This window comes from Hydrogenophaga taeniospiralis, assembly GCF_020510445.1.
Lineage (GTDB): Bacteria > Pseudomonadota > Gammaproteobacteria > Burkholderiales > Burkholderiaceae_C > Hydrogenophaga.
Map to the genome: position 1 here is coordinate 940821 of NZ_JAHBAG010000001.1, position 109249 is coordinate 1050069.

The 109249-nt window shown below is 68.6% G+C and carries 120 protein-coding genes (2 of these 120 only partly in view); 79 read left to right on the forward strand and 41 right to left on the reverse strand.

Annotation, left to right across the window (positions count from 1 at the left end; translation table 11 throughout):
- The 11 genes from glcE to KIH07_RS04625 form a co-directional block, all read left to right on the forward strand.
- Nucleotides 1-872 carry the 3' portion of a glycolate oxidase subunit GlcE gene (glcE, locus tag KIH07_RS04575; protein WP_226490843.1) on the forward strand. 262 nt of this gene lie to the left of the window's left edge, so only the last 872 of its 1134 coding nucleotides appear in the window; the start codon falls outside the window, past its left edge; its stop codon occupies nt 870-872.
- Between the two features lie 64 nt (nt 873-936).
- On the forward strand, nt 937-1191 hold the full coding sequence (locus KIH07_RS04580) for a type II toxin-antitoxin system Phd/YefM family antitoxin (protein WP_264181794.1): 255 nt from the start codon (nt 937-939) through the stop codon (nt 1189-1191).
- Between the two features lie 106 nt (nt 1192-1297).
- Nucleotides 1298-2929, forward strand: a complete 1632-nt coding sequence (locus KIH07_RS04585; RefSeq protein ID WP_226490844.1) for a pentapeptide repeat-containing protein — start codon at nt 1298-1300, stop codon at nt 2927-2929.
- 14 nt (nt 2930-2943) lie between these two features.
- Nucleotides 2944-4197 (forward strand): glycolate oxidase subunit GlcF, encoded by a 1254-nt coding sequence (gene glcF / locus KIH07_RS04590; protein ID WP_226490845.1) that lies wholly within the window; start codon nt 2944-2946, stop codon nt 4195-4197.
- A gap of 158 nt (nt 4198-4355) precedes the next feature.
- On the forward strand, nt 4356-4772 hold the full coding sequence (locus KIH07_RS04595; protein WP_226490846.1) for a DUF3597 domain-containing protein: 417 nt from the start codon (nt 4356-4358) through the stop codon (nt 4770-4772).
- A gap of 18 nt (nt 4773-4790) precedes the next feature.
- Nucleotides 4791-5183, forward strand: coding sequence for a CidA/LrgA family protein (locus tag KIH07_RS04600; RefSeq protein WP_226490847.1), 393 nt, complete (start codon nt 4791-4793; stop codon nt 5181-5183).
- Nucleotides 5180-5938, forward strand: a complete 759-nt coding sequence (locus KIH07_RS04605; protein ID WP_226490848.1) for an LrgB family protein — start codon at nt 5180-5182, stop codon at nt 5936-5938. Before KIH07_RS04600 ends, KIH07_RS04605 begins: the two co-directional genes overlap by 4 nt.
- A gap of 105 nt (nt 5939-6043) precedes the next feature.
- Nucleotides 6044-6421 carry a VOC family protein gene (locus KIH07_RS04610; RefSeq protein ID WP_226490849.1) on the forward strand — a complete coding sequence of 126 codons (378 nt, stop codon included), beginning with the start codon at nt 6044-6046 and terminating at the stop codon, nt 6419-6421.
- 159 nt (nt 6422-6580) lie between these two features.
- Nucleotides 6581-7063 (forward strand): EVE domain-containing protein, encoded by a 483-nt coding sequence (locus KIH07_RS04615; RefSeq protein WP_226490850.1) that lies wholly within the window; start codon nt 6581-6583, stop codon nt 7061-7063.
- A gap of 214 nt (nt 7064-7277) precedes the next feature.
- Nucleotides 7278-7883: a DUF6151 family protein gene (locus KIH07_RS04620; RefSeq protein ID WP_226490851.1), complete on the forward strand. Its 606-nt coding sequence runs from the start codon at nt 7278-7280 to the stop codon at nt 7881-7883.
- Nucleotides 7884-7888: 5 nt separating this feature from the next.
- Nucleotides 7889-8599 carry a helix-turn-helix transcriptional regulator gene (locus tag KIH07_RS04625; RefSeq protein WP_226490852.1) on the forward strand — a complete coding sequence of 237 codons (711 nt, stop codon included), beginning with the start codon at nt 7889-7891 and terminating at the stop codon, nt 8597-8599.
- A gap of 10 nt (nt 8600-8609) precedes the next feature.
- Here KIH07_RS04625 and KIH07_RS04630 read toward each other — a convergent pair whose 3' ends face one another.
- The 9 genes from KIH07_RS04630 to KIH07_RS04670 all read right to left on the reverse strand — a co-directional run bounded on the left by KIH07_RS04630 (nt 8610) and on the right by KIH07_RS04670 (nt 14810).
- Nucleotides 8610-8966, reverse strand: a complete 357-nt coding sequence (locus tag KIH07_RS04630; protein ID WP_226490853.1) for a roadblock/LC7 domain-containing protein — start codon at nt 8964-8966, stop codon at nt 8610-8612.
- A gap of 1 nt (nt 8967) precedes the next feature.
- Complete coding sequence (locus KIH07_RS04635) at nt 8968-9525, reverse strand: hypothetical protein (protein WP_226490854.1); 558 nt, start codon at nt 9523-9525, stop codon at nt 8968-8970.
- 39 nt (nt 9526-9564) lie between these two features.
- Nucleotides 9565-10674 carry a 2Fe-2S iron-sulfur cluster-binding protein gene (locus tag KIH07_RS04640; RefSeq protein ID WP_226490855.1) on the reverse strand — a complete coding sequence of 370 codons (1110 nt, stop codon included), beginning with the start codon at nt 10672-10674 and terminating at the stop codon, nt 9565-9567.
- Nucleotides 10675-10681: 7 nt separating this feature from the next.
- A complete protein-coding gene (locus tag KIH07_RS04645; RefSeq protein ID WP_226490856.1) occupies nt 10682-11077 on the reverse strand; it encodes a roadblock/LC7 domain-containing protein in 396 nt (131 codons plus the stop codon).
- A 17-nt stretch (nt 11078-11094) separates the two neighbouring features.
- A complete protein-coding gene (locus KIH07_RS04650; RefSeq protein WP_226490857.1) occupies nt 11095-11502 on the reverse strand; it encodes a hypothetical protein in 408 nt (135 codons plus the stop codon).
- Nucleotides 11489-12889 (reverse strand): ATP-binding cassette domain-containing protein, encoded by a 1401-nt coding sequence (locus tag KIH07_RS04655; protein ID WP_226490858.1) that lies wholly within the window; start codon nt 12887-12889, stop codon nt 11489-11491. Before KIH07_RS04655 ends, KIH07_RS04650 begins: the two co-directional genes overlap by 14 nt.
- Nucleotides 12882-13439, reverse strand: a complete 558-nt coding sequence (locus KIH07_RS04660) for a GTP-binding protein (protein WP_226490859.1) — start codon at nt 13437-13439, stop codon at nt 12882-12884. The genes KIH07_RS04655 and KIH07_RS04660 overlap by 8 nt, the downstream gene beginning before the upstream one ends.
- Before the next feature lie 2 nt (nt 13440-13441).
- On the reverse strand, nt 13442-13735 hold the full coding sequence (locus KIH07_RS04665; protein ID WP_226490860.1) for a hypothetical protein: 294 nt from the start codon (nt 13733-13735) through the stop codon (nt 13442-13444).
- Between the two features lie 592 nt (nt 13736-14327).
- Nucleotides 14328-14810 carry a glutathione peroxidase gene (locus KIH07_RS04670; RefSeq protein WP_226490861.1) on the reverse strand — a complete coding sequence of 161 codons (483 nt, stop codon included), beginning with the start codon at nt 14808-14810 and terminating at the stop codon, nt 14328-14330.
- Between the two features lie 174 nt (nt 14811-14984).
- Here KIH07_RS04670 and KIH07_RS04675 point away from each other — a divergent pair, with 174 nt between their 5' ends.
- Nucleotides 14985-15986: a hypothetical protein gene (locus KIH07_RS04675; RefSeq protein ID WP_226490862.1), complete on the forward strand. Its 1002-nt coding sequence runs from the start codon at nt 14985-14987 to the stop codon at nt 15984-15986.
- Nucleotides 15987-16014: 28 nt separating this feature from the next.
- On the opposite strand, the gene lplT is transcribed toward KIH07_RS04675, so the two are convergent.
- The gene (gene lplT, locus KIH07_RS04680) at nt 16015-17298 is read right to left on the reverse strand and encodes a lysophospholipid transporter LplT (protein ID WP_226490863.1); all 1284 of its coding nucleotides are present in this window, start codon (nt 17296-17298) and stop codon (nt 16015-16017) included.
- A 484-nt stretch (nt 17299-17782) separates the two neighbouring features.
- Between lplT and KIH07_RS04685 the strand changes: the two genes are divergently transcribed.
- The 9 genes from KIH07_RS04685 to KIH07_RS04725 all read left to right on the forward strand — a co-directional run bounded on the left by KIH07_RS04685 (nt 17783) and on the right by KIH07_RS04725 (nt 28617).
- Nucleotides 17783-18511, forward strand: a complete 729-nt coding sequence (locus tag KIH07_RS04685) for a hypothetical protein (protein ID WP_226490864.1) — start codon at nt 17783-17785, stop codon at nt 18509-18511.
- 8 nt (nt 18512-18519) lie between these two features.
- A complete protein-coding gene (locus tag KIH07_RS04690) occupies nt 18520-19542 on the forward strand; it encodes a DUF6976 family protein (protein ID WP_226490865.1) in 1023 nt (340 codons plus the stop codon).
- A 239-nt stretch (nt 19543-19781) separates the two neighbouring features.
- Entirely contained in the window at nt 19782-20909 is a 1128-nt protein-coding gene (gene alr / locus KIH07_RS04695) for an alanine racemase (RefSeq protein ID WP_226490866.1), read from the forward strand.
- Nucleotides 20910-21279: 370 nt separating this feature from the next.
- On the forward strand, nt 21280-22473 hold the full coding sequence (locus tag KIH07_RS04700) for an efflux RND transporter periplasmic adaptor subunit (protein WP_226490867.1): 1194 nt from the start codon (nt 21280-21282) through the stop codon (nt 22471-22473).
- 123 nt (nt 22474-22596) lie between these two features.
- Complete coding sequence (locus tag KIH07_RS04705; RefSeq protein WP_226490868.1) at nt 22597-25860, forward strand: efflux RND transporter permease subunit; 3264 nt, start codon at nt 22597-22599, stop codon at nt 25858-25860.
- A 140-nt stretch (nt 25861-26000) separates the two neighbouring features.
- Nucleotides 26001-26240, forward strand: a complete 240-nt coding sequence (locus KIH07_RS04710) for a DUF2892 domain-containing protein (protein WP_226490869.1) — start codon at nt 26001-26003, stop codon at nt 26238-26240.
- A 45-nt stretch (nt 26241-26285) separates the two neighbouring features.
- Complete coding sequence (locus KIH07_RS04715) at nt 26286-27335, forward strand: SLAC1 anion channel family protein (protein WP_226490870.1); 1050 nt, start codon at nt 26286-26288, stop codon at nt 27333-27335.
- A 20-nt stretch (nt 27336-27355) separates the two neighbouring features.
- On the forward strand, nt 27356-27664 hold the full coding sequence (locus tag KIH07_RS04720; RefSeq protein WP_226490871.1) for a metal-sensing transcriptional repressor: 309 nt from the start codon (nt 27356-27358) through the stop codon (nt 27662-27664).
- A gap of 191 nt (nt 27665-27855) precedes the next feature.
- A complete protein-coding gene (locus KIH07_RS04725) occupies nt 27856-28617 on the forward strand; it encodes a sulfite exporter TauE/SafE family protein (protein WP_226490872.1) in 762 nt (253 codons plus the stop codon).
- Between the two features lie 64 nt (nt 28618-28681).
- Here KIH07_RS04725 and KIH07_RS04730 read toward each other — a convergent pair whose 3' ends face one another.
- Nucleotides 28682-29071, reverse strand: coding sequence for a TerB family tellurite resistance protein (locus KIH07_RS04730; protein WP_226490873.1), 390 nt, complete (start codon nt 29069-29071; stop codon nt 28682-28684).
- Nucleotides 29072-29128: 57 nt separating this feature from the next.
- A complete protein-coding gene (locus KIH07_RS04735; protein ID WP_226490874.1) occupies nt 29129-29809 on the reverse strand; it encodes a Bax inhibitor-1/YccA family protein in 681 nt (226 codons plus the stop codon).
- Between the two features lie 100 nt (nt 29810-29909).
- On the opposite strand from KIH07_RS04735, the gene KIH07_RS04740 reads away from it, so the two are divergent.
- A complete protein-coding gene (locus KIH07_RS04740; protein ID WP_226490875.1) occupies nt 29910-30797 on the forward strand; it encodes a LysR substrate-binding domain-containing protein in 888 nt (295 codons plus the stop codon).
- 28 nt (nt 30798-30825) lie between these two features.
- Here the strand turns inward: KIH07_RS04740 and KIH07_RS04745 are convergent, their stop codons facing one another.
- Nucleotides 30826-31719, reverse strand: coding sequence for a LysR family transcriptional regulator (locus tag KIH07_RS04745; protein ID WP_226490876.1), 894 nt, complete (start codon nt 31717-31719; stop codon nt 30826-30828).
- Nucleotides 31720-31829: 110 nt separating this feature from the next.
- On the opposite strand from KIH07_RS04745, the gene KIH07_RS04750 reads away from it, so the two are divergent.
- Nucleotides 31830-32429, forward strand: a complete 600-nt coding sequence (locus KIH07_RS04750) for a short chain dehydrogenase (protein ID WP_226490877.1) — start codon at nt 31830-31832, stop codon at nt 32427-32429.
- 21 nt (nt 32430-32450) lie between these two features.
- Here KIH07_RS04750 and KIH07_RS04755 read toward each other — a convergent pair whose 3' ends face one another.
- The 3 genes from KIH07_RS04755 to KIH07_RS04765 all read right to left on the reverse strand — a co-directional run bounded on the left by KIH07_RS04755 (nt 32451) and on the right by KIH07_RS04765 (nt 34521).
- Nucleotides 32451-32903: a VOC family protein gene (locus KIH07_RS04755; protein ID WP_226490878.1), complete on the reverse strand. Its 453-nt coding sequence runs from the start codon at nt 32901-32903 to the stop codon at nt 32451-32453.
- Nucleotides 32904-32993: 90 nt separating this feature from the next.
- Nucleotides 32994-33929 carry a helix-turn-helix domain-containing protein gene (locus tag KIH07_RS04760; RefSeq protein WP_226490879.1) on the reverse strand — a complete coding sequence of 312 codons (936 nt, stop codon included), beginning with the start codon at nt 33927-33929 and terminating at the stop codon, nt 32994-32996.
- A gap of 262 nt (nt 33930-34191) precedes the next feature.
- Nucleotides 34192-34521, reverse strand: coding sequence for a YegP family protein (locus tag KIH07_RS04765; RefSeq protein ID WP_226490880.1), 330 nt, complete (start codon nt 34519-34521; stop codon nt 34192-34194).
- Nucleotides 34522-34656: 135 nt separating this feature from the next.
- Here KIH07_RS04765 and KIH07_RS04770 point away from each other — a divergent pair, with 135 nt between their 5' ends.
- Nucleotides 34657-35079, forward strand: coding sequence for a CopG family transcriptional regulator (locus KIH07_RS04770; protein WP_226490881.1), 423 nt, complete (start codon nt 34657-34659; stop codon nt 35077-35079).
- Between the two features lie 142 nt (nt 35080-35221).
- On the forward strand, nt 35222-36445 hold the full coding sequence (locus KIH07_RS04775) for an alpha/beta hydrolase family esterase (RefSeq protein WP_226490882.1): 1224 nt from the start codon (nt 35222-35224) through the stop codon (nt 36443-36445).
- A 9-nt stretch (nt 36446-36454) separates the two neighbouring features.
- Here KIH07_RS04775 and KIH07_RS04780 read toward each other — a convergent pair whose 3' ends face one another.
- Nucleotides 36455-37429, reverse strand: coding sequence for a helix-turn-helix transcriptional regulator (locus KIH07_RS04780; protein WP_226490883.1), 975 nt, complete (start codon nt 37427-37429; stop codon nt 36455-36457).
- A gap of 96 nt (nt 37430-37525) precedes the next feature.
- Between KIH07_RS04780 and KIH07_RS04785 the strand changes: the two genes are divergently transcribed.
- The 5 genes from KIH07_RS04785 (at nt 37526) to KIH07_RS04805 (ending at nt 40031) form a co-directional block, all read left to right on the forward strand.
- A complete protein-coding gene (locus KIH07_RS04785) occupies nt 37526-38164 on the forward strand; it encodes a LysE family translocator (protein WP_226490884.1) in 639 nt (212 codons plus the stop codon).
- A 140-nt stretch (nt 38165-38304) separates the two neighbouring features.
- Entirely contained in the window at nt 38305-38778 is a 474-nt protein-coding gene (locus KIH07_RS04790) for an acyl-CoA thioesterase (protein ID WP_226490885.1), read from the forward strand.
- A gap of 10 nt (nt 38779-38788) precedes the next feature.
- Nucleotides 38789-39364 (forward strand): helix-turn-helix domain-containing protein, encoded by a 576-nt coding sequence (locus KIH07_RS04795; protein ID WP_226490886.1) that lies wholly within the window; start codon nt 38789-38791, stop codon nt 39362-39364.
- Nucleotides 39364-39789, forward strand: coding sequence for a VOC family protein (locus KIH07_RS04800; protein ID WP_226490887.1), 426 nt, complete (start codon nt 39364-39366; stop codon nt 39787-39789). The genes KIH07_RS04795 and KIH07_RS04800 overlap by 1 nt, the downstream gene beginning before the upstream one ends.
- Nucleotides 39786-40031, forward strand: coding sequence for a hypothetical protein (locus tag KIH07_RS04805; protein ID WP_226490888.1), 246 nt, complete (start codon nt 39786-39788; stop codon nt 40029-40031). Before KIH07_RS04800 ends, KIH07_RS04805 begins: the two co-directional genes overlap by 4 nt.
- A 97-nt stretch (nt 40032-40128) precedes the next feature.
- On the opposite strand, the gene KIH07_RS04810 is transcribed toward KIH07_RS04805, so the two are convergent.
- The 3 genes from KIH07_RS04810 to KIH07_RS04820 form a co-directional block, all read right to left on the reverse strand.
- Nucleotides 40129-40617 carry a GNAT family N-acetyltransferase gene (locus KIH07_RS04810; RefSeq protein WP_226490889.1) on the reverse strand — a complete coding sequence of 163 codons (489 nt, stop codon included), beginning with the start codon at nt 40615-40617 and terminating at the stop codon, nt 40129-40131.
- A gap of 512 nt (nt 40618-41129) precedes the next feature.
- Nucleotides 41130-41510, reverse strand: a complete 381-nt coding sequence (locus KIH07_RS04815) for a hypothetical protein (RefSeq protein WP_226490890.1) — start codon at nt 41508-41510, stop codon at nt 41130-41132.
- A 322-nt stretch (nt 41511-41832) separates the two neighbouring features.
- Nucleotides 41833-43524: an AIPR family protein gene (locus KIH07_RS04820; protein ID WP_226490891.1), complete on the reverse strand. Its 1692-nt coding sequence runs from the start codon at nt 43522-43524 to the stop codon at nt 41833-41835.
- 410 nt (nt 43525-43934) lie between these two features.
- Here KIH07_RS04820 and KIH07_RS04825 point away from each other — a divergent pair, with 410 nt between their 5' ends.
- Nucleotides 43935-44321, forward strand: coding sequence for a VOC family protein (locus KIH07_RS04825; protein ID WP_226490892.1), 387 nt, complete (start codon nt 43935-43937; stop codon nt 44319-44321).
- 33 nt (nt 44322-44354) lie between these two features.
- On the opposite strand, the gene KIH07_RS04830 is transcribed toward KIH07_RS04825, so the two are convergent.
- The gene (locus KIH07_RS04830) at nt 44355-45296 is read right to left on the reverse strand and encodes a LysR family transcriptional regulator (protein ID WP_226490893.1); all 942 of its coding nucleotides are present in this window, start codon (nt 45294-45296) and stop codon (nt 44355-44357) included.
- A gap of 146 nt (nt 45297-45442) precedes the next feature.
- Here KIH07_RS04830 and KIH07_RS04835 point away from each other — a divergent pair, with 146 nt between their 5' ends.
- Both KIH07_RS04835 and KIH07_RS04840 read left to right on the forward strand, forming a co-directional pair.
- Nucleotides 45443-45727 carry a putative signal transducing protein gene (locus KIH07_RS04835; protein ID WP_226490894.1) on the forward strand — a complete coding sequence of 95 codons (285 nt, stop codon included), beginning with the start codon at nt 45443-45445 and terminating at the stop codon, nt 45725-45727.
- Nucleotides 45728-45734: 7 nt separating this feature from the next.
- Nucleotides 45735-47405, forward strand: a complete 1671-nt coding sequence (locus tag KIH07_RS04840) for a GMC family oxidoreductase (protein ID WP_226490895.1) — start codon at nt 45735-45737, stop codon at nt 47403-47405.
- Nucleotides 47406-47435: 30 nt separating this feature from the next.
- Here the strand turns inward: KIH07_RS04840 and KIH07_RS04845 are convergent, their stop codons facing one another.
- From KIH07_RS04845 to KIH07_RS04865, 5 genes are read right to left on the reverse strand one after another with little or no spacing between them, the layout of a single operon-like run.
- Nucleotides 47436-48179, reverse strand: a complete 744-nt coding sequence (locus KIH07_RS04845; protein WP_226490896.1) for an amino acid ABC transporter ATP-binding protein — start codon at nt 48177-48179, stop codon at nt 47436-47438.
- Nucleotides 48176-48964 (reverse strand): amino acid ABC transporter permease, encoded by a 789-nt coding sequence (locus KIH07_RS04850; RefSeq protein ID WP_226490897.1) that lies wholly within the window; start codon nt 48962-48964, stop codon nt 48176-48178. The genes KIH07_RS04845 and KIH07_RS04850 overlap by 4 nt, the downstream gene beginning before the upstream one ends.
- A gap of 37 nt (nt 48965-49001) precedes the next feature.
- Nucleotides 49002-49766, reverse strand: coding sequence for an ABC transporter substrate-binding protein (locus KIH07_RS04855; protein ID WP_226490898.1), 765 nt, complete (start codon nt 49764-49766; stop codon nt 49002-49004).
- 50 nt (nt 49767-49816) lie between these two features.
- Nucleotides 49817-50767, reverse strand: coding sequence for an arginase (gene rocF, locus KIH07_RS04860; protein ID WP_226490899.1), 951 nt, complete (start codon nt 50765-50767; stop codon nt 49817-49819).
- Nucleotides 50764-51888: an ornithine cyclodeaminase gene (locus KIH07_RS04865; RefSeq protein ID WP_226490900.1), complete on the reverse strand. Its 1125-nt coding sequence runs from the start codon at nt 51886-51888 to the stop codon at nt 50764-50766. Before KIH07_RS04865 ends, rocF begins: the two co-directional genes overlap by 4 nt.
- Before the next feature lie 123 nt (nt 51889-52011).
- On the opposite strand from KIH07_RS04865, the gene KIH07_RS04870 reads away from it, so the two are divergent.
- The 7 genes from KIH07_RS04870 to KIH07_RS04900 all read left to right on the forward strand — a co-directional run bounded on the left by KIH07_RS04870 (nt 52012) and on the right by KIH07_RS04900 (nt 57263).
- On the forward strand, nt 52012-52437 hold the full coding sequence (locus KIH07_RS04870; protein WP_226490901.1) for an Lrp/AsnC family transcriptional regulator: 426 nt from the start codon (nt 52012-52014) through the stop codon (nt 52435-52437).
- A 35-nt stretch (nt 52438-52472) separates the two neighbouring features.
- Entirely contained in the window at nt 52473-53291 is an 819-nt protein-coding gene (gene otnI / locus KIH07_RS04875) for a 2-oxo-tetronate isomerase (protein ID WP_226490902.1), read from the forward strand.
- Between the two features lie 35 nt (nt 53292-53326).
- Entirely contained in the window at nt 53327-54049 is a 723-nt protein-coding gene (locus KIH07_RS04880; protein ID WP_226490903.1) for a response regulator, read from the forward strand.
- Nucleotides 54046-55239, forward strand: coding sequence for an ATP-binding protein (locus tag KIH07_RS04885; protein WP_226490904.1), 1194 nt, complete (start codon nt 54046-54048; stop codon nt 55237-55239). Before KIH07_RS04880 ends, KIH07_RS04885 begins: the two co-directional genes overlap by 4 nt.
- Nucleotides 55240-55350: 111 nt before the next feature.
- Complete coding sequence (locus KIH07_RS04890; RefSeq protein ID WP_226490905.1) at nt 55351-55998, forward strand: hypothetical protein; 648 nt, start codon at nt 55351-55353, stop codon at nt 55996-55998.
- 57 nt (nt 55999-56055) lie between these two features.
- Nucleotides 56056-56907, forward strand: a complete 852-nt coding sequence (locus tag KIH07_RS04895) for an intradiol ring-cleavage dioxygenase (RefSeq protein ID WP_226490906.1) — start codon at nt 56056-56058, stop codon at nt 56905-56907.
- A 95-nt stretch (nt 56908-57002) separates the two neighbouring features.
- A complete protein-coding gene (locus KIH07_RS04900; protein WP_226490907.1) occupies nt 57003-57263 on the forward strand; it encodes a hypothetical protein in 261 nt (86 codons plus the stop codon).
- A gap of 10 nt (nt 57264-57273) precedes the next feature.
- Here KIH07_RS04900 and KIH07_RS04905 read toward each other — a convergent pair whose 3' ends face one another.
- Both KIH07_RS04905 and KIH07_RS04910 read right to left on the reverse strand, forming a co-directional pair.
- Nucleotides 57274-57708: a hypothetical protein gene (locus KIH07_RS04905; protein WP_226494826.1), complete on the reverse strand. Its 435-nt coding sequence runs from the start codon at nt 57706-57708 to the stop codon at nt 57274-57276.
- Between the two features lie 160 nt (nt 57709-57868).
- The gene (locus KIH07_RS04910; protein WP_264181797.1) at nt 57869-59218 is read right to left on the reverse strand and encodes an ammonium transporter; all 1350 of its coding nucleotides are present in this window, start codon (nt 59216-59218) and stop codon (nt 57869-57871) included.
- A 551-nt stretch (nt 59219-59769) separates the two neighbouring features.
- Between KIH07_RS04910 and KIH07_RS04915 the strand changes: the two genes are divergently transcribed.
- The 30 genes from KIH07_RS04915 to KIH07_RS05060 all read left to right on the forward strand — a co-directional run bounded on the left by KIH07_RS04915 (nt 59770) and on the right by KIH07_RS05060 (nt 87895).
- On the forward strand, nt 59770-60858 hold the full coding sequence (locus tag KIH07_RS04915) for a hydrogenase small subunit (RefSeq protein ID WP_068170743.1): 1089 nt from the start codon (nt 59770-59772) through the stop codon (nt 60856-60858).
- 24 nt (nt 60859-60882) lie between these two features.
- Nucleotides 60883-62742, forward strand: a complete 1860-nt coding sequence (locus tag KIH07_RS04920; protein ID WP_226490908.1) for a nickel-dependent hydrogenase large subunit — start codon at nt 60883-60885, stop codon at nt 62740-62742.
- A 22-nt stretch (nt 62743-62764) separates the two neighbouring features.
- Nucleotides 62765-63367: a HupE/UreJ family protein gene (locus KIH07_RS04925; RefSeq protein WP_226490909.1), complete on the forward strand. Its 603-nt coding sequence runs from the start codon at nt 62765-62767 to the stop codon at nt 63365-63367.
- Nucleotides 63368-63408: 41 nt separating this feature from the next.
- The gene (cybH, locus tag KIH07_RS04930; protein WP_226490910.1) at nt 63409-64140 is read left to right on the forward strand and encodes a Ni/Fe-hydrogenase, b-type cytochrome subunit; all 732 of its coding nucleotides are present in this window, start codon (nt 63409-63411) and stop codon (nt 64138-64140) included.
- A 5-nt stretch (nt 64141-64145) separates the two neighbouring features.
- Nucleotides 64146-64472, forward strand: coding sequence for a HigA family addiction module antitoxin (locus tag KIH07_RS04935; protein ID WP_226490911.1), 327 nt, complete (start codon nt 64146-64148; stop codon nt 64470-64472).
- A gap of 20 nt (nt 64473-64492) precedes the next feature.
- Nucleotides 64493-65164 (forward strand): HyaD/HybD family hydrogenase maturation endopeptidase, encoded by a 672-nt coding sequence (locus KIH07_RS04940; RefSeq protein ID WP_226490912.1) that lies wholly within the window; start codon nt 64493-64495, stop codon nt 65162-65164.
- 1 nt (nt 65165) lies between these two features.
- Entirely contained in the window at nt 65166-65471 is a 306-nt protein-coding gene (locus KIH07_RS04945; protein WP_226490913.1) for a HypC/HybG/HupF family hydrogenase formation chaperone, read from the forward strand.
- Between the two features lie 22 nt (nt 65472-65493).
- Nucleotides 65494-65994, forward strand: coding sequence for a hydrogenase (locus tag KIH07_RS04950; protein WP_413465700.1), 501 nt, complete (start codon nt 65494-65496; stop codon nt 65992-65994).
- A 25-nt stretch (nt 65995-66019) separates the two neighbouring features.
- Nucleotides 66020-66901, forward strand: coding sequence for a hydrogenase expression/formation protein (locus tag KIH07_RS04955; RefSeq protein ID WP_226490914.1), 882 nt, complete (start codon nt 66020-66022; stop codon nt 66899-66901).
- 2 nt (nt 66902-66903) lie between these two features.
- Nucleotides 66904-67134, forward strand: a complete 231-nt coding sequence (locus KIH07_RS04960; RefSeq protein ID WP_226490915.1) for a rubredoxin — start codon at nt 66904-66906, stop codon at nt 67132-67134.
- A 175-nt stretch (nt 67135-67309) separates the two neighbouring features.
- Entirely contained in the window at nt 67310-67852 is a 543-nt protein-coding gene (hybE, locus tag KIH07_RS04965; protein WP_226490916.1) for a [NiFe]-hydrogenase assembly chaperone HybE, read from the forward strand.
- Nucleotides 67849-69069 carry a hypothetical protein gene (locus tag KIH07_RS04970; RefSeq protein WP_226490917.1) on the forward strand — a complete coding sequence of 407 codons (1221 nt, stop codon included), beginning with the start codon at nt 67849-67851 and terminating at the stop codon, nt 69067-69069. The genes hybE and KIH07_RS04970 overlap by 4 nt, the downstream gene beginning before the upstream one ends.
- Nucleotides 69062-69409 carry a hydrogenase maturation nickel metallochaperone HypA gene (locus KIH07_RS04975; RefSeq protein WP_226490918.1) on the forward strand — a complete coding sequence of 116 codons (348 nt, stop codon included), beginning with the start codon at nt 69062-69064 and terminating at the stop codon, nt 69407-69409. Before KIH07_RS04970 ends, KIH07_RS04975 begins: the two co-directional genes overlap by 8 nt.
- Nucleotides 69410-69428: 19 nt before the next feature.
- Nucleotides 69429-70406, forward strand: coding sequence for a hydrogenase nickel incorporation protein HypB (gene hypB / locus KIH07_RS04980; protein WP_226490919.1), 978 nt, complete (start codon nt 69429-69431; stop codon nt 70404-70406).
- A gap of 13 nt (nt 70407-70419) precedes the next feature.
- A complete protein-coding gene (locus tag KIH07_RS04985; protein ID WP_226490920.1) occupies nt 70420-71568 on the forward strand; it encodes a carbamoyltransferase HypF in 1149 nt (382 codons plus the stop codon).
- Entirely contained in the window at nt 71559-71798 is a 240-nt protein-coding gene (locus KIH07_RS04990) for a HypC/HybG/HupF family hydrogenase formation chaperone (protein WP_226490921.1), read from the forward strand. The genes KIH07_RS04985 and KIH07_RS04990 overlap by 10 nt, the downstream gene beginning before the upstream one ends.
- Nucleotides 71795-72961: a hydrogenase formation protein HypD gene (gene hypD, locus KIH07_RS04995; RefSeq protein ID WP_226490922.1), complete on the forward strand. Its 1167-nt coding sequence runs from the start codon at nt 71795-71797 to the stop codon at nt 72959-72961. Before KIH07_RS04990 ends, hypD begins: the two co-directional genes overlap by 4 nt.
- Nucleotides 72958-74070: a hydrogenase expression/formation protein HypE gene (gene hypE / locus KIH07_RS05000; RefSeq protein WP_226490923.1), complete on the forward strand. Its 1113-nt coding sequence runs from the start codon at nt 72958-72960 to the stop codon at nt 74068-74070. Before hypD ends, hypE begins: the two co-directional genes overlap by 4 nt.
- 166 nt (nt 74071-74236) lie before the next feature.
- Nucleotides 74237-74785 (forward strand): hypothetical protein, encoded by a 549-nt coding sequence (locus KIH07_RS05005; protein WP_226490924.1) that lies wholly within the window; start codon nt 74237-74239, stop codon nt 74783-74785.
- Nucleotides 74786-74792: 7 nt separating this feature from the next.
- Complete coding sequence (locus KIH07_RS05010; RefSeq protein WP_226490925.1) at nt 74793-76547, forward strand: enoyl-CoA hydratase-related protein; 1755 nt, start codon at nt 74793-74795, stop codon at nt 76545-76547.
- Nucleotides 76544-78004: a sigma-54-dependent transcriptional regulator gene (locus KIH07_RS05015; protein ID WP_226490926.1), complete on the forward strand. Its 1461-nt coding sequence runs from the start codon at nt 76544-76546 to the stop codon at nt 78002-78004. Before KIH07_RS05010 ends, KIH07_RS05015 begins: the two co-directional genes overlap by 4 nt.
- Nucleotides 78005-78126: 122 nt before the next feature.
- A complete protein-coding gene (locus KIH07_RS05020) occupies nt 78127-79917 on the forward strand; it encodes an NAD(P)H-dependent oxidoreductase subunit E (RefSeq protein ID WP_226490927.1) in 1791 nt (596 codons plus the stop codon).
- Nucleotides 79914-80594 carry a 2Fe-2S iron-sulfur cluster-binding protein gene (locus tag KIH07_RS05025; RefSeq protein WP_226490928.1) on the forward strand — a complete coding sequence of 227 codons (681 nt, stop codon included), beginning with the start codon at nt 79914-79916 and terminating at the stop codon, nt 80592-80594. The genes KIH07_RS05020 and KIH07_RS05025 overlap by 4 nt, the downstream gene beginning before the upstream one ends.
- Before the next feature lie 61 nt (nt 80595-80655).
- Nucleotides 80656-81183, forward strand: a complete 528-nt coding sequence (locus KIH07_RS05030; protein ID WP_226490929.1) for an NADP oxidoreductase — start codon at nt 80656-80658, stop codon at nt 81181-81183.
- Nucleotides 81184-81187: 4 nt separating this feature from the next.
- On the forward strand, nt 81188-82708 hold the full coding sequence (locus KIH07_RS05035; RefSeq protein WP_226490930.1) for a Ni/Fe hydrogenase subunit alpha: 1521 nt from the start codon (nt 81188-81190) through the stop codon (nt 82706-82708).
- On the forward strand, nt 82705-83187 hold the full coding sequence (locus tag KIH07_RS05040; protein ID WP_226490931.1) for a hydrogenase maturation protease: 483 nt from the start codon (nt 82705-82707) through the stop codon (nt 83185-83187). Before KIH07_RS05035 ends, KIH07_RS05040 begins: the two co-directional genes overlap by 4 nt.
- Nucleotides 83184-84179 (forward strand): hydrogenase small subunit, encoded by a 996-nt coding sequence (locus KIH07_RS05045; protein WP_226490932.1) that lies wholly within the window; start codon nt 83184-83186, stop codon nt 84177-84179. The genes KIH07_RS05040 and KIH07_RS05045 overlap by 4 nt, the downstream gene beginning before the upstream one ends.
- Nucleotides 84180-84186: 7 nt before the next feature.
- Nucleotides 84187-85644: a nickel-dependent hydrogenase large subunit gene (locus KIH07_RS05050; RefSeq protein ID WP_226490933.1), complete on the forward strand. Its 1458-nt coding sequence runs from the start codon at nt 84187-84189 to the stop codon at nt 85642-85644.
- Between the two features lies 1 nt (nt 85645).
- Nucleotides 85646-86989, forward strand: coding sequence for a sensor histidine kinase (locus KIH07_RS05055; protein ID WP_226490934.1), 1344 nt, complete (start codon nt 85646-85648; stop codon nt 86987-86989).
- 147 nt (nt 86990-87136) lie between these two features.
- Entirely contained in the window at nt 87137-87895 is a 759-nt protein-coding gene (locus tag KIH07_RS05060; RefSeq protein WP_226490935.1) for a sulfite exporter TauE/SafE family protein, read from the forward strand.
- A gap of 21 nt (nt 87896-87916) precedes the next feature.
- On the opposite strand, the gene KIH07_RS05065 is transcribed toward KIH07_RS05060, so the two are convergent.
- Nucleotides 87917-88117 carry a hypothetical protein gene (locus KIH07_RS05065; RefSeq protein WP_226490936.1) on the reverse strand — a complete coding sequence of 67 codons (201 nt, stop codon included), beginning with the start codon at nt 88115-88117 and terminating at the stop codon, nt 87917-87919.
- A gap of 12 nt (nt 88118-88129) precedes the next feature.
- Complete coding sequence (locus KIH07_RS05070; RefSeq protein WP_226490937.1) at nt 88130-88324, reverse strand: hypothetical protein; 195 nt, start codon at nt 88322-88324, stop codon at nt 88130-88132.
- 224 nt (nt 88325-88548) lie between these two features.
- Between KIH07_RS05070 and KIH07_RS05075 the strand changes: the two genes are divergently transcribed.
- Together KIH07_RS05075 and KIH07_RS05080 are read left to right on the forward strand one after the other, a co-directional pair.
- A complete protein-coding gene (locus KIH07_RS05075) occupies nt 88549-89229 on the forward strand; it encodes a hypothetical protein (RefSeq protein ID WP_226490938.1) in 681 nt (226 codons plus the stop codon).
- Nucleotides 89230-89231: 2 nt separating this feature from the next.
- Nucleotides 89232-90713 carry a hypothetical protein gene (locus KIH07_RS05080; RefSeq protein WP_226490939.1) on the forward strand — a complete coding sequence of 494 codons (1482 nt, stop codon included), beginning with the start codon at nt 89232-89234 and terminating at the stop codon, nt 90711-90713.
- Nucleotides 90714-90780: 67 nt separating this feature from the next.
- On the opposite strand, the gene KIH07_RS05085 is transcribed toward KIH07_RS05080, so the two are convergent.
- The 7 genes from KIH07_RS05085 to KIH07_RS05115 all read right to left on the reverse strand — a co-directional run bounded on the left by KIH07_RS05085 (nt 90781) and on the right by KIH07_RS05115 (nt 98648).
- Nucleotides 90781-92406 carry a type IV secretion system protein gene (locus KIH07_RS05085; protein ID WP_226490940.1) on the reverse strand — a complete coding sequence of 542 codons (1626 nt, stop codon included), beginning with the start codon at nt 92404-92406 and terminating at the stop codon, nt 90781-90783.
- Between the two features lie 62 nt (nt 92407-92468).
- A complete protein-coding gene (locus KIH07_RS05090; RefSeq protein ID WP_226490941.1) occupies nt 92469-93083 on the reverse strand; it encodes a type IV secretion system protein in 615 nt (204 codons plus the stop codon).
- Nucleotides 93084-93094: 11 nt separating this feature from the next.
- A complete protein-coding gene (locus tag KIH07_RS05095; protein WP_226490942.1) occupies nt 93095-93478 on the reverse strand; it encodes a hypothetical protein in 384 nt (127 codons plus the stop codon).
- 462 nt (nt 93479-93940) lie between these two features.
- Nucleotides 93941-95917: a penicillin-binding protein 2 gene (gene mrdA, locus KIH07_RS05100; RefSeq protein WP_226490943.1), complete on the reverse strand. Its 1977-nt coding sequence runs from the start codon at nt 95915-95917 to the stop codon at nt 93941-93943.
- A 157-nt stretch (nt 95918-96074) separates the two neighbouring features.
- On the reverse strand, nt 96075-96605 hold the full coding sequence (gene mreD, locus KIH07_RS05105; RefSeq protein WP_226490944.1) for a rod shape-determining protein MreD: 531 nt from the start codon (nt 96603-96605) through the stop codon (nt 96075-96077).
- The gene (mreC, locus tag KIH07_RS05110; protein WP_226490945.1) at nt 96602-97552 is read right to left on the reverse strand and encodes a rod shape-determining protein MreC; all 951 of its coding nucleotides are present in this window, start codon (nt 97550-97552) and stop codon (nt 96602-96604) included. The genes mreD and mreC overlap by 4 nt, the downstream gene beginning before the upstream one ends.
- A gap of 52 nt (nt 97553-97604) precedes the next feature.
- Nucleotides 97605-98648, reverse strand: a complete 1044-nt coding sequence (locus KIH07_RS05115) for a rod shape-determining protein (RefSeq protein ID WP_068169816.1) — start codon at nt 98646-98648, stop codon at nt 97605-97607.
- 265 nt (nt 98649-98913) lie between these two features.
- On the opposite strand from KIH07_RS05115, the gene gatC reads away from it, so the two are divergent.
- Genes gatC through gatB form a run of 3 tightly spaced genes read left to right on the forward strand, consistent with a single transcriptional unit; the run spans nt 98914 to nt 102169 of the window.
- Complete coding sequence (gene gatC, locus KIH07_RS05120) at nt 98914-99213, forward strand: Asp-tRNA(Asn)/Glu-tRNA(Gln) amidotransferase subunit GatC (protein ID WP_226490946.1); 300 nt, start codon at nt 98914-98916, stop codon at nt 99211-99213.
- Nucleotides 99210-100706: an Asp-tRNA(Asn)/Glu-tRNA(Gln) amidotransferase subunit GatA gene (gene gatA / locus KIH07_RS05125; RefSeq protein ID WP_226490947.1), complete on the forward strand. Its 1497-nt coding sequence runs from the start codon at nt 99210-99212 to the stop codon at nt 100704-100706. The genes gatC and gatA overlap by 4 nt, the downstream gene beginning before the upstream one ends.
- Before the next feature lie 2 nt (nt 100707-100708).
- Nucleotides 100709-102169, forward strand: a complete 1461-nt coding sequence (gene gatB / locus KIH07_RS05130) for an Asp-tRNA(Asn)/Glu-tRNA(Gln) amidotransferase subunit GatB (RefSeq protein WP_226490948.1) — start codon at nt 100709-100711, stop codon at nt 102167-102169.
- 25 nt (nt 102170-102194) lie between these two features.
- Here gatB and KIH07_RS05135 read toward each other — a convergent pair whose 3' ends face one another.
- Both KIH07_RS05135 and pyrE read right to left on the reverse strand, forming a co-directional pair.
- A complete protein-coding gene (locus tag KIH07_RS05135; RefSeq protein ID WP_226490949.1) occupies nt 102195-102893 on the reverse strand; it encodes a DUF4124 domain-containing protein in 699 nt (232 codons plus the stop codon).
- Nucleotides 102894-102900: 7 nt separating this feature from the next.
- The gene (pyrE, locus tag KIH07_RS05140) at nt 102901-103617 is read right to left on the reverse strand and encodes an orotate phosphoribosyltransferase (protein WP_226490950.1); all 717 of its coding nucleotides are present in this window, start codon (nt 103615-103617) and stop codon (nt 102901-102903) included.
- Between the two features lie 10 nt (nt 103618-103627).
- Here pyrE and KIH07_RS05145 point away from each other — a divergent pair, with 10 nt between their 5' ends.
- A complete protein-coding gene (locus KIH07_RS05145; protein WP_226490951.1) occupies nt 103628-104419 on the forward strand; it encodes an exodeoxyribonuclease III in 792 nt (263 codons plus the stop codon).
- Nucleotides 104420-104579: 160 nt separating this feature from the next.
- Here KIH07_RS05145 and KIH07_RS05150 read toward each other — a convergent pair whose 3' ends face one another.
- Nucleotides 104580-105071 (reverse strand): hypothetical protein, encoded by a 492-nt coding sequence (locus KIH07_RS05150; RefSeq protein ID WP_226490952.1) that lies wholly within the window; start codon nt 105069-105071, stop codon nt 104580-104582.
- 88 nt (nt 105072-105159) lie between these two features.
- Entirely contained in the window at nt 105160-106830 is a 1671-nt protein-coding gene (pgm, locus tag KIH07_RS05155; protein WP_226490953.1) for a phosphoglucomutase (alpha-D-glucose-1,6-bisphosphate-dependent), read from the reverse strand.
- A gap of 332 nt (nt 106831-107162) precedes the next feature.
- Between pgm and KIH07_RS05160 the strand changes: the two genes are divergently transcribed.
- The 3 genes in view from KIH07_RS05160 to KIH07_RS05170 are tightly spaced (each overlapping or abutting the next) and all read left to right on the forward strand, a layout consistent with a single transcriptional unit that may run on beyond the window.
- A complete protein-coding gene (locus tag KIH07_RS05160) occupies nt 107163-107900 on the forward strand; it encodes an endonuclease/exonuclease/phosphatase family protein (protein WP_413465797.1) in 738 nt (245 codons plus the stop codon).
- Nucleotides 107897-109111: a cardiolipin synthase ClsB gene (gene clsB / locus KIH07_RS05165; RefSeq protein WP_226490955.1), complete on the forward strand. Its 1215-nt coding sequence runs from the start codon at nt 107897-107899 to the stop codon at nt 109109-109111. The genes KIH07_RS05160 and clsB overlap by 4 nt, the downstream gene beginning before the upstream one ends.
- Nucleotides 109108-109249, forward strand: partial view of a lysylphosphatidylglycerol synthase domain-containing protein gene (locus KIH07_RS05170; protein ID WP_226490956.1) — the beginning only. It continues 821 nt past the right edge of the window; only the first 142 of its 963 coding nucleotides appear in the window; the start codon lies at nt 109108-109110; the stop codon falls past the right edge of the window. Before clsB ends, KIH07_RS05170 begins: the two co-directional genes overlap by 4 nt.

The following is a 109249-nucleotide window of genomic DNA, read 5'->3' on the forward strand; positions in this document are numbered from 1 at the left end:
GCCTGCCCTTCGATCCACCACGCTTCGGCGCCGCGTCCACCATCGGCGGCGTGGTGGCGGCGGGCCTGGCCGGTCCGGCCCGCGCCACGGCCGGCGGTGTGCGCGACTTCCTGCTCGGCCTCCAGTTCATCAACGGCCGCGGCGAGTGGCTCACCTTTGGCGGCCAGGTCATGAAAAACGTGGCCGGCTACGACGTCAGTCGCGTGATGGCCGGCGCCATGGGCACGCTCGGCGTCATCACCGACATCAGCCTCAAGGTGCTGCCGGTGGCGCCGGCCGAGGCCACGCTCGTGTTTTCCATGGGCCAGCACGACGCGCTCGAACAGCTGCACCGCTGGGGCGGCCAGCCTCTCCCCTTGAATGCCAGCTGCTGGGTCCGTGACACAACAGCCAGCGATGCGCCCGAACTGCTGTTCCTGCGCCTGCGCGGCGCGGTGGCGGCGGTGGAAGCCGCCTGCGAGCGCCTGGCGCGCGAAGCCGGCGGGCAGCGCATGGACAACGCCCAGGCCGGACCCGACTGGGCCGCCTGCCGCGACCAGACCCTGCCGTTTTTCACGGCGCCATCGGCGGACCTCTGCCTGTGGCGACTCTCGGTGCCGCAGACCGCGCCGGTCCTTGCGCTGCCGTATGCGCCGCTGATCGAATGGCAGGGCGCGCAGCGCTGGCTGTGGGCGCCGGCCTCGGCCGCCGCCGAGATCCGCAGCGCCGCCACCGCGGTGAACGGCCACGCCACCCTGTTCCGAGCCGGGGCCGACGGCGCCCCCGGCGTGCCGCGCTTCGACCGCGAGAGCCCCACCCTGGCGGCGATCACGCAGCGCCTGCGCGCCGAGTTCGATCCCGCGGGCATCTTCAACCCGGGCCGAATGGGCTGATTTCGCAGGGCATCCACGCGAGCACATCGCCTATTGCTGCCCTCACATTTCAACGGAGTGTTTCATGGAAGTCGTAGAGGACATCGAAGCAAGCGCCAACTTGGCTCGCCTAATCGACAAAGTCAACGAAGACCACGAGCCTGTCCTCATCACCAGCCGGGGTGGTAAACCCGCCGTGCTCGTGAGCCTGGACGACTTCAACGCCTGGCAGGGAACGGCGCATCTGATGCGCTCACCCGCCAACCGGCGCGTGCTTCGTGAGGCCATGGATGAGCTGGACGCTGGTGGCGGCACCGAGCAGACTTTGCGGGAACCTTGAGCGCCCATGCAGCAAAGCATCTGTTCTTGTCATCACCGGGGCGCGCTGTCAACCGCCTGCGCGGAGACATCTCTGAAATCGCGGCACGGCAACATCACTGCGGCGAATGATGGACAACGAAATGGTTGAACCACGTACCTACAGCGGCAACGGACATGACGCGATCATTGCCGACCCGGGCAACATCACGCGGGAGGAGTGCTTGGCATTAGCTCAGTGTGGGGCGGATGCTTGGAATGCCTGGCGCAATGAATTTCCAACAAGGGGCGGATGGAGTGCTCCATATAAAAATTACGCAAACTTCTCCGAGCAAGATTTCACCGTGGAGTTTGTTGATTTCGGAAAATTCCAATTTGGTCACGGCGCCAGTTTCAGTGATGCCAAGTTTTTTCAAGCCCTTTTTGCCGAGGCTGAGTTCGGACGCGATACCCGCTTCATAGGAGCTCAATTCGAGGGGTGGGTGTCGTTTGAAGGGGCAAAGTTCGGAACTGACGCGGGTTTTGATCGATGCAGGTTCGGTGCCTCGACCACATTCGAAGAATGCCAATTTGATTCAAGAGCCACATTTGTCGGCGCAACGTTTGATGAAGCGCTCAACATGCGAGGTGTGGTGTTCGGTGACGAGACGAATTTTGATTGGGCGCGTTTCGGGCATCGAGCGTCCTTTGTTGGCGCCCTTTTTGTCGGGAATGCCACCTTTGTCGCTACCACCATTGGTTTCGAGGCTGACTTCTCCGGCCTCATGGTCGGTGGATCACTTTCGTTTGAGGCGACGATATTCGAAGGGCAGACCAGCTTTCAGGCGCTGTCATGGGGTGCCTTAAATCATGAGTCGAGGGCAAGCAGTCTTCTAGAGGAATTGGCCAAAGATCGGCAGGCGAGTCCTTGGGTGTTCAAGGCCATCAGCTTTCAAGGCGCGCGTTTTGAAGGGAGCGTTGACTTTTCAGACCGACACTTTGAAGGCGTCACGGAGTTCTCCAAGACCCGGTTCGAAACTGACGCACCCTTCTTGATGGAGGACTGCCTTCCGAGCCGGGTATGCAAGGAATTGATTCCTAGCGAAGGTGGACAGATGCGCCTTCCGAAAGGCAGGCATGTCGAGTTCGCGATGGTTCCGGAGTTCTTTCAGTGCAAGCTGCATCAGAACTCCAGTTTCGAGGGGGCCGTATTTCCCGCCGCCCAAGGAACAGAAGACGCTGCGCGTGCCTATCGGGTACTTAAGCAGGCGTTTTCGGCACAGCAAGCCACCCGTGAGGAGCAGCGCTTCTTTCGACTCGAAATGGCCGAAGAGGCGTTGATTGCTTGGCCGTTGTGGGCCTTGTTGTCCGCGTGGTGGGAGCTGCGAAAGCAGGGGCTGCAAGCGGAGATGCCGACACCGCGCTTTCTCTACAGGCTCTATGCCGGTATTTCCAATTTCGGCTTCAGCACCGCACGACCGGCTGGGCTGTTTCTTCTAGCGGTGCTGTTGGCGACTGCGGCGTATGGGTCACAGGCCGGGCTGGTTTTTTGCTGGCCATCAGAAGGGGATGGCTGCCGCATGGCAGGGCCCTTGATCCAGTTCGCCGCCGCCCATGCGCTTCCCGGTTTCGAAAAGCTGGCCGAACCCGCGAGCAACGCGCTGTTCGGCAAGAACCTTGGTGTCTGGACCGTGCTCACCGTGGTGCTGCACAAGGCCGTTTCCATCCTCGCGCTGTTCCTCATCGGCCTCGCCCTGCGCAACCTCTTCAAGATGAAATAACCGGACGCCGGGACATGCAAACCAACCTCTCCCCCGAATACCAGCAGCGCGCCGATGGCCGCGCGGCCGAGGCCATCCTGCGCAAGTGTGTGCACTGCGGTTTCTGCACCGCCACCTGCCCCACGTACCAGTTGCTCGGCGACGAGCTGGACGGGCCGCGTGGGCGCATCTACCTGATGAAGCAGGTGCTTGAAGGCGCAGAGCCCACGCGCAAGACGCAGCTGCACCTGGACCGCTGCCTCACCTGTCGCAACTGCGAAAGCACCTGCCCGAGTGGCGTGGACTACGGCCACCTGATCGACATCGGCCGCAAGATCGTGGACGAAAAGGTGCCGCGCCCGGCGGGCGAGACGGCGGTGCGCTGGCTGCTCAAGGAGGGGCTGACCTCGCCGGCCTTTGGCCCCGCGATGAAGCTCGGCCAGCTGGTGCGCGAACTGCTGCCGGCCTCGCTGAAGAACAAGGTGCCGGCGAAGCAGAACGCCGGGCGCTGGCCGACGCAGACGCATGCGCGCAAGGTGCTGATGCTCGCGGGCTGCGTGCAGCCGGCGATGATGCCCAACATCAACACGGCGACCGCGCGCGTGCTCGACGCCGCCGGCATCCAGACCGTGATCGCGCCCGAGGCGGGTTGCTGCGGCGCGGTGAAGTTCCATTTGAACGACCAGGACGGCGGACGGGCCCAGATGCGCGCCAACATCGACGCCTGGTGGCCGCACATCCAGGCCGGCGAAGGGGCGGGCGCCCCCGCCGGGGTCGAGGCCATCGTCATGAACGCCTCGGGCTGCGGTGTCACGGTCAAGGAGTACGGCCACATCCTGGCCGACGACCCGGCCTACGCGGACAAGGCCGCGCGCATCAGCGCGCTCACGAAAGACCTGAGCGAACTGCTGCCCGCGCTGGTGCCGGTGCTGCGGCCTAAGCTGGCGCGACAACCCGACGCGGACCAGCTGATCGCATTCCACCCGCCCTGCACACTGCAACACGGCCAGCGGTTGAAGGGCGGTGTCGAGCAGCACCTGGCCGCGTTGGGCTTCACGGTGCAGGTGGCGAAGAACGAGGCCCACCTGTGCTGCGGCTCGGCCGGCACGTATTCGGTGCTCAACCCCACGCTGTCCCACCAGCTGCGCGACCGCAAGCTCGGCCACCTCGGCGAGCTGCGGCCGGCGGTGATCGCCAGCGCCAACATCGGCTGCATCACCCACCTGCAGAGCGGCACGGCCACGCCGGTGCGGCACTGGGTCGAGCTGCTGGATGACGCGCTGGCCTGACACCGGGCGGCACTTTCGCACGCCGGGGCGCGGCCACCGCGCCGTGGGCGCTCACCGAATGTCACGGTGATGGAATGCGCAGGCTATAAGCTGGGGGCGCGGCGCCGTCGGCGTCCGGTGCCGCGCATTCTGTTCACGACGCCATCGGAGGATTGACCATGGGTTTCTTCAGCAACATCCTGGAAAAGCTGGGCATGAAAGAGGCGGCCGCAGCGCCCGTCATCACACCGCCTCCCGCCGCCGCCGCGCCGACGCCCGCCGCAGCCCCCGCCCCGGTGGCGGCCGCCCCGGCCGAGCCCGTGGTCAATCCCATCGCCATGGTGGACGTGGTCGCCCTGCTGACGGAGAAGGCCGCCCACCACCCGGAAAAGCTCAACTGGAAAACCTCCATCGTCGACCTGCTCAAGCTGCTGGGCCTGGACAGCAGCCTGGCCGCCCGCAAGGAGCTGGCCAAGGAGCTCTACTGCCCCGACGACAAGATGGCCGACTCGACCCAGATGAACATGTGGCTGCACAAGAACGTGCTGGGCCACATCGCGGCCAACGGCGGCAACATCCCCAAAGAGCTGCTCTGATGCGCGGATGAACCGCGGATGATCCCCGCGCTCGCCACCCTGCTCGTGTTCCAGTTGCTGGGCGAGGTGCTGGTGCGCGCGCTGGCGGCGCCCGTGCCGGGCCCGGTGGTGGGCATGGCGCTGCTGCTGCTTGCGCTGGTGGCGCGGCCTGCGTTGCTCACCGGCCTGAAGCCCACCGCGCAGACCCTGCTGCAACACCTCTCGCTGCTGTTCGTGCCCGCGGGCGTGGGCGTCATGCTGCACCTGCAGCGCCTGGGCGACGAGGCGCTGGCCATCGGTGTGGCGCTGGTGCTCAGCACGCTCGTGGGCCTGGCCAGCGCGGCGCTCACCATGGCCTGGCTGATGAAGCGCAGCGCGCCGCCACCGCCGCCGCGCCCGCCCGCAGGTCCCCACCCGGAGCAGGCGCCATGAACGAAGGCCTGCCGCTGGCCAGCGCCGCCGCGGGGCGGCTGGCCGATGTCTGGGTGTACCTCTCGGCCACACCGCTGCTGGGGCTCACGGTCACGCTGCTGGTGTACCAGGGCGCGTTCCTGCTGTACCGGCGCAGCGGTTTTCATCCGCTGGCCAACCCGGTGGCCACGTCGGTGATCGTGCTGGGCGCCCTGCTGTGGGCCACGTCCACGCCTTACGCCACCTACTTCGAGGGCGCGCAGTTCGTGCACTTCCTGCTCGGGCCGGCCACCGTGGCGCTGGCCGTGCCGCTGTTTGAACAGCTCGCGCGCGTGAAGCGCCTGTGGCTGCCCATGGCGGGGGCGCTGGTGGTGGGCACGCTCTGCGCCACCGTCACGGCCGTTGGCGTGGGCTGGGCCCTGGGCGCGTCCAGGGCCACCATCGCCTCGCTCGCGCCCAAGTCGGTCACGGCGCCGGTGGCCATGGGCATCTCGGAAAAGATCGGTGGCCTGCCCACGCTGACGGCCGTGCTGGTGGTGTGCACCGGCGTGCTCGGCGCGGCCAGCGCGCGCTACGTGCTGGACGCGCTGCGCATCCAGGACCCCTCGGTGCGGGGCTTCGCGCTGGGCGCCGCGGCGCACGGCATCGGCACCGCGCGGGCCTTTCTGGTGAGCGAAGAGACGGGCGCCTTCGCCGGCCTGGCCATGGGCCTCACGGCGCTGTTCAGCGCGGCGGCGCTGCCGCTGGTGGCAGGCTGGTTGCTGCGCTGGATCTGAGCCCGCCCAAGCCGTTTCGAGCGGCTGTGACAGCCTGCTGACACAGCGTTGTCAGCAGGGGGTCCACAGAATGCGGGGCTTGTTCAACAACCCCTGGAGATCGATATGGCACACGCCCTGAACTGGTTTGAAATTCCCGTCGCCGACATGGACCGCGCCCTGCGCTTTTACGCCTCGCTCACCGGCCGCGCGCTGCGCCGCGAGGCCTTCGGCGGGCCGGGCGAGGAGCTGGGTGTCTTTGAAGTGGCTGGCGAACAGGACGTCAAAGGCGCCCTGATGAAACACCCCGACTTCAAACCCGCCGCCAGCGGCACCCTGGTGTACCTGAACGCCGCACCCTCGCTCGACGCCTGGCTGGCGCGGGTGCCTGCCGCCGGCGGCAGCATCGCCCAGCCCAAGGTAACGCTGCCCGACGGCATGGGGGTCTTCGCCCACATCATCGACAGCGAAGGCAACCGCGTCGGCCTGCACGCCATGGCCTGAAGTGAAACACCCCCCGCGCCGCTTCGCGTCCCCCCTCCAGCGGGGCGGCACTGGCCGTCTGGCAAAGCCAGCCCGGCGGTGCCCTGGGCTGTACCCTTTCAGGCGTCTGGGCGGCGCTTCGGCGCCATGAAAGTGGAGACCTCTGTGCATAGAAACTTCATGAGTCCTCATGAGCACCAGCCCCGCCACTGGATCGCGGTCGCCAGCGCCGAACACGCGCTGCGCGGGCGCGACCACGCACCCGTGGGGTTCATGCAGGTCTGCCACGGAAAATGCGCGCCGCTCAAGCGGCTGCGCGCCGGCGATGTGGTGGCCTACTACGCACCCGCCCAGACCATGGACGGCAAAGACCGGCTGCAGAGTTTCGTGAGCATCGGTGTGGTGCAGGTGGGTGAGCCCTACGCGTTCGACATGGGCGGCGGCTTCGTGCCGCACCGCCGCGATGTGCGCTACGTGAGCGCGCAGCCCGCACCCATCGCGCCCTTGCTCGACGAATTCGAATTCGTCGAGGACCGGCAGCGCTGGGGCCACAAGTTCCGCTTCGGCCTGTTCGAGGTGTGTTCGGACGACATGCGGCGAATCGCTCGGGCCATGCGCGCGGATCTGGCGCCCCTGGGCCTGGCACAGGCTGAGAGGCTGTGAGTCTTTCGCTCATGCCCGCTCACCACCCCAAAACGCACCCGCTAGTCTCTGCAAACGCGCGCCATAGCCAGCTATGGCTGTGCTTTGCGCCTTGATCGGGCACGTTTTGGGGCGTTGCTCGGACACGCCCGAAAAACTCTCAGCCTCTGAGGCGACCGCACAATAAGCGCCACCCGCCACCCGCCACCCGCCACCCGCCACTCCCGGAGCCACCATGCCCCCTGCCGTCCATCCCCTGCGTTGCCGTTGCGGCGCGCTGCAAGGCCACGTCGAACTGAACGGTCGCAGCAACCGCATGGTCTGCTATTGCCAGGACTGCCAGGCCTTTGCGCGGTTTCTGGGGCCGGCCGACCAGGTGCTCGACGCGCAAGGCGGTTCGGACGTGGTGCAGCTCGCGCCGCACCGCATCAAGATCACCCAGGGCGCGGCGCAGCTGGCGGTGATGCGCCTGTCCGACCAGGGCATGTTGCGCTGGTACGCCGCCTGTTGCCGCACTCCCGTGGGCAACACTCTGACGAGCCGCAACATGCCCTTCACCGGCCTGCTGGCGCAGTGCCTGGACAGCGCGCCGCTGGAGCCCGCGTTCGGCCCGGTGCGGGCGAGCGCCAACACCGCGAGCGCGACCGGCGAGCCCAAGCCCCGGGCGTTCGGCATGGCCGGTGCGCTGTTGTGCATCCTGGGCCTGGTGTTGCACAGCCGCCTTTCGGGCCGCTACAAGGACACCCCGTTCTTCACCGCCTCCGGGGCGCCGGTGGCCGAGCCCAGGGTGCTCTCCGCCGAAGAGCGCGCGCGCCTGCGGCCCACGCCGGGCCAGGGCTGAGCACCATGCGGCGTGCCGACCGCCTCTTTGCCCTGGTGCAGCTGATCCGCGGCCGGCGTCTGTCCACCGCCGCCTGGCTGGCGCAGCGGCTGGAGGTGTCGCCGCGCACGGTGTACCGCGACGTGGCCGACCTGCAGGTGCAGGGCGTGCCCATCGAGGGCGAGGCCGGCGTGGGCTACCGCTTCGGGCGCGGCTTCGATCTGCCGCCGCTCATGTTCACGGCCGACGAGGCCCGCGCGCTGGCCGTGGCCACGCGCATCGCCCAGCAGTGGCTGGACCCGGCGCTGGCGCTGGCCGCGGGCGACGCCATGTCGCGCGTGTTGTCGGTGCTGCCCGGGGTGGTGCGCACCGAGGTGGAGAAGATGCCGCTGCTGGTGCCGCCGCTGGGGCTCAAGCCCGCTGTGGCCCGGGCGCTGCAGGTGCTGCGCGAGGCCGCGCAGACGCGCACGGTGCTCGAACTCGACTACCTCGACGTGAACGGGCAGCCCAGCACCCGCGCCGTGCGGCCGCTGGGCTGTTTCTTCTGGGGCAAGGTGTGGACGCTGGCGGCCTGGTGCGAAACCCGGCAGGCCTTTCGCAGCTTCCGGGCCGACCGCATCCAGGGCGTGCGCGCGCTGCCGCGCCGTTTTGTGGACGAGCCGGGCAAGACGCTGGCCGACCTGCTGCGGCAGGTGCAGGCCGAGAACGGGCGAGAGGGCAAGGGCTGCCCGCTGTAGCGCAGCGGCTTCACAGCTGAAGCAGGCTGGGTTCGAGCTGCTGCACCATGCGGCGCGCGGTCCAGCGCAGCGCACCCGCGTGGCCGTGGTCGTCGCACACCAGCAGCAGCACGTGGGTGCCGTGCAGCTGGGTCTGGTACCAGACCTGGGTGTCGGACCAGATCAGCTGCTCGGCCCAGGGGCGCTTGCCCAGCACCGACAAGGCTTCTTTCCCCGCCAGCACCAGGCTGGCGGCGGTGGCCGCGGCCACGTCGCCGTGCAGCGCGCCCGACGACGCCATGAGCAGGCCGTCGGCGGTGGCCAGCACCGCGCCGGCGTTGCCGGGGCACTCGGTGATCTGGTCGAGGATGTCCTGGATATCGGGCATGTCAGTCGGCCAGCAGCGTGTGCAGGCTTCGCACCAGGCCCACGAGGGCCTCGTGGGCGACCAGCGCCGAAGAGGTGATGTGCAACCGGCAGGGCCGGCGTCCGATATAGAGCGGCATGGCCCGGACCATGGCATGCCGAAAGTGCGCAAACCCGGCGGCCAAGCCCTGGGCGTGCTCGCGCGCCACGCCATGGCTCGCCAGGCACAGGCCATCGGGGTCGGCCAGCACGGCCGCGCCGGCTGTGTCGCCGCAGAGCCGTTGCAGCTGCTGGTGGATGTCCGCGGCCGGGTGGCCCGTTGCGTGGGGCACCGCTGGTGCGTCGACGGACACGTGGATGCTGCCGAGCCGATGCAGGCCGAACAACGAGCGCGCCACCTCGCTGCGCGACAGGCCGCTGCTCTGGCTCAGCCGCCCCACGTCCACCACCGTGGTGTCGTGAGACTGCCGCAACAGGGCCCGGAACAGGCGCTGATCCGGCCGCCGCGCATCGGGCGCCAGCGTCATCCACTCGGTGATGCCCTGGGGCCGGACGTGCAGGTGGCGGGCGGGCGGGTTCATCGGTGTCGCCGGGCGCTGAGGGGCACGGGTGAAAGCGGTTCAGCCGCGCTCGCAGCTCGGGCAGCCGACCTGCCCGAGCCGGACGTGGAAACGCACGGTGCTGCCCGCGGCGATCTCGGCGCCGCAGTGGTCGCAGACGGTGCCCTCGTCCAGGGTGACGCTGTCGTAGCGCTCGGTTTCGACGACTTGCCCGCCCATGCGCCGGGGCCAGGGCGCGTGCTTGACGATGTCGGCGCGGAAGTGTTCCTCGTAGCGGGCCCAGCCGGCCATCTGCTCCGGCGTCAGGCCCAGCTCGCGTTGCGCCTGGGCCATCAGGCGCTGGCGGTGCTCGAACAGCGTGTCTGGGATGACCATCCAGTGGTGGGCATTTTTCGGGCGTTCGCCGATGTAGACCTTGTCGCCTGTCATGCACTGCATGAGAAACGCATACTGCTTGCCAATGACCCGCTCCATCGAGACCCGCTCGAAGAAGGGCTGGAGCAGGGGGTCGGCGTAGACCTTCCGGTAGAAGGCCTCCAGCACCCGGCGCACCAGCCGGCCGTGGTCCAGCAGATGCCACAGCGCCAGATCGGGGGCGGGCAGCGGGGCTTCGCCTTCGGGTTCCACCGGGAACGGCCCGCGCAGCTGGAAATCGGCGCCGAACAGCGCGTCGTCGGAAAAAGCGGCCTGCGGCAGCACGTCGTGCGCCACCTCGGCCTGGATCAGGCCTTGCGCATCGTCCCGCCCGCTCAGGCGGACGTGGATTGGTGCCGGGAACGGGCCGTCGAACACCTGGGCCGATTGACCCGCGGTGAAGGCCAGTTCCGTGGCGGTCTCGAACCAGAGGATGGACGAACCGTCCGCCCCATGTTCACGCCGCACCAGCATGCACGGCGTCAGCATGTCCGCGGGCGACTTCGGCGCCAGGCTCAGGGGGCCGGCGGGCTTGCACTGGCAGGCCAGCACATAGCCCGCCGACTGGAGGTGTGGGGGCAGTGAACGGGCGGCCTCGGCCGGCGCCGCCCCGTCCACCACCTTGACCAGGCAGCGGCGGCAGACGCCGCTCTTGCACGAGAAGTCGATCGCGACGCCGGTGCGCACGAACGCGTCCAGCAGGCTCTCGTTGTCGCGGCAGCGAAGAGGCTGCCCCTGGTACTGGATCGGGTGCATGGCGGGCTCAGGTCTGCGTCCAGAGGGAGGCCAGATCGGTCGCCACCCGGCGCGTCTCCAGAATCAGGCGCCCGAGGTTGGCCCGGGGCGTGGCCGCCACGGCCAGCACCGCCGAGTCGCCCCCGTGGGTCAGCAGCAGCGGGCCTTGCTGGCCGTCCAGAATGATCTGGCGCAGATTGCCGCGGTCCACTTCCTTGCTGGCCCGGGCCGCCAGCGCCAGCAGCGACGCGCACATGGCGCCGAAGCGGTCCGGGTCGGTGCCCGTGGACAGCAACGAGGCGACGGTGAAGCCGTCGCGGGTCACCACCGCCGAAGCCTCCACCTCGGCGAGGTTCGTGTGGAGACCGCGCAGGACGCCCCGGGCCCGACTGGCCAGGATTTCATGGGTCAACGGGGTGTTCATGGGCCGTCCTTACCCGATCACAGAGCGGCTTCGACGGCCGGCATGGCCGAGCGCGCCTTGGTCAGCACCATGCCCAGGTTGGCGCCCTTGCGGCAGACGAAGCAGACCACCTGTTGCTGGCGCTTGCCGCGCAGGAACACGTGGATCAGGTTCTCGCTGTTGACGATGATTTCCTGGAAGTAGTGGTGGTCCACGCTCTCGGGCAGGCCGCGCGACTTCTTGAACACCTTCTCGATGGCCACGACGTTGGGGCCCTGGAAGAGATCGGCCGTGGCCGCGGCGAGCATGTCGAACACCTCGGAGGGGTGGGAGTCCACGGTCTTGATGCTCAGCACCATGCCGGAGGCGAGGTCCACCATACCGGCGGCCAGGCACTCGGGGATGCCGGTCATGGCGCGCTGCAGGGTGTCGTCAAGTTTGTTCATGAGGGAATTTCCTTTCAGGGGAATCGTTTTTGTGGAATCGACCATTGCCCAAGGTCGTGAGGGGGGGATGCGGTGGCCGACCGAGAAAGTCGGCGAAGCCAGACAGGAAGGCCGTCTGCGAGGGGGCCTGGATCATGGTGGCGTCCAGGCGGCGGACGCGGTCGATGCTCTCCAGCGCGGTGCGCTGGCCATTGCCCTGCCACAGCCAGTAGGCGGCCAGCAGGGTGCCTGTGCGGCCCAGGCCTGCCTTGCAGTGCAGGGCCACCACCTCGCCCGCCGCCAGCCAGCGGTCGATGTCGTCGCACAGGGCGGCCGCGCGGGTCAGGGTGGGGGCTTGCATGTCGGGGATGGGCAGGCTGGCGCACTGGATGCCGAAGCGCGTGGCCAGCGCTTCTGGAAACGCCTGTTCGGTCAGGCTCACCAGCCGGGTCACGCCGACATGGCGCAGCGCGTCCAGATCGTCGTCGGTCTCGCGGATCAGGCCCGGCCATGGCGTGCCCGCCAGTTGCCCGGGCAGCAGCCAGGCAAACCCGCGGGGGCCGCTGGCGGCGCTGATCAGTGTGGGAGGGCTGGGGGCCTGGGCCGGCACTGCGGGCTCATCCTGGGGGGCGTCCGAGCCCTGCGCAAGGGGAAATTCCGGGCAGGAGCCGGTGCGGATGAACTGGCGGGTGGCCTCGCTCTGCGGGCTGTCGAAAAAGCGCTCGGTGGGAGCGCTTTCCTGGGTTTCGCCGCTCGCGATGAGCACCACATGCCGGGCCAGTCGGCGGGTCAGCCGCAGGTGGTGCAGCACCAGCAGGATGGCCTGCTGGCGTGCAATGTGTTCGATGAAGGCCGCCAGCCCGTCGGCATCGTCTTCGCTCAGGCCGGTGGTGGGCTCGTCGAGCATCAGCAGGGCCGGCCGGCCCAGGAACTCGCGCAGGATGGCGATCACCCGCTGCTGCACCGGGCTCAGGTCGAGCACCGAGGCGTGCAGGCGGTCCATGACCCAGGCCTGCTGCACCTCCCCGGTGATCTGTCGCAGGCGGTCGAGCTGCTGCGCGCGCGTCAGCCGGGAGCGATCGGGCAGGCCGCTCAGCAGGTTGTCCAGCACGGTGGACACCAACAGCTGGGCCTTTTGAACCACCAGCGCGGGCCGGTGGTCGGGGGTCCGTTCACGGCCCAGGTACAGCGTGGCGCCCCAGACCCGCAGGCTGGGGTTGTGGTCGTTGTAGCCGGCCAGCGTGCGCAGCAGCGACGACTTGCCCGTGCCCGCCGGCCCCAGCAGCACCGTGCAGCCGTGGGCGGGCACGTCCAGGTCGATGCTGCGCAAGACCACGCGGTCGTTGTAGGCCAAGCCGAAGCCGCGAAGACGCAGGCAGGGTGCCGTGGCGGGCACATCCTCAACCATAGCGGTGCACCATCTCCAGCATGGCCGCGACGGTGAGCACCAGCGTCTGAAGGTCCTTTTTCTCGCGCCCATCGACCGGAAGCACCGGCACCACGCAGGCGGGGAAGCGGTCATCGCGCTCGCGCAAGCGCCTGCGGTAGATGTTCAGCGGCGCCTCGGGGTGCAGGTCGACGTGCGTGATGCCCACGGCCAGGGGCAGCTTGCGGCCCTCCAGGCGCTCGCCCAGGCGGTCCATGAAATGGTCGAGATCGTCCAGCCGGCTCGCGCGGCTGTGGTCCAGCAGCAGGATGACGGCCCGGGCCTGTTGCAGCAGGATGTCCCACATGAAGTCGAAGCGGTCCTGGCCAGGGGCCCCGATCAGCCGCACCTTGTCGCCGGACCCCAGCTCCAGCACCCCCGCGTCCATGCAGACGGTGGTGTTCTGCTTGTAGGCGGCGGTCTCGTCGGTGGCACGTTCGTCCGTGCCGAGCACGTCGATGTCCGACAGGGTCTGCACGGCCATGGTCTTGCCGGCGCCCACCGGGCCCATGAACAGAACGGAGCACTCCATGTCTAGTGCGCTCCGGTGGGGATCAGCTTTTTCCGGAAACGGTCCAGAAAACCCGTCACCGAGCTGGGGACCTCCTTGGGCGAGCGGGCCTCGGGCGTCGCCGCGGTGGCCGGGGCCTCTTCCTTCTTTTCCGGGCTGGCAACCGGGGCGCCATCGCCCAGGTTGCCATGGAGGTACAGCATGTCCACGATGTGCTGGGTGCGCTCGCGCGGGATGTCCACCAGGCGGTGGATCAGGGGGGCACCCGTGGGCCGGACCGCCAGCAGGGCGCAGATGCGGATCACGTCAGGGACCATGTGGTCCGAGACATGGCGCAGGTCCGGCCAGGAACGCAGGCGTAACACCGCAAACTGGGGGCCCAGCTGGGAGGTGGCGTTGGTGGATAAAGGGCGGCTGTGTCGCATGGAAAGCGGGCGCGGTTGTGTTGTCGATGGGGTTGCAGCTGAAATCGCGACACGGGTACCCATGGGTACCGGCGGTCTGGTGGGACCCCCTCAATGCCTTTGACCGGCTCCCCCGGGCTCTTCTGGGGGGACGGAACGGCGGTCAAGGAGGGCCCGAGAAAAACCCAGAACAAACGGTTGCGCGGGGGGAAAATATCATGGACATTCGCCGATTTGTAGGGAAATTTAATTATTGGTAATAATTTGTTGTTGTTCCGCCAGCAATCCCCAGTGTTTTAATAAACCTTTCATACATGGAGGGCCCGTGGTGTGCTTGGCGCGCAGGCAGGCGCGCTCCAATGCGGTTCGCGCAAGGGGTTTTGGAGATTGAAAAGGGGGGGCGGTGGCGCGAGCGCACACCCGCACCGGGCGGCCGCCCGGCGGCTTCTTCAGAGACCGGGAGTGGGGGAGCCGCCCGTCTGGCCGCGCGCAGCGCGGCGGGGGGTCAGAGCAGCGCCGCCTCGATGTCCTTGGTCAGCTTCTCTGGCGCGTCCTGCGGCGCGTAGCGCTTGAGCACGCGCCCGTCCTTGCCCACCAGGAACTTGGTGAAGTTCCACTTGATGGCCTTGCTGCCCAGCAGGCCGGGGGCTTCCGCGCTGAGCCACTGGTAGAGCGGATGGGCCTCGGGGCCGTTGACGTCGATTTTGCTCATCATGGGAAAGGTGACGCCGAAATTGCGCTGGCAGAAGGTGGCGATCTCCTCGTCGCTGCCCGGGTCCTGCTGGCCGAACTGGTTGCACGGAAACCCCAGCACCACCAGGCCGCGCGGGCCGTAGGCCTGGTGCAGCTGCTCCAGGCCGCCGAACTGCGGCGTGAAGCCGCAGGCGCTGGCGGTGTTGACGATCAGCATGGGCTGGCCCCTGAACTGTTGCAGCGAGACCGGCTGGCCGTCGATGGAGCGGGCTTCAAAGTCGTAGATGCTGGACATGTCGGCACTCCTGAATGAGAGGGCCTCACTATGGCAGATCGCACAGGCCCGCCGTGCAAAGGGGAAATCGATCACGCTGGCGCCGGATAGTGGTTGCCAGTACCCCAGGGGGTCCGCCAAAACCGGCATACTCCTTGGAAAATCTAATTCATAGGTATGCGTTTTGGGTGTTCTATGGCCAACAGTTACACAGTGGCTCTGGTGGGGTTCACGGACAGCGAGTCCACGACCTTCGATGCGTTTTTCCGGCTCGCGGCGCGGCGACCACCCGAGTACCGGGTGCAGGACGAGGTGGCGGACGCGCAGCTGCTGATCGTCAACGCCGACAACACCCAGGCCCTGCACCTGGTGCGTCAGGCCAAACTGCCGGGCCAGGTGCTGCTGGTGGGGCACAGCGACGGCGGCACCGGCTGGCCGCTGCAGCGCAAGCCGATCAAGCTGGTGTCGGTGCTGGGTCTGCTCGACGCCCTGGTCGGCGTGCGCATGGGCGATGCCGCGGCCCGGGCGCCGGTGGCCGCCCGCCGGTTCGACGCCACCGGGTTCCCTCCGACGCGGCTCATGGTGCGCCGGCCCGTGGCGCCGACCGCCGCGGAGTCGGCGCGTTTTGCCCGGCCCGGCGTGATGGGGCTGAGCGACTTTGGCGGCCTGGAAGAGCTGCCCCAGGCGCCTGCGGCGCCCCGTGTGCCCGGTTCGCGTGCGCCGGGCGCTTCGCGCCCGCCGAAATCCACCCACGGCAAGAGCCCGGCGGCGGCGGTGCCCGAGTTGCCGCGTGGCGACCTGCTGCTGGTGGCCGAGAGCCTGGTCGAGGGCCGCATCCTGCACAAGCGTTTCAAGAAATACGGGCTCACGATCGACTGGTCGCGCGAAGCGCCCCAGGCGCTGGCCATGATGCAGGCCAACGCCTACCGGGCGGTGGTGATCGACCGTCTCAACGGCCAGCCCGACGCCTACCAGATCTGCCGTGGCGCCAAGCAGCGCAAGCTGGCCAATGGGCAGAGCCCGGTGGTGATCATGTTCGCGCCCGCGGCGGGCAGCATGGACCGCATCAAGGCGGGCCTGGCCGGCAGCGACGCCTACCTGCCCCGTTCAGTGAACGAAGTCGAGCTCTACAAGGTGCTGGCCCGGCACCGGCTGGTGAGCCAGGACGACTTCCGGCCGACGAACATCGGGTTCTGAGCCGCTCCGCCCGGCCGGCTGGCGCCGGCTACCCGTGCAGGTCGTCGCGGCGGGCGATTTCCATCAGGCGCTCCAGCTCGTGGGGGTGGTGGCGCAGGTTGTGTTGGTGCCATTTCATGATCACCCACATGAAGCCGGCGACCACCAGGCCGAAGATGGTGATGGCGGCAAAGGCCGAGAGCCCGGCCGCGGTGGAGAAGCTGTAGAGCGCGCCCAGGATCAGGATGCAGGCCTGCTCGTTGAAGTTCTGCACCGCGATCGAGCGGCCCGCGCCCATCAGGTTGTGGCCCCGGTGCTGCAGCAGGGCGTTCATCGGCACCACCAGGAAACCGCCCAGGCCGCCCAGCAGCACCAGGAACGGCGCGGCCACCCAGACGTTGTCGATGAAGTTCATGAGGATCACCAGCGCGCCCATGGTGATGCCCAGTGGCATCACCCGCGTGGCCTGGTCCAGCCGCATGCGCAGCGAGGCCACCACCGCGCCCACGGCCGTGCCCAGCGCCACCACGCCCACCAGGCTGGACGCCTGCGTGGTGCTGTAGCCCAGCGCCGCGCCGGCCCAGGCCAGCACGATGTAGCGCAGGTTGCCCGAGACCCCCCAGAACAGCGTGGTGGTGGACAGCGAGATCTGGCCCAGGTGGTCGCGCCAGAGCCGGCTGTTGCAGCGCCAGAAGTCGGGCAGCAGGGCCAGCGGGTTGCGCGGCATGGCGCGCGGCGTCACGCCGGTCAGCGGAATCCGGGTGTTGAACCAGGCCGCCAGCGCGTAGACCACCATGAGCGCGCCGATGGCCGCCTCCGCCGGGTGGTGGATGCCGGTGTGCAGCATGGGCAGGTCGATCGCGAGCAGGCGCGAGGAAATCCAGGGCGCCACCAGCTGGCCGCCGAGCAGCACGCCCAGGATGATGGAGGCGATGGTCAGGCCCTCGATCCAGCCGTTGGCCTTGACCAGCTGCGACGGCGGCAGCAGCTCGGTGAGGATGCCGTACTTCGCCGGGGAATAGCCGGCGGCCCCCAGGCCCACCAGGGTGTAGGCCAGCAGTGGGTGCACACCCACCAGCATCAGCAGGCAGCCCACCACCTTGATGGCGTTGCTGATGAACATGACCTGGCCCTTGGGCCGCGCGTCGGCGAAGGCCCCCACGAACGGGGCCAGCACCACATAAAACAGCGCGAACAGCGGCACCAGCGCCGCGCTCTGCCACTCGGGTGCGTGCCGGTTGCGCAGCAGTTCGATGGCGGCCACGAACAGCGCGTTGTCAGCCAGAGAGCTGAAGAACTGCGCCGTCATGATGGTGTAGAAGCCGCGCTTCATGGATTTTTGGGGTCTTGTGCGGCGTGACGGCCCAGGCTGGGCGCCGTGGTGGTGGGTGAGCGAGCGACCTCTGGTCTCCAACGAGGCTTTGGTTATAGCACGCCAAATGTGACAGCTTGTAATACCAAGTGCGTACTGCGAAAGGCTGTGCGGGGCCTTGTTTGGGCCCCGCGGTGTACCCGCCGCGGCGCTCGGCGTGTGTCAGTTTGGCGCAGCTGTCCCCCTGCCAACGGGGGGCGGGCCCGACGCCCGGCGCCTGCTCCGGCCTGCCCCGGGCCCGGGCCGACCCGGTGGCGCCTGCGCTTTGTGGGGTGGGCGTGAACAGCGTCACGGTGGGGCGCCGTTTCTGGCCGTTCCGGGCCGTTTCCATCTGCCGTGGCGGCCTGCGGGCCGGCGTGGAACGGCAATTGCGATCCCGGCCCGTCCGGGGTGCTTGTGTCACACCCGGATGCCACCCACTCAAACAACCGAGGAGACAAACACCATGATCAGTATCGACAAGGCGCTGCTGCGGCAACTGCTGTTGATCGAGCGCCCCTGGGAGGTCCGCGAATACCGGTTCGATCCGCGCAAGCGGCGCTGCGACGTCTGGGTGGCGCCGGAGGTGGAGCGCGGCTGGTTCGGGCGCGAGCGCAAGCCGGCGGTGCCCACCCAGACCTGTTCCTGGCGCCACCTGTCCATCGGCCCGATCCAGTGCCATCTGCACGTCGCGCTGCCCCCGGGCCAGGACCAGCCCGGCCTGGACTGGACCGGCGAGCCCGGCATGCCCTTCACGCGGGGGCTGTCGCAGCGTGTGTTCGCCATGTTCAACCAGGGCGTGTCGCTGCAGTCGGTGTGCACACTGATGGACCTGAACCTGCAGGACGTCTGGCGCTACCGCTACGCCCTCGACAGCGGCAAGCCCAGCGGGGCGGTGCCAGCGCCGGTGGCCGCGCCGGCGGCGGCGGTGCCCCGCGCGCCCTGGGTCGACGAGCCCGGCCACCCGAACGTGCCCGACCTGACCGATCCGGTCTGGCTGCGCCTGCTCAACGCCGACCTGGGCCTGGACATCAGGGTGCTCAGCCTCAAGCTCATGCTCACCCGCGTGCGCTCCCAGCTCGAACTCATCAACGACGACGAAGTCCGCCTGCTCAAGCTGCGCGAACTGCACCGCTACTTCGTGAAGAACGAACGCGTGCTCACCCACGAACTCGCGCAACTGCGCCAAGGCTGAGGACCCCCATGACGATCCCCCCATCTTCCAGCGCCGTGCCGGTCGGCAGCGGCATCCTGATGAACCTGGAGCAGGCCACACAGGCGATCCGCAGCGGCGCTTTCCTGTGCCTGGCCGCCGACGAGGCCCTGCTGCGCCAGCTGCCGCGCGGCAACTGGATCGCCGGCAGCATTCCCTACTTCATGGGGCAGGACGGCGGCGAAACCACGCGCGAGAAGCTGTTCGTGAGCGAACTGCCCGCGCTGGACGCCACGCCCACGCTGCGCTGGTACGGCGAACACAATCTGGAGCGCGTCGCGCTGGAGGCGCCCGCGCACGGCCTGAGCGTGTTGATCGTTCCGGCGTTCTCCGGCGTGCATTCGCTGTACGCGCGCCAGGCGCCGAGCTACGAAGACATGTACCTCAAGCCCCTGGTGGGCTGGATCGCCGGTGTCCACCTCGACGACCTGGGCCGCACCGCGCCCGTGGTGGGCAATGGCCAGACGCTGGAGTTTCGCAGCGACCAGGCCCTGGCCCTGCACCTGCCGCTGCCCGAGAACGTGTACCCGCGCATCGACATCGTCAACCTGTTCCAGCCCGGGTCGGGCGACACGATCCGATTCCCCTCCACCGGCTTTTCGGCCCGCGAGGCCTACGTCAACGGTCAGCTGCGCGACTTTGCCCAGTACCTGGGCGAGCGCGCCGTCGACACCCGCCTGCCCCTGGTGGCCGACTACTCGGGCGCCCTGGTCAACGTGTCCTTCAAGGGCGTGGACGCGGCCCACGGGCAGGTGGACTTCTACGCGCCGGTGTTCGACGACGTGGAGTACCGGCTGGCCCAGCCCGTGCCCGACGCCGCCCGGGCCTTCGGCCAGGGTCTGCCGGCCGACGCGCGCGCCGCCGGCTGGAGCTGCAATTGCATCCTCAACTACCTGCACGCGAACCTGCAAGGGCAGCGCACCGGCCCGCTCACCGGGCCCATGACCTTCGGCGAGATCGCCTACCAGCTGCTCAACCAGACCCTGGTGTACGTGAGCCTGGAGGCGGTGTAAGGCTCCCCCCTGCGCCGCTGCGCGGCTTCCCCCCCGGGGGGACCCCACCCTTGGCCCGGCGGAGCCGGATCCTCGGTGTGTGCTGGACAAGGCACGCGCTTCGGACGCTGTTCTGCTGTGATGACCTGGGTGGGGTGTTTGTAGTAGCTGCGCTGCAGGCGCATGAATCGCGGTGCGGGTCGCTGGCGGGCGGGCCGGTTTGTGCGACAGTCGTCGCTGTCCTCATTTGTTCTCCCGCCATGCCCCGCCCCATCCTCGCCACCGTCCACCCCGAGGCCCTGCGCCACAACCTGAACCAGGCCCGCGAGCGCGCGCCCGACGCCCGCGTCTGGGCGGTGGTCAAGGCCAACGCCTACGGCCACGGCATCGAGCGCGTGTTCGAGGCCCTGCGCAGCGCCGACGGCTTTGCCCTGCTGGACCTGGCCGAGGCCGAGCGCCTGCGCGCGCTGGACTGGCGCGGCCCCATCCTGCTGCTCGAAGGCGTGTTCGAACCGCGCGACCTGGAGCTGTGCTCGCGCCTGCATCTGTGGCACGCGGTGCATTGCAACGAGCAGATCGACTGGCTGGCGGCGCACAAGACCCAGGTGCCGCACCGCGTCTTCCTCAAGCTCAACAGCGGCATGAACCGCCTGGGCTTCGCGCCCGGCGCCTTCCGCGCCGCCTGGGCCCGGCTCAACGCGCTGCCCCAGGTGGAAGAAATCTCGCTCATGACCCACTTCAGCGACGCCGACGGACCGCGCGGCATCGCCCACCAGGTGGCTGCGTTCGAGGCCGCTACCGCCGACCTGCCGGGTGAACGCACGCTGTGCAACAGCGCGGCGATCCTGCGCCACGCCCGCTCGCCCCTGCGTGGCGACGGCGCGACCACGCTCGCGGCCGACTGGGTGCGCGAAGGCATCGCGCTCTACGGCGGCGCGCCCGACCACCCCGAGCACACCGCGGCCGGCTGGAACCTGCAGCCGACCATGACCCTGTCCAGCCGGATCATCGGCACGCAGCAGCTGCAGCCGGGCGACACCGTGGGCTACGGCTCGGCCTTCGCCGTCGAAGCCCCCATGCGGGTGGGCGTGGTGGCCTGCGGCTACGCCGACGGCTACCCGCGCCACGCGCCCACCGGAACGCCGGTGCTGGTGGCGGGCGTGCGCACCCGGGTGCTGGGCCGCGTCAGCATGGACATGATCGCGGTCGACCTGTCACCGCTGGACGCGGCCGGCGTGCCCTGCGGGATCGGGGCCGAGGTGGTGCTGTGGGGCGTCTCGGCGACGGGCGCGGCGCTGCCGGTGGACGAGGTGGCCGCCGCCGCCGGCACGATCTCGTACGAGCTGCTGTGCGCCGTGGCGGCCCGGGTGCCTTTTGCACTGGTGTAAATAGACCCCCCGCAGCGCTTCGCGCTACCCCCCCAAGGGGGCGGCACTGGCCGTCCGGCAAAGCCGGCCCGGCGGTGCCCTGGGCTGGATCGCTTCATGCGTTGCGGGCCGCGCTCCGGTGCGGTGGACCCGCTGAAGGGCCCTGAAGTGATGCAGGGCCGCGCGCCTCCTCCTTCTTTTTCTTCTGAACCGCGTGTCTTCACCCCCTCTCCCCCTAGGAGAGGCTGGGGTGAGGGCGGACGCCTGCCAAAACCCAGAACCAGAAATAGCAACGCGAAACAGCGGCGCGGGGCGTACCCTGGTTCACATGGCCATCTGCTTGTACCCCTAGGGGTATATATGTATACTACGGACCGTATAGGAGAAAACCATGCCCGCCCGTTCCCCCCGCTCCCTGTTTCAGCCTCTCAACGCCACCGCGCCGGCACCGGCGCGCGGCTGGCCTGCGCCGCGCCGCGCCGTCTGGGGCGCGCTCTCGCTCGCCCTGGTCGCGGGCGCTGCCCTGCTGGGCGCGGCGGGTGTGCGTGCGGCGGGCGAGGCTGCGGCGCCCGCCGGCCCGCAGGTGCCGGTCATGGCGGTGGGCGCCCAGGCGGTGGGAGCGGGCTTTCTGATCGACGGCAACCTGCAGGCGGTGCGCCAGAGCGTGCTCTCGGCCCAGGCGTCGGGCCGCATCGCCACGTTGTCGGTGAAAGCCGGCGACCCGGTGAAGGCCGGCCAGGTGCTGGCCGTGATCGACGACCGCGCCACCCAGGCCGGCGTGGCCCAGGCCCAGGCGGGCTTCGCCCAGGCCGATGCGAACCTGGCCAACGCCAAGGCGGCCTACGAGCGCTCGCGCGATCTGCGCGCCCAGGGCTTTTTGGCCCAGGCCGCGCTGGACACGGCGCAGGCCCAGTACCGGGCCGCCCAGGCCGGCGCCGCCGCCGCCCGCGCCGGCCAGACCCAGGCCAGCGTGGCCCAGGGCTTCACGCGCCTGACCGCGCCGTACGACGGCTGGGTGTTGCAGACACACGCCGAGGCCGGTGCGCTGGCGCTGCCCGGCACCCCGGTGCTCACGGTCTACGCGCCGCAGCCGATCCGCGCCGTGGTGCACGTGCCCGCCTCGCAGCAGGCGCTGGCGCTGCAGGCACAGCGCATCGAGGTGCAATTGCCCGGTACCGGGCAGTGGGTGCTGCCCGCCGCCAAGACCAGCCTGCCGGCGGCCGACCCGGTGTCGCAGACCGTGGAATGGCGGCTTGACCTGAGCACGGCCGACGGCGCCAACCAGGTGCCCGGCCGCCAGGTGCGGGTGCGTTTCGTGGGCGGCCAGGGCCAGCCCGGCGACCAGCGCCTGCTGGTGCCCGAGTCGGCGCTGCTGCGCCGCGGCGAACTCACCGGTGTGTACGTGGTGGCCACCCGGGGCGAAGGCCAGCCGGCCGGTTTTGCGCTGCGCGCGGTGCGCACGGGGGCTTCGCACGGCGAGGCCGGTGTCGAGGTCCTGGCGGGCTTGAAATCCGGCGACCGCGTGGCGCTCGACCCGGTGCGCGCCGGTCTGTCGGGCGCACAGCCCGCCGCGAGGCCGGAATGACCCCCCTGCGCCGCTTCGCGTCTTCCCCCCTGAAGGGGGGACCACGCCAGCGCCCCGGCGAAGCCGGTTGCGCGGCGCGTGCCGGATGGCGCACGGGCCATCGTTGCGTTCTGGACCTTTGACATGAACTCCTCTCAAGAACTCTCTGTTGTCGAGAAGCTCGGCTTCTCCGGCTCCGTGGCGCGGGCCTTCCAGGCCAACGCCATCACGCCGCTGCTGGCGCTGGTCGCGCTGCTGTTGGGCCTGTTCGCCGTGCTGGTCACGCCGCGCGAGGAAGAGCCGCAGATCAACGTGACCATGGCCAACGTGATCATCCCCTTCCCCGGCGCATCGAGTGCCGACGTGGAGAAGATGGTCGCCGCGCCGGCCGAACACGTGCTCTCGCAGATCCAGGGCATCGAACACAGCTATTCGGTGGCGCGCCCAGGCGTGGCGGTGCTGACGGTGCAGTTCCAGGTCGGCGTGCCGCGCACCGAGGCGCTGGTGCGCCTGTACGACGTGCTCAACGCCAACCAGGACTGGCTGCCCCAGGGCCTGGGCGTGCTCAGCCCCATCGTCAAGCCCAAGGGCATCGACGACGTGCCGGTGCTCGCGGCCACGCTGTGGACGAAAGACGCACAGAGCGCGATGGACCTGGAGCGGGTGGCGCACGCGGTGGAAACCGAGCTCAAGCGCGTGCCGGGCACGCGCGAGGTGGTCACCATCGGCGGCCCCGGCCGTGCGGTGCACGTGTGGCTGGAGCCGGCCCGGCTGCGCGAGCGCGGCGTGAGCGTGCAGGCGCTGCAGGGCGCGATCGCCTCGGCCAATCAGGCCATGCCCTCGGGTTCGGTGGTCAACCCCAGCCCCGCCGCGGGCGAGCCCGGCATGCTGTCGGTGGAGACCGGCGAGTTCCTGCAGAACGCCCAGGACGTGGGTGACATCGTGGTCGGCGTGAACAACGGGCGACCCATCTATCTGCGCGAAGTGGCGCGGGTGGAAGCCGGCGCGCAGCTGCCGCAGCGCTACGTGTGGTTCACGCCCGGCGCCGCCGACGCGGCCCACGCCGGCCAACAAGGCCAGAACCACCCGGCCGTGACCATCACCGTGACCAAGAAGCCCGGCGAGAACGCGGTTGACGTGGCCGCCGGCGTGCGCGAGCGGCTGGACAACCTGAAAAACACGGTGATCCCGGACGAGGTGGAAGTCGCCATCACGCGCGACTACGGCGAAACCGCCGCGGCCAAGGCCAACAAGCTGATCCAGAAGCTCATCTTCGCCACCGGCAGCGTGATCGTCCTGGTGGGGCTGGCGCTGGGCCGGCGCGAGGCCATCATCGTCGGCGCGGCGGTGATCCTCACGCTCACCGCCACGCTGTTCGCCAGCTGGGCCTGGGGCTTCACGCTCAACCGCGTCTCGCTGTTCGCGCTCATCTTCTCCATCGGCATCCTGGTGGACGACGCCATCGTGGTGGTGGAAAACATCCACCGCCACCGCATGCTCACGCCGCACGATCCGCTCACGGTGATCATCCCGCGCGCGGTCGACGAAGTGGGCGGCCCCACCATCCTCGCCACCTTCACCGTCATCGCGGCGTTGCTGCCCATGGCCTTCGTGACCGGTCTGATGGGCCCGTACATGAGCCCGATCCCGATCAACGCGAGCATGGGCATGGCGATCTCGCTGGCCATCGCCTTCACCGTCACGCCCTGGCTCGCACTCAAATTGACCAAGACCGGTGAAGGCCACGCCGCCCACGGCCCCGGCAAGATCACGCGCACGCTGCAAAGCACTTTCACGCGCATCCTCACGCCGCTGCTGCAGAGTGCCAAGAAGCGCTGGCTGCTGGCCGCCGGCATCGCCGGGGCGCTGCTGCTCTCGGTGAGCCTGGCGCTGGTGCCCAGCTCCTTCGTGGGCGTGGTGCTCAAGATGCTGCCCTTCGACAACAAGAGCGAGTACCAGGTGGTGGTGGACATGCCCGCCGGCACGCCGCTCGAAGGCACCACCGCCGCGCTGCAGGACATGACGGCCTACCTCACCGCCCAGCCCGAGGTGGCCAATGTGCAGGGCTACGCCGGCACCGCCAGCCCCATCACCTTCAACGGTCTGGTGCGCCAGTACTACCTGCGCGCCGAAGCCGAAGGCGGCGACCTGCAGGTGAACCTGATCGACGCGCACGCCCGCAGCGAACAGAGCCACGCCATCGCGCAGCGCCACCGCCCCGCGCTGGAGCAGATCGCGGCCACCCACGGCGCGCGCGTGAAGGTGGTGGAAGTGCCGCCCGGCCCGCCGGTGATGTCGCCCATCGTCGCCGAGGTCTATGGCCCCGACCAGGCGGGCCGCGCCGAACTCGCGCAGCGCGTGGCCCAGGCCTACCAGGCCACGCCCGACATCGTCGGCGTGGACACCTCGCTCAAGGAACACGCGCCGCGCGCCTTCCTGCGCATCCAGCGCCAGCGCGCCGAGTCGCTGGGCATTCCGGTGCAGGTGATCGCGCAGACCGTGTACGCCGCGCTCTCGGGCTCGGACGCGGCCTACCTGCACGACGGCCACGCCAAGTTCGCGGTGCCGGTGCGGCTGCAGTTGCCGCTGGACCAGCAGGTCGGCCTCGATGCGTTGCTGGCCTTGCCCCTGAAGGCGGCCAACGGCGCCATGGTGCCGCTCTCCGAGCTGGTGACGGTGGAGCGCGGCGTGATCGACCAGCCGCGCTACACCAAAGACATGCTGCCCGTGACCTATGTGTTCGGCGACATGGCGGGCTCGCTGGACTCGCCGCTCTACGGTCTGTTCGGCATCCGCTCGTCCATGGACAAAGCCGCGCTGCCCAACACCGGCGAACTGGGCGAGTACTGGATCAGCCAGCCCCAGGACCCGTACCGCCAGTACGCGGTGAAGTGGGACGGCGAGTGGCAGATCACCTTCGAGACCTTCCGCGACATGGGCGCGGCCTACGGCGTCGGCCTGATCCTGATCTACCTGCTGGTGGTGGCGCAGTTCAAGAGCTACCTCACGCCGCTGATCATCATGGCGCCGATCCCGCTGACCATCATCGGCGTCATGCCGGGCCACGCCCTGCTGAACGCGCAGTACACGGCGACCAGCATGATCGGCATGATCGCGCTGGCCGGCATCATCGTGCGCAACTCCATCCTGCTGGTGGACTTCATCGAGCTGGAAACGAAGCGCGGCGTGCCCTTTGCCGAAGCCGTGGTGCAGTCCGCCGCGGTGCGCGCCCAGCCGATCGCGCTGACCGGCCTGGCCGCCATGATGGGCGCCTTCTTCATCCTCGACGACCCGATCTTCAACGGCCTGGCCGTGTCGCTGATCTTCGGTATCGCGGTGTCCACGCTGCTCACGCTGGTGGTGATCCCGGTGTTGTATTACGCGGTGTACCGCCGGAGGTTCGGATGACCCCCCTGCGCCGCTTCGCGTCTTCCCCCGGAGGGGACGCACCTTGTGGCCCGGCAAAGCCGGTTCCACGGGTGCCCTGGTGGGACGCACGTGCTCTGGCCAGGCTTTCTTTTCTGTTGGTGTTTTCTTAGGAGTTTGAAATGACTGTTGAACGTTACATCCGCGTCATGGCCGGTTTTTTTGTCATGTTGTCGCTGGCCCTGGGCATCGAGGGCAGCCCGATTTTTGTCAGCCCCTGGTTCCTGGCCTTCACCGGCTTCGTCGGCTTCAACCTGTTCCAGTCCGGCTTCACCGGCTTCTGCCCGCCCGGCATCCTGCTGCGCAAGCTCGGCGTGCCCGAAGGCAACGGCGGCTCGTGCGGCACGGGCAAGTGCAACTGAATACCATCCTCTGAACGCCGGCCCCCGCCCGGCCAAGGAACACCCATGAGCAGCCCCACCCCCCTGAAATTCCTCATGCCCGGCTGGTTCGCCCTGGTCATGGGCCTGTGCGGCCTGGCGCTGGCCTGGCACCGCGCGCACGGCGTGCTGGGCGACATGGCCAGCGGCGTCGCGCTGGTGGTCGGCGCGCTCGCGCTGCTGGTGTTCCTCGCGTTGCTGGTGGCTTCGCTGCTGCGCATCTCGCGTTACCCCGCCGCGCTGGCCGAGGACCTCAAGCACCCGGTGCGCCACGCCTTCGTGGCCGCGTTCCCGGTGTCGCTGCTGCTGCTGGCCACGGTGGGCGTGGCCCTGGGGGGCGCAGAGGGCGGCCTGGCCCCGCTCTGGCGCGTGCTCTGGTGGGCGGGCAGCCTCACCCAGCTCTGGGCCACGCTGTGGGTGCTGAGCCGCTGGATCTCGCCGGCCGCCGCGGCCCAGCCCGGCCAGGGCCTGGGCAACACGGGACTGTGGCCGTCGGTCACGCCGGTGCTGCTGATCCCGGTGGTGGGCAACGTGCTCGCGCCGCTGGCGGGTCTGCCGCTGGGCATCGACGGCTGGTCGGCCGCGCAGATGGGCATCGGTGCGTTCTTCTGGCCGGTGGTGCTGACGCTGGTGCTGGCGCGGCGCCTGGCCCACAGCCCGCTGCCCGAGCGCGTGTTGCCGGCCTGGTTCATCACCATCGCGCCGCCCGCCGTGATCGGCCTGGTGCTGATCCAGATGCAGGCGCCGGTGGCGGCGGTGCAGGCGCTCTGGGGCGTGGCGCTGTTCTTCGTGTTGTGGCTGCTGCCGGTCGTGCGCCGCATCGCCGGCCAGCCTTTCGGCGTGCCGTTCTGGGCGCTGTCCTTCCCGTTCGCCGCCTTCACCACGCTCACCCTGCGCCTGGCCGAACTGCAGCCCGACAGCGCCTGGCACGGCGTGCTGCAGACCGCCGGCGTGCTGCTGCTCGCGTCCACCACCATGACCGTGCTCTGGCTCAGCTTCGCCACCGTGCGCGGCCTGCGCGAAGGCTCGCTGCTGGCACCCGAGCCGGTGGCCAACATCATCCCCGCGTCGGCCTGAGCGGCCGAACGCGCGAGACCATGAGCGACGACGCCGCTGCCGCCCCCGGCCCCCAGCCGCTGCCCAGCGAGCGCAAGGCCGAGCTGATGCACCGCCTGCGCCGGGCCGAGGGCCAGGTGCGCGGGCTGCAGAAGCTGCTGGAAGAGGGCGCCGACTGCGCCAAGATCGCGCAGCAGCTGCTCGCCACGCGCCACGCGCTCGACAGCACTTTCGTGCGGCTCAACCTGTCGCTGGCCGAGCAGGAACTGGCCGCCGGCGCGGGCGGTTCGTCGCAGGCGGTGAGCGAGGTGCTGGACCGGCTGCAGCACAAGCTTGGTCGGGCGAGGTAGCCCCACCCCCGCCGCGCTGCGCGCGACCCCCTCAAGGGGGCAACGCCTGCGGCCTGGCGGAGCCAGTTCCGCGGCGTTCTGGGTTGGGGCTCCCGCGCCCCGGAGGCGTACGGCAGAGTGCGGGGTTGTTGTTGAACAGCTTTGCCTGCAGTGCAGGCAATCGGCGGCGGGTGGGCCGGAATAATCGGCGCATGGACTTTCTGACTGCCTCGCCTTTGCTTGCCGCCGCCGCGTTTGCCGCCGGCGTGCTCAACGCCATCGCCGGCGGGGGCAGTTTCCTCACCTTTCCCGCGCTGGTGTTCACGGGCGTGCCGCCCATCGTGGCCAACGCCACCAGCGCGCTCGCGGTCAGTCCCGGCTACCTGGGCAGCACGCTGGGTTTCCGGCCCGAGCTGCGCGCGCTGCCGGCGCGGCGCCTGCGGCGCGAGATGGCCATTTCGGCGCTGGGCGGCGTGGCCGGTGCGCTGTTGCTGCTGGTCACGCCCGCGAAGCTGTTTGCCGGCATCGTGCCCTGGCTGCTGCTGTTCGCCACCGCGCTGTTCGCGGCCGGCCCGGCGATCGCCCGGCGCGCTGCGCTGGCCCCGCACGACGGCCAGGGCCGGGCGGGCTGGCGCGAGCCCGCGCTGCTGGGCGTGGCCATCTATGGCGGCTACTTCAACGGCGGGCTGGGCATCCTGCTCATGGCGCTCTACACGGTGGCCGGCGAGTCGCGGCTGAACACCGTCAACGCGCTGAAGAACCTCAACTCGCTGGTGCTGTCCTGGCTGTCGGTGGCGGCCTTCGTCATCGCCGGCGCCATCGCCTGGAAAGAAGGCCTGCTCATGATGGTGGCCGCCACGGCGGGCGGCTACTTTGGCGCGCGCTGGTCCCGCCGGCTGCCCGCGCCGTGGGTGCGCCTGGGCGTGATCGCCGTGGGCCTGGTGATGAGCGCGCTGTTTTTCGCGCGCGCCTGACCGGCGCCCTGGCGCGCACACAGGGGCGGCTCCACAGATCAAGCCGCCGATGGCCAGGCGATTCTCACAGCCGCACCGGCCGGCGCCAGCGGGCGCTGAGCGCGTCGATCAGCGCGATCTCGCCACTGGCCAGATGGCCGTCGGCCAGCATCAGCGCCTCGCACTGCTGCACGATCAGGTCCTGCAGGGTCGGGTCGGTGACCTCGGCCATGAGCCGCGCCCGCGTCGCGTCGTCCACCATGCCGGTCCAGACGCCGCCGCTGGCCTGCAGCAGCTCCTGGCAGAAGCGGTCGATCACGGCCTGGAACGCCTCGGCGCTGAGCCCCAGGCGCTGCGCTGCGTCGAGCCGGGCCAGCGCCTGCAGCTCGCTCAGGGCGTACTGGCCGTCGGACACCAGGGCCATCGCCACCAGGCGGGCCGCGGCCTGCGGGCTGTTCGTGCGGTAGGTCTGCATGGAGGTCTCCATATCTCTATATATATGTGTGCCTTCCAGGGAAGAGTCCGCTCGGGCTCAGTCGTTCCCGCCGATGCCCGTGAGGCCGAGCAGGCTGGTGAACAGGTTGAAGGCCGAGACGAGCAGGCCCACCGTGGCCAGCACGTAATTGGTCTCGCCGCCGTTCACGATGCGGCTGGTTTCGAACAGGATCAGGCCCGCCGAGAGCAGCGCCACCAGGCCCGACACGGCCATCGCCAGCGCCGGCATCTGGAAGAAATACGCACCCACGGCCAGCACCAGCGCGATCACCATGCCGGCGAACAGGAAGCCGCCCATGAAGCTGAAGTCGCGCCGCGTGGTCAGCACGTAGGCCGACAGCGCCACGAAGCTGGCCCCCGTGGCGCCGAGCGCGGCCACGATGGTGCCCGCGCCGCCGGGCAGGGCCAGCGTGTGCGAGAGCAGCGGCCCGAGCGTGTAGCCCATGAAGCCGGTGAGCGCGAACACCGCGGGCAGCGCCCAGCCGCTGTTCTGCAGCTTGTGCACCGCGAACAGCAGGCCGAAATAGCCCACCAGCGTGATCACGAGGCCGGGCGCGGGCCAGCTGCCGGCCACGGCCAGCGCGGCCACGCCCGCGCTGAACAGCAGCGTGAGCGAGAGCAGGGCGTAGGTGTTGCGCAGCACCCGGGCCACCTGCGGGCGGTCCAGGGCGAGCGAAGGGCGGGCAGACAGGGAAGGGTGGCGTGTGATGCGTTCCATGAGGGTTCTCCAGAGGTGAACAGGGAGCCTGGAAGATAGGGCCGCACTCGATTCTGAAAAAGCAGACAATCCAGGAAATTCACTCTCTGAAAACAGAACCATGAGCCAGGACCTGAACTACAAGCACCTGTATTACTTCTGGGTCACGGCCAAAGAGGGCGGCATGTCCCACGCCGCCGACCGGCTGGGCATGGCGGTGCAGACCATCAGCGCCCAGGTGCGCCTGCTGGAGCAGTCGCTGGGCCATGCGCTGTTCAAGCCCGCCGGGCGCGGCCTGGCCCTCACCGAGGCCGGGCAGGCGGCCCTGCAGGTGGCCGAGCAGATCTTCCTGCTCGGGGAGCAGTTGCCCAGCGCCGTGCGCGACGCCACCAGCCAGGGCAGCGTGCGCCTCGTGGTCGGCATCTCCGACGGCCTGGCCAAGCTCGCCGTGCGCGAACTGCTCGCCCCCGCGCTCGAAGAGCCGCGCCTGCGCCTGGTGTGCCACGAAGACGACTTCGACGACCTGCTGGCCGACCTCGCCCTGCACCGGCTCGACGTGGTGCTGTCCGACCGGCCCGCGCCCGCCAACCCCAACCTCAAGCTCTACAGCCACGCCATGGGCTCATCGCCCCTGGGCTGGTACGCGCCCAAGGCCTGGCTGGCCCAGGCCCGCCAGAACTTCCCGCACAGCCTGGCCGAGGTGCCGGTGCTGCTGCCCAGCTCGCACGCCTCGGTGCGCCTGCGCATCGACCACTGGTTCGAGCAGCAGGGCGTGGTGCCCCGCGTGGTGGGCGAGTTCGAAGACAGCGCCCTGCTGGCCACCTTCGGCGCCTCGGGCATGGGCGTGTTCCCCGCGCCCGAACGCATGCGCGAGCAGCTCTCGCAGGGCCATGGCCTGAAGTGGTTCGCCCCCTGCGAAGGCGTGCAGGAACACTTCTACGCCATCGGCACCGCGCGCAAGGTGCAGCATCCGCTGGTGCAGAAGCTGCTCAAGGTGGTGGTGCCCTGAAGGCCACCGCCACCTGATCGCGCGGGCGTCAATGCGGCGGCAGCCCGATCGAGCGCAACACGTGGGTGACGAAGCGGCTCAGCTTGGGCAACTGGCGGCGGTCGGCCGCATAGACCAGGTGCACCGGCCGGGCCGGTGGCGAGCAGGCCTGCAACACCGCCACCAGCTGGCCGTTGGCCAGGTCGTCGGCCAGCAGCACCTCGGGCTGCATCACCAGGCCGAGCCCGGCCAGGGCGGCGCGGCGCAGGCCGTCGCCGTGGTTGCAGGTCAGGCGGGCCTGCTCGGGCCATTGGAACGACTGTGAGCCTTCATGCAGCGTCCACTCGGTGCGGCGCTGCCAGACCGAGTGGCTCAGGCAGACATGCCGCGCCAGATCGGCGGCGCTCTGGGGGCTGCCATGGCGCTGCAGGTAGGCCGGCGCGGCGGCGATCACCATGCGGTAGGGCCGCAGCGGCCGGGCCACCAGGCTCTCGTCGGCAATGCGGCCGATGCGCACGGCCGCGTCAATGCCCTCGCCGGCCAGATCGGCCACGCTGTCGGTGAGCTGCAGGTCCACCCGCACCTTCGGATACCGCAGCAGAAACTGCGCCACCAGCGGAGCGATCGTGTGGCTGCCCAGCGTGACCGGCGCGCTCACACGCAACAGCCCCTGGGGCGCCGCGCGGCTGCGCTCCACCGACGACTCGGCCCAGCGCACCTGCTCCAGCACGCGCTTGCTGTCTTCGTAGAACGCCGCACCCACCTCGGTGAGGCTGTGGCGGCGTGTGCTGCGCTGGAGCAAGCGCGCGCCCAGGTGGGCCTCCAACTGCTGGATGTGCTTGCCCACCATCACCGCCGAGATCTGCAGCCGGCTCGCCGCCGCCGCGAAACTGCCGGCGTCGACCACGGCCACCATCACCTCCATGCAACGCAGCTTGTCCATGCGTATTCCTAACCAATGGTTTGTAGTGTGAGAATAATTTGCTACTTTATGCCATGAAACATTAGGCAAACAATGGCGCCTTCTCAACTTCCACAGAACAGGAAACCGCCATGAAGATTCTTCTCATCGGTGCCAATGGCACCATCGGACAGGCCGCCGTGCAGGCGCTGGGCTCGCGCCACGAGATTGTCAGCGCCGGGCGCAACAGCGGCCAGCACCGCGCCGATCTGTCGCAACCGGACAGCGTGGTGGCCTTGCTGGAAGCGGTGGGCCGCGTCGACGCCATCATCAGCACCGCCGGCAACCTGCACTTCGGCCCGCTGACCGAGATGACGGCCGAGCAGTTCAACCTCGGCCTGCAGGACAAACTGCTCGGCCAGGTGCAGCTGGCGCTGGCCGGCCACCGCTACCTGAACGATGGCGGCTCCATCACGCTGACCAGCGGCGTGCTGGCCATCGAGCCGATCCGCAACGGCGCCAATGCCACGGCGGTGAACGCGGCGATCGAGGGTTTTGTGGCCGCCGCGGCGATCGAGCTGCCGCGCGGCATCCGCATCAACGCCGTCAGCCCGACGCTGCTGACCGAATCGCTGCCCACCTACGGCCCGTTCTTCCCCGGCTTCGAAACCGTGCCGGCGCAGCGCGTGGGCCTGGCCTACCAGCGCAGCGTCGAAGGTGCGCAGACCGGCCGGGTCTACCGCGTGATGTGAGTCGCTTGCGTCTCTGCGCCTTCAGGTGGCATCGCCAGCCATCAGCGCGGTGTAGCGACGCTGCATCTCCTCGGGTTCCAGCTTCTCTATCGAGTGCCCGATCAGCCAGGCGTGCCCAAACGGATCGCGCAAACGGCACGAGCGTTCACCGTAGAACTGGTCGGTGGGCGGCATCAGCATCGTCGCACCAGCGGCGACCGCGCGGGCGCCCATTTCGTCGGCGTTGTCCACATGCAGGTGGATGGTGCATCCGGTGAATAGATCGCCTTGCGGCCCCACCATGCCGCATTCGGGAAACTCGTCGCACACCATCAGCACCGCAGGGCCGATCTGCAGTTCGGCGTGCCCGATGCGGCCCGTCGGTTCGACGAGCCTGAAGCGTTCGACCGCACCAAAGGCCTGCTGGTAGAAGCTGATGGCGGCCACGCTGTCACGCACCATCAGGTAGGGGAAAACCTCGTGGATCTGGTTCATGGCACCTCTCCTTTGAGCGGCAACGTGCCGCGAGGATCGCAGTCTAGGGACGGAGGCTGATCACGTATTGGACATTTTTTCGGCCCCGCTTCAACGCACTTGCAGCGCCACGTGCGTCGGCCTATCGGCGTGCACCGGCACGTATTGGCCGGGCGGCATTCCAGCCATCTGGCGGAACTCGCGGATCAGGTGGGACTGGTCAAAGTACCCGGCGCCCACAGCAATGTCCGCCCAGTCACGCGGCCCGCATCGCACCAGCGCCGGTAACAAGACGCCGAAACGCAGCACGCGCGCGTAGCGCTTGGGCGTGAGCCCGACGGCCGCCTCGAAGCGGCGGATGAACTGCGCTGGCGCGCAGCCGGCTGCGTGTTGCGCCGGCAGCACCCGCGCTCGAGCCGGGTCCTGACCGAAAACCTCGATGGCGCAAGTGGCCAACGGATCGGGCGGCGGCGCCTGTCGAAGCCTGCGCAAGAGATGGTCTCGCAGGCACATCAGCGCGCGCTGTGGCGACCCTGCCGACTTGAGCTGCTCATGCAACGCCTGGGCGGCCGGGCCCCAGAGGTCTTCCAGCAGTTCGGTGCGGTTGCGCAGATGGGGCAGCGCACCCCCGAAGAACGCGGCCGCGCCGCCGGGCTTGAACTGCACGCCGATCACGGCCGACGGACCTTCGGTGCCACGCACGCCAAAGCGGTCAGAGGGGCCCTGCACGATGGGGCCGCGCAGCCGGCGTGCACCTTTGTCATTGGCGCCTTCGTAGCGAATCAGATGATCCTGCAGCAGCGGCACGACGATATGTGCACAGCCGGTCGGCAGGCTGCGTTCGCGCGTGTGCGGCAGCGCGCCACGCTCGCTGTACCAAAGGCTTTCGACAAAAGCGTTCAGAGGTGCGGATGGTTGCAGACTCAGGAACATGGGTTCTGTGCTGGTGCCGCAGCTGGCGGCAGACGACTGCGGGGCATCTTGCTGCCAAGGAAGGATCCAGCGCCGCAGATCCAGCCGCAGCGCGTGGGTGATTGTTCGGTTCAAGTCTGCGGCCACCGAGCAGCCATGGCAAGGGCTATCACCATTGGAAGCATCTTGAGACGCAGCCACCTCCACCGCACTTCGCGCCGCCGTCGCCGCCTCGGATGCCCTGCGCGAAGTGGTGTCCGAGCGTTTCGGGCATGCCGGCCTGCCTGCGCAACGTCGAAGGCGCGCAGACCGGCCGGGTCTACCGCGTGATGTGAACGGCCGCAAAAAAGCGACCCGCGGGTCGCTTTTTTGATGAAACGCTGAAACCTCCAGCCGCTCAGACCACCTTGACCGTCGCCGTCGTGCCGTTGGTCTTCACCGACTCGATGCCCGCGTCGCGGCCCGCCGCCGCTTTGTACATCTGGCTCGTGCCGATCACCTGGTGGTTGGCGGCCTTGAGGTTGAAGTAGCAGCGCCCGTCGGAGGCGTCCTTGCGCTCGTAGCGCGCGTCGGTGCCGCAGTTGGTCTGCACGGACTTGATGCCGTTCTCCGCCGATGTCTTGGTGTCGTACTGCTCGCTGCGCAGAATCACCTCGCCGTTGCCCGCTTTCAGGACAAAGGAAAACTGCCCTTTGCCGTTCGAACCCAGTTCGTAGCTGCCTGCCATGTTCGCTCCTGTTTGTTGAAAGAAGTGTGCCGAAGCAGGCGGATGATAGGTCGGTGGGTTCACGTTGAACAGCCCCCGTTGCGCCCAAACGTGTTTAAATGCCATCCATATGGATTCCATAAGGATGGTGACAAGATGGCCGAGAACAAACTGACCGACCCCAGAGCCCGGGTCGGCGAAACCGAGAAGATGACCATCAACCTCGGTGTGGTGGACCTGGGGCAGGTGGACTTGCTGGTGCAGGAAGGGTTCTATTCCAACCGCTCCGACCTGATCCGCACCGCTGTGCGCAACCTGCTCGCTTCCCATGCGGACACGCTGCGCCAGGCGGTGGCACGGCGCATGCTCATGTTGGGCCTGCAGCACCTGAGCCGCACCGATCTGGAACGCGCCGTGGCCGCCGGGCAGCAGCTGAACATCCAGGTGGTCGGGTTGGCGCGCATCGCCGACGACGTCTCGCCCGAGCTGGCCCTCGCGGCCATCGCGTCGGTATCGGTGCTGGGCGCTTTCCATGCCAGCGCTGCCGTGCGGCTGGCGCTGGCCGGCCGCATGCTCTGACGCCTCCTTTTCTTCAACCGATTCAACCCACCCGCAGACGCTCCCACGCGCCCGCGCACGCCGAAAGCAAACCCCCGATTTGAATTTGAAACCCCACAACCCGTCGCCCGCCCACCCCACCACCGTCCCGAGTGCCATTGCCATGAACATCCAAGACACCATCGAACGCGCGCTCAAGGCCGCCGGGTTGAACACCCGCAGCGGCCCCATGCGCGGCGTCACCGAGACGATCCGCCGGGCCCTGTCGTCGGCGGGCCTGGGTGGCGGGGTGGCGCCACCGCCCAACGCCGCGCCCGCGCCGCGCGCGACCGGCAAGGGCGACACCATCGACGTGGTGGCGCGCGAAGTGGCCACGCCGCCCGATGCCGAAGCCCCGGCGGCCAAGCGGCCCGCCACCGAGCCCGCCCCACCGGCCGAGGCAGAAGGCACGGCCGAAGCCGCCCATCCCGCCGAAGGCCAGTTCCTCGCCGGCAGCTTCAGCGCCGTCGTGGGCAGCCGCGCCTACAAGCTCTACCTGCCCCCGCAGGCCGCGAAGGCCAAGGCCAAAGCCATGCCGCTGGTGGTCATGCTGCACGGCTGCACCCAGTCGGCCGACGACTTCGCCGCCGGCACGCAGATGAACCGCCTGGCCGACCAACACGGTTTTCTGGTGCTCTACCCCGAGCAGGCCGTGGCCGCCAACGCCTCGCGCTGCTGGAACTGGTTTCGCGCCGAAAGCCAGGCGCGCGAGGGGGGCGAGGCCGAGCTGATCGCCGACATGGTGCAGGCCATGGTGGCCGAACACCCGGTGGACGCGAAACGCGTCTTCGTGGCCGGGCTCTCGGCCGGCGCGGCCATGGCCGTGATCCTGGGGGAAACCTACCCCGAGCTGTTCGCCGCCGTGGGCGCCCACTCGGGCCTGCCCTACGCCGCCGCGCACGACATCTCGTCGGCCCTGTCCGCCATGAAAGGCCACGCCGTGATGGGCATGCCGCATTTCCCCGGCACCGCGGACGACCCGCGCCGCCAGACCACGCAGGCCGTGCCCACCATCGTGTTTCACGGCGACCACGATCGCACCGTCAAGCTCAGCAACGCCGAACACATCGAGCAGCAGGCCCTGGGGGCCCACGCCGCCCAGCCCGCCGCGGCGGGCCCAGCCGGCTTGCGCAGCCGCACCGAGCAAGGCGTTGCGCCCGGCGGCCGCGGCTACACCCGCACCGTGCACAGCGACGCCAGCGGCCAGCCCCGCGTGGAAGTCTGGACGCTGCACGGCGCCGGCCACGCCTGGTCCGGCGGCGACGCGGCCGGCAGCTACACCGACAGCAACGGCCCCGACGCCTCGGCCGAGATGCTGCGCTTCTTCATGGCGCAGCCGGCCGGCTGAAGCGCCCGATCAACCCGCCGCTGGGTACAGCGCCCGCGTCGCCGCCAGCTCGTCCAGCAGCCGCTGGCGCAGCGCGGCGGGCTCCAGCACTTCCACCTCGGCCCCGTAAGACAGCAGCCGGCGCGCGCCGTGTTCGATGGACTCGACGGGCATGAGCACTGTGGTCCAGCCCGCGCGGGCCGGGTCGCCGCCCGGCGCCGCGTCGGGGGCAAAGGGAATGCGCTCGTTGTGCAACCAGCCCAGGGCGCGCGGCGAAACGGCCACCCGCGCCTGCAGCGTGCGCAATTCGGCCTCGAAGCGGGCGGCCGAGGCCTGCCAGTAGGCCGCGAGGTCAAACGCCTTGGGCCGGCGGAATTTCGTGGGCAGCGTGCGCAGGGTCTTCACGGCGCCGAGCCGGTAGGTGCGCACGGCGTCCTGCCCCGACGCCCGCGCCGCCATGTACCAGGTGCCCGCCTTCAGCACCAGGCCCAGCGGCTCCAGTTCGCGCTCGGCCTGGCCGCGCCAGCTCTCGTAGCGCAGCGCGATGCGCCGCGTGTGCCACACCGCCTCGGCCACCTCGCGCAGATGCGCCGGCGTCTCTTGCGCGCGGTACCAGTCCACCGGGTCGATGTGCAGGCGCGCGCCCACGCGGTCGGCCTGCTCGCGCCACTCGGCCGGCAGGCTCGCCACCATCTTCAGCCGCGCCGAAGCCGCCGCCGCGCCCAGGCCCAGGTCGGTCGCCGCGCCCGGCAGCCCGGCCAGCAGCAGCGCTTGCGACTCCGGCTCCGTCAGCCCCGTGAGCTGCGTGCTCCAGCCCTCGCGCAGCTGAAACCCGCCCTGGCGCCCCCGCTCGCCCCACAGCGGCACGCCCGCCGCCGAGAGCTGGTCCACGTCGCGCAGGATCGTGCGCACCGACACCTCCAGCGAACGCGCCAGCGCCGGCGCGGTGAGCCGGCCGTGCGCCTGCAGCAGCATCAGGATCGACAACAAGCGGCTGGCTTTCATTTCAGATTTTTCGTGCGGTGGGATTCAAACATGACATCAGATGGCATGTTACGGCAGGCACCATGCAAACCCCTCAACCACACGCCCCGCACCCCCATGGAATGGTTCAACCTGGCCCACACGGCCCACCTCTGGCTCTTCTTTCTGCTGGTCTTCGGCATCATCGCGCTGCCGGGCCTGGACATGGCCTTCGTGCTCGGCAGCACGCTGGTCGACGGCCTCAAGGGCGGCCTGGCCGCGCTCGCGGGCGTGGTGACCGGCGGCGTCGTGCACACCGTCATGGCCGGCCTCGGCGTCGGCCTCGCCCTGCAGGCGCTGCCTCAGCTGTTCAACGCCCTGCTCAGCGCCGGCGCGCTCTACCTCGCGTGGATCGGCTGGCAGCTCGTGCGCGGCGCGGCCGCGCTGGGCGAGGTGAGCGCCGCGCACTCGCGGCCCTGGCCCACCACCTTCCGCCGCGGCCTGCTCAACCCCAAGGCCTACCTCTTCATGGTCGCCGTGTTCCCGCAGTTCGTGCGGCCCGAATACGGCCCGCTGGCGGCGCAGGCCGTGGCCATGGGCGCCATCATCGCGGCCACGCAGTTCGCGGTGTACGGCGCCGTGGCGCTGGGCGGCGTGCGCGTCAAAACCTGGCTGCGCGGCAGCGGGCGCGCCCAGATGCGGGCCGGGCAGGGCCTGGGATGGCTGCTCGTGCTCGGCGGGGTGTGGACGCTCTGGCAGGGCTGGCAAGCCGCTTGAACATGGCGCCCCGGCGCCGGGCCCGCCACGGCCGGCCAAGCCCCGCCGGCTGGCGGGCCCTTGCGCCGCGTGGCACCATCGCGGCTGCTCGCCCGCGCAGGGCCGGGCGCCCGTTCAACCCACACCCCCGCGAAGACCCCATGGAACTGCCCGCCCACCAGCTCAGCATGACGGTGCTGATGACCCCCGACACCGCCAACTTCTCCGGCAACGTGCACGGCGGCACCATCCTCAAGCTGCTCGACCAGGTGGCCTACGCCTGCGCCAGCCGCTACGCCGCCAGCTACGTCGTCACCCTCAGCGTCGACCAGGTCATGTTCCGCCAACCCATCCACGTGGGCGAACTCGTCACCTTCCTCGCCTCGGTCAACCACACCGGCAGCTCGTCCATGGAAGTGGGCATCAAGGTGATCGCGGAAAACATCCGCACCCAGGCCAAGCGCCACGTCAACAGCTGCTTCTTCACCATGGTGGCGGTGGACGACGCCGGCAAACCCATCCCCGTGGCCCCGCTGCGCCCCTTCTCACCCGACGAACGCCGCCGCCACGCCGCGGCCGAGGTGCGCAAAGCCATGCGCCGCGAGATGGAGCAGCGGTTCGGGGCGGTGCGGTAGAGCGCTCCAGATGGACAGGCGCCGGCCAGAAGGGCCCCGATCGGGCCGCCCGCTGGGCGAGGCCCCCGACGCATTGCCCGCTGCGCCGCTGGACGCCGCCGGGTTGCAAGACCCGGCCCTGCTGCGGCGCCTGCTGCGCGCCAAAGACCGCATGGACGCCGCGTCGCATGAAGCCTGGCCCGTGAAGCGGTTGGCCGAGGTCAGCGGGGTGTCCGAAGCCCATTTCGCGCGCTCGTTCCGGCAGGCCTTCGGCATCCCGCCACACCGCTACCTGTTGACGCGGCGCATCGAGCAGGCCAGCACGCTGCTGCGCGACACCGAGCTGCCCATCACCGAGATCGCTTTCGCCACCGGCTGGGAAAGCCTGGGCACCTTCGGGCGAACCTTCCGCGACGTCACCGGCCAAAGCCCGAGCGCCCTGCGCCGCCACGCCAGGGCTACCACGGGGCCACTCGATCGCGTGCCTGCCTGCGTCTTGAAGGCCGCGCAGCGGCCAGACCTCACCACAGCAGTTTCGGAGAAGCGCCGCCGCGTGGCGAAGGGTACAAACCGGCCATCCCTCAAGGATTCAACCAAGGAGATGTGATGAGCCAAGGTATCGGTATCAATGTGGTGGGCGTGTACGTGAACGACCAGGACGAGGCGCTGGCGTTCTACGTCGACAAGCTCGGTTTCCGCGTGCACACGGACGTGCGCAATGGCGCCTATCGCTGGCTGACGGTGCAGCACCCAGAGCAGCCATCGTTTCAGCTCGGCCTGTTCGCGCCCGGGTCGCCCATGCACGACGAGGCGACCGCGCAGACCCTGCGCGCCATGGTGGCCAAAGGCGCCATGCCGCCGCTGGTCTTGACCGTGGCCGACTGCCGGGCCACCTACGCGCAATGGAGCGCCCGGGGCGTGGAGTTCACGCAGGAGCCGGTGGAACGCTTTGGCAACGTGGACGCCGGTTTCCGCGACCCGGCGGGCAACGGCTGGAAGATGATCCAGGCCGCCGCAGGGAGCGCGAAATGAGCGGCAGCGCCTGGTTTCGCCGGGCCCACCGCTGGGTGTCCATGGCCTTCACGGCGACGGTCATCGCCAACTTCGTCGTCCGCGCTCAAGGGCAGGGCGAACCCCCACCCTGGGTGACCTACGCGCCGCTGCTCCCCTTGGGTCTGTTGCTGTTGACGGGGCTGTATCTGTTCGCGTTGCCCTACCTGGGCCGTCGGGGGGAGCGGGGGGCTGCGGGCGCGCAAGAGGAACCGAGTGCTTGAAAAGGGACGGTGCTCTTCACGGTCTCGTCTCCCCCAACCAATCAGAGCTGAATCGCATGGTGACCCCTATCGTCCAGCGATGCTTCTTCACGGCCTGCTACGGCAGCGGACCGGTGGCCGGTCTGGTGACCGTTGCAGGGGTATCTTGTGGCGCTCGTTCCATGAGGACCCGTTCTTGAGCGACTTCAACAACTGAAAAACCCATGCGCTCATAGAACCGCCGGGCTGGGTTGACCGCCAGCACGCGAAGGCGTACAGGAAGCTTGAGGGAAGACGCTTCCTCGATGAGATCTTGGACGATCCGCGTGCCAATACCCTGGCTCTGATACTCAGGCAAGACGAAAAGCTGCTCCAGCTGGAAATGGGATGTTTGGCGTTCGATCACGAGCCACCCGGCCTTTGCGCCGTTGAGTTCAATGACCTGCGCTGTCCCGCCAGCGGCTTGGGCACGAAGAGCCTCTCGCACAACATCGCTCCGCCATTCGCCCCAAGTCGCGACAACATGGCCACGCATGGTTTTTTCGGTGACGTCGTAGGCAAAGCCTGCGTCATCTGCCACTGAAGCACGAAGGATGATGGGCGGCAAGGCGCTCAGAGGTGCCCCCATATCTGAGCGACGCCAACGAGGTGCACGACGCCGTAGCTGTCGCATCCCGGATGATCGTAGGGACGCTTGACAAACAAATCAGGACGCTCAGCGTACCAGTCCTTCATGACCTAATTTGGCTTCTTGGAGTCGGACCTTGTTTGGGTGGGGTGATCGCGATGATTTCTCCACCAGTCCCACAAATTCATGGTCAAGAGAGCCGCTGCAGTAATCGTGACGGGAATCCAAACTCTCCTGTCAACCGAGAAAATGAAGCCGAGAAGCAAGACGATCAGAGTTGCAACTGCAAATCTTGCGGCGATGTATTTGAGATGGCGGTTTGAGTGCCAGTTCTTCATCCTTTTCAATCTTGGTTGAAGACTCGGTTCAACGCTGCAGCGTGGCAAGGCGCCCCAGTATTCTGAGTATGTGTAGAACTGAGCTCGGGAGAACATTGACCAAGTGATTGGGTGTCACCGTTGAGATAGCGCCGGATGAAGTGGGGCTGCTTCTCATCGGTCAAGCAACGCGCTGACCTTGCGCATTTGAGGCGAGACGTTGAATTTGGATTCCGGGTCGACTTCACCGCGGCAAGACCAGTACTCGATGGTTGTGCGGTGCAGTGGCAAGTCTTTCACCAGCAGGGGCTCGAGATCGGCCCAAACCGCCCCAGCATGAGAAGATAACCCCAAGTCTTCAACACACTGAACGAGAATTTCCATCAACGAAAACCGTTCATCGTCAGTCAACTTCGCAGAACGATACGCGAGAAGAAATTCTTGGAATCGTTGGCTGTCTGCGACCTGCCATTCCCAGTCTTGCATGTCATCGGAATAGGGCAAGCCGAACCGAGAGGCCAATGACAGGCGAGCACTAGTCGCGGGGTATTGCATGGAAGAGCTTGTCATGATGACCAACGTTTGAGATGACAGGCGTTGCCGGCTAGCCGGGCCAATTTCTCCCGATTGAATGATTGGCGAAGTGGGTGATCCGTCTGTACCTCAATTGTTTCCGGTCTTTTAAAGAATGCATGCAAATCAATAAATTAATTTGAATGACTTGAGAGAGGCGTGGACTTGCTCATGTGTAACCTTGCGGATTAGATCGACTGCGAGAGCCAACGCCACGTATTTCTTCGATACGATTTGCGGCCCTGGCGGGCCGAATACTTCACTAGTCTGAACCTCGTGGCTTTATTGCTCAGCGGACCGCCGACTAGATTAATGCCAACATCTCTCCTAGGATCGCTTGTCTTTTGAGCCTATCACTACTTACCTCTCCAAGTCCCTGGCAAATGCTCACAATCTTACTGAAATGGTCAGTGGCCTCTTGACCATGTTTTCCCATGATAGCGATGATTCTCAGAGCTTCCGTCTCAGTTTTCTTTGAGTTCAATGGATAAGATCCACCAGCACCTACCAAAGCTCTTACAAGCGGAAGCATGTGCCATTTAAAACGCTTCATATTTTGTGGGACGGTGCTGTTTGAAACCAATAGATTAAAACGATACATGGTGACACAGGCAGCATAGAAAACAGCCTCCTTCACGCCATCGTCAAAAATGGTCTCTGTCAGCTCTTCGTACATTTGCTTTGGATAGCGCCCCGCCAGATCTGGCCGGTTGCAAAACATCGCTGCAACGCATTTTGCCGCGTTATGAAGAGAAAAAATCCGAGTGTTTGCTATGTCCTGACCTACGTATTGTCGGTCTCTTCGCTCAAGATATAGACGGCTTTCAGCGCCTTCAAATGTGTTGAAGTACTGCTCTACCTTTTTTATGATGGGGCGCAGGGATAAAAACTGCGTGTCCTCGACTTTTGTTTGACTGTTGGTTGCACGAACCAGTTCTGAAAACACGTCTTCAAGCTGTGTCTTGACTACTTTAATGTTGACCATTACATCGCCGAGCTTTTCTCGATTCTCAAATAGAACATTCGAGGTTTGGCAGCCGTTGACGATTTGGTAGTTCGTCAAGTGTAAGGTTGTTCCCTGAAGCTTCACGTCTGGACTCACAATGGTGATTCCGTTGTTCAAAACTGGGAAGCGGCTTGCGGTATCCGATTCGAGCGTCGCAGCAATGGACTGATTTACTGGATTTTCGTCGCCAAGATATGAGCGCACGTTCTCTTCGAATACTTGTGTACGAAGACTTCCTTCTTCGGTTAAAAGTAGGTTGTTTACGAAATCACTAGCACGTACAACTGCGAGGTAGGCCTCATCAATTCCAGTAATTTGAGGTAGTGGTGCCGTGCTAAACGCGGGTAGGCTGGCGCTGATACCGGAATACGTCCCAACCCACAAGCGCGTCAACTCATCGCGATCGACAAATCGCACATCTATTTCATGGAATAGGCCGAGTTCATTTAGCTGAGCGATGAAGTCGGCACGTGCCGTTTCTAGGGCGGCTGGCTTTTGGTACTGGCCTGTCGCTATAAAGCGTGCAGTGAGCGATGGTTTGCCGTTCCGTACCTTTGGTACTTGCTCGACAACGGTGTCAAACATCTTCCTTGCCTCAGCTAACACTTCATCAACTACTGCATATGGCGTCTGTGTCGCGAACCGTAGAATTCCCTCCTTGAATTTGAGAAAATCCCCTAGATCAAATCCTTCTGAACGCTTTGCCTGGACGAATAGAACATCTACATCGTGATTCCGACGGGCCCCCGAAAAGATGGCTTGCGCATCTTCAACAGAGGCTGTAACAGTCTCATCAATGATCACTGCGACGCCGTCTACTCCCTCGTCGCTAGGTCCTGTTGTCACATCATCTAAATCAAACGTCCCGCCGAACCGATTCGAAATAACGCAGTACGTCGAAAATTTCTCGAACTGAGCAGATTCCTCATCTGCTTCGAGGCTGAAACTTTTCACGAAACTTTCGAGGTGTGCCTTGACGATCCTGTGCATGCATTTCTCCATGGTTTGATGGCACAGTTTAATGGAGGGCGGAGTCAAAATTGAAGCGTCACAACCAAAACCCCCTCACCCCAAAACCGCCTCCAGCGCCTCTCAAACACTCGCAATCACCGGCTCCCCCGCCCGCTCCTCAAGACAAACGAAACACAGGGCGCATTCCAGCGCCACCAAGTCGGCAACCACGAGGGCTGCAGGCCTGGGCGTCGCGCAAGGCGATGGCGTCGCGCACCAAGCTCAAGCCCACACCGCGTTTCACCACGTCAATGGCGCGTAGCCCCTGTCTTGCGGCCCGCATCTGCACTGGCGCCACAGCGCCGAGAGGCATAAGCTTGAGCCCCGGCGGACGGCGTACCGGGTATCTGGTGGCTGGGACAGGACCGGGTTGAGCGAAAGGACTGCATATGTTGTCCGATGCCTCTGTCACAACGATGTTGCCGGTCAAGGACATGGACCGCGCCCGCGCCTTCTACGAGGGCTGCCTGGGTCTGAAGCCCAGTGGGTTCAGGCCCGACGGAAAGTTCATCTACACGGTGGGTGGCACCACGATTGCACTGTTTCCGAAGCCCGAAGGGACCAAGGCCGACCACACGGCGATCAGCTTCCAGGTGGCGGACATTGCCGCCAGCATTGAAGAGCTGAAGCAGGCGGGGGTGACCTTCGAGGACTACGATTTCCCGGGGCTGAAGACGGTGAACCACGTCTGCGTTCTGGGGGCCGAGAAGGCGGCATGGTTCAAGGACACGGAGGGGAACTACCTCTGTCTCCACGAAGACCTGCCGGAGTCGTAGCCTGCGTGCCCATGGCGCTCGGGCGAACACCCCTCACCCCCAAACCGCCTCCAGTGCCCCCCAAGCACCCGCAATCACCGGCTCCCCCGCCCGTTCGGCCAGGCAAACAAAACTCAGGTCGCATTCCAGCGCCACCTTGTCGGCCACCACCAGGCCGCGGGCCTGGGCTTCGCGCATGGCGATGGCGTCGCGCACCAGGCTCAGGCCGACGCCGCTTTTCACCAGGTCGAGCATCGACGCTTCCTGGTCCACCAGGGCCACGCGCCGGGGCTCCAACCCGGTGAGCGAGCCGGGGCCGAACACGCGGCGCTGCAGCCGGTGGTGGGCGCTGGCCGGCGGCGTGGCGAGCCAGGGCAGGGCGGCCAGGGCTTTCCAGTCTTTGCCGCGCACCTGCGGGCCCCAGCCAGCGGGCGCGAGCACGCGGTAGGTGAAGCGGGTCAGCGCGCGCAGCCGGTAGGGCGCGCCCACCGGGTCGTCGGGCAGGTTGAGGAAGAAGCCCACGTCGAGCTCGCCGCGCGCGATCTGCGCCAGCACGTCGCCGCTCATGCCCTGGCGCAGCTCGGTGCCCACCTGCGGGCTGGATTCGACCAGCTGTTTCAGAAAGGCGCCGAGGCGGGTGAACTCCGGGTCGAGGATGGTGCCGATGCGCAGCGTGCCGCGCACGGTGGTGTGCAGGGCGGCGGCGGCCTGGCCGAAGTCGGCCAGGGTGGCGAGCGCGCGCTCGGCCACGGGCAGCAGGGCGGCGCCGTCGTGCGTGAGCACCATGCCCTGGGGCGTGCGGGTGAACAGCGCCAGCCCGGTGGCTTCGGCCAGGGTCTTCAGCTGCAGGCTCACCGCCGGTTGGCTCAGGTGCAGGCGCAACGCGGCGCGCGACACATTGCCTTCGCGCGCCACGGCGACGAAGGCGCGCAGGGTCTGCGGGTCCACGGTGGGCAGGCGGCCGGGCGCGGCGGTGGGGGGTGTGGGTGGGGGCATGGGCGCTTTCATTATTTGCCAGACTTATACCAAGCCTCGGGCGATTTCATTGGACTTTTGCGCGGCCGGTCCACAAACTCGCGCCATTCCTGTGAGAAGACCATGAGCACTGCAAATACCCAGCGCCTTCACCGACGCCCCTGACCATGCACGGCGACAGCCCCTACGACCCGGCCGAAGGCGACTGGCAGACGCTGGCCACCTTCTTCAGCCCGACCGAGGCCTACCTGCTGCGCGGCTGCCTGCAGTCGGCCGGGGTGCCCGCAGTGGTGGCCGACGCGCACCTGGTGCAGGCCCACACCCTGCTGGCCGGCGCGATCCAGGTGCGTGTGCTGGTGCCCGCGCACCGCTTCGCCGAGGCCGAGGCGGTGGTCGCGGCCTACCAGCGCGGCGACTTCAGCCTGCCCGACGACTCCTTGCCCCCCGAGTGAACCCACCATGAGCCCAACCACCTTTGATTACATCGTCATCGGCGCCGGCACGGCCGGCTGCCTGCTGGCCAACCGCCTCAGCGCCGACGCGGGCAAGACCGTGCTGCTGATCGAAGCCGGCCGCAAGGACGACTACCACTGGATCCACATCCCCGTGGGTTACCTGTATTGCATCGGCAACCCGCGCACCGACTGGCTCTACCAGACCGAGGCCGACCCGGGCCTCAACGGCCGCCGGCTGCGCTACCCGCGCGGCAAGGGCCTGGGCGGCTGCTCCAGCATCAACGGCATGATCTACATGCGCGGCCAGGCGCGCGACTACGACCAGTGGGCGCGGCTCACGGGCGACCACAGCTGGGCCTGGAGCCAGTGCCTGCCCGATTTCAAGGCGCACGAAGACCACTACCGCCTCGACGCCGCCAACGAGAGCATGACCAACCCGGCGCTGGCCCTGCTGCACGGCAACCGCAGCCTGGGCAGCACGGGCGAGTGGCGCATCGAAAAGCAGCGCCTGCGCTGGGACGTGCTCGACGCGTTCGCCAAGGCGGCGCAGCAGGCCGGCGTCCCCGCCACCACCGACTTCAACACCGGCGACAACGAAGGCGTGGGCTACTTTGAAGTGAACCAGAAGGCGGGCTGGCGCTGGAACGCCTCGAAAGCCTTTCTGCGACCGGTGCGGCAGAGGCCCAACCTCACGGTGTGGACGCAGGCGCAGGTGCAGCGGCTCACGCTGCAGCGTGAGGCCAACGGCGCACTGCGCTGCACCGGCGCCGAGCTGCAGCGCGGCGGCCAGAAGGTGGCGGTGGTGGCGGCGAAGGAAGTGGTGCTCAGCGCGGGCAGCATCGGCTCGCCGCAGATCCTGCAGCTCTCGGGCCTGGGCCCGGCGGCGCTGCTGCAGCGGCACGGCATCGCGGTGCAGCACGACCTGCCCGGCGTGGGCGCCAACCTGCAAGACCATTTGCAGATCCGCTCGGTCTACAAGGTGACGGGCGCCAAGACGCTCAACACCCTGGCCAACTCGCTCTGGGGCAAGGCCGCCATCGGGCTGGAATACGCGTTCACGCGCAGCGGCCCCATGAGCATGGCGCCCAGCCAGCTCGGCGCCTTCACCCGGAGCGACCCGGCCCAGCCCTACGCCAACCTCGAATACCACGTGCAGCCGCTCAGCCTGGACGCGTTCGGCGAGCCGCTGCACAGCTTCCCGGCCTTCACCGCCAGCGTGTGCAACCTCAACCCCACCAGCCGCGGCCATGTGCGCATCACCTCGGCGCAGGCGTCGGACGCGCCGGCCATCGCGCCGTGTTACCTGAGCACGCCCGAAGACCGGCGTGTGGCGGCCGACAGCCTGCGCGTGACGCGGCGCATCGTCGCACAGCCGGCGCTGGCCAACTACCAGCCCGAAGAGTTCAAGCCCGGCGTGCAGTTCCAGAGCGACGAAGAGCTCGCGCGCCTGGCCGGCGACATCGCCAGCACCATCTTTCACCCGGTCGGCACGACCAAGATGGGCAGCGCCGACGACCCGCTGGCCGTGGTGGACAGCCACCTGCGCGTGCGCGGCGTGGCCGGCCTGCGCGTGGTGGACGCGGGCGTGATGCCCACCATCACCAGCGGCAACACCAACAGCCCCACGCTGATGATCGCGGAGAAGGCGGCGCGCTGGATGCTGCGCGGGGACTGAGGCCGAGCCCCGCTCGCAGCCCCGCGCCGCTCAGTGGCTGACCTGCCCCAGGAAGGCGCGCACGCGCGGGTTGTCCTGGGCGTGGAAGAACTCGGCGGGCGGCGCGTCCTGGGCCACTTGGCCCTGGTCCACGAACAGGATGCGGTCGGCCACCTCGCGGGCGAAACCCATCTCGTGCGTCACGATGATCATGGTCATGCCCGACTGGGCCAGCCGCTTCATCACATCCAGCACCTCCTTGACCATCTCCGGGTCCAGCGCCGAGGTGGGCTCGTCGAACAGGATGGCCTTGGGCTGCATGGCCAGGGCGCGGGCGATCGCCACCCGCTGCTGCTGCCCGCCCGAGAGCGCGAAGGGGTGCTTGTGCGCGTGGGCCTCCATGCCCACGCGCTGCAGCAGTTCCATGGCCTGCTCGTTGGCTTCGCCACGCGGGGTCTTGCGGATGCGCCGCGGCGCCAGCGTCACGTTGTCGAGCACGGTGAGGTGTGGGAACAGGTTGAACTGCTGGAACACCATGCCCAGCTCGCGGCGCAGGGCTTCGAGGTGCCGGAGGTCGTCGTTGACCTCAATGCCGTCGACCACGATGCGGCCCGAGTCGTGGCGCTCCAGGCGGTTGAGCGTGCGCAGCAGCGTGCTCTTGCCCGAGCCCGAGGCGCCCAGGATGGCGCTGACCTGGCCGGCGTGAAACGCCGTGCTGATGCCGCGCAGCACGTGGTGCGCGCCGAAGTGCTTGTTGACGTTGTCGATGGTGATGAGCGGGGGGCTGGTGTTCATGGCTGGCGGCCTTCCACGTCGTAGCGGCGCTCCACGGCGCCCGAAATCTGGGTCAACACGGTGGTGAGCGTGAGGTAGATCAGCGCCGTGGTGGCCAGGGTGGGCAGCGGCTGGAAGCTCGCGGCCTGGATGCGGTTGCCCACGTTGGTGAGTTCCACCACCCCGATGGCGTAGGCCAGCGACGAGTCCTTGAGCAGGGCCACGGTGTTGTTCACCAGCGGCGGCAGAGCGACCTTGAAGGCCTGCGGGAAGCTCACGTCCATGAAGGTGTGCCAGCTGGAGAGCCCGAGCGAGCGCGCGGCCTCGGCCTGGCCCTTGGGCACGGCCAGCAAGCCGCTGCGGATCGCCTCGGCGTTGTAGGCGCCGACGTTGAAGGCCAGCGCCACGCAGGCCGAGGCGAAGTCTTCCAGCTGCAAGCCCGGCACCAGCGCCGGCAGGGCGAGAAAGACGAACAGGATCTGCACCAGCAGCGGCGTGCCGCGCACGACCCAGATGTAGAGCGAGGCGGCCCAGCGCAGCGGCAGCACGCGCGAGGTGCGCCCCACGGCGGCGAGCACGCCGATGGCGATGCCCGCCAGACCGGCGGTGAGCGTGAGCTGCACGGTGATGAGGGTGCCCTCGGCGAACAGCACGGCGTTGCTGCCGATCGGTTCGGGGGCGAGCGACAGCGGCAGCGCCATCAGCCAGAGCAGCGCGATCAGCACCGCGCCGGCGCTGGCCATGGTCGCGGTGGCGCGCTGCTGGCGGCTCCAGTGGCCGGGCCAGGCAAGCAGTTGGGCGTTCATGGGGTGTGCCTTGTTCGGTGGAAGGGGTTCACACCGCTCAACGGCAGCGCACGTCGTCCTGGAAATACCGGCGCGAGAGCGCGCTGTAGCTGCCGTCGGCCAGCAGCGCGGCCAGGGCGGCGTTGTAGCCCTGGGCCAGGCTGTCGTTGCCCTTGGTCACGGCCGCGGCGATGCGGTCGACGAACAGGAACTCGCCGACCTTCAGGCCCGAGGCCGGGTTGGCGTTGAGCGCGGCGAGCACCACGAACTTGTCGGTGACCCAGGCGTCCACCCGGCGGCTCATGAGGGCGCTGCGCGCGTCGGTGTCCTGCGGGAAATTCTTCACCGCCTTCAGGCCCGGGAGCTTCTTGACGTTGTCCAGGTAGGTGCTGCCGGTCTGCACCGCCACCACCTTGCCCTGCAGGTCGGCCGGCTGGCGGATCGCCGGGTCCAGCGAGACGATGCTGCCGCCCGAGCAGTAGTGCGGGGCGGTGAAGGTCACGGCCTTGGCGCGTTCTTCGGTGATGCCGTGCGAGGCGATCACCAGGTCCCAGCGGTCCTGGCCGAGGCCGGCGAACAGCGCGTCAAAGCTCAGCGCTTTCCATTCCACGGCCAGGCCCATTTTTTTGGCGACCATCTCGGCCAGCTCGACCTCGAAGCCGCTGAGCTTGGCGCCCTGGAAGTAGTTGAACGGGGCGAACTGCCCCTCGGTGGCGATGACGATCTTGCCGTCCTTGCGGATGGCGTCCAGGCTGCGGGCCTGCGCGCCCAGGTTGGCGAGCACGAGCAGGGCGGTGAGGGCCCATTGGGAAATGCGTTTCATGGTTTGTCTCCTGTGGTTGTGATGAACGGGGGCGGGAAAAAAAAGGGGCGTCAGCCGTCGGCCGGGCGCATGAGGGTGGATTTGCCGAACAGGCTCTCGATCAGGTCGACCGCGAGTTCGGCGGTCTGGTTGCGCAGGTCCAGCGCGGGGTTGAGTTCGACCACGTCGAGCGAGCCCAGGCGCCCGGTGTCGGCGATCATTTCCATGCACAGCTGCGCTTCGCGGTAGGTCGGACCGCCGCGCACGGTGGTGCCCACGCCGGGGGCGATGTCGGGGTCGAGGAAGTCCACGTCCAGGCTCACGTGCAGGTGGGTGTTGGCGTCCACGCCGTCGAGCGCGCGCTCCATCACGTGGCGCATGCCCCACTCGTCGATGCAGCGCATGTCGAACACCTCGATGCCCATGTCGTGCACCAGCCGCTTCTCGCCCGCGTCCACGCTGCGGATGCCGATCTGGCGGATGTCCGCGGGGTCGATGGCGGGCACGCGGTCGGCCAGCCCGGTCAGCGCCTCGGGGCCCTGGCCGCACAGGCAGGCCACCGGCATGCCGTGGATGTTGCCGCTGGGTGTGAGGGTGGCGGTGTTGAAGTCGGCGTGGGCGTCGAACCACAGCACGCGCAGCCGCTGGCCGGTGGCGCGGCAGTGGCGCGCCACCGCGCTGATGGAGCCGATGCCCAGACAGTGGTCGCCGCCGAGCATGATGGGCAGCCGGCCGGCCTGCAGTTCGGCGTGCATGGCGTCGTGCAGCAGGCGGTTCCACAGCGCGACCTCGGGCAGGTGGCGAAAGCCGTTGACGGCCGCCAGCCAGGGGTTGGCCGGGCCCTGCAGGTTGCCGCGGTCGCGCACTTGCACGCCCAGCGCCTGCAGGGCCTCGGCAATGCCGGCCACGCGAAGCGCTTCCGGACCCATGCGGGAACCCAGCGTGCCCGCACCGATGTCGGTGGGCACGCCGATCAGGCCCACTCCGCCCGCTGCGAAGTGGCCTGTGCGCGGCGCCGTCATGCGCTCAGGGCGGGGGTTTTGGCGCGCGGGTGGCGCGGCGCCTGAGCGGCGGTCGGGGCCGTCGCGGCGCGCGGCTGCGGGGCGCTGGCGCGGATCAGCTGGTACAGATCCTTGGGGTTGGCCAGGCCGGGGATCAGCGGCAACAGCTGGCCCAGGTCGAGTTCACGCGCCGCGTCGCGCAGGAAACGCAGCGCCGAGAAGTCTTCCAGCGCGAAACCGACCGAGTCGAACACGGTGACCTGGGCATCGCCGTCGCGGCCGGCGGTTTCACCGGCCAGCACGCGCCAGAGTTCGGTCACGGCGAAGTCGATCGGCAGGTGCTGCAGGTCGCCTTCGATGCGGGTCTGCGGCTCGTATTCCACGAACACCGAGGCCATGCGCAGCACGTCGGGGTGCAGCTCGGTCTTGCCCGGGCAGTCGCCGCCCACGCCGTTGATGTGCATGCCCGGCTCGATCATGTCGGGCGTGAGGATGGTGGCGTTGGTCTTGTCGGCCGTCACGGTGGTGACGATGTCGGCGCCGCGCACCGCCTGGGCGATGCTGTCGCAGGGCCGCAGGCGCAGCGTGGTGTGGCTCAGGTTGTCCATCAGCTTGGCGGTGGCCGTGGGGTCGGTGTCGAACAGGCGGATCTCTTCGATGCCCATCAGGTGGTGGAAGGCCAGCGCCTGGAACTCGCTTTGCGCGCCGTTGCCGATCAGGGCCATGCGCCGGCTGCCCGGGCGGGCCAGCACCCGCGCGGCCACCACCGACATGGCCGCGGTGCGCAGCGCGGTGGTGAGCGTGAGCTCGCTCAGCAGCTCGGGCACGCCGGTGTCCACGTCGGCCAGCACGCCGAAAGCCATCACCGTGGGCAGGCCGCCCTGGGTGTTCTTGGGGTGGCCGTTGACGTATTTGAAGGCGTAGGTCTTGGCGTCGGCGATGGGCATCAGCTCGATCACGCCGTCGGCCGAGTGGCTGGCCACGCGGGCGCATTTGTCGAACGCGGGCCAGCGCAGGTAGTCGGCGTGGATGGTGTCGGCCATGCGCGCCAGGGCCGTGGGCAGGCCCAGGCGGTGGACCACGTTGGCCACGTCCTGGGCGCTCAGAAACTGGGTGGGTAGGGGGGAAAGATGCGTTGTCATGGGAAGCTCCGTTGGTATGACTGTTAATGTCTCAACCGCCCATGGCAATGTAAATCGGCAACTGTGCGAGCTTTATGTCAAATATTTGAACAAATGGCAGTGTTCGTTGCCATAATGACCAATATGGACGCCACCGACCAACAACTGCTGTCCCTGCTGCGCAAGGACGCCCGCACCAACGTGGCCACGCTGGCGAAGAAGCTCGGGGTCTCGCGCGGCACCGTGACCAACCGCATCACCAAGCTCGAAGACACGGGCGTGATCGTGGGCTACACGGTGCGCCTGCGGCCCGACGCCCAGCCCCACCAGATCAGCGCCTGGATGAGCGTGGCCGTCGAAGGCAACGAGACCCGCGCCGTGATCGCCAGCCTGCTGGGCGAGCCGGGCGTGGCCGCGCTGCACGACACCAACGGCCGCTGGGACCTGCTGGCCGAGCTGCGCGCGGCCAACCTTTCAGAGCTGTCCCAGGTGCTGGAGCGCATCCGCCTGGTGCGCGGCATCAGCAGCACCGAAACCAGCATCCACCTGGAAACCTACCGGTTGTCCTGAGCCACCGTTCAGCGCCCACCTTTCCTGCCAGACCCATGCCCCGCTTCGCCGCCAACCTCACCATGCTCTACAACGAGCACGCCTTCCTCGACCGTTTTTCCGCCGCCGCGGCCGACGGCTTCCAGGGCGTCGAGTACCTGTTTCCCTACGCCTTCGAGGCCCAGGACATCGCCCAGCGCCTGGCCGACCACGGCCTGCAGCAGGTGCTGTTCAACGCCCCGCCCGGCGACTGGGACGCGGGCGAACGCGGCCTGGCCTGCCTGCCCGGGCGCGAGGCCGAGTTCCGCGCCGGGTTTGCCCAAGCGCTGGAGTACGCGCAGACGCTGAACTGCCCGCGCATCCACGTGATGGCCGGCCTCGCGCCCGCCGGGGCCGAGCGCACTGCGTTGCAGGCCACGTATGAAAACAACCTGGCCTGGGCCGCCGGGCAGGCCGCGAGCGCGGGCCGCGACGTGCTGATCGAACCCATCAACCCGCGCGACATCCCGGGCTTCTTTCTCAACCGCCAGGACGAGGCGCACCGTGTGGTCCAAGCCATCGGCGCATCGAATCTGAAGGTGCAGTTCGACCTGTACCACTGCCAGATCGTCGAAGGCGACGTGGCCATGAAGATCCGCCAGTACCTGCCCACCGGCCGCGTGGGCCACTTCCAGATCGCCGGCGTGCCCATGCGCCACGAGCCCGACCTGGGCGAGCTGCACCACCCCTACCTGTTCGGCGTGATCGACGAGGTGGCCGCGGCCTGCGGCTGGCAGGGCTGGGTGGGCTGCGAGTACCGCCCGGCACGCGGCGCGGTGCCCGGCGGCACGTCCGACGGGCTGGGCTGGCTGCGCGCTGCCGGGTTTCCTGCGTAAACTGGCCGCGCCTTCCACGACGCGGTGCCCCAGCCATGCAAGACCCTTCTCCGACCCCAACCCGCTGCCTGCTGGTGGACGACGACCCCGAGATCCGCAGCTTGCTGGTGGACTTCCTCGCGCCCTTCGGCATGGTGGTGGACACCGTGGCCGACGGCGCGGGCCTGCGCCAGCGCCTGCCGCGCGGCGGCATCGACGTCTTGCTGCTCGACCTGATGCTGCCCGACGAAAACGGCCTGACGCTGTGCCAGTGGGTGCGGCAGACGCAGCCGGCGCTGCCGGTGATCATGCTCACCGCGCAGGGCGACGCGCTCTCGCGCGTGCTCGGGCTGGAGCTGGGTGCCGACGATTACCTGCCCAAACCCTTCGAGCCGCGCGAGCTGGTGGCGCGCATCAAGGCCGTGCTGCGCCGGGGCGGCGCGGGCGCGGCGGCGCCTGCGGCCACCGTGCTGCGCTTCGAGGGCTGGACCTTCGACCGCGTGCAGCGCCAGCTCAGCGAGGCCGATGGCCTGGTGGTGCCGCTGTCGGCGGCGGAATACCGTTTGTTGTGCGCCTTCGTGGACCACCCCGGCCAGGCGCTGAGCCGCGAGCGCCTGCTCGACCTCACCCGCGCACCCGGGGTCGAAGTCAGCGAGCGCAGCGTCGATCTGGCGGTCTCGCGCTTGCGCGGCAAGCTGCGCGACACCGGCCACGCGCCCAGCCTGATCCGCACCCTGCGCGGTGCGGGCTACCTGTTCACCGCGAAAGTCCAGCCGTGAAGCGGCCGCGCTTCAACACCCTGTTCTGGCGCCTGTTCGTGCTGATGTGGGTGACGCTGATCCTGAGCCACTTCACGGCCTTCGTGCTCTCGATCCCGCTGACCACCGGGGGCGGCAGCCCGGTCGAACGCATGAGCGGCGCCAACCTGGCCACCCTGCCGTCGCTGCCCCCGGGCAACCCGCTCACGGCGCGCAGCGACGCGGGGCCACCGGCTGCGCCGACCGCCCCGATGGGGCCCCGGCCGGACGGGATGGCGCCGGCTGGCCCCCGGCCCGACGGCCCGCCGCCGACAGGGCGCCCCGGCGACGTGGCCGGCGCCCCGCCCGCGCTGCCGGCCCAGACCCTGTGGTTCGACTACGCGCTGCGCGCGCTGCTCATCGGCCTGGGCGCGCTGCTCGGCGCGCGCTGGCTGGCCGCGCCCATGCAGCGCCTGTCGCGCGCGGCGGCCGAGCTCGCGCAGGGTCTGAGCCAGGGGCGCCGCCCGCCCGCGCTCGACGAAGACCGTGGCACGGTGGAGGTGCGCGAGACCGCGCGCGTGTTCAACCACATGACGCAGCGGCTGCAGGAGCAGTTCGACCAGCGCAGCCTGCACATGGCCGCGCTCTCGCACGACCTGCGCACGCCGCTGACGCGGCTGCGGCTGCGCATCGAGCGCCTGCCCGAGGCCGTGGCCCAGGCCGCCATCGCCGACATCCGCGAAATGGACGAGATGATCGACGCCTCGCTGGCCGTGATGCGCGAGCAGTCAAACGGGGCCGAGCCCCGCGTGGTGGACCTGGGCGCGATGCTGCAGTCGCTGGTGGACGACCTGTGCGAGCAGGGCCAGGCGGTCGAACTCGCCGAGCCGCCCGCGGCGCGCGTGCGGGTGCACCCCGCCTCGCTGCGCCGCATCCTGGGCAACCTGGTGGGCAACGCGCTGCGCTACGGCCAGCGCGCCCGCCTGAGCCTGGAGCCCGCAGCGGCGGGCGTGGCGGTGCACGTGGACGACGACGGGCCGGGCATACCGCCCGAACAGCTCGAGCGCGTGTTCCAGCCCTGGGTGCGCCTGCCCGGCGAGCAGCGCCCCAGCGGCAGCGGGCTGGGCCTGGCCATCGCCCGCGACCTGGCGCAGCGCGAAGGCGGCACGCTGGCCCTGGGCAACCGGCCCACGGGCGGGCTGCGCGCGACCCTGGTGTTGCCGGCGGCTTGAGGCGCCTGCGGCGCCATGGCGCCGCGAGGCCACGACAGCGCGCCGCGTTTGTGTCAGGCCCGACACAAATCGCCCACGCAGCGTTCACAGGCCCTCCACAGAATCGTGGGCATGCTTCAAACGCTTGCTCCCTCCGATGCCATCACACCCGCTGTCGCCTGCGATGACGCGGTGCCGTCACGGACCCTGCTGCGTGTGCAGCCCACGCAGCGGCCGTACCCGCTGCTGGAGTTTTTGCAGCGCTCGCCGCTGCTGCGGCGCGACATTGCGCGGGGCAGCCCCGGCCTTTCGCTGACGCTGAACATGCGGATCGTGGACGCGCGGGGCCGTCCCATCGAGCACGCGGCGGTCTACATCTGGCACTACGACGCGCGCTGCTGGACCATCGACTTCCAGGGCGACGAGCTCGACGCGATCACCTGCATGCGCGGCGTGCAGATCAGCGATGCCGACGGCGCGGTCGGCTTCCACACCGTTTACCCGCGCAAATACCGGGACAACACCGTGCCGGTCTACCTGCAGATCTATTTCAACAACGGCCGGCAGGTCACGGCGCGCTCCGACGTCTGCCTGCTCCTGCCCCAGGAGGCCGACGGCCCCCTGAAAGGCGTGCCGCTGGCCGACCCGCTGCCGGCGCGCACCACGCGGCCGCGCTTCAGCGACGACGGCGACGCGGTGCTGCTGACGCTGGACCGGCTGTCGGTCGATCTGGACACCGGCGGACTGCGCGGTGACGTGCGGATCGGCATCGATCTCTGACGGCGCGGCGCTTGGCGCCCGAACCCCTTCCCACTCCCCCACTGAAAGGACATTGCCTTGACCCCACACCATCCCCATGGTCTGAACCACGACCTCGACACCCTGGCCCGCCAGATCCGCGAACGCCGCAGCGCCTTGCGCTGGCTCGCCGCGGGCGCCTGCGCCTCGCTCGCGCCGCTCTCGCTGGTGGCCTGTGGCGGTGGCGGCGATGACGAGAGCGAAGACGCCGTGAGCGCCGCCTCGGGCGGCAGCTGCAGCACCATCCCGCGCGAGACGGCGGGCCCGTACCCGGCCGACGGCACCACGGCGTCGAACCAGCGCCTGAACGCGCTGACGCTCTCGGGCATCGTGCGCAGCGACATCCGCAGCAGCATCGGGGGCGCCAGCGGCACGGCCCCGGGCGTGCCGCTGACGGTGACGCTCAACCTCGTCAACACCTCCGACAGCTGCAACAGCCTGGAGGGCTACGCGGTCTATCTGTGGCACTGCACGCGCGACGGCGGTTATTCGATGTATTCGAGCGGCTACACGGGCGAGAACTTCCTGCGCGGTGTGCAGGTGAGCGACGCCAACGGGCAGGTCAGTTTCAGCACCATCTTTCCCGGTTGCTACAGCGGGCGCTGGCCCCACATCCACTTCGAGATCTACCCCAGCCTGAGCGCGGCCACCGGCAGCGACAGCGTGGGCGACCACCTCACGGTGTCGCAGCTGGCCCTGCCCGCGAGCGTGTGCAACCAGGTCTATGGCGTGGCCTCCGGCTACAGCAGCAGCGTGCGCAATTTCGCCAACATCTCGCTGGCGAGCGACAACGTGTTCGGCAACGACAGCGCGGCGCAGCAGCTGGCCAGCGTGAGCGGCAGCGTGACGCAGGGTTTTGTGGCCACGCTGGAGGTGGGGGTGGCGGCTTGAGCGAAGCCCCGCGCTCAGGCCCGGGGCGCCGTGGCGCCTGAACGGCTTCCCATGCTCTTTCCCCCTTTTTCGTTGTTTCACATCAGGAGTTCGTCATGACGTCGTTCGTGTTTCGCGCCGCCAGCGCCTGCGTGCTGGCCAGCACCCTGGGGGCTTGCCAAGCCCAGTCCGCCCCCGGTGGTAAACCCCCCGGACCACCGCCCGAAGCGGTGCAGGCCTGTCAGGGCAAGACCGCTGGCGCCCAGGCCAGCTTCACCGGGCGCGACGGGCGCAGCTTCACCGGGGTCTGCGAAAACGTGGACGGCGTGCTGGCGCTGCGGCCGTCCCATGGCAACGGTGGACCGCCGCCGCGCTGAACGCCATGCCTCAGCGGATGCCGCCCACGTAGCGCGGGCCCGGCGCGTCGCCCTCGGGTTTGCGCGGGGTGCCGAAGACGGAGTTGAGCGTGGACTCCAGAAAGCCGCTGGGTTGCGCCGAGTCTGAAAAACCGCTGGGGCGCACCGGCGCGGCGCTGGTGGCTCTGGCGGGGGGCCGGCCGGCCTTGAGCCGTTCGCTGGCGACCGCCAGCAGGGGTTTGCGCACCACCGCGCCCAGCTGCGGAATCAGGGCTTCGAGCTTCTCGGCCCAGGGCAGCAGCTCGGTGTGGCCTTCGGTGGCCGCCTGTTCGCGTGCGTAGCGCACGATCTCGTGCGCGTAGTCGGCGTTGGTGGCCATCCACTCGGTGTCGGTCACGCGCCCGGTCTTGCGGCGCAGCAACACATGCAGGTGGGCGGCGGTGGCAAAGCTTTCGGTGGAGGTCATGGCTGCGTCCTTTCAATGGCTCAAGTTGTCGATGTCGCCGGAGCAAGATAGACAACGAGCGAAGGGGTAAAACCCCAGGGCACCGCCGGGCCGGCTTTGCCGGACGGCCAGTGCCGCCCCCCTTGGGGGTGACGCGAAGCGGCGCGGGGGGTGTTCCATCTCAATGGCCCAGCTGCTCGTTGTGCAGCGCCAGGTCCAGCCCGGCGCGCTCGTCGCTCTCGCGCACACGCAGCCGCGCAAAGCACGAGGTGATCCACAGCACCACCGCCGTCATCAGCACGCTGTAGGCCAGCACCGCCACGCAGGCGATCAGCTGCTTGAGCAGGCTGCCTTCGACCCCCGAGATCGACGGGTCGGCCAGCACGCCGGTGAGCAGCGCGCCCACCAGGCCGCCCACGCCGTGCACGCCGAACACGTCGAGCGAGTCGTCGGCGCGCAGCCGGCGCTTCAGGCCGGTGGCGCCCCAGTAGCAGGCCACGCCCGCCACCAGGCCGATGATGAGCGCCGAGCGCGGTGTGACGAAGCCCGCAGCCGGCGTGATGGCCACCAGGCCCGCCACCACGCCCGAGCACAGGCCCAGCAGCGACGCGCGTTTGCGCGCCAGCCACTCCGCACCCATCCAGGCCACCGCGCCTGCGGCGGCGGCGATGTGGGTCACGGCCAGCGCCAGCCCGGCGCGGCCGTCGGCGGCGAGCGCCGAGCCGGCGTTGAAGCCGAACCAGCCCACCCAGAGCAGGCCGGTGCCGGCCATGGTCAGGCCCAGGTTGAAGGGGATGAAGGGCTCGCGCCCGTAACCCTGGCGCGGGCCCAGCGCGTAGGCGCAGACCAGGGCGGCCGCGCCGGCGTTGATGTGCACCACCGCGCCGCCGGCGAAGTCCAGCGCACCGAGCCGGGCCAGCCAGCCGCCCGGCTCCCAGACCCAGTGCGCGACGGGCGCGTACACCAGCAGCAGCCACAGGCCGGCGAACAGCAGCAGGGCGCCAAAGCGCATGCGCTCGACCAGCGCGCCCACCACCAGGGCGCAGGTGATGATGGCGAAGGTCAGCTGGAACATGGCGAACACCGACTCGGGCACGTGCGGCGCGATGTGGCTCACCGCCACCTGGCCGCTGGCGCCCAGGTAGTCCAGCCCCGCAAAGCCCATGCGCTGCAGGCCGCCGACCCAGCCCGCCAGCGCACCGTTACCGGGGGTGAACGCCAGCGAATACGCCAGCGCGAACCACAACACGCTGACCACGGCGGCGATGCCAACCACGCTGGCCATGGTGTTGATCACGTTGTGGCGGCGCACCATGCCGCCATAGAAGAGGGCGATGCCCGGCAGCGTCATGAGCAGCACCAGGGCGGTGCTCACCATGAGCCAGGCGGTGTCGGCGTTGTGGATGTTGCTCACGGCCACCAGGGCGGGCGCGGTGAGCGGCTCGGGCGTGGCCTGTGCCCAGAGCAGGGAAGGGGTGGCGAGCGTCAGACCGCAGGTCAGAGCCGCGAACAATCTACGGTTTTGGTGCATCTTGTTACCTTTTCCAACGACCCACGGCCCAGAGCATTTCCTGTGCCAGTGGGCCCCGGAACCAAGGGAAAGCCCGTATGCACGACAACGGTGCGAGCGGCTACAGTGCTGTCACTCGCTCACAGCGGCCTTGCCGCTGTCGACCGCGGGGGACCGAGGAGACAACCCAGTCCAACCAGAAAATGGTTTTTCAGCGTCCCCAGAGATGCACCCAGATCACAAGCCGACCTCACGAGGGTCGGCTTTTTTTTTGCCCGTTTGGGCCACCGATTCTTCAAGACGAAACGGAATGTGATTGTCCGGTTTGTCTGATCAAGTGGAACTCTGTTTTCCAGTTCTGAAATGACCGAAGTGAAGCGAGGTCTCTGAAGTCAAAAAAACTTGATTAAAATCAAGTGCTTACGGAGCATTCTCGGTGTTTTCCCGGGGATGGCTTGTGATGGCCTGCGGCTTGCGAACGGTAGATCACCTGCCTGCACGAGCGGCGGGACCAGGGGGACCCACCGGCGCGAGCCGGCCCGACCCACACAAGCCAACGGAGACAACCCATGATGGAAACCTTTTACGAGGTGATGCGCCGCAAGGGCATTTCGCGCCGCAGCTTTCTCAAGTACTGCTCGCTCACCGCCACCTCGCTGGGGCTGGCCCCCTCGTTCGTGCCGCAGATCGCGCACGCCATGGAAACCAAGCCGCGCACCCCGGTGCTCTGGCTGCACGGCCTGGAATGCACCTGCTGCACCGAGTCCTTCATCCGCTCGGCGCACCCGCTGGCCAAGGACGTGGTGCTCTCCATGATCAGCCTGGACTACGACGACACCCTGATGGCCGCCGCCGGCCACCAGGCCGAGGCGATCCTCGAAGAGATCATGACCAAGTACAAGGGCCAGTACATCCTGGCGGTGGAAGGCAACCCGCCGCTGAACGAAGACGGCATGTTCTGCATCCAGTCGGGCAAGCCCTTCATCGACAAGCTCAAGCACGTGGCGAAAGACGCCAAGGCCATCATCGCCTGGGGTTCGTGCGCTTCGTGGGGCTGCGTGCAGGCCGCCAAGCCAAACCCGACCCAGGCCACGCCGATCCACAAGGTCATCACCGACAAACCCATCATCAAGGTGCCAGGCTGCCCGCCCATCCCCGAGGTGATGACGGGCGTGATCACCTACATGCTGACCTTCGACAAGATCCCCGAGCTGGACCGCCAGGGCCGGCCGAAGATGTTCTACAGCCAGCGCATCCACGACAAGTGCTACCGCCGCCCGCACTTCGACGCCGGCCAGTTCGTCGAGACCTGGGACGACGAGTCCGCGCGCAAGGGCTACTGCCTCTACAAGGTCGGCTGCAAGGGCCCGACCACCTACAACGCCTGCTCCACCGTGATGTGGAACGAGGGCACCAGCTTCCCGATCAAGGCCGGCCACGGCTGCATCGGCTGCAGTGAAGACGGCTTCTGGGACAAGGGTTCGTTCTACGACCGCCTGACCGACATCCACGCCTTCGGCATCGAGGCCAACGCCGACGAGATCGGCGGCACGGCGGCCGGTGTAGTGGGGGCCGCGGTCGCGGCGCACGCCGCCATCTCGGTGGCCAAGCGCTCGCGTGACAAGGCCGCGGAGAAAAAAGCGGCGTCTACCAACAGCTGATCCAGACACACGAGGAAGAACACCATGGGTGCTTACGAAACACAGGGCTTCAAGATGGACAACACCGGCCGGCGCATCGTCGTCGACCCGGTCACGCGCATCGAGGGCCACATGCGCTGCGAGGTCAACCTCGACAGCAACAACGTCATCCGCAACGCGGTCTCCACCGGCACCATGTGGCGTGGTCTGGAAGTGATCCTGAAAGGCCGCGACCCGCGCGACGCCTGGGCTTTTGTGGAACGCATCTGCGGCGTCTGCACCGGCTGCCACGCGCTGACCTCGGTGCGCGCGGTGGAAGACGCGCTCGGCATCCGCATCCCGCTGAACGCCCACCTGATCCGCGAGATGATGGCCAAGACGCTGCAGGTGCACGACCACGCGGTGCACTTCTACCACCTGCACGCGCTCGACTGGGTCGATGTCGTGTCCTGCCTGCAGGCCGACCCGAAGAAGACCAGCGAGCTGCAGCAACTGGTGTCGCCCGCGCACCCGCTGTCCTCGCCCGGCTACTTCCGCGACGTGCAGAACCGCCTGAAGAAGTTCGTTGAAAGCGGCCAGCTCGGGCCCTTCGCCAACGGCTACTGGGGCAGCAAGGCCTATGTGCTGCCGCCCGAGGCCAACCTGATGGCCGTGACGCACTACCTCGAAGCGCTGGACCTGCAGAAAGAGTGGGTCAAGGTGCACACCATCTTCGGTGGCAAGAACCCGCACCCCAACTACCTGGTGGGCGGCGTGCCTTGCGCCATCAACCTGGACGGCAACGGCGCCGCCGGCGCCCCGATCAACATGGAGCGGCTGAACTTCGTGCAGGCCCGCATCCAGGAAATGATCGACTTCAACAACAACGTCTACATCCCGGACGTGCTGGCCATCGGCACCATCTACAAGAACGCCGGCTGGCTCTACGGCGGCGGCCTCTCCGCCACCAACGTGGCCGACTACGGCACTTACGAGAAGGTGCCGTACGACCACAGCACGCACCAGCTGCCCGGCGGCGTGATCCTGAACGGCGACTGGAACAAGATCCACGCCATCGACCCGCGCGACCCCGAGCAGGTGCAGGAATTCGTGAGCCACAGCTGGTACAAGTACGGCGACGAGACCAAGGGGCTGCACCCCTGGGACGGCGTCACCGAAGCCAACTACGCCCCCGAAGGCCCGAACTTCAAGGGCACGCGCACCCAGATCGAGAACCTGGATGAGTCCGCCAAGTACTCGTGGATCAAGAGCCCGCGCTGGCGCGGTCACGCCGTCGAGGTCGGCCCGCTGTCGCGCTACATCCTGGGCTATGCCCATGCTGTGCAGGGCAACAAGTACTGCCAGCGCGTGAAGGAGCAGGTGGACGGCGCCGCGGTGGCGATCAACAGCGCGATCCCCAAGGCCCTGGGCCTGCCGGAAACCAACTTCTCGCTCAAGCAGCTGCTGCCCACCACCATCGGCCGCACCCTGGCGCGCGCGCTGGAAGGCCAGTACTGCGGCGAAATGATGATGGACGACTTCAAACAGCTGATCGGCAACATCAAGGCCGGCGACACCAGCACCGTCAACGCCGACAAGTGGGACCCGTCCACCTGGCCGAAAGAGGCCAAGGGCGTGGGCACGGTCGCCGCGCCACGCGGCATGCTGGGCCACTGGATCAAGATCAAGGACGGCAAGATCGAGAACTACCAGTGCGTGGTGCCCACCACCTGGAACGGTTCGCCGCGCGACACCAAGGGCCAGATCGGCGCCTTCGAGGCCTCGCTCATGAACACGCCCATGGTCAACCCCGAGCAGCCGCTGGAGATCCTGCGCACGCTGCACAGCTTCGACCCCTGTCTGGCTTGCTCGACCCACGTGATGAGCGAAGACGGCCAGGAGATGAGCAGAGTCACTGTGCGCTGAACCCCACAACGAGGAGAAACACATGCAATCGAAATACATCCGCCGTTTGACTGCCGCCGCGCTGCTGACCGGTCTGGCCGGCGTGGCCCAGGCCCACCCGGGTCACGGCGCCACCAGCCTCATGGAAGGCCTGGCTCACCCCTTCGGCCTGGACCACCTGCTGGCCATGGTGGCCGTGGGCGTGTGGTCGGTCTCGGCCCTGCCGAAAGGCAAGGCCTGGCAAGGCCCGGCCACGTTTTTGCTGGCGCTGGTCATCAGCGCATCGCTGGGCGCAGCCGGCGTGAGCCTGCCGTTCCTGGAGCAGGGCGTGGCGCTGTCGGTGCTGCTGTTCGGCGCCATGCTGGTGCTGGCCCGCCGCACGATGCCGGCCGCCGTCGGCCTGGGGCTGGTGGCCGCGGCGGCTTCGCTGCACGGCCTGGCGCACGGCGCTGAAACGCCGGCCACGGGTTTCGCAGGGTATGCCGCGGGCTTCCTGCTGACCACGGCCGCGCTGCACATCGGCGGCGTGTTCGCGGGCCTCGGCATCCGCCGCGCGCTGGCCGAACGCAGCGGCTGGGCGCTGGGTGGCCTGGGCGCGGTGCTGGGCGCATCCGGCCTGGTGCTCTTCGGTCAGTTGGCGGCCTGACGGCCACCCCGATCAACGGCAACCGTTATTTGGAGGCCACCATGTCCACCACATCCCCCGAACGCCTCGCCGATGTCACCGGCATCGACGAGAGCGCCGTCTCACACGGCCAGGCCACCCGATCGGTCTATGTGTACGAAGCGCCCGTGCGCCTCTGGCACTGGATCAACGCGGCGTCCATCACCGTGCTGGCCCTCACCGGCTATTTCATCGGTCAGCCGCTGCCCACCATGCCGGGCGAGGCCAGCGCGCACTACCTCATGGGCTACATCCGCTTCGCGCACTTCACGGCGGGCTACCTGCTGGCTGTGGGCCTGATCGGTCGCGCTTACTGGGCGCTGGTGGGCAACCACCACGCGCGCGAAATCTTCTGGGTGCCGATCTTCCAGAAGGCCTACTGGAAAGAGGTGCTCACCATGTTCAAGTGGTACGCCTTCCTGATCCCGCGGCCGGGCCGTTACGTGGGCCACAACCCGCTGGCGCGTCTGGCCATGTTCGCGGGCTTCCTGATGCTCTCGATCTTCATGGTGATCACCGGCTTTGCGCTGTATGGCGAAGGCTCGCAGATGGGCTCGTGGCAGGAACGGATGTTTGGCTGGGTGATCCCGCTGTTCGGCCAGAGCCAGGACGTGCACACCTGGCACCGCATGGGCATGTGGGCGCTGATCATGTTCATCACGCTGCACATCTACGCCGCGATCCGCGAAGACATCATGGGCCGCCAGTCGATCGTGTCGACCATGATCTCCGGCCGTAGAACGTTCAAGGACTGAGCACCATGAAGCCGGTCGCCGCCAGCTGGACCATCCCCCCGCGGGGCGTGCCGGTGCGCACGCCCATGCACCCGGGGCGGCTGCTGGCGCACACCTGCCTGGCGCCGCTGGGGCTGAGCCAAAGCGAGGCGGCGCGGGTGCTGGGCCTCTCGCGCCGACGCTTGCACGAGCTGGTGCATGGCCAGCGGGCCATGTCGCCCGACACCGCCATCCGTTGCGCGCGCCAGTTCGGCATCGACGCCGGTTTCTGGCTCGCGCACCAGGCCGCCTGGGACAGCTTCCACGCCTGGAAGCGCTTCTGTTCCAGCTCGGTCACCCCTTCTTCCCTTTGAGTTTTTCGGGACCACCCACCATGAGCGCCCATCCGTCCGAATCCACCTGTCACCCCTGTGGTGACACCCCCGCCCGGCCGCAGACCATCGTGGTGCTCGGCATCGGCAACCTGCTCTGGGCCGACGAAGGTTTTGGCGTGCGCTGCATCGAAGCGCTGCAACGCCGCTTCGAGTTCGCCGAACACGTGTCGCTCATCGACGGCGGCACCCAGGGTCTGTACCTGATCCAGCATGTGCAGGCGGCCGACGCGCTGCTGATCTTCGACGCCATCGACTACGGCCTGGAACCCGGCACGCTGAAAGAAGTGCGCGACGACGCCGTGCCGCGCTTCATGGGCGCCAAGAAGATGAGCCTGCACCAGACCGGTTTCCAGGAGGTGCTCTCGCTCGCGCAGCTCACCGGCCAGTACCCGGCGAACGTGCTGCTGATCGGCTGCCAGCCGCAGGAGCTGGAGGACTACGGCGGCAGCCTGCGCCCGGTGGTGAAGGCCGCGATGGAAGAGGCACTGACGCTGGGCGTGGACCAGATTGCGCGCTGGGGCGGTGAGCCCGCACCGCGCCGCACGCCGCTGGGCGAGCGCGAGGCGGTGACCATGGACGAACTCGCCTTGGCAGCCTACGAAACCCAGCGCCCGGCCCCTGAGCAAGCCTGCCGCGAAGGCGACGAACGCTTTTTCCCCAAGGACCTTTGATATGTGCATCGGCATGCCCATGCAAGTCACCGCCACCGAGCCCGGCCACGCCTGGTGCGAAGGCCGCGGCGAGCGCCGCCGCGTCACCACCGCGCTGGTCGGCCCGCTGGAGGCTGGCGACTGGTTGCTGGTGTTCCTGGGCGATGCGCGCGAGCGCATCGACGCCACCCGCGCCGCTGAAGTGAACGGTGCGCTGGACCTCGTGCTCGGCGCCATGCAAGGCTTTGATGCCAGTGGCGACGCCGGCTTTGTTTTGCCTTCCCAGATGAGCGCCGAGCAGCTGAAGCAGCTGTCCGGCCAGACCTGAATTCCCACCCCAAGGAGACCCCATGAACACCGCCACAGAAACCCCCAGCTGCGCCTTTGCGCTGCCCGTGCCCGACACCAACCCCGCGCCACCGCTGGTGATGCGCCTGGCGCGCGACTTCGGTGCCGCCTGGGTGGATGAAACCACCGTGGCCGCGTGGAGCGCGGGCGGCGGCGACCGCGTCGTGTTGCTGGCCGGCGACCCGGTGCGTTTCCCCGAAGGCCAGGACGTCGCGGCCGTGTTGCCCGAGCTGATGAAAAGTTTCCCGAACCGCTTCCAGATCGCGGTGGTGCCGCGCGACCACGAGGACGCGGTGGCGCGACGCTACGGCTCGCAACGCTGGCCCACGCTGCTGTTCTTCCGCGACGGCCAGTACGTCACCGCCATCGCCGGCATGCAGGACTGGGACGTGTACCTGAGCGGCGTCGCCGCCGCGCTTACCATGCCGCCCTCGCGCCCGCCCACCATCGGCATTCCCGTGGTGAGCCAGGGCGCCACGGCCAGCGACAGCGGCTGCCATTGAACCCACCGACCACCCAGGACACCCCATGAAAGACTTCCCCATTCCGCTCGTCGCCCTCGGCCCGGGCACCCAGTCCGAAGACGAAACGCTGGACTACCTGCCCATGCCCAAAGACATGGACACCTACCGCCCGCCGGTGCTGCCCGAGCCCGAAGAGCTGGCCGGCCGCGACGCGGCCCGCGCCGTGCTGGGCCAGGTGCTGGCGCTGCTCGACCGGACGGCCGAGCGTGGCCCCGGCGGCCAGGTGTCGCTGACCGCGCTGCCCGCCGCCGACCTGCGCCTGGTCAACCAGATCATGGGTGAGGGCGAGGCCAGCGCCCTGGTGCGCGAAGAAGACGGTGCGCTCGAAGTGCGCATCCAGGAGTCGGTGCTCGCGGGCGTGTGGCGCCTCATCACCTTCCGCACCGTGGACGGCGAACGCACGCTGATCGACGACGTGATCGAGGTCGGCCCGGTGCCGGCGCTGCTGCGCGCCATCGCGGTGGACGACGTGTGGCCCCAGGGTGCCATGCCGCATTGGGCCGGCGCGCTGCCGCCCAACGTGCAGAACGCGCCCCTGCTGGTGGAAGAAATCCGCGACCAGGTCGCCGGATGGAAACCCGGCCAGGTGTCGCACGTGGTCAACCTCACGCTGCTGCCGGTCACGCCCGAAGACATCGGCTTCCTCGACCACCACCTGGGCACCGGCCGCGTGCTGATGCTCTCGCGCGGCTATGGCAACTGCCGCATCTCCAACACGCGCTTGCCGAACTGCTGGCGCGTGGTGTATTACAACTCGATGGACAAGGTGATCCTCAACACGGTCGAGGTGGTGGACATGCCCGAGGTGGCCATGGCCGCGCCCGAAGACCTGCGCGATTCGCACGAGCGCCTGCTCGACGTGATGACCTATCTCGAAGGAGTGTGACCATGGCCGGCGCGGACCACTTCGAAGGTTTTGAAGGCTCGTACCTGGGCAACCGGGACGTGCTCAAACCCGGCTCGCGCCTCGAATGCAAGATCTGCTGGTGGGTCTACGACCCGGCGCTCGGCGACCCGCAGTGGCAGATCGCCCCCGGCACACCGTTCGCCGATCTGCCCGCGCACTGGCGCTGTCCGAACTGCGACGGCGATGCCGAGCAGTTCCTGATGCTGGAATGATGGACATGGCACATACCCTGCGCCGTTGCGGTCAACGGCCCTCACCCCAACCCTCTCCCGCGAGCGGGAGAGGGGGCTTCACTCCCTCGCCCCTCTGGGGAGAGGGCTGGGGTGAGGGGCCCGCCAACCCAGCGGCCGGTGTCACCCGTCGCGCACCGCACGAGGGACAACAGCCATGAGCCCGCTCGCCCACATGGACACCACCACATCCAACCCGCTGGCCGCGCGCGTGCAAGCCCTGGTGGACTTCTACCGCCACGTGCAGACCGGGCGCATGCAGGGCATCCCCTTGCTGAACCCCGCGCTGCGCGTCGAAGCCGTGGGCTTCGAGTGGACCGAAGGAGAAGAAGCCGCCGAACCCGTGGCCGAAGGCGTGCTCATCACCCCCTGGTTCATGAGCCTGTTGCGCCTGCCTGCGGTGAACGGGCCCCACGGCAACCGCGTGGGGCGCAAGGCGGTGCGCGATTTCGGCAGCGAGCGCTTCGATTTCATCGGCGCGCACGACCCCGCCATCGGCTACCACGAGACCTGCGCGCTGTTCTCTCCCATGAACGGTTTCACCAGCCAGGACCTGGCGCGCGAAACCGCACTGGCGTCGCTGGCGCTGGTCCGTCCCCGGCCCGAAGCCGAGGCGGTGGCGCCCATCGCGACCGAGCCGCTGCCCGCGCGTCGCGCCTTCTTCATGGCCCGCCGGCCAGACGCGGGAGCGGCGGCATGAACACCCGCACGACCGTTCCGACGGGGGCCCGCACCGCAACCCGTGGGGTGGAGCCAATGACCACCTCGCTGGCCGGCTGCCTGCGCGTGGCGCCGGGCGCGCCGCTGCCGCTGGCCCTGCAGAGCAGCCGCCCCGACTGGGCGCCGCGCCTGGCCCGAGGTCAGGCGGTGAGTGCCTTGCCGGGCCTGATGGCCAGCCTGTTCAACCTCTGCGGCCACGCGCACCGCCTGTGTTCGATGCTCTCTATCGACGCCGCCGCGCCCGGCCTGATGCCCGCGCCGCAGCAGGTGGCGCAGCGCCTGCGCACCGAGACTGCGCAGGAACACATCCGCCGCATCGGCCTGGACTGGCCGCGCCTGCTGGCCGCCGACGCGCAGGGGTCTTGGGCCGCCCCGGCACAGGCCGCTCTGCAGGCCTGTCCGCTGCACGCGCCCGCGCCCGCCACCGCAGCCGACCCCTGGCCCGCCACGCTCGCCTGGCTGGAGGATCAGCTGCTGCAGATGCCGGCCACCACCTGGCTTCGCGCCTGGCAGGCCTGCGGTGCCGACTGGTTGCACGACTGGAGCCGCCGCCACGCGGGCTGGCTGCCCGCGCTGCTGCGCGCCGCGCGAGACGCCGACAGCGCGGCACCGCTGAGACCCGCCAACGCGCTGCGTGTCCACGCCGGGGCTTCGGATGTCCGCACCCTGTCCGCCGCCATGGCGGAAGAGGCCGGCTTCTGTCTGCAACCGCATTGGCAGGGCGCCAACGCGCACACCGGCAGCTGGACACGCCTGAACGACCAACCCGTTGGCCTGCCGCTCACGCCCTGGGCGCTGCTGGGCAGCCGCATCGCCGAGCTGGTGCGCCTGTGCCAACCCGACGCACCGGGCCAGAGCGGCGCGGGCTGGTTGTCGTTTGGGGCGTTGACCACCGGTGAGCGCCAAGGTCTTGCGTGGGTGGAAATGGCGCGTGGCCTGCTGGTGCACCAGGTGGAGATCGATGCGACCGTGGGCGATGCGTCGGCGCGCGTGGCCGCCTGCCGTGTGCTCGCGCCCACCGAATGGAACTTCCATCCGCGGGGCGATGTGGCCCAGCGCATCGCCGCGCTGGACGCGGGTCAGCCCGCCGAAGACACCGAGCGCCGCGTGCGCCTGCTCATGGCCGCGTTCGACCCCTGCGTGCCGTTTGACGTGACGCACACGCTGCCCGCTGTTCAGGAGGTGCACCATGCATGAAGCCAGCCTCGCCGGCGGTGTGTTGCAACTGGTCGAAGACACGGCCGTGCGCGAAGGTTTTTCGCGCCTGCTGTCGCTGCGGCTCGAAGCCGGCCAGCTCGCGGGGGTGGACGTGCGCGCGCTGCGTTTCGCGCTGGAGAGTCTCGCGCCAGGGACCGTGCTTGAAGGTGCAGAGATTCAGATCGAAGAACCGCCCGGCCAGGCCTGGTGCATGGGTTGCGGTCAGACCGTGGCCATCGCCCAGCGCGGTGACGCTTGCCCGGCCTGCGGCGGCTACCAGTTGCAACCTACGGGCGGCATGGAATTGCGTGTGATTGACATGCAAGTCAGTGATGATTGAGTGAACCAGGAGACAGACCATGTGTGTCGTTTGTGGATGCAGTGACAACAGCCCGGCCCATGCCCGGCATGTCCAAACCCACGCGGGCGAGGCCGGCGTGGTGCAGGTGAACCCCGGCAACGGCGACCTGCACTTCGGTGCGGGCGCGGCCCGCGTCTCGGTGCCCGGCATGAGCCAGGCGCGCGCCATCAAGCTGGAGACCGACATCCTCGGCGCCAACAACCGTGTGGCCCAGCAGAACCGGGCGCACTTCGAAGCGCACGGCGTGACCGCGCTCAATCTCGTGTCCAGTCCAGGCTCGGGCAAGACCACGCTGCTCTGCGCGACCATCGAGGCGCTGAAAAAACATGCGCCCGGCCTGCGCGTCGCCGTGATCGAAGGCGACCAGCAGACCAGCTTCGACGCCGACCGCATCCGCGCCACCGGCGCGCCCGCGATCCAGGTCAACACCGGCAAGGGTTGCCACCTCGACGCGCCCATGGTGAGCGAGGCCTTCGCGCAACTGCACAGCCACGACCACCACAGCCACGATCACCATCACGGCCACCACGACGACGGGCACAGCCTGCTGTTCATCGAGAACGTGGGCAACCTCGTCTGCCCCGCCGTGTGGGACCTGGGCGAAGCCGCCAAGGTCGCCATCCTCTCGGTGACCGAGGGCGAAGACAAGCCGCTCAAGTACCCCGACATGTTCGCGGCCTCGCAGCTCATGGTCCTGAACAAGATCGACCTGCTGCCGCACGTGAAGTTCGACGTGGCGCGCTGCATAGCGCTCGCGCGGCGTGTGAACCCAACGATCGAGATCCTGCAGCTCTCGGCCACCACGGGCGAGGGCATGGACGCCTGGTTGCACTGGCTCGATCACGCGATGGGTGCACATCATCACCACCACGATGAACCGGTGTCCGAGGAGGCCGCGCTGCGCCAGCGTGTGCAGCAGCTCGAAGCCGAGCTGGCGCAGGCGCAAGCCGCGCTGACGACCGGATCGGCCGCCTGACGGAACCGACGCCATGTCCACCACCGTGCTCGCCGTCGGCGCCTGGCTCAAGAACGCGGCCTGCCTCGTGCTGGATGGGCGCGTGCACTGGTCGCCGGTGCACGGCGACCTCAGCGACCCGGCGGCCTGTGAGGCGCTGGAGCGATCGGTGCAGGCGCTGCTGGCCCAGGCCGACGCAGCCGGTGCGCCGGTGCAGGCCATCGCGCACGACCTGCACCCCGACTTCTTCAGCACCCAGCTCGCGGTGCAGCTCGCCAGTTCGCTGGGTGTGCCCGCCATCGGCGTGCAGCACCACCACGCGCACATCGCTGCCGTCGTGGCCGAGCACCGCATCGAAGGCCCCGTCATCGGCCTCGCGCTCGACGGCGTGGGCCTGGGCACAGACGGGCAGGCCTGGGGTGGAGAACTGCTCTGGGTGGACGGCGCACAGTGGCAGCGCCTGGGCCACCTGACGCCACTCGCTTTGCCCGGCGGCGACCGCGCCGCGCGCGAACCCTGGCGCATGGCGGCGAGCGCCTTGCACGCGCTCGGCCGGGGCGATGAGATCACCACCCGTTTCGCGCCGCAAGTCGGTGAGGCCGTGGCCGCAGGCGTGCAGCAGATGTTGGCCAAAAACCTGAACTGCCCGGCCACCAGCAGCACCGGCCGCTGGTTCGACGCGGCCGCGGGTGCGCTGGGCCTGAGCGTGCGCCAGAGCGACGAGGCACAAGCCGCCATCGCGCTCGAAGCCGCCGCCGCGAGCTGGCTAGCCCTGTACCCCGACACCACCGCGCTGCCCGGCGCCGTCATTGACACCCAGAACCGCCTCGACCTGCGGGGCCTCATGCCTGCGCTGTTCGACGCCGGCCCCGATGGCGCGGACGCCGCCGCCGCGGGCTTCCACCTCGCGCTGGCCGACGCGCTGGCCGACTGGGCTGTCCGCGCTGCCTCGGAGTGCGGCAGCCGCGACGTGTGCCTAGGCGGCGGCTGTTTCTTCAACCGCATCCTGCGCGAGCGCGTGACCACGCGCCTGCAGGCGGCGGCGTTGCGTGTGCACCGACCCATCGACAAAGGCTGCGGCGACGCCGGCCTCGCGCTCGGCCAGGACTGGGTCGCGGCCCAGCAGTTGGCCGTGACTGCCCCACAAGAACACACCACGAAGGAAACCGAACCATGTGCCTAGCCATTCCCGCCCAGCTGGTGGAGCTGCGCCCCCACGACCAGGCCGTGGTCAACCTCGGCGGCATCCGCAAGGAAATTTCCATCGCCCTGGTGGCCGACGTGCAGGTGGGCGACTACGTGATCGTGCACGTGGGCCACGCCATCGGCGTCATCGACCCGGAGGAAGCTGAGAAGACCCTGGCCTTGTTTGCCGAGATGCAGGCGGTTGCCGGCGCGGATGGCCAGCCATGAAATACATCGACGAATTCCGCGACGGTGACCTCGCCCGCCAGATCGGCGCGCGCATCGCCGCCGAAGCGCACCCGGACCGCAACTACAGCTTCATGGAGTTCTGCGGCGGCCACACGCACGCCATCAGCCGCTACGGTGTGCTGGAGCTGCTGCCGCCCAACGTGCGCATGATCCACGGCCCGGGCTGCCCGGTCTGCGTGCTGCCCATCGGCCGCATCGACCTCGCGATCCGCCTCGCGTTGGAGCGTGGCGCCATCGTCTGCACCTACGGCGACACCATGCGCGTGCCCGCCAGCGACAGCCTTTCCTTGATCAAGGCCAAGGCGCGCGGCGGCGACATCCGCATGGTCTATTCGGCGGCCGACGCCATGGCCCTCGCGCGCGCCAACCCGCAGTGTGAGGTGGTGTTTTTCGCCATCGGTTTCGAGACCACCACGCCGCCCACGGCGCTCGCCATCCGCGACGCGGCGCGCGAGGGCCTGGCCAACTTCAGCGTCTTGTGCTGCCACGTGCTCACGCCCTCGGCCATCACCCACATCCTCGAATCGCCCGAGGTGCGCCAGCTCGGCACCGTGCCCATCGACGGCTTCATCGGCCCGGCGCACGTGAGCATCGTGATCGGTTCCGCGCCCTACGAGCACTTCGCCGAGGAGTACCGCAAGCCGGTGGTGATCGCCGGCTTCGAGCCGCTGGACGTGATGCAGGCCATCCTGATGCTGGTGCGCCAGGTCAATCAGGGCCGCGCCCACGTGGAAAACGAGTTCACCCGTGCCGTCACGCCCGAGGGCAACCTCAAGGCCCAGGCCCTGGTGTCCGAGGTGTTCGCGCTGCGGCCGAGCTTCGAGTGGCGCGGTCTGGGCGAGGTGCCCTACAGCGCGCTCAAGATCCGCGAGGCCTTTGCCGCCTTCGACGCCGAGCGCCGCTTCGACCTGAGCTACACGCCCGTGGCCGACAACAAGGCCTGCGAGTGCGGCGCCATCCTGCGTGGCGTGAAAAAGCCGACCGACTGCAAGATCTTCGGCACCGTCTGTACGCCGGAAAACCCGGTCGGCTCCTGCATGGTGTCGAGCGAAGGCGCCTGCGCCGCGCACTACACCTACGGGCGCTTCCGCGACATCCCCATCGTCGCCACCTCCGCCACCACCGAAGAGGTCAGCCCATGAGAACCGAACACGACCAGGCCGGTGCCGGCGAGGCGCCCGCCTCCAAGCCCGTGAAGAAAAACTACATCCGCCCGCTCGACATCAAACACGGCCGCATCGACATGGGCCACGGCGCGGGCGGCAAGGCCGCGGCGCAGCTGATCGAGGAGCTGTTCCTCGCGGCCTTCGACAACCCATTCCTGCGTCAGGGCGACGACGGCGCCGTGCTGGCGCTGCCGGCCTTCGACCCCGCCGAGGGGCGGCTGGTGATGGCGACCGACGGCCACGTGATCTCGCCGCTGTTCTTTCCCGGCGGGGACATCGGTTGCCTCTCGGTGCACGGCACGGTCAACGACGTGGCCATGAGCGGCGCGAAGCCGCTGTACCTGAGCGCGAGCTTCATCATCGAAGAAGGTTTCCCGCTGATCGACCTGCAGCGCATCGTGCAGTCCATGGCTGCTGCTTCGCGCGAGGCCGGTGTTCCCGTGGTCACCGGCGACACCAAGGTGGTGGAAAAAGGCAAGGGCGACGGCGTGTTCATCAGCACCACCGGCGTCGGCGTGCTGGCGCCGGGCGTGTCCATCAGCGGCCGCAACGCACGGCCGGGCGACGTGGTGCTGCTTTCTGGAACCATCGGCGACCACGGCGTGGCCGTGCTGTCGCAGCGCGAGTCGCTGGCCTTCGAGACCACGATAGAGAGCGACACCGCCGCACTGCACACCCTGGTCGCCGCCATGCTCGCGGCCGCCCCGGGCGCGGTGCGTGTGCTGCGCGACCCCACGCGCGGCGGCCTCGCCACCACGCTCAACGAGGTGGCGCGCCAGTCGGGCGTGGGCATGCTGCTGCAGGAGGCCGCGATTCCCGTGAAGCCGCAGGTGGACGCCGCCTGTGAGTTGCTGGGCCTGGACCCGCTCTACGTGGCCAACGAAGGCAAGCTGATCGCGGTGGTGGCGGCCGAAGCGGCCGAGACGGTGCTGGCCGCGATGCGCGCGCACCCGCTGGGGCAGGACGCGGCGCGCATCGGCGAAGTGACGGCCGACCCGCACCACTTCGTGCAGATGGCCACGCGCTTCGGCGGGCGGCGGGTGGTGGACTGGCTCAGCGGAGAACAATTGCCAAGGATCTGTTGATCCCCCCGCGCCGCCTGCGGCGTCACCCCCCAGGGGGCGACACCAGCCGTCCGGCAAAGCCGGCCCGGCGGTGTCCTGGGTGGGGCGCTGCACGCGCTTCGGAGAGGGCATGTTGGACGAGTGATTGTTTTCGCGGGGCCATAAAAAAGAGACGAGGAGACAGGGCATGTCGAGTCAGGTGTTTCGAAAGACCGAAAGCGGCAAGGCCGAGATCGCCCGGCGTCAGGCGGGGCTGTCGCCCGCCACGCGCACCGTGCTGATCATGGTCAATGGCAGTGATGCTGTGTCGGCCCTGATGGCGCGTGGTCTGTCGCAGCTGCAGGGGCATCTGGATGCGTTGCTGGCGCTGGGGCTGATCGAGCCGGTGGTGGCGCGTGCTGCGCCTGCGGCCTTGTCTTCACCACCGCCGACCGTCGCGTTGTCGCCCGTGGCACCACACGCGAGCGAGGCGCCGCTGGCCGCGCCGACACCGGCCGCTGCGCCCGCGCAAGTGGCGCCCGCCAGCCTGAACCTCGACGCCCTGCGCCGCAAAGCCCTGGCCCATCTGGGCAACCACTTCGGACCCGACACGCCGTTGGTCGCCCAGGCCCTGTTGGCCGCGCGCAGCGTGGGCGAGTTCAATGCGGCACTGGACGGCATCGAGTCCCAACTCGCCATCTACATGGGGCGCAAGCAGGCCGCGCGCGAGCTGCTGGCGCTGCGCCCCGCCCTCTGAAAACCCGATGAACCCTTTGCGCATCCTCCTGCTCTGCCACAGCTTCAACAGCCTCACCCAGCGGCTGTTCGCCGAGCTGTGCGCGGCGGGCCACACCCTGAGCGTGGAGTTCGACATCGCCGACAGCGTGACCGAAGAGGCCGTGGCCCTGTTCCGGCCCGACCTGGTGCTGGCGCCGTTCCTCAAGCGCCGCATCCCGGCCACGGTGTGGCAGCGCGTGACCTGCCTCGTGGTGCACCCCGGCCCGCCGGGCGACCAGGGGCCGTCGGCGCTGGACTGGGCGGTCCGGCGCGGCGAGCCGCACTGGGGCGTCACGGTGCTGCAGGCCAATGGCGATTTCGACGCCGGCCCGGTCTGGGCGCACGCGGTATTTCCTATGCGCGGGGCCGCCAAGGGCAGCCTGTACCGGCGCGAAGTCACGCAGGCCGCGCTGCAGGCCACGCTGGAGGCCGTGCAGCGCTTCGCCGGTGGCGAGCGCGAAGCCCTGGCGTGGACCGACGGGGCGCCGGTGATCCGCTGGCAGCCGCTGCTGCGCCAGAGCGAACGCGCGATCGATTGGGCCGAGGACAACACCGCCACCGTGCTCGCCAAGATTCGCAGCGGCGACGGTCAGCCCGGCGTGCTCGACGCGCTCTGGGGCCAGCCCTGTTACCTGGGCGACGCCCACCCGGCCAGTGCCGCGAGCATGGCCGAGTTCAGCGATGCCGACCCCGGCGCCCTGCTGGCCGTGCGCGACGGCGCGCTGCTGCGCCGCACCGTGGGCGGCGGCGTCTGGATCGGCCAGGCCCGCCGTGCCGACCCGCCCGGCACACCGCCCGTGCAGGGCAGCTTCAAGCAGGTGGCGGCCGAGCTGTTCGCCGACGAAGCGGCGGGCTTGCCGCAGCGCCCCGTGCCGCTGGAGCGTTCGCCCGACGAATGGGGCGAGCTGCGCTACACCGAACACGGCCCCGAGGGCGCGCGCGTGGGCTGCCTGAGCTTCGACTTCTACAACGGCGCCATGTCCACCGCGCGCTGCGAGCGCCTGCGCGCCGCGCTGCAACAGGTGCGCGAGCGCGACACGCAGGTGTTGCTGCTGATGGGCGGTGAAGGCTTCTTCAGCAACGGCATCGACCTCAACAGCATCGAGGCCGCCGCGCACCGTCCGGGCGACAGCGCGGCCGATGCCTCGTGGCGCAACATCCAGGCCATGAACGACGTGGCGCTCGGTGTGCTGCAGACCACCGACCGGCTCACGGTCAGCGTGCTGCGCGGCAACGCGGGCGCGGGCGGTGCGTTTCTCGCGCTCGCGGCCGATCAGGTGTGGGCGCACGGCAGCGTGGTGCTCAACCCGCACTACAAGAACATGGGCAACCTCTACGGCTCCGAGTACTGGACCTACCTGCTGCCGCGCCGCCTGGGCGAGGCCGGCGCGAAGGCGCTGATGGCGCAGCGCCTGCCGCTGCTGGCGGCCGAAGCGCTGCAGATCGGCCTGATCGACCACAACGATGCGGGGCCGCGCGAGGGCTTCGAAACACGGTGTCTGGAACGCGCGCTGGCCCTGGCCGGCTCCTACAATCGATCCGAGCAGCTGGCGGCCAAACAGGCCCGGCGCGAGCAGGACGAAGCCCGCCGACCGCTGGCCCATTACCGCGAACAGGAACTGGCGCGCATGCACCGCAACTTCTACGGTTTCGATCCCAGCTACCACGTGGCGCGCCACCACTTCGTGCACAAGCAACCGCACGCGTGGACGCCCCGGCATTTGGCAGTGCACCGGCTGTGACACCACCCCTCCTTCCCGAAGCCCTGCCCACCGTGCTCGTGGTGGACGACGAGGTGCGTTCGCTGGACGCGCTGCGCCGCACGCTGGACGAGGATTTCACGGTGTTCACCGCCAGCAGCGCCGAGGAGGCGCGCGGCCTGCTGCAGCGCCAGCCGGTGAGCGTGATCCTGTGCGACCAGCGCATGCCCGGCATGACCGGTGTGGCCTTTCTGAAAGAGGTGCGCGAGCAGTGGCCGGAGACCGTGCGCATCGTGATCTCGGGCTACACCGATTCCGAAGACATCATCGCTGGCATCAACGAGGCCGGCATCTACCAGTACATCCTCAAGCCCTGGTCGCCCGACCACCTGCTGGACGCGGTGCGCAACGCGGTGGAAGCCCAGGCCCTGCAGCGCCAGACCAGCCGGCTCGACCTGGAGCTGCGCACCAGCACCCGCGTGCTGCGCCAGCGCACCGCCACACAGATGGCGCAGGCGCGCAGCAGCTTCGGGTTTGACCGCATCGTGCGCGCGCCGGGCAGTCCGTTGGACCTCGTCTGCGCCATGGCCGAACGCACCGCGCGCTACGACATCCCGGTGCTGGTGCTAGGCGAGTCGGGCACCGGCAAGGAGCTGCTGGCGCGCGCCATCCACTACGCCTCGCCGCGCCTGACCGGCCCCTTCGTGGTGGAGAACTGCGCCGCCATCCCCGACTCGCTGCTCGAATCCGAACTCTTCGGCCACAAGCGCGGCGCCTTCACCGGCGCCTATGAAGACCACCCCGGCCTGTTCCAACGCGCCAATGGCGGCACGGTGTTTCTGGACGAGATCGGCGAGACCTCGCCGGCGTTCCAGGTGAAGTTGCTGCGCGTGTTGCAGGAGGGTGAGGTGCGGCCCGTGGGCGGCGCGCGCCCGGTGCCGGTGGACGTGCGCGTGATCGCCGCCACCCACCGCCAGCTGGAACAGCGCGTGCGCGACGGCCTGTTCCGCGAAGACCTGTACTACCGCATTGCCGGCATCACCATCACCGTGCCGCCCCTGCGCGAGCGCGTGGCCGACATCCCGCCCATCGCGCACCAGCTGGTTCTGGACGTGGCCGCCGAACTGGGGCACCCGGGCTCGACCCTGCCCGATGAAGCCATGGCCTGCCTCGTGGCCTACCCCTGGCCGGGCAACATCCGCGAGCTGCGCAACGAGATCGCGCGCGCGCTCGCGCTGCACGACGGTACCCGGCTGGACGCCGCGGCCTTCTCCAGCCGCGTGCTGCAGGGCCGCGCCGCGGGCTCGGCCGATGACCTCACCGCCGCCATCCCGCAGAGCGGCACGCTGGGCGAACGGCTGGACGTGATCGAGGCCATGCTGTTGCGTGAAACCCTGCTGCGCCACCGCTGGAACAAGACCCGCGCGGCGCAGGAACTCGGACTCTCGCGAGTGGGTCTCAGGTCCAAGATGCAACGCTTCGGTCTCGACAAGCCATGACATCCAAAGGCCCCCACGCTCCACCGCTGCGCGGGTCGCTGCCCCCCCAGGGGGCTGATCCGGCTTGGGGCGGCCCGGCGCCGGATCGTGCTCCCTCCGCGTGCCTTCAGGCGGCCGACGCGGTGTTGTCCCGCTGGGGCCACGATCCACACGCGCTGGTGCAGGTGTTGCGCGAAACGCAGGCGTTGACCCACTGGTTGCCGCGCGCCTTGTTGACCCACATCGCGCAAGCCTTGAACCTGCCGCTGGCTCAGGTCGAGGGGGTGGCCACGTTCTACCGCTTCTTCCACACCCGGCCCGTGGGTCGCCTGCGGGTGCTGTTCTCCGACAACATCACCGACCGTTTGCTCGGCAGCGAAGCCCTGTTGTCCCGGCTCTGCGAGCGCCTGGGCGTGGCGCCGGGCCAGCCCGATGTCCAGGGCCGGTTCAGCGTGGACCGTTGCTCGTGCACCGGTCTGTGCGACCAGGGCCCGGCGCTGCTGATCAACCACCACCAGGTCATCACCCGGCTCGATACCGCGCGGGTGGACGCGCTCGCCGCGCTCATGCTGTCCGAGGTGCCGGCGGACCAGTGGCCCGCCGACTGGTTTCATGTGGACAACAAGGTGCTCCGCGCCGATGTGCTGCTGAGCGGGCTGTCGGCGGACGCGCCGACCTTGCCCGAAGTGCTCGCGCGTGAACCGCAGGCGCTGATTGACGAATTGGCCCGCGCCGGCCTGCGCGGGCGCGGCGGCGCTGGCTTTCCGACCGCACGCAAATGGCAGGCTTGCCGAGACGCCGACACCAGCACTAGTGGCCCGCTGCGCTGCGTGGTCTGCAACGCCGACGAAGGCGAGCCCGGAACCTTCAAGGACCGCGCGCTGCTCAGCGAGCACGCCGACGCCGTGTTCGACGGCATGACCATCGCGGCGCGCGCCATCGGCGCACAGCAGGGCTGGCTCTACCTGCGCGGCGAATACCGCTACCTGCTGCCGCAGCTGCAGGCGGTGCTGGAGCGCCGCCGCGCCAGCGGGCTGCTCGGCGCCAACGCCGCCGGCCTGGCCGGGTTTGATTTCGACATTCGCATCCACCTCGGCGCCGGGGCCTACGTCTGCGGCGAGGAGTCGGCCCTGATCGAGTCGCTCGAAGGCAGACGCGGCACGCCGCGCATCCGCCCGCCGTTCCCGGTGGAGCGCGGCTACCTCGGTCGCCCCACCGTGGTCAACAACGTCGAGACCTTCTGTGCCGTGGCCCACATCGCGCGGCGCGGCGGCGCCTGGTGGGCCGGCATCGGCACTGCGTCGTCCACCGGCACCAAGATCCACTCGGTGTCGGGCGACTGCGAGCGACCGGGTCTCTACGAATACCCGCTGGGCACGCCGATCGCACAGATCCTGGCCGACTGCGGCGCCATGGACGCCCAGGCGGTGCAGGTGGGCGGCCCCTCGGGCGCCTGCGTGCCCGTCTCGGGGTTCCACCGGCGCATCGCCTTCGACGACGTGCCCAGCGCCGGCGCCTTCATGGTGTTCAACCCATCGCGCGACCTGTTCGAGGTGGCGCGCCACTTCGCCCGCTTCTTCGCGCACGAGAGCTGCGGACTCTGCACGCCCTGCCGCGTGGGCACCGAGCTGGTGGTGCGGCGGCTGGACAAACTCGCCCTGGTACGTGGCGCCGGTCGCGGTTCGGCCTTCGACCTGCAACGCCTGCACGAGCTCGACGCCCTGCTGCACAGTGGCACGCACTGCGGCCTGGGCAGCTCGGCCTGCAACCCGCTGCGCGACACGCTGGCCCACTTCGGAGAGGTCTACGCGTCGCGCACGGCCACGCCGCAGTTCGAGCCCGAGTTCGATCTCGACGCCGAGCTTTCGGCGGCCCGGCGCGTGACCGGCCGCACCGACGCCGGTGCCCACCTGCACACGGAGCACAAGCCATGAGCAGTTTCAGCTTCGACGGCCAGCCCGTTCCCCTGCAGCCCGGCGACACCATCCTGCAGGCCGCGCAGCGCGCCGGCCACGAGGTGCCCCACCTGTGCTGGCACCCCGAGGTGTCGGCCAGCGCATCGTGCCGGGTCTGCACGGTGCGGGTCGATGGCCGGCCCGCGGCCGCCTGCACCACGGCCGCTGCCGCGGGGCAGCGCGTGGAATGCCACACCGCCGACCTGCGCGCGCAGCGGCTGCACCTGCTGCAGATGCTCTTCGTCGAGGGCAATCACTTCTGCCCCGGTTGCGAAAAAAGCGGCCACTGCCTGCTGCAGCACCAGGCCGAACGCGCCGGCATGACCGACCTGCACTACGAGACCCTCAACCCCGAACGCCCGGTCGATGCCAGCCACCCCGACGTGCTGTTCGAGCCCAACCGCTGCATCCTCTGCCAGCTCTGCGTGCGCGCCAGCGACGAACTCGATGGCAAACAGGTCTTCGCCATTGGCGGCCACGGCATAGCCACGCATCTGCTGATCAACAGCGCCAGCGGCCGGCTGGGCGACAGCGCGCTGGCTGTGACCGACCGCGCCGCCCACATCTGCCCGGTCGGTGCGCTGCTGCCCAAGCGGGTCGGCTTTGCGGTGCCCATCGGTCAGCGGACCTTCGACGACGCGGAGACACGAGGATGAGCGCCGCCCGGCCGTTCCGAAGGCGCTCAGTCCCGCAGTGCGCAGCACGGAGGGTTGTTCAGTGAGCACCGCGAACCCCGCCCCCGCCAAGCTGCGCGTGGCCACCGTCTCGCTGGCCGGCTGTTTCGGCTGCCACATGTCGTTCCTCGACATCGACGAGCGCCTGTTCGAGCTCATCGAACACATTCAGTTCGACCGCTCGCCGCTGACCGACATCAAGACCGTGGGGCTGTGCGACATCGGCCTGATCGAAGGCGGGCTCTGCAACGCCGAGAACGTCGAGGTGCTGCGCGCCTTCCGCGCCAACTGCCGCGTGCTGGTGGCGGTGGGCGCCTGCGCCATCACGGGCGGCCTGCCGGCGCTGCGCAACCACCTCGACGTCGGGGACATGCTGCAGGCCGTGTACGGAACCGTGCCCGACGACCCCGAACTCCCGCTGCCGCTCAACAAGGTGCACCCCATCCACGAAGTGGTGCGCATCGACCACTCGCTGCCCGGCTGCCCGCCGTCGGCCGATGCCTTCTGGCATCTGCTGCAGGACCTCATCGCCGGGCGCGAACCCGCGCACGGCCTGATCCGCTACGACTGAGACCATGACCACCCCTTCTCTCGAAACCGCCGCCGACCCGCAGGGCCTGCGCCGCATCGTGATCGACCCGGTCTCGCGCGTGGAAGGCCACGGCAAGGTCACGCTGCTGCTGGGCGACGACAACCGCATCCAGCAGGTGCGCCTGCACATCGTCGAGTTCCGCGGCTTCGAGCGGTTCATCGTCGGCCGGCCCTACTGGGAGGTGCCGGTGATGGTGCAGCGCCTGTGCGGCATCTGCCCGGTCTCGCACCACCTGGCCGCCACCAAGGCGCTGGACCGCGTGGTCGGCGGCTGGCCGGTGCCCGAGGCCGCCGACAAGATTCGCCGGCTCATGCACCACGGCCAGATCGTGCAGAGCCACGCGCTGCATTTCTTCCACCTGTCGTCGCCCGACCTGCTGTTCGGCTTCGACGCCGCCGTCGCGCAGCGCAACATCGTCGGCGTGGCGATGGCGCACCCCGAGGCCGCGCGTCAGGGCGTGATGCTGCGCAAGTTCGGCCAGGAGGTGATCCGCATCACGGCGGGCAAGCGGGTGCACGGTACCGGCTCCATACCCGGTGGCATGAACCGCGCGGTGGATGCGGCCGAGCGCGACACGCTGCGCGCGCAGCTGCCCCAGGTGCTGGCCTGGGCCGAGGCGGCGGTGGACCTGGCTGAGCGCCTGCACACCGGCTTGCCAGACCACCTGGTCGGCTTCGCCGACACCCCGGCGGCCATGATGTCGCTGGTCGGCCCCGGTGGCGCGATGGAGTTTTACGACGGCACGCTGCGTGTGCGCGAGGCCGACGGCCGCGTGGCGGTGGATGGCTTCGAGGACCAGCGTTACCGCGAGCTGATCGGCGAGGGCGTCAAGCCCTGGACCTACATGAAGTTTCCCTACCGCCTGGCCCTGGGGCCCGACGCCGGCTGGTACCGCGTCGGCCCGCTGGCGCGGCTGCAGAACTGCGACTTCATCCCCACGCCCCGCGCCGAAGCACGACGCCAGGCCTTCGTGGCCGCGCAAGGTGGTCGGCCGGTGCACGCGGTGCTGGCGACGCACTGGGCGCGCATGATCGAACTGCTGCACGGCGTGGAGGTGATCGCGCAGTTGCTGGACGACCCGGCCATCCTCGGCGGCCCGCTGCTCGCCACCGGCGAGCGCCAGCGCGGCGGCGTGGGCATCATCGAAGCGCCGCGTGGCACGCTGATCCACGAATACGAAGTGGGTGACGACGACCTCGTCACCAGCTGCAACCTGATCGTCTCGACCACGCACAACAACCAGGCCATGAACGAAGCGGTGCGCTCGGTGGCGCTGCAGTACCTCGATGGCCAGACCATCACCGAGCCGCTGCTCAACCACATCGAGGTCGCCATCCGCGCCTACGACCCCTGCCTGTCCTGCGCCACGCACGCGCTGGGCCAGATGCCGTTGGCGGTGACGCTGCGCAACGCGCGGGGAGAGGTGCTCGACCACGTGCACCGTTCGTCCCGCGGCGACACCGTGCGCGGTACCCGGCCGCATTCGGCGGAGGCAGCGCGATGAGTTCCCAGGTGGCGCCGCTGCTGGTGTTCGGCTGGGGCAACCCGAGCCGGGGCGACGACGCGCTCGGCCCGCTGCTGGTCGAACAACTGGCCAGTCACGCTCAGGCGCACTGGCCAACGGGGCGGCTCGAATGCCTCACCGACTTCCAGCTGCAGGTCGAACACGCGCTGGACCTCGTGGGCCGCGAACGTGTGCTGTTTGTGGACGCCGCCATCGGCCTGCAGACGCCGTTCGAAGTGCGCACTGTGCGGCCTGCGCCGGTGGCGGGCTTCACCACCCACGCGCTGGGGCCCGAGGCGCTGCTGCAGGTCTACCGCGACCTGGAGCGCGCCGAGCCGCCGACGTGCACGCTGCTCGCCATCCGCGCCCAGCGTTTCGAGCTTGGTGAAGCACCGGGCGAGCAGGCGCTGGCCGATCTGGCCTTGGCCCTGGCCTGGGCGATGGAATGGGCCCGTCATCCCGAGGAGGTCCCCGCATGAACGTACTCTGGCTGCAAAGCGGCGGTTGCGGTGGCTGCAGCATGTCGCTGCTGTGCGCCGACACCACCGATTTTCAGGGCCACCTGCGCGACGGTGGCGTGAACCTGCTGTGGCATCCCTCGCTGTCGATGGCGAGTGGCGAGGAGGTGATCGCGCTGCTGCACTCGGTGCTGGACGGCGGCACCCGGCTCGACGCGCTGTGCGTCGAGGGCTCGCTGCTGCGCGGCCCCCACGGCACGGGGCGTTTCCACATGCTGGCCGGCACCGGCCTGCCCATGATCCACTGGGTGCGCGAGCTGGCGGCGAAAGCGGCACACGTGTTGGCCGTGGGCAGTTGCGCGGCCTGGGGCGGCATCACGGCGGGCGGCGACAACCCCACCGACGCCTGCGGCCTGCAGTACGAGGACGACCGCCTCGGCGGCCTGCTCGGCGCGGACTTCCGTTCCGGCAGCGGCCTGCCGGTGATCAACATCGCGGGCTGCCCGACGCACCCGAGCTGGGTCATCGACACGCTCATGGCGCTGGCCGCCGACGGTTTCGCGGCCGACGACCTCGACCCGCTGAACCGCCCGCGTTTCTACGCCGACCAGCTGGTGCACCACGGCTGCACGCGCAACGAGTACTACGAGTTCAAGGCCAGTGCCGAGAAGCCGTCGGACCTGGGCTGCATGATGGAGCACATGGGCTGCAAGGGCACGCAGGTGCACGCCGACTGCAACACCCGGTTGTGGAACGGTGAGGGCAGCTGCACGCGCGGCGGCTACGCCTGCATCGCCTGCACCGAACCGGGTTTCCAGGAGCCGGGCCACCCGTTCCACGAAACGCCCAAGCTCGCCGGCATCCCCATCGGCCTGCCGACCGACATGCCCAAGGCCTGGTTTGTGGCATTGGCATCACTCTCCAAGAGCGCCACGCCGAAGCGGGTGAAGAACAATGCGGTGGCGGACCATCTCGTTGTGAAGCCCGCCGTACGAAAGACACGTTTGAAATGAGCCGTTCATGAGCCGCTTGCTGGTCGGCCCCTTCAACCGCGTCGAAGGCGATCTTGAAGTCTCGCTCGACATCGCCGACGGCCGCGTCACCTCGGCCCAGGTCAACGCGACCATGTACCGCGGCTTTGAGCAGATCCTGCAGGGCAAGGCGCCGCACGACGCGCTGGTCTATGTGCCGCGCATCTGCGGCATCTGCTCGGTGTCGCAGTCGGTGGCGTCGGCGCGTGCGCTGGCCGATCTGGGCGGCATCGCGATGCCGGCCAACGGACAGCACGCGACCAACCTGATCCTGGCGACCGAAAACCTGGCCGACCACCTGACGCACTTCTATTTGTTCTTCATGCCGGACTTCGCCCGCCCGGTCTACGCCGCCCACCCCTGGCACGCCGAAGCGGTGCGCCGCTTCGCGCCCGACCATGGTGAACAGGTGCGCGCGGCCACCGCGGCGCGCCAGCGCTGGCTCACGCTGCTGGGCACGCTGGGCGGCAAGTGGCCGCACACGCAATCGGTCGAACCGGGGGGCTCCACCCGCGCCATCGATGCGGCCGAGCGCGTGCGCCTGCTGGCCAAGGTGCGCGAGTTCCGCGGCTTCCTGGAGCGCCAGCTGTTCGCGGCGCCGCTCGAAACGGTGGCCGCGCTGGAGACCGAGGCCGCGCTCTGGGACTGGCACGCGCAGGACCCGCTGGGCGGCGACCTGCGCTTCTTCCTCACGCTCGTGCGCGACCTGCAGCTCGACACGCTGGGCCCTGGCCCGGGCCGCTACCTGAGCTACGGCGCCTACGCCCAGCCCGGGGGTGGCTGGGCCTTGCCCGGCGGTGTGTGGCGCACGCAGACCGGCGAGGTCGAAGTGCTGAACCCGCGCGTCATCACCGAAGACGCCACCCACGCCTGGCTGGCCCACGCGCGCGAGCCGCTGCACCCGCTGCACGGCATCACCCGGCCCGAACCCGACAAGCCCGGTGCCTACACCTGGAACAAGGCGCCGCGCCTGGGGGGCCAAGTGGTCGAGACCGGCGCCATCGCCCGCCAGCTCACCAGCGGCATGCCCTTGGTGCGCGACGCGGTGGCGCGCCACGGTGGCACGGTCTACACGCGGGTGCTGGCGCGGCTGATCGAGCTCGCGCGTGTGGTGCCGATGATGGAAGACTGGCTGCAGGCGATCCGCCCGACCGAAGCCTTCTGCGTGCCGACGACCCTGCCCGACGAGGGCAGTGGCGTGGGCCTGAGCGAGGCCGCGCGCGGCAGCCTGGGTCACTGGCTGGTGGTGCGGCGCGGGCGCATCGCCAACTACCAGATCGTCGCGCCCACGAGCTGGAATTTCTCCCCACGCGACGCCGCCGGCACCCCCGGTGCGCTGGAGCAGGCGCTGGTGGATGCGCCGGTGCGCGAGGGTGAGCAGACGCCGGTCGCGGTGCAGCACATCGTGCGCTCCTTCGACCCCTGCATGGTCTGCACGGTGCACTGACATGAGCAAGCCCCGTTCTCCCAGCCCCTTGCCCACCGTGCCGATGGAGGGTGTGGACGAGTCCACCTGGCTGGACGTGATCCAGAAGATGGACGAGGTCTACACGCGGCTGATCGACGACGAGGTGGAGCTGGAGAAGAAGAACACAGAGCTGGAGCAGTCGCAGCAGTTCATCTTCAGCGTGCTGACCTCCATGTCGGACGTGCTGGTGGTGTGCGACGAGGGCGGCCTGATCGAGCAGGCCAACGCCGCGCTGTGTGAGCTGGTGGGCCGCTCCGAGGAGCGGTTGCGCGGCACGCGGCTCTACGAGCTGCTGGCCGATGACGCCAGCGTGGGCGCGGCGCGCGCGGCGATGGAGAAAGCCGACGCGCCGCGCGCGGGCGAGGCGATCGAGCTCAACCTGCTCGATCAGCAGGGCCAGGCGATCTCGGTGGACGCGAACTGCACGCCGCGCATCGGCGGCAACGGCCGGCGCGTGGGCACCGTGTGGGTGGGCCGGCCCACGGCCGAGCTCAAGCGCGCGTACCACGAGATGCGCGCCGCGCACGAGGCCCTGAAGCGCACCCAGCAGCAGCTGCTGCATTCGGAAAAAATGGCCTCGCTCGGCCAACTGGTGGCCGGCGTGGCGCACGAGCTCAACAACCCGATCAGCTTCGTGCTCGGCAACGTGCACGCGCTGCGCAAGTACTGCGACCGTCTGCAGACCTACATGGCCGCGCTGCACGCGCACGAGCCCGAGCCGGTGCTGCAGGCGCTGCGGCAGAAGCTGCGCATCGAACACCTGATGAGCGACTTGCCCTCGCTGATCGAAGGCACGCTCGAGGGCGCGCAGCGCACCGCCGACATCGTGCACGGCCTCAAGCGTTTTTCGGCGATGGACTCGGAAGAGCGTGTGCCGGTGAACCTGGTCGAAGTGATCGAGCGCGCGATCCACTGGGTGCAGAAGGGCCGGCCGACGCCGGTGGACGTGCGCTGGCAGGCGGGCGCGCCCTGTACCGTGATGGGCAGCGCGGGCCAGTTGCAGCAGGTGATGATGAACCTGCTGCAGAACGCGTTCGATGCCGTGGGCGGCCCCGGGGTGGTGTCGCCCTGCGTCTGGGTGAGCCTGGTCGGTGGCGCGGACCCGGTGCGGGTGTGCGTGCGCGACAACGGACCGGGCATTCCGCCCGAACACCTGCTGCGCATCTTCGATCCCTTCTTCACCACCAAACCGGTCGGCAAGGGCACGGGCCTGGGCCTGTCCATCAGCTACGGCATCGTCGAGCAACACGGCGGGCGACTGAGCGCGCGCAACGCCGAGGGCGGTGGGGCCGAGTTCGTGCTGGAGCTGCCCCAGGCGCAGTGACGCTGAACGCCGTACGGCAGCAGCCAACCCTTCACCGGAGCACGTGTCCGAACCCAGCACACGCCGAAGATCCGGCTCCGCCGGTCCAAGGGCGTGGTCCCCCTGGGGGGAAGCCGCGCAGCGGCGCAGGGGGGTGACAATCCTTGCATGGAATTGCTGCTCGTTTCTATTGCTTCGCTGTTCGCCGGTTTTGTTGACTCGATCGTCGGCGGCGGTGGCCTGATCCTCGTCCCGGCGCTGTTCGCGGTGTTTCCCAACACCCACCCGGCCACGCTGTTCGGCGTCAACAAGGGCGCGTCGATCTGGGGCACGGGGGTGGCCACGCTGCAGTACGCGCAGCGGGTGCAGATGCCCTGGCGCGCGCTGTGGCCCGCCGCGCTGGTGTGTTTCGCGGGCTCCATGCTGGGCGCCTGGACCGTCACGGTGATCTCGCCCGACTTCCTGCGCCGGGCGCTGCCGCTGGTGCTGCTGGGTGTGCTGGCCTACACCCTGGCGCGCAAGGACCTGGGCCGCCACCACACGCCGCACTTCACCGGCCGCCAGGAGGCTTTTGCCGCAGCCACGCTGGGCGCGACCATCGGTTTCTACGATGGCTTCTTCGGCCCCGGCACCGGCAGCTTTTTCGTGTTCCTGTTCGTGCGCTGGCTGGGCTACGACTTCCTGCACGCCAGCGCCAGCGCCAAGCTGCTCAACACCACCTCCAACCTGGCGGCGCTGATCCTGTTCGCGGCCAAGGGCCACGTCTGGTGGCATTTCGCGCTGGTGATGGCCGTGGCCAACGTGGTCGGCAGCCTGCTCGGCACGCGGCTGGCGCTCAAGCACGGCAGCGGTTTCGTGCGCGCGGCCTTCATCGTGGTGGTGACGGCGCTGATCCTGAAGACCGGCTACGACGCCTGGATGAGGTAGGGCCGCGAAGCGGTGGGGGCTTCAGACCTGCTGGCAGAGCATGTGGGGCTGCTCCCAGCCCGAACCGTAGCGCGGCCAGTCGACCAGCACGCCTTCATCGGTCTGGGCCATGACGCGGCCGTCCAGGCGGTCGATGCTGCCTTTGTTGAAGCGGTTGACGCGGGCCCCGGTGGTAAACCGGGGCGTTTTGGTGTCGAACAGGGATTTGAGGAAGTTCAGCATGGCATTTCTCGCTCAGTAAGCACCAGAACTGTTGTGCCCACAGTGGGCTTGGTCCCAACGGCGCTGCATGTCTTCCAACTGGGTGAGGCTGGTTGCCGTGCTGAGGTAAGTCTCCAGCTCGTCGGACGTGCCGGCGGTGGCGCGGTTGAAAAAGTCGCGGATGGTGCGGGTCACGCGGGACCACAGGGATTCGGTGTTGGTGTTCATGATGCTTCTTTCTGTATGGGACTAGGGTTTACCCTAATCATAAAGATCTTCACCATGAAAGCCAATGTCATAAGTCATGCTAATTGAGCATCGGGTGCCACTCCCCAAGGCATGAAAGGGGACGAGGGCTGCGTGGCCACTGGCGTTGTTTTAAGCAGGCCTTCCCGGGTGCCGCTCCTGAACACAGGTAGACTGAGTCCAAAAGTTCTCAAAGGAGGTTCCCCTTGTTGTTCAAACACCGACTGCCACTCGCCCTGTGCCTGAGCCTGACGCTGTGGGCCACGGGCTGCCAACCCCAACCCACCACGGAGCCAACGATGACACCGGCTGTCCCAGCGAGTCCCGGCGCAGGCAAGAACGACAAGTCCGCGCAACAACACCTCTACCGCCTCAACCCCACGCCCAAACAGGGCTACGAGATCGTGCTGACCATCCAGGACGCGCCGGGGCCGTTCAAGAAGATGGGCTGGAGCGCGCTGTACCAGGCCAAGGGCTGCAATTACGTCGTCAACGACTTCGCCGGTGTGCGGGGGGAGCCGGAACACACGGTGGTCCTGCCCTTCACCGAGCGGCCCGACGGCAGCTATGCCGCCACGGTCTACCTCGACGCCATGCTCGACGAGGACTACTACGGCAATGGGGTGTGCCAGTGGACGCTGACGGGTGTGGGGCCTTGGGTCATGGCTACTGGATCACCCGCAGAAACCTTGTTTGCCACCGATCTGTCTCCCGAACAGTTGTTGGCAGAGCAGTCAGTGCAATTGTTTTATTGGAAAGGCTACTACCCTCAAAGCAAGGTCGATGGATTCAAGACTTGGGGTAACAGCACGCGGGAGCAGTTTGCATCGGAGACTCGCGACAACCTCTTCTCCATGACGCTGACGCCTAAAAAGGTGCAGCCATGAGCATGAGCAGTCAAGACTACGCCGACTTGGCACTGGACTCTTACGCCAGCCGAGCGGTGACGCTCAAGGGCGAGAGGCCCGCGACGATAGGTGGCCACAAATACAGGATCCTCGATCACCACGACAACCCGCGTACCGGCTACCAGGGCAGCATCTACCAGCGGGTGGATACCAACGAAATCATCGTCGCCCACCGCGGGACGGAGTTTGATCGCGAGGCCCTCAAGGACGGGCTGTTCGCCGACGGTGGCATGGTACTCACTCGTTCTAACTTGCAGGCGACCGACGCGATCGCGTTGACCCAAAAGGCGCTGCAGCTAGCCCAAGAAAAATCCAATGGAGAAGGTGGCTCTGCGCCTCCCGTCACCGTCACCGGCCACTCCCTGGGCGGCACGCTGGCCCAGGTGACAGCCCACCACTTCGACCTGCGCGGAGAGACCTTCAATGCCTACGGCGCCACCAGCCTGGGCCTGCGCATCCCGGCCGGGGGCCACTCGGTCACCAACCACGTCATGGCCGGCGATCTGGTCAGCGCCGCCAGCGCCCACTACGGCCAGGTCAAGGTTCACGCCACGCCCCAGGAGATCCAGACCCTGGACGCCCATGGCTACGACAACAAGACCCACTGGAGCGACCCCCTGCGTGGCCGCGGTCCCATCCAGTTGGCCACCGGATTCACCCCGCCCACCACCACGGCCGCCGCCATTGCCATGGCCGACAGCCACAAGATGCACCACTTCGCCAGCGTGGATGCCCACGGCCGGCCCGACCGCTCCGTGCTGGAGGACCCGGCCACCGTGCAGCGCGCGCAGGACAACGCCACGCGCATCGGCGAGTACCGGCGCGATGTGCAGGGCATGCGCGGCGTCATCACCGCCGTCGGTCGAGGGCCCGTGGGCAACGCCCTGGATGCCGTGGACGCCCTGCGTGGCCCACTGCCTCCCGGTGAACCCGCCCGACGCGAGCGCGAAGCCGATGCGCCGTCGGCCCAGCCATCGCCCTCTGTGACCCGCCCGCGGGCTGCGGGCCCGGTGGACCAGGGTCCGGCGTTGGAAGGCCAAGCCGCAGCCGGCGTCCCCGAGCAGCGGACCCTGGCCGCCGGGCCGGAGCTCTCACGGGTTTCCCAGGCCCTGCTGAGCGACAGTCAGCGCGAAGTGCGCCAACTCGCCACCACCCACCACCTGCCCTGGGACCGGGGCCTGGACAACACCGTGTGCTCGCTGGCCTGCTGCGCGCGGGAAAACGGCCTGAGCGGCATCAACCTGCTGCGGGTGAACAACGGCCAGATCCGGTTTGGCCAGCACGAGCACGGCCTGCTCAAGGACGGCGTGCTCGACGCCCGGCAAGCGGCCAACACGCCGGCCACCGAATCGCTGTCGCGGCTGGCCGTGCTGGACCAGCAGGCCAGCCTGGAGCCCCGCAACGGGATGCAAGCGGGTTGGGCGCAGACGCCTGTTCACGAACCGCAGTTGCGCGCGATGTGAGCCTGCCCAAACGCGGGCAAGGGCCTGAGGGGCCCTTGCATCGTGTGGGGCCGCAGGAGGCGCTGCGTCAGGGTCGGCGCACCGTCTCCACGTTCGGCGCGTGGCGGATGTTCGGTCGCTGCGGCGACGCCTGATTCGCGTTCCGGGCCAGGGTTGCCGGCGTGGCATGCACGGGCGTCGTGGATGCTGGACCGCTGGCCGTTGACGGATGGCCCACAGGGGCAGCCGCGGTCGCCGTGGACCCCACCGGTGCCGGTGCCGGGGCCCTCGCGCCACCGGCTCCTCCGTGCACGCCCAGATGCCCGCCGCTGCCGAGCGCCGGATCGCGGATCACCGCATCTTCAATGCTGTCCGCCGATGAAACCCGGCTGGACTCGCTCCGGCCGCCGGATGCGCCGCCGCGGAATTCGTTCGTGCTTTGCCGTTGATGCAGCCCCGCCAGCGTCGTGTGGTCCGAGGGCTGGTTCGCCAGACCCCGCAAGCCCTGGCCCAACATCGCCCCCGAACGGGCTCCACCGCCGGCCTCGGCGTCGGGCCCCGCCAGGCTTCTGGAGCGCGCAAGCAGTTCCTGGTTGTTGAGGGCGGCAAAGTTGCCCTGGCCCGCGGCCTCGTTGTGGTCGCCACGGCTTCCTGGGGTGCCATTCCCCAGGGCCGGTTGCCCGCCCGGCATGCCACCGAGCGCACCCATCAGCCCAGCGCCTTGCGAGGTCTGCGCCGCCATGGCGCTGCCGCCGCCCATGGCGCCCGCCATCGCACCCGCCGCGAACGACGCCCCCGAGTTGAAGAACTGCATGATCAGCGGTGGGATCAGCATCACCAGCATGCTGGACAACACGCCCATGGCGCTCATGCGCAAGGCGCTGTTCGCCATATCGATCGACCCCGCGTCACCCAGGGCGCCGTTGATGTAGAAGGCCGCCAGCACCGACCCGCCGTAGAACATCGTCATCTTCAGCAGCACGCCCGAGAGCAGGGCCAGCACCGCCAGCGACACCATCGTGCCCAGCAGGAACTTCGCCCACGACCAGAACATGCTGGCCGTCTGCTGAAACAGCAGGAAGAAGATGAACAGCGGCGACAGCATCACGGCCAGCGTGATCGAGATCTCCGCCATCATCGCCAGCACCGAGACCAGCATGGCCGGCCCGCTCTGGCCGATCATCCCGGACAAGGAGGTCAGCACATTGCCATTGGCCCCCACCTGCTGACCGCCCACCAGGCTGTTCACCAGCACGTTGAACACCTGCGCCAGGGCCAGGTTGAAGTCGATGATCTGATAGACGTCGTTCCCTTCGCCCACGATGGCCGCCGTGATCAGTCCCTGGACATCGAGCACCGTGTCGGCGATCACGGGCGATTTGGTGGACAACAGGGTCACCAGCGACAGGATGAACACCATCTTGCCCGTCTTGAAAGCCAGTGCCAGCACGGGCTGGCGGTTCGTGCCGGAAATCAGCGTGAACCCCTGGACCATCACCCAGACCGTCATGATGGCCGTTGAAAGATACGCCAGGGCCGTACCCAGCCGGGACGCGACCAGCTCGCGGTAGGTGCCGATCAACATGTCGTCGATCAGGTACTCGCGGATGCTGCACATGAACACAGCGTCGTCGATCATCTTGACGTACTTGGGGTCCAGCAGGCCCAGCGCCGCCAGCAAAAAACCCGGAACAGCGGCATCGCCACAAGTCATGGAATCACCTCACCTGATGTTGTTGTGTATGAGAATCTGGTGGAAGCGGCCGGGCCGTACCCTCACCAGCTTTTGGGGGGCTTGACGAAGGGCACCGCCCCGAAACTCACTGCGGCATTGGGCGGGCGGGTATCGGTGGCCCGGCGCGCCTCGGCCATCTGCATCTCGTACATCTTCTCGCGCTGCTGGTAGCCGTCGCGCAAGGCCTCGAGTTGCATGGCGTCGTTCTGCATGTGGGCCTGCAGGCCCTGCAGTTCGAACTCGTAGCGCTGGAGCACACCAGCTTCGTCCTTGGCATCTTTGGCATCGGAGATCAGCTTCTTGATCTCGGTGCGCCGTGCGTCGATCTTGACGAGGATGGCCTCGGTCTGTTCCAGGGTCTTGAGGCGCAGGTTGCGAAGCCCCAGGCAGGCGTTGTGGTGGTTGGCGTTGAGCTTCGGGTCGCCGCAGTCGGCGACGGTGCCGATGTACTTGGTGGGGTCGGTGGGTGCCTTGGTCTCGAACTTTTCGCTCAGGATCGCCTGTTTGTCGAACTCGGAAAGCTTCTTGTCGCCGATGGATGCGACCTTGTTGATCTTGATGAGCTCCTTCTTGACCGCATCGTCATAGACGGCCCACTGTGCCGATGCCGATGAAGTCACCACCAGCGCCAAAAGGGGCAGCAGAGTTTTCAACATGAGGTTCCCCTTCAAACAAAGAGCCGCGTCTCTGAACTGGCGCGGTTGTCCCAATATGCGGAAGTGATGACGGCAACCGTGTCACCTTGCTGCACATGAAAGCTAACGTCGAGCAACTCCGAGCCGGCTTGCCAGCGCAAGAGACCGCCGCTGGAGGCGGTGTTTCCGCTATATGGCGCAAACCCCACCAACGCGATCACGTCTTCCTTCAGCATGCCCGGCTCCAGCTTGTCAAAGGCCTCGCGCAGGTTGCTCGAAGACCCCCCGTCGTCTCCGCCACTGCCCCCGCCACAGGCGCTCAGCGCCAGTGCCGCTGCGCCGGCGAGCGCCAGGCGCGCCCATTGCCGCCGGTGGATGGGATGGTGGTGGGGTGTCCGGGTGGTTGGGTGATCCATGGTGAGTCCTCCTGAAGTTGTGTGGATGGGTGGTGATGTTCGAAAGAGCAGGGTGCCGACGCGCGCCATCACCGGCGTGCGCATCCGGGTTTCTGGACGGGTATGGGCGGGGAGGGCGCCATGTGCTGAAGATCAGCGCCAAGGGGCGCTGTGGGGCGATCCGCGTCGCCCGCTGTCCGTGCGACGGGGCGGCCGCAGCCCCATGGGCCCGCAGCGTGCGCCACTGGGCCGAGCGCCCGCAGACACGCGCCCATGCTTGGTCGTTTCATCGTTTTCCTCCCTGCAACCCTGCATCGAAACCGTCGTGCAGCGGCTGTGCGACGTCATGCGACGCCGGGCAGGATCGTATCCCAGCCGATGGTGAGATCGGCGAAGAGAATACTTTTTGTTGCTATTTTGAGCCGGAAGCGGGCACCGGGCCGCCACCCACACCCCTCTCGCCCGGGCCAGGCGAGCGGGCCGTTATGGGGCCGTGGCGGGTGACGCCAATGGCGCAGGCGGCCACGGCATCGCGCTGGCCTTGAGCGGCGTGCCGATGGGGGCGCTGGCCTCGCCGCGTTGCACCGCCGCCAGATCCTGCGGGTTGGGGTACTGGTCGAGCAGCAGGTAGTCGAACACGCGCCGCGCGATGGGCGCGGCGTGGGCGGCGCCGAAACCGGCGTTTTCCACCACCGCGGCGATCGCCACGCGGGGGTTGTCCACCGGGGCGAAGGCGATGTAGAGCGCGTGGTCGCGCTGGTGTTCTTCGAGCTTGCGCGCGTCGTAGCGGTCTTTCTGCCCGATGGTCACGGCCTGGGCGGTGCCGGTCTTGCCGCCGCTGGCGTAGCCGGCGCCGGCGAACACGCGCGTGGAGGTGCCTTCGATGGTCACGCCCTGCATGGCGCGCAGCACGGTGCGCACGTTCTCGGGCTTGTAACCCAGGTTGACGGTCTCCTGGGCCGGCAGCAGGCTGCGCTCGCGCGTCAACACGTTTTCGATCGCCAGCGCCACGTGGGGCGTGTGCTTGGTGCCGCCGTTGGCCAGGGTGGCCATGGCGTGGGCGAGCTGCAGCATGGTGAAGTTGTTGTAGCCCTGCCCGATGCCCAACGAGATGGTTTCGCCCGCGTACCAGCGCTGGTGTTCGGGCCGCTTGTAGGTGGCGCGTTTCCAGGCCTGGCTGGGCAGCACGCCGCGCACTTCGCCGCGCAGGTCCAGCCCGGTGATCTGGCCAAAGCCCAGCGGCTCCATGAAGTCGTGCATGGCGTCCACACCCATCTCGTTGGCCAGCGAGTAGTAGTAGACGTTGCTGGACTTCACGATGCTGCGGTACATGTCCACCGCGCCCAGGCCGCCGTCGCCGTGGCTGCGGAAGCGGTGGTTGCCGAACATCCAGTAGCCCGGGTCGTTGATCACGGTTTCGGCGCTGCGCTTGCCGGTTTCCAGCGCGGCCAGCGCCATGAAGGGCTTGTAGGTCGAGCCCGGCGGGTAGGTGCCCCGCAGCGCGCGGTTGAGCAGGGGCTTTTCCAGCGACTCGTTGAGCAGCTTCCAGTTGTCGGTGTCGATGCCTTCGACGAACAGGTTGGGGTCGAAAGTGGGTTTGCTCACGAAGGCGAGCACCTCGCCATTGCGCGGATCGATCGCCACCAGCGCGCCCCGGCGCTCGCCGAACATGTCCTCGACCAGTTTTTGCAGCTGGATGTCGATCGACAGCACCAGGGTGTTGCCCGGGGTGGCGGGGATGTTGGCCAGTGAGCGCACGGCGCGCCCCCCAGCCGAGGTTTCCACGCGCTCGAAGCCCGTGACGCCGTGCAGCTCGCGCTCGTAGCTCTGCTCGGCGCCCAGCTTGCCGATGTGCTCGGTGCCGCGGTAGTTGGCCTGCTCGTCCTCGGGCCAGTCCTCGATGGACTCCTTTTCCCGCTGGTTGATGCGCCCGATGTAGCCGATCACGTGGCTGGCCACCTCGCCGTTCGGGTACTGGCGCAGCAGCCGCGCACGCACCTCCACGCCGGGGAAGCGGTAGCGCTGCACCGTGAAACGGGCCACCTCCTCGTCGCTCAGCCGGGTGCGGATGGGCAGCGAGTCGAACTGTCTCGACTCTTCCAGCAGCTTGCGAAAGCGCCGCTTGTCGCGCGGCTGGATCTCCACCAACCCGGACAAGGCCTCGATGGTGGCGTCCAGATCGTCCACCAGGGACGGGGTGATCTCCAGGGTGTAGGCCGAGTAGTTGGTGGCCAGCACGCGGCCATGGCGGTCCAGGATCTGGCCCCGGTTGGGCACCACCGGCAGCACCGCCGTGCGGTTGCTCTCGGCCTGGGCCAGCAGATCGTCGTGGCGCGTCACCTGCAGGTAGACCATGCGCGCGGCCACCAGCCCGAAGGCGAACACCACCGCCAATCCCGCCACCAGCACCCGGGTGCGGAACTGCGCCAGGTCGGCCTCGACGTTGCGGATCTCGGTCATGCCGTTTGCCCGGCCCGGCCACGGGCGCAGGATGGACGGTCCGGCGCGGGATGTCTTGCCCTGGATGCGGTGGAACCGCCCTTCGACAGGCTCAGGACGGGCCACTCGCATCGCCCCCCCGCCAGGGGGGTGACGCCGAAGGCGGCGCGGGGGGTGTTCATAGAGGTCGGTTGTCGTCGGGGTTCGGCGCGCGCCGCTGCGGCGCGAGCAACAGCACGCTGGCCACGGGCCAGAGCGCGGCTTCGATGAACGGGGCCAGGAAAACCGGCCAGCCCGGAAACGTGCCACCCGAAGCCATGCGCACCAGCAGCACCAGCACTTGCGCGCAAAGGAACAGCGGCAGCACCTGCACCGCCTGCGTCGGCACCCCGAACCACAGCAGGCGCCGGTGCATGAAGATGGCGAAATAGCCCATCACGGTGTAGGCCAGCGCGTGCTGGCCGAGCAGGGCGCCCTGGTGCACATCCATGGCCAGGCCAAAGGCAAACGCCACGCCCACTCCGATGCGCAGGGGCTGGTGCACGCTCCAGAACACCAGGGCCACGACCAGCAGATCGGGCGTCCAGGCCGCGCGCCCCCACAGGCCGATGTTCATCAGCATGTTGAGCATCAGGGCGCCGAGCAGGCTGAACCAGATGAAAGCCGGGTTGGCGGGCAGCAGCAACTGCTGACCAGGGCGCATGATCATGGCGCTGCGCTCCTGCCGCCGGGCGAGTCGAGCGGCCCGCCACGGCGCGGCCGGCCGGCCGGCTCCTGCGGGGGCGGCGCGGGAGGCAGCGTGTGCGCCAGCGGCGACAGCACCAGCACATGCAGCGTGCCTTGCGTGCGGGCCAGCGGCGTGCACACGACCCGGGCGAAGGACGACTCGGCGCGCTTTTCCACCCGCGCCACCCGCGCCACCGGCAGGCCCGGCGGGTACACCCCGTCCACGCCACTGGTGGTCAGCAGGTCGCCCGCCTCGATGTCGGCGCTGGCCAGGGTGTAGCGCAGCTCCAGGCCATCGCCGTCGGAAGAAGGCTGGCCGAACGCCACGTCACGCACGCTGGTGCGCGTGTTGAGCACCGGGATGGCCTGATCCCGGTCGGTCAGCAGCGTGACCTCGGACAGCAGCGGGTAGACGCGCGTGACCTGGCCCAGCACGCCGCTTTCGTCGATCACCGGTGAGCCGGCCTCGATGCCATGGGTCTGGCCACGGTCGATCACGACCTTGCGCGAGTACGGGTCGGCCGCGTCGTACAGCACCTGGGCGCCGGTGGCCTGCGCGCTGAGGCGTTCGCGCATGGCCAGCAGCTCGCGCAGGCGCTGATTTTCGAGCTGGAGCTGCTCCAGCTGCAACGCGTTGCCGGCCTGGGCCGCCAGCCGCTGGAGTGCTTCGCTTTCGTTTTGTTGCGCCCGGTGCAGGGACGTGAGATACCCCCCGGCCGTGCCCACCGCCTGCACCGGTTGCAGCACCAGCCACTGCACCGGGTAGAGGGCGGTCGCCATGGCCGCGCGCACCGGCGCCGCGAGCCGGAAGCGCATGTCGGCCACCATCAGGAACAGCGCGACCGCGCTGAACACCATGAGCTTGGACATGGCCGACGGCCCCTGCTTGAAAAAGGGGGGCGGTGTGCGGTCCAGGGTGCCCAGTGGCATGTCGGGGAAGGCTCGCGGGTGGGGTGGTCAGGCCGGAAGCCGGCGCGGGGGCTTATTCGCTGGTGAAGATGGTGCCCAGGCGCTCCATGCGCTCCAGGGCCATGCCGCAGCCGCGCACCACGCAGGTCAGCGGCTCTTCGGCCACCAGCACCGGCAGGCCGGTTTCTTCGGCCAGCAGGCGGTCCAGGTCGCGCAGCAGCGCGCCGCCGCCGGTGAGCATCATGCCGCGCTCGGCGATGTCGGCACCCAGCTCGGGCGGCGTGTGTTCCAGCGCCATCTTGACGGCCGAGACGATGTTGTTCAGCGGGTCGGTCAGGGCTTCGAGGATCTCGTTGCTGGAAATGGTGAAGCTGCGCGGCACGCCCTCGGAGAGGTTGCGGCCTTTGACTTCCATTTCCTTGACTTCGGAGCCGGGGAAGGCCGAGCCGATGTTCTTCTTGATCGCTTCGGCGGTGGGCTCACCGATCAGCATGCCGTAGTTGCGGCGGATGTAGGCAATGATGGCGTCGTCGAAACGGTCGCCGCCCACGCGCACGCTGCCCTTGTAGACCATGCCGCCCAGGCTGATGACGCCGACTTCGGTCGTGCCGCCGCCGATGTCCACCACCATGGAGCCCGAAGCATCGGACACCGGCAGGCCGGCACCGATGGCCGCGGCCATGGGTTCTTCGATCAGGTAGACCTCAGAAGCGCCCGCGCCCAGGGCCGACTCGCGGATGGCGCGGCGCTCGACCTGGGTCGAGCCGCAGGGCACACAGATGATGATGCGCGGGCTTGGCTTGAACATCGAGCGCGGGTGCACCATCTTGATGAACTGCTTGAGCATCTGCTCGGTGACGGTGAAGTCGGCGATCACGCCGTCCTTCATCGGGCGGATGGCCTCGATGTTGCCGGGCACCTTGCCCAGCATGGCCTTGGCTTCGTGGCCGACCGCCTGGATGGTTTTTTTGCCCTGGGGCCCGCCTTCGTGGCGGATCGAAACCACCGACGGCTCGTCGAGCACGATGCCTTTGCCACGGACATAAATCAGGGTGTTGGCGGTGCCGAGGTCAATGGCGAGGTCGGTCGAAAACTGCCGACGAAAGGCTTCAAACATGGTGCAAAAATCCTGTGGGGCATGGCAGCAGCTTCGTGCGGCCATCGCCTGGTGTCTAAACGGGGAGGTCGGGTGTTAAGTCTTTGATTCAGCGACAAAAACCGTTTCGGAGCAGGAATTGCCGTTAAACCTTGGATAATACCGCATCCCCTGTGCATAACTGCGCGCATCCAGGGGGCAAATCTTCACTTTACACCCCGTTTCGGCGCCCTTTGGGCACGGTTGAGCGGGCTTCTTTTTTCTTTCACCGGAACCGAGTCCAGCCATGTCCCTGACCCTGTCCGACATCGGGCGCATCGCCAACCTGGCGCGCCTGGAGCTGTCCGACCCGCAGAGCGAGCGCATGCTCAGCCAGCTCAACGGCTTTTTCGACATCGTCGAACAGATGAACGCGGTCGACACCACCGGCGTGGAGCCGTTGGCCCATCCCACGGCTGTGATCGACCACGTGAGCCTGCGCCTGCGCCCCGACGTGGCCAGCGAACCCAACAACCGCGAAGCCAACCAGAAGAGCGCACCCGCCGTCGAGCGCGGTCTGTTCCTCGTGCCCAAGGTGATCGAATGAGCCAGCCCGATATCCATCAGATGGGCGTGGCCGAACTGGCCGACGCTATTCGCCACAAGAAGACCTCCAGCGTCGAAGCCGCCCAGCACCTGCTGGCGCGTGCACAGCAGCACGCCGGCCTGGGCGCCTACCTCGCCTTCAACGAAGACCTGACGCTCGCGCAGGCCAGGGCCGCCGACGCCCGCGTGGCCGCCGGCGAGCGTGGCCCGCTACTCGGCGTGCCGCTGGCGCACAAGGACATCTTTGTCACCCATGGATTCCCCACCACCGCCGGCAGCAAGATGCTGGCCGGTTACCAGAGCCCGTTCGACGCCACCGTGGTCGCCAACCTGGCCACCGCTGGCGCCGTGACCCTGGGCAAGCTCAACTGCGACGAGTTCGCCATGGGTTCGGGCAACGACAACTCGGCCTACGCGCCGGTGCACAACCCCTGGGACACGGCCCGCGTGCCCGGTGGCTCCTCCGGCGGCTCGGCCGCCGCCGTGGCCGCGCGCCTGGTGCCCGCCGCCACCGGCACCGACACCGGCGGCTCGATCCGCCAGCCCGCCAGCTTCACTGGCATCACCGGCATCAAGCCCACCTACGGCCGCTGCTCGCGCTACGGCATGGTGGCCTTTGCCTCCAGCCTCGACCAGGCCGGCCCGATGGCGCGCAGCGCCGCCGACTGCGCCACGCTGCTGACGGCCATGGCCGGCCCCGACATCGACCGCGACTCCACCAGCCTGGACCACCCGGCCGAGGACTACACGCGCCTGCTGGGGGCGCCGCGAGAGGGCGCTTCGGCTGCGATGCCGCTCAAGGGCCTGCGCATCGGCCTGCCCAAGGAGTTTTTTGGTGAAGGCTGCGCGCCCGACGTGCTGGCCGCCGTGCGCGCCGCGTTGGCCGAATATGAAAAGCTGGGTGCCACGCTGGTGGACATTTCGCTGCCGCGCACCGAGCTCTCCATCCCGGTCTACTACATCATTGCGCCGGCCGAGGCCAGCTCGAACTTGAGCCGATTCGACGGCGTGAAATTCGGGCACCGCGCCGCACAGTACGGCGACCTGACCGACATGTACAAGAAGTCGCGCAGCGAAGGCTTCGGGCCCGAGGTGCAGCGCCGCATCATGATCGGCACCTACGTGCTGAGCCACGGCTACTACGACGCCTACTACCTGAAGGCGCAGCAGATCCGCCGCCTGATCGCGCAGGACTTCCAGCAGGCCTTCACCCAGTGCGACGTGATCGCCGGCCCCGTGGCACCCACCGTGGCCTGGAAGATCGGCGAGAAGAGCGACGACCCGGTCGCCAACTACCTGGCCGACATCTACACCCTGTCCACCTCGCTGGCCGGCCTGCCCGGCATGAGCGTGCCGGCCGGCTTCGGCGCGGCCAACCTGCCGGTGGGGCTGCAACTGGTGGGCAACTATTTCAAGGAAGGCGAGTTGCTGCAAGCCGCCGATGCATTCCAGCGCGCGACGGACTGGCACACCAAGACGCCGGAGGGCTTCTGAACATGAGCGACAAAAAGCAAGCTTCCCTGCTGGTGCAGGGCTACGAGGTCGTGATCGGCTTCGAGACCCACGCCCAGCTGGCCACGAACAGCAAGATCTTCAGCCGCGCGCCCACGGCGTTTGGTGCCGAACCCAACACGCAGGCCTGCGCGGTGGACCTGGCCTTGCCGGGCACGCTGCCGGTGATGAACCGCGGCGCGGTGGAACACGCCATCCGCCTGGGCCTGGCGCTGGGTTCGCACATCGCCGAGCAGAGCGTGTTCGCACGCAAGAACTACTTCTACCCCGACCTACCCAAGGGCTACCAGATCAGCCAGTTCGAGATCCCGGTGGTGCAGGGCGGCGAGGTGAGCTTCTTCCTCGGTGACGAGAAGAAGACCGTGCGCCTGGTGCGCGCGCACCTGGAAGAAGACGCCGGCAAGAGCCTGCACGAAGAGTTCCACGGCATGAGCGGCATCGACCTGAACCGCGCCGGCACGCCGCTGCTCGAGATCGTGACCGAGCCCGACATGCGCTCCAGCGCCGAGGCCGTGGCCTACGCGAAAGAGCTGCACAAGATCGTGACCTGGATCGGCATCTGCGACGGCAACATGCAGGAAGGCAGCTTCCGCTGCGACGCCAACGTCTCGGTGCGCAAGCCCGGCGCGCCGCTGGGCACGCGCCGCGAGATCAAGAACCTGAACAGCTTCAAGTTCATGCAGCAGGCGATCGACTACGAGATCCGCTGGCAGATCGAGCAGATCGAGGATGGCCATGCGATCCAGCAGGCCACCGTGTTATTCGACCCGGACACCGGCGAGACCCGTGCCATGCGCACCAAGGAAGACGCGGCCGACTACCGCTACTTTCCCGACCCGGATTTGCCGCCGCTGGTGATCGCGCGCGACTGGGTGGAGCAGGTGAAGGCCGGCATGCCCGAGCTGCCACGCGCCATGGCCGAACGCCTGGTGGCCGAATACGGCCTGCCCGAGTACGACGCCACCACGTTGACGCAGAGCCCGGCCATGGCCACCTACTTCGAGACCGCGGCCAAGGCCTGTGGTCAGGCCAAGCTGGTGAGCAACTGGATCATGGGCGAGGTGTCGCGCCGGCTCAATGCCGAAGAGCGCGACATGGCCGAGGTGCCGGTGAACGCCAAGCAGCTGGCTGCGCTGATCGGCCGCATCGCCGACGGCACGGTGTCGAACAACGCCGCCAAGCAGGTGATGGACGCGCTGTGGAGCGGCGAGGGCAGCGACATCGACGCTGTCATCGAGGCCAAAGGCCTCAAACAGATGAACGACTCCGGCGCGCTGGAAAAGATCATCGACGAGGTGATGGCCGCCAACGCCGACAACGTGGCCCAGTTCCGCGCCGGCAAGGACAAGGCGTTCAACGCGCTGGTCGGGCAGGTCATGAAAGCCAGCAAGGGCAAGGCCAACCCGCAGCAGGTCAACGACCTGCTGCGTCAGAAGCTGCAATAAGCCGGCAGCGCTGGCGCGCGCTGCGTCAGCGCTGCGGCACCGCGGCGTTGCTGGCCGCGGCGTTGCCGCCCCAGAGCTGGCGCAGTTTGGCCAGCTCTTCGTCGAAACGCGCGTTGATGCGCTTCTTCTCCTGGGTCTGTTCTTCCAGGAAACGTTTCTGCACCTGCATCTGCTGCGCGTTGTCTTCGACCTTGCGCTGCAGCGCGAGGGGCGCCTTGCTCGGATCGCTCTGGTAGAACTCCAGCTCGGCGCGGATGTCTTTGCGCTGTTGTTCCAGCGCCTGTTCGCGTTTGTGCACCGCGTCCACGACCTCGTCGATCTGGGCCAGTGCCTCGGCGCGCGCCTTGTCGTGCAGGGCCTGGTTGGGAAAGCGGATCACCAGGGCGCGGTCGCGGCGTCTTTCTTCGGCCACGCGCGCGCGTTGTTCGTCTTCGGCCTTGCGTTGGGCGGCCATCTGGGCCCGTTCTTCGGCGGTGTAGCTCGGTGGCACCACGCGCCGCACCAGGCCGGTGCCGTCCAGCTCACGCTGTTCACGGTCCAGGCACTCGACGATGGGGCGGTCCGAGGTGATGCGCCGGCCCTTGCCGTCGACACAGGTGTAGATCTCGCTGGGCCGGGTCTGCTGCGCCAGGGCACCCATCGACACCACCACACCGGCCAGCATGGGCAGACCGGTGCGGATCAGGCGTCGGCAATGAAAAGGGGAGCCGGGTAGGGAAAGCACGTCGTCCTCAAGCCACACCGTAGCGCTGGCGGTAGGCCAGCACGCGCTCGTGATGAGCCCCAAGCCCCCCACCGGTGTGTGTGGCCAGATACTGCAGCAAATCGGCCAGCCTCGCAATGGCGCAGACCTGCAGGCCGAGCTGCTGTTGCACGTATTGCACCGCACTGTGGTCCACGTCACGCACGGTGCCGTCCGGGCCGGCTTCGGTGGCTTTTTCCTGGCGGTCCAGCGCGATCACCACCGCGTGGGGCGTGGCCCCGGCCGCCTGGATCAGCGCGATCGACTCGCGCGCGGCGGTGCCGGCGCTCATCACGTCGTCCACGATCAGCACCCGGCCCCGAAGCGGCGCGCCCACCAGCGAACCCCCTTCGCCGTGGTCTTTCGCTTCCTTGCGGTTGTAGGCGAAGGGCACGTTGCGCCCGAGCCGCGCGAGCTCGATGGCGACCGCCGCGCCCAGCGGAATGCCTTTGTAGGCCGGGCCGAAAATCATGTCGAATTCGATGCCGCTGTCGAGCAGGGCTTTTGCATAGAATTGCGCGAGCCGACCGAGCTTGGCGCCGTCGTCGAACAGGCCGGCGTTGAAGAAGTAGGGCGAGAGCCGCCCGGCTTTGGTCTTGAACTCGCCAAAGCGCAACACGCCCGAGTCCACGCAGAACTGCACGAAATCCTGCGCCAGCGCGCTGCTTTCGACACCGGCCGCCGCCGGGCCCGTTTCCAACACCATGGGGAATTCCTTGTTCAAACTGACCAGCCTCAACCTCAACGGCATCCGCTCCGCCAGCACCAAGGGGCTGGAGGCCTGGCTCGCCGGGCACTCGCCCGATTGTATTTGCGTGCAGGAAGTCAAGGCCCAGGCGCCCGATGTGAGCGGGCGCTTCGAAGCGATCGCGGGCCTCAAGGGGCATTTCCATTTCGCCGAGAAAAAGGGCTATTCCGGCGTGGCGGTGTACACCCGCCACGAACCGAGCGACGTGGTGATCGGGTTCGATCGCGGCGAGTTCGATGCCGAAGGCCGCTATGTGGAGCTGCGTTTCGACACCCCCCGTGCCAAGCGTTCCATCATCAGCGTGTACTTTCCCAGCGGTTCCTCCGGCCCGGAGCGGCAGGAAGCCAAATACCGCTTTCTGGAACTGATCTACCCGCACCTGATGGCGCTCAAGGGCCAGCGCGACTTCATCGTCTGCAGCGACGTGAACATCGCCCACCAGAACGCCGACCTGAAGAACTGGCGCAGCAACCAGAAGAACAGCGGCTTCCTGCCCGAAGAGCGCGCCTGGATGACCCGGCTGCTGAACGACGGCGGCATCGTCGACGTGTACCGCCGCCTGCAGCCCGACACCACCGACACCTGCTACACGTGGTGGAGCAACCGGGGCCAGGCCTACGCCAACAACGTGGGGTGGCGGCTGGACTACCACCTCGCCACCCCGGCGCTGGCGGCGCTGGCGCGCTCGGAGGCGATCTACAAGGGCGAGAAGTTCAGCGACCACGCCCCCATCACCATCGAGTACGACCTCGACCTGTGAGAAGGGCGCGCCGCCAGAGCGGGTTTCTCCGTGGCTGCGCCCAACGCGACCTGCAACGCATGAAGTGACCCAGCCCAAGGGCACCGCCGGGCCGGCTTTGCCGGACGGCTGGTGCCGCCCCCTTGAGGGGGTCGCGCGCAGCGCGGCGGGGGTGGTTCTCCTAAACCAGCGCCGACTCCGGCAGCAGCTTGGCCAGCCGTTCGCTGATGGCGTCGGCCCGCTCGGTCCCCGCCATTCGCTCGATGTCGAGCAGCATGCGCCGGCTGACCGCCAGCATGGTGTCCACGTCTTTCGCTTCCCGCAGCGCATCGCGGTGGCGCAGCGCCAGCTGGGGGTCGCGTGGGGCGAACATGCGCTCGCTCAGGTCGAACAGGAACATGCGGGCGCTGGCCAGGGAGCGTGGCCCGGAAAAGCTGTCGGCCGAGACCTTGCGCTCGGGCGGCGCGGCGCCCGCCGTCGTGCGCACCTCGGTGATGTAGCCCTGGGCCAGCAGCTGCGCCACGATGGCGCGGCCCAGCCCGCCAAACAGCTGGTGCAGTTCGCCGGTGGGGCGCTGGCCATCGGTCATCAGCAGCACGGCGCGTTCGCGCTGGCCCAGCGTGCGTGCGCCGGGCTGCACTTCAGCCCGGCCTTTGTCGGTTTTGTTCAGCATGGCCATCCTCGGCGTTTCCAGGGACAGCTTGCATGATCGGGCGCTTGTGTGACGCCACGATGAAACGACGGCCGGTCTGGCGCCCGCCTCAGCCTTGGTCCGCCGCCAGCACCGCGTCCACCAACGCCTGCGCTTCTTCCAGCAGGCGCTGCAGGTGTTGCGGGCCGGCGAAGCTTTCGGCGCAGATGCGGTAGATGTCTTCGGTGCCGGACGGGCGGGCCACGAACCAGCCGCTGGCGGTGTTCACCTTAATGCCGCCGATGGCCGCGCGGTTGCCCGGGGCGTGGGTGGTGATGCGCTCGATGCGTTCGCCCGCGAGCATCTGGACTTTCAGGTCGTGCGCCGACAGGCCGGCCAGCCGGGCCTTCTGCGCGGCCGTGGCCGGCACCTGCAAGCGCTCGCTCAGGGGCTGTCCCAGCTCGCTGGCCAGCGCGGGGTAGCGGGCGCCCGGGTCCTGCCCGGTGCGTGCGGTGATCTCGGCGGCGAGCAGGGCGGCGGTGATGCCGTCCTTGTCGGTGGTCCACACGCTGCCGTCGCCGCGCAGAAAGCTCGCGCCCCCGCTGTCTTCCCCGGCAAAGCCGAGCGTGCCCTCCAGCAGGCCCGGCGCGTACCACTTGAACCCCACCGGCACCTCGTAGAGCGGGCGGTGCAGCCGGGCGGCCAGGCGGTCGATCAGCTGGGTGCTGACGACGGTCTTGCCGATGCCGGTGTGCTGGCCCCAGCGCGGGCGCAGCCGGAACAGGTAGTCGATCGCCACCGGCTGGTAGTGGCTGGCCGGCAGCAGACCCGAGCCGGGCGTGACGATACCGTGGCGGTCGTGGTCGGCGTCGCAGGCGAAGGCGATGTCGAAGCGCTGGCGCATGTCGATGAGGCGGCGCAGGGTCCAGGGCGACGAGGGGTCCATGCGGATGCGGCCGTCCGCGTCGAGCGGCACGAAGCCGAAGGTGGGGTCCACCGCGTCGCTGATCACGTGCAGGTCGAGTCCGTGGCGTTCGGCGATGGCGGCCCAGTAGTGCACGCCCGCGCCGCCCAGCGGGTCCACCCCGATGCGGACCCGGGCCTCGCGGATGGCCTCCATGTCGATCACGCTGGCCAGGCCGTTGACGTAGGCGTGCAGGAAGTCGTGGCGGTGGGTGGTGGGCGCGCGCAGCGCCTGGGCATGGCTCATGCGGTGCACGCCACCGAGCTCGCGTTCGAGCAGGCGGTTGGCCGTGTCTTCGATGCGCGCCGTGATCGCCGGCCCGGCCGGGCCGCCGTGGGGCGGGTTGTACTTCAGCCCGCCATGGCGCGGCGAGTTGTGCGATGGCGTGATGACGATGCCGTCGGCCAGGGCTTCGCCCGGCGGGCCCTGGCGCTGGCGGTTGTGCGCCAGGATCGCGTGCGACACGGCGGGCGTGGGGGTGGGCTCGTCGTGCGTGGCCAGCAGGGTGTGCACCCCATTGCCCGCCAGCACCTCCAGCGCGCTGGCGCAGGCCGGCGCCGACAGGGCGTGGGTATCGATGCCCAGGTACAGCGGCCCGGTAACGCCGTGTGCCCGGCGCTCCTGGCAAATGGCCTGCGTGATGGCCAGCACGTGCCATTCGTTGAAGCTGCCGTCCAGCGCCGAACCACGGTGCCCCGAGGTGCCGAAGACCACGCGCTGCGCGGGCTCCGAGGGGTGCGGCCGCAACTCGAAGTAGGCCGCGGTGAGCGCGGCCACGTCGATCAGCGTGTCGACGCCAGCGAGCTGCCCCGCCAAGGGGTTGAACCGTGCGGACATGTTCAGCCCCGCTGCGCCGCTTTCGCGGCCGGCGTGCGCGGCCCGCGCCGCGGGGTGGGGCGCGGGGTGGTCCGGTGTGGGGTGGTGGATGTCATGACGGAAAGATGGGTGCAAGCGTGGTTCGCGGGGCGAAAAACGTCTGTGCGATGACGCACAGTCGTGCGCTGCCCGACGCGCCAAGATGGGGCGCTGCCCGGGATTCCCCCCAAGGTTGCCCCCATTCACCCAGGAGCATGGCCAGTGGACTCAAGCCAACACCGGCGCAGGGGCCTTCCGTTGGCCCCACGCACTTCCCGCGCTGTGCCCGTCGTGCGGCTGAAAGCATGAGCGTCCTGCCGCCGTCGCGGTTCTTGCGCGTGTTGACCGTCAACATCCACAAGGGCTACAGCGCCTTCAACCGCCGCTCCGTGCTGCACGGCCTGCGCGAAGCGGTGCGCGCGGTGGGCAGCGACCTGGTGTTCCTGCAGGAGGTCGAAGGCGGCTCCAGGGCCGTGAGTGCGCAGTACGAATTCCTGGCCGACCAGATCTGGTCCGACCACGCCTACGGGCGCAACGCGGTGGCCGAGGGCCTGGACCACGGCAACGCGGTGCTCTCCCGCTTCCCGGTGCTGCACAGCGCCAACCACGACATGTCGCTGCCCGGCGTGGAGCCGCGCGGCCTGTTGCACTGCGTGCTGGCCATGCCCGACGGTCTGCCCGATCTGCAGGTGATGTGCGTGCACCTGGGGCTGAGGGAGTCGCACCGGCGCCACCAACTGGCGCGCCTGTGTGAAACGGTGCGGCGCGAGGTGCCCGCCGACGCGCCGCTGCTCGTCGCCGGCGACTTCAACGACTGGCGTTCCCGCGCCGATGCCAGTCTGGGCTCCTGCGGGCTTACCGAGGTGTTCCGCCACAGCCTGGGGGCGCACGCGCGCAGCTTTCCAGCCGGTTTTCCGTTATTGCGGCTCGACCGCATCTACGTGCGCGGCGTGGCGGCGGCCCGGCCGCTGCCGCTGCCGCTGCGGCCCTGGTCCCGGTTGTCCGACCACGCGCCGCTGGCCGCCGGCATCGATCTGCAGGAGGCGCCATGAACTCGCACTGGGTGCCCGGCAACCGCATCACGCTGCTGGAGAACGGCGAGGCCTACTTCCCGCGTGTGTTCGAGGCCATCGCCGCGGCCGAGCACGAGGTGCTGCTCGAAACCTTCATCCTGTTCGACGACAAGGTCGGGCGCGAACTGCAGCAGGCGCTGCTGCGCGCGGCCGGGCGCGGCGCCGTGGTGCATGTGCTGGTCGACGGCTGGGGTTCGCCCGACCTGCCGCCGTCGTTCACGCAGCCGCTGCTCGACGCGGGCGTGCGGCTGCGCAGCTTCGAGCCGGCCCGGCGCCTGCTGGGCGCGCGCGTCAACATGCTGCGGCGCATGCACCACAAACTGGTGGTGGTGGACGGCCGGCGGGCCTTCGTCGGCGGCATCAATTACGCGCTGGACCACCTGGCCGAGTTCGGGCCGCTGGCCAAGCAGGACTACGCGGTCGAGGTCGAAGGCCCGCTGGTGGGCCAGATCCAGGCCTTCTGCCGCGCCAACCTCGATGCGCCACAGCCCGCGCGCCAGGTGTGGCTGCAGCGCTGGCGCGCGATCCGCACCTGGAGCGGCGCGCTGGACGACGACGGTGACGGCGACGGCGCGGTGGCCGCCTTCGTCACGCGCGACAACCGCGGCCACCGCACCGACATCGAACGCCACTACCGCGCCGCGGTGCGCAGCGCGCGCGATCGCGTGCTGATCGCCAACGCCTACTTCTTCCCCGGCTACCGGTTCCTGCGCGACCTGCGCCACGCGGCGCACCGCGGCGTGCGGGTCGACCTGATCCTGCAGGGCTGGCCCGACCAGCCCTGGGTGCAGAAGGCCTCGGCGCTGCTCTATGGCCACCTGATGCGCGCCGGGGTGAACGTCTACGAGTACGGCGAGCGGCCGCTGCACGCCAAGGTGGCGGTGGTCGATGGACTGTGGGCCACCGTCGGATCGAGCAACCTCGACCCGACCAGCCTCAGCCTGAACCTGGAGGCCAACGTGGTGGTGCGCGACGGCGCGTTCGCCCGGCACCTGAGTCGGCGCCTCGAACACCTGATGCGGCACGGCTGCCAGCGCGTGCGGCAGCCCACGCCGGGACCGCTGCGCTCGGCCTGGATCGCGCTGCGCAGCCTGGTGGTGTTCCACGTCCTGCGCCGCTACCCGACCTGGGCGCGGCTCACACCCGTGCGCGCGCCCAAGGTCGTGCCCTTGCGGACCGATCCGAGATGAGGCCCTGGGTCCGCAGCGCCTGGTCGTGGTTCAAACGGGTGGCCCCGTGGGCGCTGGCGGTGCTGGTGCTCGTGCTGGTGGTGCGCCAGGCCCGCACGGTGGACTGGCCCGCGGTCGGGCAGGCGCTGCAGCAGATGC

Excerpts from the sequence above, each read along its gene's own strand:
- KIH07_RS04670 (WP_226490861.1), bottom strand. The coding sequence starts at position 14,810 with ATGTCCAGCATCTACGACTTTGAAGCCCGCTCCATCGACGGCCAGCCG.
- gatC (WP_226490946.1), top strand. The coding sequence starts at position 98,914 with ATGTCCCTGACCCTGTCCGACATCGGGCGCATCGCCAACCTGGCGCGC.
- KIH07_RS04635 (WP_226490854.1), bottom strand. The coding sequence starts at position 9,525 with ATGAACCCGCCCGCCCGCCACCTGCACGTCCGGCCCCAGGGCATCACC.
- KIH07_RS04945 (WP_226490913.1), top strand. The coding sequence starts at position 65,166 with ATGTGCATCGGCATGCCCATGCAAGTCACCGCCACCGAGCCCGGCCAC.
- KIH07_RS04905 (WP_226494826.1), bottom strand. The coding sequence starts at position 57,708 with ATGACCTCCACCGAAAGCTTTGCCACCGCCGCCCACCTGCATGTGTTG.
- KIH07_RS04720 (WP_226490871.1), top strand. The coding sequence starts at position 27,356 with ATGAGCGACGACGCCGCTGCCGCCCCCGGCCCCCAGCCGCTGCCCAGC.
- KIH07_RS04880 (WP_226490903.1), top strand. The coding sequence starts at position 53,327 with ATGCAAGACCCTTCTCCGACCCCAACCCGCTGCCTGCTGGTGGACGAC.
- KIH07_RS04655 (WP_226490858.1), bottom strand. The coding sequence starts at position 12,889 with ATGGTTGAGGATGTGCCCGCCACGGCACCCTGCCTGCGTCTTCGCGGC.
- KIH07_RS04845 (WP_226490896.1), bottom strand. The coding sequence starts at position 48,179 with ATGAACACCAGCCCCCCGCTCATCACCATCGACAACGTCAACAAGCAC.
- KIH07_RS05045 (WP_226490932.1), top strand. The coding sequence starts at position 83,184 with ATGAACGTACTCTGGCTGCAAAGCGGCGGTTGCGGTGGCTGCAGCATG.
- KIH07_RS04815 (WP_226490890.1), bottom strand. The coding sequence starts at position 41,510 with ATGCAATACCCCGCGACTAGTGCTCGCCTGTCATTGGCCTCTCGGTTC.
- KIH07_RS04710 (WP_226490869.1), top strand. The coding sequence starts at position 26,001 with ATGACTGTTGAACGTTACATCCGCGTCATGGCCGGTTTTTTTGTCATG.
- KIH07_RS04650 (WP_226490857.1), bottom strand. The coding sequence starts at position 11,502 with ATGAACAAACTTGACGACACCCTGCAGCGCGCCATGACCGGCATCCCC.
- otnI (WP_226490902.1), top strand. The coding sequence starts at position 52,473 with ATGCCCCGCTTCGCCGCCAACCTCACCATGCTCTACAACGAGCACGCC.
- KIH07_RS04730 (WP_226490873.1), bottom strand. The coding sequence starts at position 29,071 with ATGCAGACCTACCGCACGAACAGCCCGCAGGCCGCGGCCCGCCTGGTG.
- cybH (WP_226490910.1), top strand. The coding sequence starts at position 63,409 with ATGTCCACCACATCCCCCGAACGCCTCGCCGATGTCACCGGCATCGAC.
- hypB (WP_226490919.1), top strand. The coding sequence starts at position 69,429 with ATGTGTGTCGTTTGTGGATGCAGTGACAACAGCCCGGCCCATGCCCGG.
- alr (WP_226490866.1), top strand. The coding sequence starts at position 19,782 with ATGCCCCGCCCCATCCTCGCCACCGTCCACCCCGAGGCCCTGCGCCAC.
- KIH07_RS04800 (WP_226490887.1), top strand. The coding sequence starts at position 39,364 with ATGAGCCAAGGTATCGGTATCAATGTGGTGGGCGTGTACGTGAACGAC.
- KIH07_RS04940 (WP_226490912.1), top strand. The coding sequence starts at position 64,493 with ATGAGCGCCCATCCGTCCGAATCCACCTGTCACCCCTGTGGTGACACC.
- KIH07_RS04915 (WP_068170743.1), top strand. The coding sequence starts at position 59,770 with ATGGAAACCTTTTACGAGGTGATGCGCCGCAAGGGCATTTCGCGCCGC.
- KIH07_RS04990 (WP_226490921.1), top strand. The coding sequence starts at position 71,559 with ATGTGCCTAGCCATTCCCGCCCAGCTGGTGGAGCTGCGCCCCCACGAC.
- KIH07_RS04685 (WP_226490864.1), top strand. The coding sequence starts at position 17,783 with ATGATCAGTATCGACAAGGCGCTGCTGCGGCAACTGCTGTTGATCGAG.
- KIH07_RS04840 (WP_226490895.1), top strand. The coding sequence starts at position 45,735 with ATGAGCCCAACCACCTTTGATTACATCGTCATCGGCGCCGGCACGGCC.
- KIH07_RS04690 (WP_226490865.1), top strand. The coding sequence starts at position 18,520 with ATGACGATCCCCCCATCTTCCAGCGCCGTGCCGGTCGGCAGCGGCATC.
- pyrE (WP_226490950.1), bottom strand. The coding sequence starts at position 103,617 with ATGGTGTTGGAAACGGGCCCGGCGGCGGCCGGTGTCGAAAGCAGCGCG.
- KIH07_RS05090 (WP_226490941.1), bottom strand. The coding sequence starts at position 93,083 with ATGTTGAAAACTCTGCTGCCCCTTTTGGCGCTGGTGGTGACTTCATCG.
- KIH07_RS04855 (WP_226490898.1), bottom strand. The coding sequence starts at position 49,766 with ATGAAACGCATTTCCCAATGGGCCCTCACCGCCCTGCTCGTGCTCGCC.
- KIH07_RS04665 (WP_226490860.1), bottom strand. The coding sequence starts at position 13,735 with ATGGTCCCTGACGTGATCCGCATCTGCGCCCTGCTGGCGGTCCGGCCC.
- KIH07_RS05065 (WP_226490936.1), bottom strand. The coding sequence starts at position 88,117 with ATGCTGAACTTCCTCAAATCCCTGTTCGACACCAAAACGCCCCGGTTT.
- KIH07_RS04865 (WP_226490900.1), bottom strand. The coding sequence starts at position 51,888 with ATGACAACGCATCTTTCCCCCCTACCCACCCAGTTTCTGAGCGCCCAG.
- KIH07_RS04660 (WP_226490859.1), bottom strand. The coding sequence starts at position 13,439 with ATGGAGTGCTCCGTTCTGTTCATGGGCCCGGTGGGCGCCGGCAAGACC.
- KIH07_RS04740 (WP_226490875.1), top strand. The coding sequence starts at position 29,910 with ATGAGCCAGGACCTGAACTACAAGCACCTGTATTACTTCTGGGTCACG.
- KIH07_RS04745 (WP_226490876.1), bottom strand. The coding sequence starts at position 31,719 with ATGGACAAGCTGCGTTGCATGGAGGTGATGGTGGCCGTGGTCGACGCC.
- glcF (WP_226490845.1), top strand. The coding sequence starts at position 2,944 with ATGCAAACCAACCTCTCCCCCGAATACCAGCAGCGCGCCGATGGCCGC.
- hypD (WP_226490922.1), top strand. The coding sequence starts at position 71,795 with ATGAAATACATCGACGAATTCCGCGACGGTGACCTCGCCCGCCAGATC.
- KIH07_RS04890 (WP_226490905.1), top strand. The coding sequence starts at position 55,351 with ATGCTTCAAACGCTTGCTCCCTCCGATGCCATCACACCCGCTGTCGCC.
- KIH07_RS04580 (WP_264181794.1), top strand. The coding sequence starts at position 937 with ATGGAAGTCGTAGAGGACATCGAAGCAAGCGCCAACTTGGCTCGCCTA.
- hybE (WP_226490916.1), top strand. The coding sequence starts at position 67,310 with ATGAGCCCGCTCGCCCACATGGACACCACCACATCCAACCCGCTGGCC.
- KIH07_RS04675 (WP_226490862.1), top strand. The coding sequence starts at position 14,985 with ATGGCCAACAGTTACACAGTGGCTCTGGTGGGGTTCACGGACAGCGAG.
- KIH07_RS04820 (WP_226490891.1), bottom strand. The coding sequence starts at position 43,524 with ATGCACAGGATCGTCAAGGCACACCTCGAAAGTTTCGTGAAAAGTTTC.
- clsB (WP_226490955.1), top strand. The coding sequence starts at position 107,897 with ATGAACTCGCACTGGGTGCCCGGCAACCGCATCACGCTGCTGGAGAAC.
- KIH07_RS04960 (WP_226490915.1), top strand. The coding sequence starts at position 66,904 with ATGGCCGGCGCGGACCACTTCGAAGGTTTTGAAGGCTCGTACCTGGGC.
- KIH07_RS04705 (WP_226490868.1), top strand. The coding sequence starts at position 22,597 with ATGAACTCCTCTCAAGAACTCTCTGTTGTCGAGAAGCTCGGCTTCTCC.
- KIH07_RS04615 (WP_226490850.1), top strand. The coding sequence starts at position 6,581 with ATGAGTCCTCATGAGCACCAGCCCCGCCACTGGATCGCGGTCGCCAGC.
- rocF (WP_226490899.1), bottom strand. The coding sequence starts at position 50,767 with ATGACGGCGCCGCGCACAGGCCACTTCGCAGCGGGCGGAGTGGGCCTG.
- KIH07_RS05085 (WP_226490940.1), bottom strand. The coding sequence starts at position 92,406 with ATGACTTGTGGCGATGCCGCTGTTCCGGGTTTTTTGCTGGCGGCGCTG.
- KIH07_RS04600 (WP_226490847.1), top strand. The coding sequence starts at position 4,791 with ATGATCCCCGCGCTCGCCACCCTGCTCGTGTTCCAGTTGCTGGGCGAG.
- KIH07_RS05050 (WP_226490933.1), top strand. The coding sequence starts at position 84,187 with ATGAGCCGCTTGCTGGTCGGCCCCTTCAACCGCGTCGAAGGCGATCTT.
- KIH07_RS05070 (WP_226490937.1), bottom strand. The coding sequence starts at position 88,324 with ATGAACACCAACACCGAATCCCTGTGGTCCCGCGTGACCCGCACCATC.
- gatB (WP_226490948.1), top strand. The coding sequence starts at position 100,709 with ATGAGCGACAAAAAGCAAGCTTCCCTGCTGGTGCAGGGCTACGAGGTC.
- KIH07_RS04700 (WP_226490867.1), top strand. The coding sequence starts at position 21,280 with ATGCCCGCCCGTTCCCCCCGCTCCCTGTTTCAGCCTCTCAACGCCACC.
- gatA (WP_226490947.1), top strand. The coding sequence starts at position 99,210 with ATGAGCCAGCCCGATATCCATCAGATGGGCGTGGCCGAACTGGCCGAC.
- KIH07_RS04755 (WP_226490878.1), bottom strand. The coding sequence starts at position 32,903 with ATGAACCAGATCCACGAGGTTTTCCCCTACCTGATGGTGCGTGACAGC.
- lplT (WP_226490863.1), bottom strand. The coding sequence starts at position 17,298 with ATGAAGCGCGGCTTCTACACCATCATGACGGCGCAGTTCTTCAGCTCT.
- KIH07_RS04935 (WP_226490911.1), top strand. The coding sequence starts at position 64,146 with ATGAAGCCGGTCGCCGCCAGCTGGACCATCCCCCCGCGGGGCGTGCCG.
- KIH07_RS04645 (WP_226490856.1), bottom strand. The coding sequence starts at position 11,077 with ATGAACACCCCGTTGACCCATGAAATCCTGGCCAGTCGGGCCCGGGGC.
- KIH07_RS05005 (WP_226490924.1), top strand. The coding sequence starts at position 74,237 with ATGTCGAGTCAGGTGTTTCGAAAGACCGAAAGCGGCAAGGCCGAGATC.
- KIH07_RS04870 (WP_226490901.1), top strand. The coding sequence starts at position 52,012 with ATGGACGCCACCGACCAACAACTGCTGTCCCTGCTGCGCAAGGACGCC.
- KIH07_RS05150 (WP_226490952.1), bottom strand. The coding sequence starts at position 105,071 with ATGCTGAACAAAACCGACAAAGGCCGGGCTGAAGTGCAGCCCGGCGCA.
- KIH07_RS04790 (WP_226490885.1), top strand. The coding sequence starts at position 38,305 with ATGGAACTGCCCGCCCACCAGCTCAGCATGACGGTGCTGATGACCCCC.
- KIH07_RS04765 (WP_226490880.1), bottom strand. The coding sequence starts at position 34,521 with ATGGCAGGCAGCTACGAACTGGGTTCGAACGGCAAAGGGCAGTTTTCC.
- KIH07_RS04630 (WP_226490853.1), bottom strand. The coding sequence starts at position 8,966 with ATGCCCGATATCCAGGACATCCTCGACCAGATCACCGAGTGCCCCGGC.
- mreD (WP_226490944.1), bottom strand. The coding sequence starts at position 96,605 with ATGATCATGCGCCCTGGTCAGCAGTTGCTGCTGCCCGCCAACCCGGCT.
- KIH07_RS04605 (WP_226490848.1), top strand. The coding sequence starts at position 5,180 with ATGAACGAAGGCCTGCCGCTGGCCAGCGCCGCCGCGGGGCGGCTGGCC.
- KIH07_RS04780 (WP_226490883.1), bottom strand. The coding sequence starts at position 37,429 with ATGAAAGCCAGCCGCTTGTTGTCGATCCTGATGCTGCTGCAGGCGCAC.
- KIH07_RS04900 (WP_226490907.1), top strand. The coding sequence starts at position 57,003 with ATGACGTCGTTCGTGTTTCGCGCCGCCAGCGCCTGCGTGCTGGCCAGC.
- KIH07_RS04775 (WP_226490882.1), top strand. The coding sequence starts at position 35,222 with ATGAACATCCAAGACACCATCGAACGCGCGCTCAAGGCCGCCGGGTTG.
- KIH07_RS04620 (WP_226490851.1), top strand. The coding sequence starts at position 7,278 with ATGCCCCCTGCCGTCCATCCCCTGCGTTGCCGTTGCGGCGCGCTGCAA.
- KIH07_RS04830 (WP_226490893.1), bottom strand. The coding sequence starts at position 45,296 with ATGCCCCCACCCACACCCCCCACCGCCGCGCCCGGCCGCCTGCCCACC.
- KIH07_RS04970 (WP_226490917.1), top strand. The coding sequence starts at position 67,849 with ATGAACACCCGCACGACCGTTCCGACGGGGGCCCGCACCGCAACCCGT.
- KIH07_RS04770 (WP_226490881.1), top strand. The coding sequence starts at position 34,657 with ATGGCCGAGAACAAACTGACCGACCCCAGAGCCCGGGTCGGCGAAACC.
- KIH07_RS04975 (WP_226490918.1), top strand. The coding sequence starts at position 69,062 with ATGCATGAAGCCAGCCTCGCCGGCGGTGTGTTGCAACTGGTCGAAGAC.
- pgm (WP_226490953.1), bottom strand. The coding sequence starts at position 106,830 with ATGTCCGCACGGTTCAACCCCTTGGCGGGGCAGCTCGCTGGCGTCGAC.
- KIH07_RS04585 (WP_226490844.1), top strand. The coding sequence starts at position 1,298 with ATGATGGACAACGAAATGGTTGAACCACGTACCTACAGCGGCAACGGA.
- KIH07_RS04825 (WP_226490892.1), top strand. The coding sequence starts at position 43,935 with ATGTTGTCCGATGCCTCTGTCACAACGATGTTGCCGGTCAAGGACATG.
- KIH07_RS04715 (WP_226490870.1), top strand. The coding sequence starts at position 26,286 with ATGAGCAGCCCCACCCCCCTGAAATTCCTCATGCCCGGCTGGTTCGCC.
- hypE (WP_226490923.1), top strand. The coding sequence starts at position 72,958 with ATGAGAACCGAACACGACCAGGCCGGTGCCGGCGAGGCGCCCGCCTCC.
- KIH07_RS04595 (WP_226490846.1), top strand. The coding sequence starts at position 4,356 with ATGGGTTTCTTCAGCAACATCCTGGAAAAGCTGGGCATGAAAGAGGCG.
- KIH07_RS04910 (WP_264181797.1), bottom strand. The coding sequence starts at position 59,218 with ATGCACCAAAACCGTAGATTGTTCGCGGCTCTGACCTGCGGTCTGACG.
- KIH07_RS05025 (WP_226490928.1), top strand. The coding sequence starts at position 79,914 with ATGAGCAGTTTCAGCTTCGACGGCCAGCCCGTTCCCCTGCAGCCCGGC.
- KIH07_RS04625 (WP_226490852.1), top strand. The coding sequence starts at position 7,889 with ATGCGGCGTGCCGACCGCCTCTTTGCCCTGGTGCAGCTGATCCGCGGC.
- KIH07_RS04920 (WP_226490908.1), top strand. The coding sequence starts at position 60,883 with ATGGGTGCTTACGAAACACAGGGCTTCAAGATGGACAACACCGGCCGG.
- KIH07_RS05035 (WP_226490930.1), top strand. The coding sequence starts at position 81,188 with ATGACCACCCCTTCTCTCGAAACCGCCGCCGACCCGCAGGGCCTGCGC.
- KIH07_RS04640 (WP_226490855.1), bottom strand. The coding sequence starts at position 10,674 with ATGCACCCGATCCAGTACCAGGGGCAGCCTCTTCGCTGCCGCGACAAC.
- KIH07_RS05080 (WP_226490939.1), top strand. The coding sequence starts at position 89,232 with ATGAGCAGTCAAGACTACGCCGACTTGGCACTGGACTCTTACGCCAGC.
- KIH07_RS05010 (WP_226490925.1), top strand. The coding sequence starts at position 74,793 with ATGAACCCTTTGCGCATCCTCCTGCTCTGCCACAGCTTCAACAGCCTC.
- KIH07_RS04735 (WP_226490874.1), bottom strand. The coding sequence starts at position 29,809 with ATGGAACGCATCACACGCCACCCTTCCCTGTCTGCCCGCCCTTCGCTC.
- KIH07_RS04805 (WP_226490888.1), top strand. The coding sequence starts at position 39,786 with ATGAGCGGCAGCGCCTGGTTTCGCCGGGCCCACCGCTGGGTGTCCATG.
- KIH07_RS04750 (WP_226490877.1), top strand. The coding sequence starts at position 31,830 with ATGAAGATTCTTCTCATCGGTGCCAATGGCACCATCGGACAGGCCGCC.
- mrdA (WP_226490943.1), bottom strand. The coding sequence starts at position 95,917 with ATGACCGAGATCCGCAACGTCGAGGCCGACCTGGCGCAGTTCCGCACC.
- KIH07_RS04985 (WP_226490920.1), top strand. The coding sequence starts at position 70,420 with ATGTCCACCACCGTGCTCGCCGTCGGCGCCTGGCTCAAGAACGCGGCC.
- KIH07_RS05060 (WP_226490935.1), top strand. The coding sequence starts at position 87,137 with ATGGAATTGCTGCTCGTTTCTATTGCTTCGCTGTTCGCCGGTTTTGTT.
- KIH07_RS04850 (WP_226490897.1), bottom strand. The coding sequence starts at position 48,964 with ATGAACGCCCAACTGCTTGCCTGGCCCGGCCACTGGAGCCGCCAGCAG.
- KIH07_RS04610 (WP_226490849.1), top strand. The coding sequence starts at position 6,044 with ATGGCACACGCCCTGAACTGGTTTGAAATTCCCGTCGCCGACATGGAC.
- KIH07_RS04785 (WP_226490884.1), top strand. The coding sequence starts at position 37,526 with ATGGAATGGTTCAACCTGGCCCACACGGCCCACCTCTGGCTCTTCTTT.
- KIH07_RS04925 (WP_226490909.1), top strand. The coding sequence starts at position 62,765 with ATGCAATCGAAATACATCCGCCGTTTGACTGCCGCCGCGCTGCTGACC.
- KIH07_RS04795 (WP_226490886.1), top strand. The coding sequence starts at position 38,789 with ATGGACAGGCGCCGGCCAGAAGGGCCCCGATCGGGCCGCCCGCTGGGC.
- KIH07_RS05055 (WP_226490934.1), top strand. The coding sequence starts at position 85,646 with ATGAGCAAGCCCCGTTCTCCCAGCCCCTTGCCCACCGTGCCGATGGAG.
- KIH07_RS04725 (WP_226490872.1), top strand. The coding sequence starts at position 27,856 with ATGGACTTTCTGACTGCCTCGCCTTTGCTTGCCGCCGCCGCGTTTGCC.
- mreC (WP_226490945.1), bottom strand. The coding sequence starts at position 97,552 with ATGCCACTGGGCACCCTGGACCGCACACCGCCCCCCTTTTTCAAGCAG.
- KIH07_RS04835 (WP_226490894.1), top strand. The coding sequence starts at position 45,443 with ATGCACGGCGACAGCCCCTACGACCCGGCCGAAGGCGACTGGCAGACG.
- KIH07_RS04955 (WP_226490914.1), top strand. The coding sequence starts at position 66,020 with ATGAAAGACTTCCCCATTCCGCTCGTCGCCCTCGGCCCGGGCACCCAG.
- KIH07_RS05115 (WP_068169816.1), bottom strand. The coding sequence starts at position 98,648 with ATGTTTGAAGCCTTTCGTCGGCAGTTTTCGACCGACCTCGCCATTGAC.
- KIH07_RS05040 (WP_226490931.1), top strand. The coding sequence starts at position 82,705 with ATGAGTTCCCAGGTGGCGCCGCTGCTGGTGTTCGGCTGGGGCAACCCG.
- KIH07_RS05095 (WP_226490942.1), bottom strand. The coding sequence starts at position 93,478 with ATGGATCACCCAACCACCCGGACACCCCACCACCATCCCATCCACCGG.
- KIH07_RS04950 (WP_413465700.1), top strand. The coding sequence starts at position 65,494 with ATGAACACCGCCACAGAAACCCCCAGCTGCGCCTTTGCGCTGCCCGTG.